Origin of the sequence: Streptomyces sp. NRRL S-378, from assembly GCF_000720645.1 — a bacterium.
GTDB lineage: Bacteria > Actinomycetota > Actinomycetes > Streptomycetales > Streptomycetaceae > Streptomyces.
The window spans coordinates 1-115343 of the sequence record NZ_JOBX01000002.1; the positions used below are offsets into that span (position 1 = coordinate 1).

Genomic DNA, 115343 nt, shown 5'->3' on the forward strand with positions numbered 1-115343 from the left:
GCCCAGCACCCCACGCCGGACCCCACCCCGGTCCCCGCCCCGAACCCCACCCCGGACCCACCGCCCCGGGGGCGGACGTCCGGCCGGCGCCGGCGCCGGTGGCGGAGGCCCGGTCCGCTCCCGGCGGGGGGCCGGTCGGGCAGGCGGGGGAACGGCCGACGTTGCCCCGGCGCCGGGCGCAGCAGCACCTGGCGCCCCAGCTGCGCGACGCGCCCGCCCCGCGGCGTCCCGCGGACGCCGGGCAGCCCGTGCACGACCCCGGCCTCATGGCCGCCTTCCAGCGCGGCTTCGGCCTCGCGCAGTCGGAGAACCAGGTATGACCCCCAGCAACCTCGGCAAGGAGCGCACCACCATGGGCGGCGAAGTGGCGACGAAGACCGGCGGCCGGCTCTCGGATCTCGACTGGCTGCTCAGTGGCCTGGTCCAACGCGTCCCGTACACCCGCAGTGCCGTCCTGCTCACCGCGGACGGGCTCGTGACCTGTGTGCACGGCCTCGATCCCGACAGCGCCGACCACATGGCGGCCCTGGCCTCCGGCCTCTACTCGCTCGGCCGCAGCGCCGGGGCCCGTTTCGGCGACGGGTCCGACGTACGACAGGTCGTGGTCGAACTCGACACCGCGCTCCTCTTCGTCTCCGCGGCCGGGTCCGGCACCTGCCTGGCCGTCCTCGCCGACCGGGAGGCCGACGCCGGCGTCCTCGGCTACGAGATGGCGATGATGGTCAAGAGCGTCCGTCCGTACCTCGCGGCCGCACCCCGGCGGCCCGCCGCGAACGTGGAGCGATGAGGGCCCACGGCAGGGGGGCGTACGGGAAGGGGCGGGACACACCGTGGGTCGACGACTCGGCGGGGCGGGTGATGCGCCCGTACACCGCCAGCGGCGGTCGGACCAGGCCGGGCATCGCGCTCGACCTGCTGTCTCGGATGACCGCGACCGGCGTACGCCCGCGCGTCCCGCTTGGGGCCGAGCACACCCTCGCGCTGCGGTTGTGCGCCGGTGCCGCGACGCTCACCGTCGCCGAGCTGGCGGGCCAGCTGCGGCTCCCCGCCGCGGTGGTCAAGGTGCTGCTGTCCGACCTCATGGAATACGGGGCCGTCATGGCGCAGGCGCCCCGATATCCGGGCGGCGGGTCGTTCGCCGCCGATGACCAGTCCCTCCTCCTGGCGGTGCTCGATGGCCTACGCAGACGACTGTGACGCCCCCGCGACGCTGAAGGTCCTGGTCGCAGGGGGGTTCGGCGCGGGCAAGACCACCTTCGTGGGCGCGGTGAGCGAGATCGAACCGCTGAGCACGGAGGAACTGCTCAGCGACCTCGGCGCGGGCGCCGACCCGCTGCACGGAGTCGAGGCCAAGACCACGACCACCGTGGCGCTCGACTTCGGCCGGATCACCCTGGACGACCGCCACGTGCTCTACCTCTTCGGCACGCCCGGCCAGCACCGCTTCTGGTTCCTGTGGGAGGAGCTGAGCGCGGGCGCGCTGGGGGCCGTGGTGCTCGCGGACACCCGCCGCCTCGCGGACTGCTTCCCGGCCGTGGACTTCTTCGAGCGGCGCGGGATCGGCTTCATCGTCGCCCTCAACGAGTTCGACGGCTGCCACCGCTACACGGCGGACGAGGTCCGGGACGCGGTCGGCCTGGGGCCCGAGGTGCCCGTCGTGCGGTGCGACGCGCGCCGGGCCGGATCGGGGACGGTGACGCTGGCCGCCCTGGTCCGTCACCTGCTGTGCACGTCCGCAGCCCGCACATCGACATCGACAACGCCATCGTCACCGGAATCGGGGGAAACGTGATGCTCTCCTACGAATCGACCGGACACCTGCTGCTCACGCCCGTGGACCGGGACGCGCCCGCACGGGCCGTCCGGCTGCGCGAACTGGGGCTGGGGGAGCGGATGGACGGCGAACTGGACGCCTTCGCGCGGCGCGTGGCGGACGTCCTCGGCGCCCCGTACGCGGGGGTGAACTTCGTCGGCGAGGAACGCCAGTTCTTCGCGGGCCTGCACCACGCGCCCGACGCCCCCGAGAGCGGCTACCCCGCCCGGGTGCTGGCCCGCGACCACGGCTACTGCCCGCACGTGGTGGTGCGCAGGCGCGCACTGGTGCTGGAGGACGTACGGGACTTCGCCCGGTTCGCCGGCAACGCGGTGGTGGACGGGAGCGGGGTCCGGTCCTACCTCGGGGCGCCGCTGACCGACCGGCGCGGCATCGTCCTGGGCACGGTGTGCGCGGTGGACGTGGTGCCGCGGCGGTGGGGGACGGAGGGGCTCGCCACCGCGAAGGAGCTGGCCGCGGAGCTGGTGGCCCTGGTGCACGAGCGGGAGGACCGGCGCGCGTGAGCCCCCTCGTCGGTGGCAGGGGCTACGGTCGTCGGACGAGGACCCACACGCGCCGGCGTCCGGAGAGGAGTCCCGGGGATGGCCACCACCGTGCAGGACGTCCGCCTGATCGCACTGTCCCTCCCGGACAGCACCGAGAAGCCGGCATGGGGCATGCCGGCCTTCCGGGTCGGCGGGAAGATCTTCGCCGCGCTCGCCGACGACGACACCTCGATCGGGGTGAAGTGCCCCAAGGAGGAACGGGCCGGGCTGATCGCGGCCGAACCGGAGAAGTTCTTCCTGCGGGACGGCCACGACGACAACTACGCGTGGATCCGGGTCCGCCTGGCGGCCGTGCAGGACGCGGCCGAGCTGCGCTCGATCCTCACGGACTCCTGGCGCCAGGCGGCCCCGAAGCGCCTGGTCGCGGCCCATCCGGAGCTGACCGGCGGGGCCGGCTGACCTGATCGCGATCCGGTGGCGGAAAGGCGCGCGCGACCACCCGTGGAAATGCGGTATCGTTCTCATGCGCGTTCGGCCAGGGGAAACCCCAGGTCAGCGGGTATCGGGACGTGGCGCAGCTTGGTAGCGCACTTGACTGGGGGTCAAGGGGTCGCAGGTTCAAATCCTGTCGTCCCGACTCGAGAGAGTCGCAGGTCAGGGGCCGTTCAGAGCAATCTGAACGGCCCCTGACGCGTTTGCGGGCCGGACGTCAGGCCGTGGCGGGGGTGTCGGGGATCCGGGAGCCGTGGAGGCCTGCCGCGACGCGGTGCGGGAGACGGCCGAGCGGCTGATCCCGATGTGCTCGCCGGGGCTCACCGGAGCGGTGAGACCGGTGTACCGCCACGCCGCGGCGACCACGGGGTCCGTGGCGAGGTCCTCGGGGTCGGGCGGGGCCGGCCAGGACGAGGCGGGCCGTGAAGGCGGCGATCCGGCCCGTGCCCACGAGACGGTGGACGCTGAAGGCCTGGGGTCGGCGCCGCGCCAGTAGCGGACCAGTTCCGCCGAGGCGGGCCCCTCGGTCTCCGCGGCCATCCGCAGCACCACGTCCAGGTCCTCCGGGCGCAGCGGACGGTCGTGCATCTCGTCCTCGCGGGACCAGGTGCGCAGCCGGGACAGGGTCTCGCCCTCGCGGAAGAGGTGGAAGAGGTCGTCGGTCACGGTCCACACCCGTTCCTCGGGTGCCTCGCGCAGGATGCGCAGGTATCGCGCGAAGGCCGCGCCCACGCACCGGTGGAGGCCGGTCCCGAACGCCATGTGCTGGGCGGCCGCGGTGAAGGAGCGGGCCTTGCCCAGGTCGGTGCGGTGGATGTCGAAGGTGTCCGGGTCTCCGCACGCGTCCGGATCGCGGTTGGCCGCGCCGATCGGAACCTCTCGAAAGGCGCGCCTCGCGCGGAAGTTCGACGGATCCTACCGACGGCGGAACGAACCGTCGGCCGGCGCTGCCGCCGGTCGGCGGCCCGCCGTCACCCGTGGCACTGTGGTCCCATGACCATCGAAGTCCGCCCCGCATCGGTCATCGAGGACGTCCGCACCCTGCTCGGACCGAAGTCCCCCGACGCGAACGTCTGCTGGTGCCTCAGCTACCGCATCCCCTCGAAGCTCAACAATGAACTGCGCGGTCCGGCCCGGGGCGAGTACGTCGCCGGGCTGTGCCGCGGCGGCACCCCTCCGGGCGTCCTCGCCTACGAGGGCGACGAGCCCGTCGGCTGGGCCGCGGTCGCTCCGCGCGCGGACACCTCCTTCGCACGCAGCCGCGCGATCCCGCAGGTCGACGAGCTGCCGGTGTGGTCGCTGTGGTGCATCCGGGTGCGCCCGGGCCACCGGAGGAAGGGCATTTCGCACGCCCTGATCGAGGGCGCGGTCGACTTCGCCCGCACCCACGGCGCACCCGTGGTCGAGGCGTACCCCCTCGACAACGGCGACGCGCGGGTCGACCAGACGATGGCGTACGCGGGCCTGCGCAAGAACTTTGAACGCGCCGGATTCGTGCACGCCGCCGACACCACCTCGGTCCTGGCCGGCCACCCCCGGGTCCTGATGCGCCTCGACCTGCGCTGAGCCGGTGTGGGGTGGGGGCGGCATCCGCTGCCCCCACCGGCCCGCGCCGTCAGTGCCGCCGGACCATCAGGGCGTGCGGGGCCCGGTCGGCCGGGCCCCGGGCGGACTCCCACGCGCGGCGGGCCCGGGCCGTGGGCGCCGGCCGCCTGGACAGGTTGGCGCTCACCAACGACGCCGTACGGACCACCGCCTCACCCAGCAGGGCGATCTGTCTGCCGTCCAGCGCGGTCGCCGCCACCGCCGCGACCACGTGCCCCGCCTCGGAGTACACCGGCGCCGCCACGCACGACAGCGCACTCACGCACTGCCCGTACTGGAAGGCCATCCCCTGCTCCCTGGCCCGCGCGGCCTCCCGCGACCACGCGGCCCGCGACCACCCCTGCGGCGGCCCCGCCTCGGGAGTGGACGCCGTGAGGATCAGCTCTGCCGCACTCCCGGGCGGCAGGACCACCCCGGGATGCAGTGAGAAGACGTCGTCCACCTCGCTGCGCGAACTCCCGACCACGACGGCGTGCCCCGCCTCGGGCACCGACAAGCTCACGCTCAACCTGCCGCCCCCTGAGGCCAGTTCCCTCAGCGGCCGCGCCGACGCGGCCCGCAGTGCCCGCGCCGGATGCCACGCCTGCCCCAGCCGGAACGTCCTCGGGCCCAGCCGGTAACGGCCCGCAGAGCTCTGTACGGCGCCCAGCGCGACGAGTTGCCCGAGCAGCCGGTGCGCCGTCGCCTTCGGCAGGTCGGCGTCCGCCGCGAGCCTGGTCAGGCCCACCTCGTCGCCATGGGCGAGCACCTCCATGAGGGCGAACGCACCCTCCAGTACACCCCGCCCCTCAGTGCCGGATCTGGCCATGAGCGGTCCCCTTCCGTAACGGACCCCATCGGTCGGATGGTGTCCGTAACTCCCCGTTCGTCCCGGCTCATCAGCGAGAACGGTGGTGACGCCCTCCGCTTCCGCCGGTCCGTTGAACGGACCCGATCATTGCCCGAGGCACCGCGATCGCGCCAGGGTGTTGTCACCCAGGGATGCGCGGACCTGCCCCTCGCCGGGGACGGAACACGCGTCCACCAGGAGCGACAAAAGGAGGATCCGATGAGCGCGATCAAGACCAGCGCCAAGCAGTTCAAGTACGTCATGGGCGCCATGACGGCCGTCTTCTTCGGTTCTTGTTCTGCCAGCTGACGCAGATTCGGGGGGTGGGGGCGGCGCGCCGCCCCCACCCCCTTTTCCTTCCGTTCGAGAGGAGGCACGAGTGCTGGAGACCGGTGTCCGGCAGGTCCGGGTGGCGATGGCCATGGTGTTCGGCCGGAGGCTCAACGTACGGGCCGTGGAGCGGCTGGTCGCCGACGCCCTCGCCACGCTGGAGGAGTTCGGCTCGCTCGGCGACGACGTCGACGAACTGGCCGACGGACCGTTCGCCGACCCGGACGAGCGGCGCGACCTGCAGAACCGCGCGCTCCAGCGGACCGTGCGCAGACTCGCCCGGCGCTCGCCCTTCTACCGGGAGCGGCTCGCCGGCATCGACCTCGACGGGCTGACGACCGAGACGCTCACCCGGATCCCGGTGACCCGCAAGGCCGACCTGATCGAGCGTCCCGCCGACTTCCTGTGCAGCACCCCCTACCTCGCGACCCAGACGACCGGCACGACCGGCCGCCCCGTGCAGATGTGGCTCTCCCGCTACGAGATGGAACTCTGGCCCGCCCTGATCGCCCTGTCCGTGGTGCTGCGCGGCGACATCCGCCCCGGCGACCGGATGCAGATCAACCTCAGCTCCCGGGCGACGGCCGCCGTGCAGGAGGACGTCGAGGTCTGCCGGCTCGTGGGCGCCTCCTGCCACGTGGTCGGTCAGGTCCCGCCCGAGGAGTCCGTCGAGCACCTGCTCGGCAGCAACGGCACCCGCCCCACCCTGCTCACCGGCAACCCCAGCTACCTGGCCCGGATGCTCACCGCGGCCCGCCGACGCGGATACGGACCGGCCGACTTCGGCCTCCGGTCGATCTACGCGGGCGGCGAGATCGTCTCCCCCGCCCTGGTGCGGGCCCTGCGCGAGACCTTCGGCGCCGAGACCATCGGCGACAACTTCGGCATGACCGAACTGCTGCCGGTAGGCGGCCGCACCTGCAGCAGGCACCACCTCCACATCGACCCCAACATGGGCTACACCGAGGTGCTCGGCCTGGACACGGGCGAGCCCGTCGCCCCCGGACAGCTCGGGGAACTGACCGTCACGCCGTACTACCCCTACCGGGAGTGCATGCCGGTCCTGCGGTACAACACCGGCGACGTGGTCCGCGCCCTGGACGGCGAACCGGACTGTGAACTGGCCGCCGTGCCCGCCGTCTCGCAGATCCTCGGCAAGGCGGGCACCCTGCTGCGCACCGCCGGTGCGGTCGTCACCCCGCGTGACATCGTGGAGGCCCTCGACGGCACCCCCGGCATGCCGTGGCCACTGCGCCACCGGGCCGCGACCGGCCCCGACGGCCGCCTCCACGTGGAGGTCGCCTCGCGGACCGCGACCACGGCCGAGGTGACCGGGCGGCTGATGGCCCAGGGCATCGACGCGTGCGTCACCGTCCTGGCGCTCGACGACGAGGAGGCCGCGCGCCGCTTCCCCCTCCGCTGCGACCTGCTGGAGCACACCTTCACCCGGAGCCACGCATGACCGTCTTCTTCCAGCTCGCGGTCACCGCGGCCCTCGCGCTCGCGGTCGTCGTCGGCGCCATCGTGTACTTCCGTGCCGTCCGCACCGCCCGGCCGCCCGTCGGCGTCTTCAACGGCCGTGACATCTTCCTGATGATGGGCTTCGTCCTCGCGCTGCCGTACGTCTACCTCGCGCTGCCGGGCGCCGTCCTCCCGGTCGTGCTCGCCCTGGTCTTCGCCGGTGGCCTGTCCGTCGGCTACCAGCCCCTCATCGCGGGCGGCCGGCTGCGCCGGGTGCTGATCACCGCGCTGATCGCGAGCGTGCTGGTCACGCACCTGGCCTTCGGCGAGACCGCGCCTCCGTACTGGGTGGCGAACAGCTGCGTCGTCGGCCTGGTCGTGGTCTCCGCCACGAACCTCAACGTCCAGGGCGGGATGCGGTTGAAGAACGTGGCGTGGTTCCTGCTCGCGCTCGCCGCCTACGACGCCTTCTTCGCCTGGGTCGTCCCGCTCACCCAGGAACTCGCCGACGCGGTCCAGGGCTACCCGTACGCGCCGGCCGCGGGCCTGCGCATCGGCGAGGACCTCGGCGCGGTCGTCGGCATGGGCGACCTGCTCGCCTACGCCCTCTTCACCACCACCGCCTACAAGGCGTACGGAAAGCCCGGGCTGCGGACCGGGATCGCGCTGGTGGTGCTCTTCGGGGCGGTGGCGCCCGTGACCGCCCTGCACCTGATCGCGGCCGCCACCGGCGACGCCCCCGGCATCATCCCCGCCCAGGTCTTCTTCGGCCCGGCCGCCTTCGTCGCCTACCAGGTCCTGCGCCGCCGCGGGCCCGAGCGCCGGATGGCCGACATCGTCTTCGGCCGGGACCGGACGCAGGCGCCGCGGCAGACCCCGGTACGCGCCGGGGCCCGCCCCGTGGCCTGAGCGGGCCGGCCCGCGGGCCGGCGCTACCCGCGCCAGATCCTCTCGTACGCCTCCTGGTAGCCCCGGGGGTCCCACGAGGTGGCGCCGCCGCTGTTGTCGGCGGTGACGACGTGCACGGGGGCGACGTAGCCGCTGGCGGGACGGCCGGCGAACGCCCGGTTGAATTCGTCGACGATCTGCCAGCCCTGCTGTGCGAGCGGTTCGGGGACGGTGGCGGCCTGGTACTGCCTGCTGTTGATGCGCTGGAAGGCGGACGGATCGCCGTCGCCGGCACCGATGTTGGCGGGCGGTCCGCCGCCGGGCTTCCCGGCGGCGCGCAGGGCCGGGGCGGCATCGGCGAAGTAGAGGTCGTTGATGGCGACCGAGTGGGTCCACTTCTTCCCGAAGCGGGACAGGAGGGAGGAGACCTCCTGCGGGGTGCGCCGGCTCGCGTCGGGGATCGGGATGTTCTCGTACGCCAGGAGCTCCACGCCGGGGCAGTCGGCGAGCCGACGCTCGATCAGGTCGGCCTTCGTCCGGGCGAAGGGGATCGAGTCGTCGGTGAAGAGGACGACGCCGGCGCCGCCGTCGGACCGGGCGATGACCCAGTCCGCGCTGATCCTCGCCACGTCCTGCACCTTCGTGGTGATGTTGGTGAAGAGCGGCGGGTTCGTGCTCGGGCCGGGGGCGTCGACCGCGTGCCAGCCGATGAGCGGGATGCCGGCGGCCCGGGCCCGCGCCAGCTGCTGCGAGGTCAGGCGGGGGTCGAACCCGCCGATGACGATGCCCGAGGGCTTGAGGGTGACGGCCTGGCTCAGAGCCGCCTGGATCCCGGCGGGGCTGCCCTCCCCGTCGATCACCCGGACCTCCCAGCCGATGGCCTTCGCGGCACGCTGCAGCCCCCGGGCGACTCCCGCGACGCCCGGATTGGTCATGGTCTGCGCGACGAAGACGATGCTCTTGCCGGGGACCGCGGCGGGGCCGGTCGTGGGGCCGGTCCACGCGCTGTCGGCGCTCTCGGCCTTCCGTACGTCCTCCCGCGCCGCCCGGAGGACGGCCGGGCAGCCGGCCGCCGACGGCCCGGTGGTGCTCGCTCCGCCGCCGCACCCGGCGACGGCCGCCGTGAGCAGGGCTGCGGCCGCGAGAAGGGTCATGCGGTGGGGGTACACGGTGCTCCTGACGATCAGTGCGCTGCGAGGTGGTCTTCAGGGGGTGTCCTGCCGGCCGTGCCGGGCCCGCTCGGCCCCTCCGGCCGTGAGGGCGCCGGCGCGTAGCCGGCGGCGGGCGGAGTAGCCGGCCAGGCCGACCGCGATGAGCAGGGTGGCCCCGTTGAACAGCGGGGTCGCCCAGAACTGCGCGCCGAGCTGGCCGATCCCGGCGAGTCCCACGGCGAGGACGGCCACGCCGACGAGCGTGCCCAGGGCGTTGGCGCGGCCCGGTTTGATCGCCGTGGAACCGAGCAGCGCGCCGACGAAGGCGGGCAGCAGGTACTCCAGGCCGACGCTCGGGTTGCCGATCTGCTGCTGCGCCGCGAGCAGGACCCCGGCGAAACCGACGATGAGGCCCGATGTGGCGAAGGCGACGACGGAGCAGTGGTGCGTGGGGATGCCGAGGATCGAGGCGGCCCGGGGGTTGGAGCCGATGACGTACAGGTACCGGCCGAGCGGCAGCCGTTCCAGCAGCACCCAGAGGGCGGCGACGAGGGCCAGCACGTAGTAGGCGGGGAGCGGCAGCCCGAGGAAGGTGGAGTCGTACAGGCCGGTGAAGGCGGCCGGGAGGCCTTCGGGGCCCGGCACGATCCGTTCCCCGTCGGTGATCCAGCCGGTGGCGGCGTACATCATGCTGCCGGTGCCGAGCGTGGCGATGAGGGAGTCGATCCGGGCGAACTCGACGATGATCCCGTTCGCGATGCCGGCCAGCCCCCCTCCGACGACGACCGTGAGGCAGGCGAGCTGCCAGGGCCAGTGCTCGTCGACGATCAGGTGCAGCACCATGACGTGGGCCAGCCCCAGGCCGTAGCCGATCGACAGGTCGAACCGGCCGGCCGCGATGGGGACCGTCACGCCGAGCGCGAGGATGGCGGGGATCGACTGGTTGGACAGGATCGAGGAGACGTTGTCCATCGTCGGGAAGGTGTCCGGCAGGACGAGGGAGAAGACCAGGAAGAGCAGGACCGTCAGGGTCAGCAGGCCGTAGGTGCCGACGAAGTGGGCGCGGCGGCGGATCACCGGCCCGTACCGTTTCCGGTGATCGCGGGGAGGGCAGAGGCGGTGCGCGTGAGCTCGGTGACGTTCAGGGCCGGGCCCGCCAGCTCGGCCGTCACGGTCCCGCGGCCGAAGACCAGCGCACGGTGGCAGAGGTCGGCGACCTCCTCGAAGTCGGTGGAGATGAGGAGGACCGCGAGGCCCGCCCCGGCCGCCTCGTCGAGGATGCGGTGGATCGCCGCCTTGGCCCCGACGTCCACGCTGGCGGTCGGCTCCTCCAGGATCAGCAGGCGCAGGTTCCCCCGCAGCCACCGGCCGACGACCACCTTCTGCTGATTGCCGCCCGACAGGGTGGCGATGGGCAGCTCACTGTCGCGGGGGTGCACCGAGAACCGTTCGATCAGGGCGCGGGCCTCGGCGCGCTCGCGCCGCGGACCGGTCCAGCGCCACCAGGGCACGCCGGCCGCGCGCGGGTTGGCCAGGAAGTTCTCCCGGACGGTCAGTTCGGCCGCGCAGCCCTCCTCCTGGCGGTTGCCCGCCACGAAACCGACGCCGGAGCGGAGGGCCTCGGCGACGGTGTGCGGCCGGTACGGGCGGCCGTCCAGCAGAGCCCGGCCGCCGAGGAGTGGCAGCGCGCCGGCGAGGGCCCGGCCCAGGTGCGCGTGGCCGGCGCCGGTCAGGCCCACCATGCCGAGGATCTCGCCCGCACGCAGGTCGAGGGCGACGGGCTCCGTGCGGGCGGTCGACGCGCCGTCGAGGCGCAGGACGGCCGGGCGGCCTTGCGCGGACGGGGGCGCGGTGGGGGAGCCGGTGCCGGACGCGGTCGCGGCCGGGGGCCCGGCCCCGGCCGTGGAGCCGTCCGCGGGCGCGGGCCTGCGGCGGGCCGGTTCGTGCCCCACGATGTCGCGTACCAGGCGGGCGGGGGAGTACGGGGCGAGGGGCCCGTGGCTGACGAGGCGGCCGTCGCGCAGGACGGCGAAGGTGTCGGCGACCTCGTAGACCTCGTCGAGCCGGTGGCTGACGTACAGGATGCCGTGCCCGCGGTCGCGCAGGGCGTGCAGCACCTCGAAGAGCCGGACGCAGTCGGCGGCGGGGAGGGTGGCGGTCGGCTCGTCGAGGACGAAGAGCCGGGCCTGTTGCGCCAGGGCGCGGGCGATGGCGACGAGGGACCGCTCGGCGGGGGCGAGATCGGCGATCCGGGCGTCGGCGTCGAGGTGCCCGGCGACGATCCGCAGGGCTTCGTCGCAGCGTTCCCGGGTCCGCCGCCACGAGATCAGTCCGCGGCGCAGGGGGTAGCCGGTGCCCAGGGCGACGTTCTCGGCGACCGTCATCCACTCGACGAGACCGAGGTCCTGGTGGATGAAGGACATGTGGCGGGAGGCGGCCTCGGACGGGACCGGGTGCCCGGCCACCGTCACCTCGCCCGCGTCGGGGTGGTGGACCCCCGCGAGCACTTTGATCAGGGTGGACTTGCCGGCCCCGTTGGGCCCGAGGAGGGCGAGGACGCTGCCGCCGTGGACGTCGAGGTGGACCGAGTCCAGCGCGACGGTGCCGCCGAACCGCTTGCCGAGACCCCGTACCCGGACCAGGGGCTCCCCGCCGGAGGGCGGGGGCGGGCTCATCGAGGTGACGGGAGTGTCATGCACGGACGTCTCCGGGGCCGCCTGGGGGAGGTCTTGCTGCGATGCGGAACAGTCAGGATGCTACTTGGAGATATCGGTAGATGTTCGACATTGTCGGTCACGCCGCGTCCAGGGCGCACTCGGCCCAGATGACCTTGCCGTGGGGGGTGTACCGGGCGCCCCAGGCCTGGGAGAGCTGCGCGACCAGGAACAGGCCGCGTCCGCCCTCGTCCGTCGTGGCGGCCCGCCGCAGGTGCGGAGCGGTACTGCTGCCGTCGGAGACCTCGCAGATCAGGGACCGGTCGTGGATCAGGCGCACCTGGATGGGCTCGCTGCCGTAGCGGACCGCGTTCGTGACCAGCTCGCTGAGCATCAGCTCGGCGGCGAAGGAGAGTTCGTCCAGCCCCCACTCGGCGAGCCGGCGGGTGGCGGCGCCCCGGATGTCGGCGACGAGGGACGGGTCCGGGGGCAGGTCCCAGGTGGCGATCCGGTCCGCGGGCACGGTGCGGGTGCGGGCGACGAGCAGGGCGATGTCGTCACCGGGGTGTTCGGGCGCCACGGCCTCGATGACGGCCCGGCAGGTGTCCTCCGGTCTCCGGTCCGGGTGGGCGAGCGCGACGCGCAACTGGTCGAGCGCCACGTCGATGTCGCGGTGGCGGCCGTCGACGAGACCGTCGGTGTAGAGGACCAGCGTGCTGTGCTCCGGGAGCCGGATCTCGGCGGTCTCGAAGGGCAGGCCGCCCAGGCCCAGGGGCGGTCCGGGGGGCAGGTCGGGGAAGGTCACGCGGCCGTCGGGGTCGACCAGGGCGGGCGGGGGGTGGCCGGCGCGGGCCATCGTGCACACCTGCGACGTGGGGTCGTAGACGGCGTACAGACAGGTGGCGCCGACGATGCCGTTGCTGCCGGTGGCGCTCGCGTCCTCCTCCTCCCGGTCCAGACGTACCAGGAGGTTGTCCAGGTGGGTGAGCAGCTCGTCCGGGGCCAGCTCCAGCTCGGCGAAGTTGCGGGCGGCGATGCGCAGCCGGCCCATCGTGGCGGCCGCGTGCAGCCCGTGTCCGACGACGTCTCCCACCAGCAGGGCGACGCGGGTGCCGGACAGGGGGATGACGTCGAACCAGTCGCCGCCCACCCCGGACTCCGCGGGCAGGTAGCGGTGGGCGACCTCCACGGCGCCCTGCTCGGGCAGGCCGCGCGGCAGCAGGCTGCGCTGCAGGGCCAGGGCGAGGGTGTGCTCGCGGGTGTAGCGGCGGGCGTTGTCGATGCAGAGGGCGGCGCGGGCCGCGAGCTCCCGGGCCAGCCGGGTGTCGTCGTCCCCGAAGGGGGCGGGGTCCTCCGAGCGGTAGAAGGTGGCGATGCCGAGCAGCACGCCGCGGGCCAGCAGCGGGACGCAGATCATGGAGTGCACGTCGTGCGCCAGGATCCCCCGGGCGTGGTCGAGACCCGGGATCATCCAGGCCGGAGTGGTGGCCTGGAGGTCGGTCTCCAGCACGGCGGGCTCGCCCTCCAGGCAGCGCATGTGCGGGGTGCCGGGGTCCAGCCGCACCTGGTGGCCGACCGGGTAGAAGGGGCAGTCGTCGCGGATGCCGTGGACCACCGTGCGGCGCAGGTCGGCCTGCGGGGCAGCGGACTCCTCACCGCGCAGCACGGCCCCGGGCAGGTCGACCGTGACGTAGTCGGCCAGGCGCGGCACGGCCGTCTCGGCGAGTTCCCAGGCGGTGCGGCTGACGTCCAGGGTGGTGCCGATCCGCGTGCTGGCCTCGGCCAGCAGCTCCAGGCGGCGGCGCGCGGCGACCGCGTACTTGCCCACCTCGGGCTCGCCGACCAGCACCAGGCCCCGGACCGGGCCGGGGGCGCCGGCCGGGGCGTCGGGGGCTCCAGCGGCCGGGGCGCCGGGGGTGTCGGACGCGGCGGAGCGGCCGGCGGCCGCACGGTCCGCGGCGGCGTCGGCGAGGTGCCAGGGCAGCGATTCGGCGTGCTCCGTGGCGGCGAGCGACAGCGCGCCGAGGGCGGAGGCGGTGTGCTTCGAGGCGGCGAGGTGGTGCGCCGGCGGGGACTCCCCGGTGAGCACCGCCTCGACGACGACGCCCTCCACCCCCGAAAGGCTCGTGACCGGGCTGCTCAGGAGGGTGACCCCCCGCCCGTGGGAGAGGGACACCTCCACCGCGGCCCGCTGCGGGGAGCAGATGAGTTCGGTGGCCCTGGCCTTGAGGATCATCTGGTCCTGCCGGTCCAGCCCGCCGTCGGTGAGCTCGTCCAGTGCGATCAGCTGCCCGTCCTCGTCGGTCTCCCCACCGCGGGCGCGCAGCCGGGCGTCGAGGTAGGTCCGCAGCAGGGCGCGTTCGCGCGCCGAACTCTGCTCCATGATCCGCCGCTCGATGGACTCCGCGGCCCGCCGGACCAGGACGGGCAGGGACGGGTCCTCGTAGCCGCGCGGGTATCCGAAGCAGAGGACGCCGACTATGTGGCCGCTGAACTGGTCGCGGATCGGGATCGCGGAGCAGGCGTTCGCCTGTGACCGCTCGGCGAAGTGCTCGGCGCCGTAGACCTGGCACAGCCGCCTCTCGGCGAGCGCGAGCCCGATGCCGTTGGTGCCCGCGTAGCGCTCGGCGAAGACGAACCCGGGGACGCTCTGGATGGGCGGCAGCCGGCCCGCCAGGGCGGGTTCCCCGAACCGGCGCTGCAGCACGGTGCCGTTCCCGTCGGCGAGCGAGATGTTCATCTGGCTGCCCGAGAACCGGATCTGGAGCTGGTCGAGGACCGGGGCGGCCGCCCGGACGAGCCGGCTGTCGGGGTCGAAGTCGTCCGTGTAGGGGAGGTCCGTCTGCTCCGGTGAGAGCCCGAGCATCCTGCTGCGCATCCACGAGTTCAGGATGGGCCCGCGGACGCTGCCCTCGACCGATTCGCCCAGCAGGAAACGCTCACGGGAGCGTACGGGGCTGATCTGGCCTCCCGTGACCCCCATCTGCACCACTTCCCCTTGCCGTGCTGCCTGTGAGCGCCTTACGAGTATATTCCTCCGCTTTTAAATCAATATGACCGAAAGGGGTCGTTCTTGCAGTGTTGCCCGCGCATCACAGGACCGCGACCGGGTTGACCGGCGAGCCCGTCCCGCCGGGCACCCTGAGCGGCGATACGACGACCATGAATTCGTACCGCCCTGCCCCGGCGCAGGCGGCGGACAGCGCCTCCAGGTCCAGGTTGTCCAGCAGCGGCACCCCCATGGCGGCGACGGCCAGCGCGTGGACGGGGGAGTGCACGCCCTCGACCGGCGAGGGGCGTACGTCGCTGTCCCCGTCCCCGCCGAGCAGGGCGATCGCGCGCTCGGCGAGCAGCGGTACGGCGTCCACGTGGAGGCCGGCCCCGGCCGCGTCGGCGTCCCAGGGCCCGAGCTCCCACCGCCGCCGGAAGCGGCCGGAGCGCAGCAGCACCGCGCAGCCCTCGTCGATCGTGACCCCGAGGGCCCGCTCCGCGGCGGCGACGTCCCGTGCGCGGACCGCGTGGCCGGGCTCCAGCCAGTCCGTTCCGAGGACGGCCGGCAGGTCGAGGAGCACGCCCTTGGTGACCAGGGGGCCGAGGGCCTCCACCGAACCGAAGCGGGCGCCCCCGGCGTCGACCGACTCCCGGGCCGGGCGGCCGTCGTAGAGCCGGCCCCGGTAGGCCACGTGGGACAGCGCGTCGAGGTGGCTCACGGCCTTGCCGTGGTAGTCGGCGGCGATGAAGTCCTTGTGCGTGGCGGGCTCGGGGGCCTCCACGTCACCGAGGTCGGACATGTAGTGCAGGGCCGGTCTGCTGTTGTCCGGACCGGCGCGGGTGTTCCACGGCAGGCCGAGCTGGACCGTCGTACCGGACCGCACCAGGGCGGCGGCCCGCCGCACGTGGTCCGCGGTGACCCGGTTCCAGGCGCCGCGGTCGGCCGGGGACCAACGCCCCCACGTGCTGACCGCGGCGAAGACGGAGTCGAACTCGGCACGCGACACCGCGGGCCCGCTCCCGGCCGTCCCCGGGGTGCCGGGCCGGGCGGCCGCGTCGTCCGCGGGGCCGCCGCTCACCTGGTGCTCACCTGTCGCTCCTCCACGGCTCGTACGGCTGCGGCGCGCCCCGGTCCGGGACGCGGGCCCGGGGTGCGCACGCAAGCACATGCCCGCGGCCCCGCGGCCCCACGCCGGGAACGCCGCAAGGTCGGCCGTACGGGGGCGCGACCGGCCGCCCGACCGGCGGAGAACCGCCCTCGAGGGCCCCGGGTGGCGGCGAGTGGCGGCGACGAGCCCTGACGGCGCAGGCTGTAAGCATGCGGGCGCCCAGCCGCCCCTCTTCCCGACCGGGAGGCGGCGGCCACCACCAGGTCCTTTTCGTCCTCGCGGAGTGTGTGCCCTTCGCGATCGCGCTCCTGGTGCTGGCCATCGAGTTCACGCCCGCACACGTCCTGTACACCGGGCCCTTCCTGGTGGCCACGCCGGCACTGGCCGCGGTGACCATGGGCCCCAGGGGCACCATCGCGGCGGCGGGCCTGGCCGTGGCGGTGAGCGTGGCCACGGCCACGTACAACCAGGCGTGGGGCAACCAGCAGGTCTACAGCAACTTCCTCGCCCTCTTCCTGGTGTCGGTGGCCAGCGTGGCGACCAGCCGCATGGCCCGCGCGCGCAGCGCGAACGAGCTCAACCAGGTCCGCCGGATCGCCTCGGCGGCGCAGAAGGTCCTGCTGCGGCCCGTGCCCGAACGGCTGGGCCCGCTCCGCGCCGCCAGTGTGTACCTGGCGGCCGAGAAGGGCGCCCAGATCGGAGGGGACCTCTACGAGGCCATGGAGACCCGCTACGGGATCCGGATGATCGTGGGGGACGTCCGCGGCAAGGGACTGCCCGCCGTACGCACGGCCGCGGCGGTGCTGGGGGCCTTCCGGGAGGCCGTCTACTACGAGGACGACCTGGTGGACGTCGTCCGGCACTGCGAGGCGGCCATGCGCCGCGACGCCGCGGTGCCCGGCGCGGTCGACCAGGAGGCGCTGGTGGAGGGCTTCGTCACCGCGGTGGTGGCCCAGGTGCCGGACGGGCACGTGGTCGAGGTGGTCAACCGCGGCCACCCGCCGCCGCTGCTGCTGCGCGACGGGAAGGTCCAGGCCCTGATGCCCGGCTCTCCGCTGCCGCCGCTCGGCCTCGGCGAGTTCATCGCGGGCCCGCCCGGCAGGCGCGAGCGCTACCCCTTCCTGCCGGGCGACCGCCTGCTGCTGCACACCGACGGCGTCAACGAGGCCCGCGACCGCGACAACACCTTCTTCGACCTGCCGGAGGCCATGGAGGACATGGAGGACAGGGAAGCGAAGCACGCCGTGGAAGCGGCGGCGGCTACGATGCCGGACCGCGGCCCCCGGGAGTTCCTCGACCGGCTGTGCCGGGCCCTGGTCCGCCACACCGAGGACCGGCTGGCGGACGACGTGGCGATGATCCTCGTCGAACGGCTCGACGAGGCGGGAGGGCCGGCCCGATGACCCGGGTGCGGTGGCTCCTGGTGCGCGGCGAGCGCGGCAACCCGGCGACCCGTCTGGACGACCGGCGCCCGGACGGCGCCACCTGGTCCCGGGGCAACGAGGCACGGCCGCTGGTCCACGGTGCCGCGTACTTCACCGAGCTCCTCGCGGGCGTCGAGGCGATGCGCGAGGGCGACCTGCTCCTGTTCACCGACTGGCGCGGAGACCCCGACGAGCGGCTCGACGGCCCCGGCACCGAGATCGGCACGGTCCTGTGCCGGGCGGCCGGGCGCGGGGTCATGGTCAAGGGCCTGCTGTGGCGCTCCCACCTGGACAACCTCCACTTCAGCCAGGAGGAGAACCTCCACTTCGGCCAGGAGCTCGCCCGGGCCGGCGGCGAGTGCCTGCTCGACATGCGGGTCCGGCCCGGCGGCTCCCACCACCAGAAGCTGGTGGTGCTGCGCCACCGCGACCGCCCCGAGCGGGACGTCGCGTACGTCGGCGGCATCGACCTCTGCCACAACCGCAACGACGACGCCCGGCACCTCGGCGACCGCCAGTCGCTGCCCATGGCCGCCGCCTACGGGCCGTACCCGCCGTGGCACGACGTCCAGCTCGCTCTGCGGGGACCGGTCGTCGGCGACCTCGAGGCCGTCTTCCGGGAACGCTGGGAGGACCCGGCGCCGCTCAGCCGCAGCCCCCTCACCCGGCTGCGGGAGCGCCTTCACCGGGAGGACGTCAGCGCGGACCCGCTGCCGCCGCAGACCCCCGACCCGGAGCCCTGCGGCACCCACACCGTCCAACTGCTGCGGACCTACCCGAACCGCCTGCTGTTCGGCTATCCCTTCGCCCCGGACGGCGAGCGCAGCATCGCCCGCGGCTACCTCAAGGCGCTGCGGCGGGCCCGGGCGCTGATCTACCTGGAGGACCAGTACCTGTGGTCGCCCCGGGTCGTGGCCGGCTTCGCCGAGGCGCTGCGACGGCAGCCGGGGCTGCGGATGATCGGCGTCGTGCCCACCTTCCCGGACCAGGACGGCGGGCTCACCCTGCCGATGAACCTGATCGGGCGGATCAACGCGCTGGCCGAGCTGCGCCGTGCCGGCGGGGACAGGGTCGCGGTGTACGGCCTGGAGAACCACGCCGGAACCCCCGTCTACGTCCACGCCAAGGTGTGCGTGATCGACGACGTGTGGGCCTCCGTCGGGTCCGACAACATCAACCTCCGCTCGTGGACCCACGACTCCGAACTGGGCTGCTCCGTCATGGACGAGAGCGCGGACCCGCGGGACCCGCGCGACCCGGGCGGCCTGGGGGACGGCGCCCGCGTGTTCGCCCGGGACCTGCGCCTGGAGCTCATGCGCGAGCACCTGGATCTCGCCGACGCCGACGCCGAAGCCGAAGCCGAAGCCGAAGCCGAAGCCGAAGCCGACGCCGAAGCCGACGCCGACGCCGGCGCGGCCGCGGACGCCGACGCCCACGCGGACGCCGGGCCTGACACCGACGTCGGCTCGCGGACCGCGCGGGAGGCCGCGCTGTGCGACCCCGCGGCGGCCTTCGAGGCCTTCGAGGAGGCCGCCGCGGCGCTCGACGCCTGGTACGAGGGCGGCCGCCGAGGCCCCCGCCCGCCGGGGCGGCTGCGCCGCTACGTCCCCCCGGACCTGCCCCTCGGGCAGCGGCTGCCGGCCCGTCTGCTGCACCGCGTCCTGGTCGACCCCGACGGCCGCCCGATGGGGCTGAGGTTGCGCAGGAGGTTCTGACCGGGGCCGCGTACCGGCGCTGACCGGGGCAAACCCGGGCGGCGCACGGTGTGACGGGTACCCCTTAAGCGGCCAATGGGTAGTGGGGTTAGCATATGAGCGCCGCCTAGCTCGAAAGATAAAGCCTGTGACTGTCAACGAGGACTCGTTCACCAACTGGAACCACCGCGAGGAGATCGCGGAGGCGATGATCCCGATCATCGGGAAGCTGCACCGGGAGCGGGACGTCAACATCCTGCTCCACAGCCGCTCCCTGGTGAACAAATCGGTGGTCAGCATCCTCAAGACCCACCGCTTCGCCCGGCAGATCGACGGCGAGGAGCTGTCGGTCACCGAGACCATGCCGTTCCTGCAGGCGCTCACCGCGCTGGACCTCGGTCCCTCCCAGATCGACCTCGGCATGCTCGCCGCCACCTACAAGGCCGACGACCGCGGCCTGTCGGTGGACGAGTTCACCGCCCAGGCCGTCGCCGGCGCCACGGGTGAGAACAAGCTGGAGCGCAGCGAGGGCCGCGACGTCGTCCTGTACGGCTTCGGCCGCATCGGCCGCCTGGTCGCCCGCCTGCTCATCGAGAAGGCCGGTTCCGGCAAGGGCCTGCGTCTGCGGGCCATCGTCGTCCGCGGCGGCGGCGACCAGGACCTGGTCAAGCGCGCCTCGCTGCTGCGCCGCGACTCGATCCACGGCCAGTTCCAGGGCACGATCACCGTGGACGAGGCCAACAGCACCATCGTCGCCAACGGCAACGCGATCAAGGTGATCTACGCCAACGACCCCTCCGAGGTCGACTACACGGCGTACGGCATCAAGGACGCCATCCTCATCGACAACACGGGCAAGTGGCGCGACCGCGAGGGCCTGTCCAAGCACCTGCGCCCCGGCATCGACAAGGTCGTCCTGACCGCCCCGGGCAAGGGCGACGTCCCGAACATCGTCCACGGCGTCAACCACGACACCGTCAAGCCGGACGAGCGGATCCTGTCCTGCGCGTCCTGCACCACCAACGCGATCGTCCCGCCGCTGAAGGCGATGGACGACGAGTACGGCGTGCTGCGCGGCCACGTCGAGACCGTCCACTCGTTCACGAACGACCAGAACCTGCTGGACAACTACCACAAGGCCGACCGCCGCGGCCGTTCCGCGCCGCTGAACATGGTCATCACCGAGACCGGCGCCGCCTCCGCCGTCGCCAAGGCGCTGCCCGACCTCAAGGCGCCCATCACCGGCAGCTCGATCCGCGTCCCCGTCCCGGACGTCTCGATCGCCATCCTCAGCCTGCGCCTGGGCCGCGAGACCACCCGCGAGGAGGTCCTCGACCACCTGCGTGACGTCTCGCTGAACTCGCCGCTGAAGCGCCAGATCGACTTCACCACCGCGCCCGACGCCGTCTCCATGGACTTCGTCGGCTCGCGCCACGCGTCCATCGTCGACGCCGGCGCGACCAAGGTCGACGGCGACAACGCGATCCTCTACCTCTGGTACGACAACGAGTTCGGCTACTCGTGCCAGGTCATCCGCGTGGTCCAGCACGTCTCCGGCGTGGAGTACCCGACCTACCCGGCCCCGGCGGTCTGATCCCGCCCGGACCCCTGCCGACGCCGCCCCGCCGCTCCGCGCCGCGGGGCGGCGGTGTTCCTGCTTCCCGCCCGCACCGGCCGTCAGGCGTCGGCGGGTACCGGCCGGCGCAGCAGGTACACGGCGGCGGCACCGACCAGGGCGGCCATGCACGCGATGAACGCCAGCCCGGCGCCCTCCAGACCGATCGGGTCCACGAGCAGCCCCACGCCGATCACCGGTACGGAGATGCCCGCGTAGGCGACGACGAACAGGGTCGAGATCACCGCCGCGCGCCGGTCCGGCGGTGAGGCCGCGGCCACCGCCGACAGGGCCCCGCGGAACGCCAGCCCCTGCCCGACCCCGCCGACCAGCGCGCTCGCCACCACCAGCGCCAGCAGGTCCCACACCAGGGCGCCCGCGAGCAGCGCCAGCCCGGCGAGCAGCCCCGCGCAGCCCAGCGGCAGCGACCGCCGCACCCCGACCCGGCCGACCGCCAGCTGCCCGGCGGTCGAGGCGAAGAACGCCAGCGCGACGACCAGCCCGCTGACGGCGTGGTCGTGCACGTCGAGGGACTGTGCGAGGAAGGCCGGGCTGACCGAGGTGAACACGCCGAAGAGCGCGAAGCCGACGAACGCGGCGATCGCCGCCGGCCCGAACACCGACCGCACCTGCGGGGGTACGCCCGGCCGCTGCGGCCGCACCGTGCTCAGCGCCCGCCGCTCGCGCACGGTCTCGTCCAGGCCCAGCAGGACGGCGGCCGAGACGCCCACCAGGAACAGGTGCACCACGAACGGCAGGTACAGCGGCCAGGGGGCGTACTGCGCGAGCACGCCGGCGAGCAGGGGGCCGCAGCCCAGCCCGCCCATGTTGGCGGCCGTCGCCACGAACGTGGCCCGCGAGGCCCCGCCGACGGGCGCCAGCTCCATGACGTAGACCGTCGCGGCTCCGGTGAACAGCCCGGCGGACAGCCCCGACAGCAGCCGTCCCGCGTAGAGCCAGCCCAGCGCGGTGGCGCACAGGAAGCAGATTGCGCTGGCCGCGGAGAACCCCAGGCCCATCAGCAGCACCGGCCGCCGGCCGACGGCGTCCGAGGCGTTGCCCGCCAGCAGGAGCACGCCGATGACCCCGAAGGCGTACACGGCGTACACCACGGTCACCACCAGCTCGGAGAACCCGAACTTCTCCTGGTACAGGGGGTAGAGCGGGGTCGGCAGCGTGGTGCCGGCCATGCACACGGCGAACACCGCCCCGGCGAGCAAGCACTGGCGCCACCCGAGGCGGCGATCACCGTCCATGCCGCCGACGGTAACCCGGGCTCCGCGGCTCCGCAGGGCGGGTCAGGGGCGGCCCTCGTGGAGCTCCAGCGGGCCGGTGCCGCGGGCCCGGGCTGCGAGGCAGGCGGTGATCTGGCGCCGCAGGGCACCTTTGACCAGGGTGCGGAGCTCCTCGCGCGGGACGGTGCGCCACTGCAGGAGCTCGGTCGGGTCCAGCCGGATGCGGGCCAGTGCCGGGCCGTCGAGGACGCCGCCGTCGTAGAGGAAACGGATCCGGGCCGGACGGCCCGGCTTGTGCGACCAGTTCACGGCGAGCAGACGGCCCGGGGCCAGGTCGAGGCCGAGCTCCTCACGGACCTCCCGCCGGGCGGCGGCGCGCGGGATCTCGCCGAGGTCGCTGTCGATGCCGCCGCCCGGGAGGTTCCAGCGGTCGGTGCGGCCGTAAGCGGGCTGCACCAGCAGGATCCGGCCGTCGGCGGCGGTGAACAGCACGCTCGCCGCGGTCAGGGCCTTCGGCCGGCTGGCCCGATGGCTGGCGGCGTCGAGTCCGCCCGCGTGCTCCAGGGCCGCGCGTCGTGCCGGATCCAGGCCGGCCGGTGAGCCCGGCTGGGGCACGCCGTCGGCCAGGTGGGCGAAGGAGCCGCTGTGCAGGGCGGCCAGTGCGGCCCGCAGCCGGGATGCGACCCGGGCGGGCAGGACCGCGCAGGCCTCCTCCGGCTCCAGCCAGCGCGCCGCGGCGGTCACGCCGTCGGGACGGGAGACCGCTGCGGCTTCCTGGGGCGAGAGCGGTCCGACGAGGTGGACGTGCACGATCAGGGAGCGGCCGTGCGGTCCGGGCGGCCGCGAGTCCACCGCCAGCAGCCGGCCGACCGGCACGCCCAGTGCCAGTTCCTCCCGCAGCTCGCGCGCCAGCCCCTGCTCCGGCGTCTCGGTCTCCCCGACCGCGCCGCACGGCAGCTGCGGGTCCGCTCCGTCCGCGGGGACCAGTACGAGGACCCGCCCGCAGGTGTCGAGGACGATCCCGGTGGCGGCCACGAGCGGCGCCGGCCGGGCCGTGTCGGGGGAGGGGCGGTCGGGCACGGCGGGCTCCTGGTACTCGGGTGGTCAGCAAGCACTATGCCCCTTTCGCCTGCCGGCTCCCACCGCCGACATGCGCTTCCCCCGCCAAGCCTGACACCCTTCCGACCCGGCCTTCCGACCCGGCCTTCCGACCCGGCCTTCCGACCCCGGCCTGCGGCCCGGCGTCGTTGTCTGCTGCCCCCGGGAGGGGCTAGGCGCGGGCCAGGAGGAGGCCCCCCATCGTGATCATCGTCGCCGAGACGAGGCCGTCCATGACGCGCCAGGCCGCGGGACGGGCGAGGAGGCCGCTCAGCAGCCGGGCCCCGTAGCCCAGGCTCGTGAACCAGGTCAGGCTGGCCAGGCCGGCCCCGATGCCGAAGGCCCAGCGCAGGTCGCCGCGGTCGGCGGCGAGGGAGCCGACGAGCAGCACCGTGTCCAGGTAGACGTGCGGGTTCAGCCAGGTCATGGCCAGGCTGGTCAGCACGGCCCGGCGGGCGGACCCCGGGGACGCTCCGTCCGTGGTGAGGGCGGCTCCGGGAGTGGGCCGCAGCACCCGGCGCGCGGCCAGCACCCCGTAGCAGACGAGGAACGCGCCCCCGGCCAGGCCCACCACGGTCAGCGCGGCGGGCCAGGCGGTCACGAAGGCACCGACCCCGGCGACGCCGAGGGCGATGAGCAGCGCGTCGGAGACGGCGCAGATGGCGACCACGGCGAGGACCGCGTGCCGGCGCACGCCCTGACGGAGGACGAAGGCGTTCTGCGCGCCGATGGCGACGATGAGGGAGAGCCCGGTGCCGAAGCCCGCCAGGGCCGCGGTGATGATGCCGTGTGTCATGGCTCCGACCGTAGGCAGCCTGCGCCTTTCAGTACAGCTAAAGGTTTTTACGTACCATTAGCGCTCGTGATGGACGAGCTTCCCCTGGACCAGGTGCGCACGCTGCTCGCCGTGGTGGACGAGGGCACCTTCGACGCGGCGGCCGCCGCCCTGCACGTGACCCCCTCCGCGGTCAGCCAGCGGGTCAAGGCCCTCGAACAACGCACCGGGCGGGTCCTGCTGGTGCGGACGAAACCGGTGCGGGCCACGGAATCCGGGGAGGTCGTGGTCCGCTTCGCCCGGCAGCTGGCCCGGCTGGAGCGGGACGCGCGAGCCGAGCTCGGCATGGCCGACGACAGGGGGCCGGTACGGTTGCCGATCGCGGTCAACGCGGACTCCCTCGCGACCTGGTTCCTGCCGGTGCTGACGAGGCTCCCGCAGGATCTGCCGGTCTGCATCGAGCTGCGCCGCGAGGACGAGTCGCACACGACGGCCCTGCTGCGCGAGGGCCAGGTGATGGCCGCGGTGACCTCCTCCCCGGACTCGGTCGCCGGGTGCAGCGTACGGATGCTGGGACTGGCGCGGTACCTGCCGACGGCCAGCCCCGCCTTCGCCGCCCGGTACCTGACGGGCACGCCGGAGCGGGACCTGCGGAAGGCGCCGACGATCGTCTTCGACCGCAAGGACGACCTCCAGGACGCCTTCGTGCGCTCGCTGACCGGGGACGCGTCGGCCGGGGCGGGCCCGGTACGCCACCACGTGCCGACGTCGGAGGGCTTCCGGGACGCGGTCGTAGCCGGTCTGGGCTGGGGGCTGGTGCCCGAGCAGCAGGCGGTCCCGCTCGTGCGCACGGGCGAGCTGGTACTGCTGGTGCCCCGGCGGCCGCTGGACGTACCGCTGTACTGGCAGCAGTGGAAGCTGGACTCGCCCGCCCTGTCGACGGTTGCGGACGTGGTCGCGGCGGCGGCCGCGGAGGCGCTGCGCAGCCCTGCGGCGTGATCGCCGGGCCGGGGCGTGGGCATAGGCTTGCGGACCATGGAGTCCTACACGATCGGCCAGGCGGCCCGGCTGCTCGGCGTGAGCGTCGACACGGCCCGGCGCTGGGCGGACGCCGAACGTTTCCCCACCCACCGCGAGGGCACGCGCAGGATGGTGGACGGGCCGGACCTGGCCGCGTTCTGCGTCGAGGCCGCACAGGAGGGCGCCGAGGGCGAGGAAGTCGCGTACACCTCGGCGCGCAACGCCTTCCCGGGCATCGTCACCGGGGTGAAGCTCGGCACGGTCGACGCGCAGGTGGAGATCCAGGCCGGTCCGCACCGCATCGTGTCGCTGCTGACGCGGGAGGCGGTCGAGGAACTCGGCCTGGAGGTGGGCGCGCGGGCCACGGCCCGCGTGAAGTCGACCAGCGTGTTCATCGACCGGGTCTGAGTCACGCCCGCGGCGACGGCGGGCGCCGCCCGGGTGGTGAGCCCGGCCGGGGGCCGCCCGGAGACGATGGCAGACTGGCCGCTGATCCGCCGAAGGGGAGTACGCCGTTGTCCATGTTCAGCAACCTGCGCCGGGCCGTGCGCCGCGGCTACCGGCGGGCCGTCGACCTCAGCCACCCCGCCCGCTCCCCGCTCGGCAGCGCGGTGGTCAACTGCCTCGTCTACCGGGACGGGGTACGGCAGGACGACTGCTCGGAGGTCGAGGAGGCGCTGCGCCGGGTCCGCAAGACGGGCGACGGCTTCGTCTGGATCGGCCTGCACGAGCCCGAGCAGTCGGAACTCGCCGGGCTCGCCGAGCTGTTCGGCCTGCACCCCCTCGCCGTCGAGGACGCCGTGCACGCGCACCAGCGGCCCAAGGTGGAACGCTACGGCGACACGTTGTTCTCCGTCTTCAAGACCGTGCGCTATGTGGAGCACGAGGAGCTGACCGCGACCAGCGAGGTAGTGGAGACCGGCGAGCTGATGGCCTTCACCGGCCAGGACTTCGTCATCACCATCCGGCACGGCGGCCGCGGCACCCTCGGCCCGGTGCGCGAGGAGCTGGAGACCGTCCCGGACCAGCTGCTCAAGGGGCCCGCGGCGGTCCTGCACGCCATCGCCGACCACGTGGTCGACGACTACATGGCCGTCACGGACGCCGTGCAGAACGACATCGACGCCGTGGAGACCGCGGTGTTCAGCGAGAACGGCGGGCGCGGCGACGCCGGCCGGATCTACCAGCTCAAGCGCGAACTCCTGGAACTGCGCAGGGCGGTTGCCCCGCTGAGCCGCCCGCTCGAGCAGCTGGCCACGCAGCCGATACCGGTCATCCCGCCGGAGATCCGCGCGTACTTCCGGGACGTGGCCGACCACGTGACCCGGGCCACCGACCAGATCGGCGCCTACGACAACCTCCTGGACTCCATCCTCCAGGCCCACCTCGCGCAGGTGACCGTCGCCCAGAACGAGGACATGCGCAAGATCACGGCATGGGCGGCGATCGTGGCCGTCCCCACCATGGTCTGCGGCGTCTACGGCATGAACTTCGACCACATGCCGGAACTGCACTGGACGTACGGCTACCCGCTCGTCCTCGGCGTCATGGCGCTCGCGTGCTTCGTCATCCACCGCGGCTTCCGCCGCAACGGGTGGCTCTGACATGGCCCGGGGCTTACGGGCCGCGGCCCTCGGGGCCGCCGTCGCCGCCCTGTCGCTCATGGGATGCGAGAGCGGCGGGGCCGCAGCGGGAAGCGAACCCGTCGCCGGTGGCGCCCGCTTCACCCCGCTCGACCGTCTGGAAGCGGTCCACGTCGTCGCCGGCCTCCCGGCCGGCGTCGAGGGTCCGTCCTCCGTCCTGGCCGAACTCCGCTACGGGCACGGTCGCCTGGTCGCCTACGTCCAGGGCGACTCCTGCGGAATCGTGGCCACCCCGGGGGCGGACGCCGGAGCGGTTCCGGTCCACCTGGTGGCGAAGCGTCCCGGCGGGGGAGAAGGGAGCAGCCGCCTTCCGGCGGGCCCCTACACCACTGCCTCCGTCTCCGGAGGCCCGCGGACGTGGGCGTCCCTCCTGTGCGGAGAGAACGCCATGGTGATCGAGTACGCCTCCGGCGGGGAGGACGCCCCGCAGCAGGTCCGGGGCCCCGTCACCGTCACACGGACCGGAGTTCCTCCGGCGACCTCGCGGATCATCGTCGGCGGCCCCGGGGTACGCAGGCTGATCGAGGAGCGGATCGGTACCGGAGAGGGCCCGCGCCCGTGACGGCCGGTCAACAGGCGCAGGACGGAGGGGGTGCTGCGCCACTGCATGGTCAGGCGCGACGGCTGGATCCGCGACACCGCGGTCTGCGGCATCACGCGCCCCGAATGGCCTTCCCCCAAGCGGCAGTTGACGGCTCCGTCGCCGGACGGAGCTGACCGGACGGAGGAATTCCCGGCACGGGTACGGGTCTTGAGGTGTCCTCAGCTCTGGTAGTAAAGTTTCCTAACGAAACCGGGACGCCTCAACTACCCCCATGGAGGCCTTGTGTTCACCCCTCACCGCGCGATGTCGGCGGCCGGAGCCCTGCTCGGCTGCGCACTCCTCGCCGTCCCCGTCGCCGCCCACGCGACCGCCGCCCCGGACACCGCCCCCGTGGCGCCGGTGACGGCTGCGGCGACGGTGGCGGCGGCCACCGGGCTCGACGATCCGGCGAAGAAGGAGATCGCCATGAAGATCGTCTCCAGCGCGGAGAACTCCTCGCTGGACTGGAAGGCGCAGTACAAGTACATCGAGGACATAGGCGACGGCCGCGGCTACACCGCCGGCATCATCGGCTTCTGTTCCGGCACCGGTGACATGCTCGACCTCGTCGAGTACTACACGCAGGTCAAGCCTGGGAACGTCCTCGCCAAGTACCTGCCCGCCCTGCGCGACGTCGACGGCAGCGACTCGCACGCCGGACTCGACCCGAACTTCACCAGGGACTGGGCGAAGGCCGCGCAGGACGCGGAGTTCCGCAGGGCCCAGGACCACGAGCGCGACCGGGTCTACTTCAACCCGTCCGTGAAGCAGGGCAAGTCGGACGGGCTGGGTGTGCTCGGTCAGTTCATCTACTACGACGCCATCGTCATGCACGGCGACGGCACCGACCCCACCAGCTTCCGCAGCATCCGGGGGCGTGCGCTGTCCAAGGCCAAGCCCCCGTCCCAGGGCGGCAACGAGACCGCGTACCTGAACGCCTTTCTCGACGCCCGGGTCTGGGCGATGAAGCAGGAGGAGGCGCACAGCGACACCAGCCGGGTCGACACCGCGCAGCGCGTCTTCCTCAGGAAGGGCAACCTGAACCTGAACACGCCGCTCGACTGGAAGGTCTACGGCGACTCCTTCCACATCGGCTGACGGCCGCCGCGGCCCGGGCCGCCGGGGGGAGGGGGGAGGGGGAGGGCCCCGTTCCCGGCGACCCGGGCCACGGTGTCGCGGAGCGGTAACGATGTGGGTAACGATCGGGGCGGCTCTCGGGGTGTCAAGTAGGGCCCCGGCGGGGACGTTTCGGACTTCCCCGGACACGACGCAACTCCTGTGCCCGGCAGTCGCATGTTCGACGCCGGAAATCCTGCGGTCTGGCCGATTTGGCGTCACGACAACTGGCTTGACCGCGACGTAAGGGGGGCATAAGTTCTGCCCCGGCTTGCTCCAGCAGGACGGGCCGAACCAACCGTCCTCTGGGGGGACCCTCATGAACCACTACACCGACGTCCTGAAGAAGTACGCCGTGTTCTCCGGCCGCGCGCGCCGCCAGGAGTACTGGATGTTCACCCTCTTCCAGGTGGCCGTCGTGATCGTCCTCGCGATCCTGGACGCCGTCATCGGCGCCAACTCGATCATCGTCGGCCTGTACCTCCTCGGCACCCTCGTGCCGACCCTGGCCCTCACCGTCCGCCGTCTGCACGACCTCGGCAAGTCCGGCGCCTGGTACTTCATCGTGCTCGTCCCCCTCGTCGGCGGCATCTGGCTGCTCGTCCTGACCGCCACCGCCGGTCAGCCGCAGCCGAACCAGTACGGCCCGGACCCGAAGGTCCTCGCTGCCTGATGCGACGTACGGGCCTGATCGGGGCCCGTACACCTGAGCGCCGCCCCGGCCGGGAACAGCCGGGGGCGGCGCTCTCGCCTTTTCCGGGGCCCGCCGGAGCCCGCGTGACGTGCGTCTCGCGGACTGGCGGCCGGGGGCTGTGCTGACCGGCCCGATCACGAGATATCTTGATGTCGAGCAATGTTGCAGACGAGAGACGCAGACTGTGGAGCGGAGCATCCGGTGACTGACTCGACCATCATCTACACGCACACTGACGAGGCCCCGGCCCTCGCGACGTATTCCTTCCTGCCTGTGATCCAGGCGTACGCGTCGACGGCCGGTGTGAATGTCGAGACCCGTGACATCTCCCTGGCCGGTCGGATCATCGCCGTGTTCCCCGAGTACCTCGAGGAGGGCCAGCGGATCGCCGACGCCCTCGCCGAGCTCGGCGAGCTGGCGAAGACCCCGGAAGCCAACATCATCAAGCTTCCGAACATCTCGGCTTCGATCCCGCAGCTGAAGGCCGCGGTCGCCGAGCTCCAGGCCCAGGGCTACGCCCTCCCGGACTACCCGGACGACCCGAAGACCGACGAGGAGCGCGACATCCGCGCCCGCTACGACAAGGTCAAGGGCAGCGCCGTCAACCCGGTCCTGCGCGAGGGCAACTCCGACCGCCGCGCCCCCGCCTCGGTCAAGAACTACGCCAAGACCCACCCGCACCGCATGGGCGCCTGGACCCCCGAGTCGAAGACGAACGTCGCCACCATGGGCGAGAACGACTTCCGCTCCACCGAGAAGTCCGCCGTCATCGCCGAGGCCGGCACCCTGCGCATCGAGCACGTCGCCGCCGACGGCGCCGTCACCGTGCTGCGCGAGTCCGTACCGGTCCTCGCCGGCGAGGTCGTCGACGCGTCCGTCATGCACGTCGACGCGCTGCGCACCTTCCTCAACGACCAGATCGAGCGTGCCAAGGCCGAGGGCGTCCTGTTCTCCGTGCACCTCAAGGCCACGATGATGAAGGTCTCCGACCCGATCGTCTTCGGCCACGTGGTCCGCGCCTTCCTTCCGAAGACCTTCGCCCGCTACGGCGAGACCCTCGCCGCCGCCGGCCTGTCGCCCAACGACGGCCTCGGCGCCATCCTGAACGGCCTGGGCTCCCTGCCCGACGGCGACGCGATCAAGGCGTCCATCGACGCCGAGATCGCCGAGGGCCCGGCCCTCGCCATGGTCGACTCCGACAAGGGCATCACCAACCTCCACGTGCCGTCCGACGTGATCGTCGACGCCTCCATGCCGGCCATGATCCGCACCTCGGGCCACATGTGGGGCCCCGACGGCAACGAGGCCGACACCCTCGCCGTCCTCCCGGACAGCAGCTACGCCGGGGTCTACCAGGCCGTCGTCGACGACTGCCGCGCCCACGGCGCGTTCGACCCCGCCACCATGGGCTCCGTCCCGAACGTCGGCCTCATGGCGCAGAAGGCCGAGGAGTACGGCAGCCACGACAAGACCTTCGAGATCGCCGCCGCGGGCACCGTCCGCGTCGTCGACGCCGCGGGCAACACGGTCCTGGAGCAGGAGGTCGCCGCCGGCGACATCTTCCGCGCCTGCCAGACCAAGGACCTGCCCATCCAGGACTGGGTCAAGCTCGCCGTCACCCGCGCCCGCGCCACCGGCGCCCCGGCCGTCTTCTGGCTCGACGAGACCCGCGCCCACGACGCGCAGCTGATCGCCAAGGTCAAGACCTACCTGGCCGACCACGACACCGAGGGCCTCACCATCGAGATCCTCTCCCCGGTCGAGGCCACGAAGTTCTCCCTGGAGCGCATCCGCCGCGGCGAGGACACCATCTCGGTGACCGGCAACGTGCTGCGCGACTACCTGACCGACCTCTTCCCGATCCTGGAGCTGGGCACCAGCGCCAAGATGCTGTCGGTCGTCCCGCTCATGAACGGCGGCGGCCTCTTCGAGACGGGCGCCGGCGGCTCCGCCCCCAAGCACGTGCAGCAGCTGGTCAAGGAGAACTACCTGCGCTGGGACAGCCTGGGCGAGTTCTTCGCGCTGGCGGCCAGCTTCGAGCACCTCGCTGCCACCACCGGCAACGCCCGCGCCCAGGTGCTGGCCGACACCCTGGACCGCGCGACCGGCACCTTCCTCAACGAGGACAAGTCGCCGAGCCGCAAGCTGGGCGGCATCGACAACCGCGGCAGCCACTTCTACCTCGCCCTGTACTGGGCGCAGGAGCTGTCGCGCCAGATCGACGACCCGAAGCTGGCCGCGGCCTTCGAGCCGCTCGCCAAGACCCTCGCCGAGCGCGAGGAGGCCATCGTGGCCGAGCTCATCGCGGTGCAGGGCTCCCCGGCCGAGATCGGCGGCTACTACCGGCCCGACCCGGCCAAGGCCGCGGCGATCATGCGCCCGTCCGCGACCCTGAACGAGGCGCTCGGCCTGCTCGGCTGACCCCCGTCGACGCGTTCCGCCCCGGCCGGCCCCGTGCCCGGCCGGGGCGGACCCGTCTCCGCGCCCGCCCCGCGCGGGGGAGGGCGGGTCCGGGAGGTCATCCGGCTGCTGTGCCGGTACGGGCCCACCGTGCGCGGCCTGAGGGCGGCGGCCGCGGGGTCAGAGGCGGTGGATGCGCTCCTGCTCGAAAGCCAGCGGGGACCGTCCGGCGGCCAGGATCCGCAGGCCCGGGGCCACGGCCAGCAGTCTGCGCAGCCAGGCCACGGCGTCCTGGCCGAGCTGCTCGGTTCCGTCCAGGACGAGCAGCATGTCCCGCTCGGCCAGCCACGACGCGGTGTACGTCGTCGTCCCGCAAGGTGGTGCGGGCACGCCCGGTACGGAGCCCAGCTCGGCCGTCAGTTCGCGGACGCCGTAGCCCCCCTCGAGCGGGTCGAGGTCCACGACGGCCACCCCGTCGTAGAAATTGGACGCGAGCCGCCGCGCGATCTCCCGCACCAGCAGGCTCCGCGGCTCGCGGAAACCGCCCGCGACGGTGAGCACTCGCCCCCGTCGGACGGCGGTGAGCAGCCGGGACATCTCGGCGGACGTCGCCGGGAGCCTTCCGGTCGACCCTGATTCCCCCATCGGCACGATGCCCCCCATCGCATGCGTGACCAAGTACGGCCGCGCCCACCGGGATCTTTCGGCCGTGTGACGTCGATTATGCGCCACTTACGCCGTATCGCTAGGGGAATGTCGCATTCCGATCAGGGCGTCCGTTCCCGCCCAGGTCAGGGCCGTTCCGCGCGACACGTGGCGGTAGGGTCGCCCCACCCTACGAAGGGGGAGGGGAGCGCCGCGGGGACCTACCGGCAGACCGTCGTGGACCTGGAGGCCACCGAGGGGGAGGCGGCCGCACTGGGCGAGCGCGCCAGGAGGTGGCTGGAGACTGCCCGGCCTGCGCCCGCCGCGCCCCGCTCGCGCACTGGGACTGGACCGACGACGTCCGCGCCCTCGCCCACCTCGGCTTCCGGTTCGACGACTGGCCGCCGTTCCACCCGTACTTCACCGCCGCCTTCGGCGGGGCACTGGGCCACCGGATCCGCGTGTTCGCGTGCAAGATCTGACGACGCGTGGAACGCGGGGCTCCGCCGGGCTCCGCCACCCGCGGGCCGGTGGCGGCGGAGGCGCCCCGGGGGCCCGGCTCCGACTGACCGCACGGTCTGCGTAGTTCCCGTCGTGCGTGTGACGTACGTGCCAGGGCCCCGCCCCTGGGAACGGTTGTCCGGGAGCCGGTAATGGGCTCTACTGCTGTCCAGCCCCCACCGGGGCGCCATCGCGGGAGGGGCCAGCATGACAGCGGACCGGCGTACGGACCGGCGAGCGCGACGAAGAACGCGCGGCGGGGACCGGGCGGCACGGCCCGTGTCGCACCGGCGCCGGCCCGCCGTGCGGGGCGGTCGGCCGCTCCTGGCCATGGCGCTCTCCGCCTTCCTCCTCGTCGGCGTCTGCGCGGCCACCGGCACCGCCTGGGACCCGCTCGGCGGGGCACCCGCGCAGAACGCCACGGCCCACGGCGCCGCCGTCCCGCAGGCGACCGGGCCCGGCTCCGCCCCGGACCCCGGCACGGCCGCGCAGCAGCCGGAGCAGAGCCCGGCGCCCACCAAGGGCGCGGCGGCCAAGGGCAATCCCGAGGGCGCGGTGGACTCCGGTGCCGGGCGGCCGGCCGGCGCCCTGCCCTTCGACATGCCCCAGCCGGCCGCCCTGCGCTCCGGCGAAGCGGGCAAGAAATTGGTGTTCGCCCACTACTTCACCCCGTACCCGCTCTCCCTCGACAACGCGGGCGCGGACAACGACTACTACACGCGCAACTACCTCGACCCCGACGGGGAGAGCGGCAAACACGGCAGGTACGGCGGCCTGCTGCGTGACCGCCCGCTGCCGGTGACGCCCAAGAGCGGCGACTGGGAGTACGCCAACCTCCAGCAGGAGGTGCGCACGGCACGGGCCGCCGGCATCGACGGCTTCACCCTCGACCTGCTCTCCCTCTCCGGCAAGAACTGGGACCGCTCCAACCTCCTGATGGCGGCGGCCCGTTCCGTGGACCCCTCCTTCAAGATCATGCTGATGCCGGACATGACCTCGCTGAAGACCGACGACCCGCGCGTGCTCGCGGGGGCCATCGCCACGCTCGCCGACGCCTCCGCCGCGCACCGGCTCCCCGACGGCCGGCTCGTCGTCTCCCCCTTCAAGGCGGAGGCGAAGAACGTGGCCTGGTGGACGGAGGTCATCAGGGTCCTCAGGGCAGACCACGGCATCCGCACCGCCTTCGTCCCGCTCTTCCTCGACTTCGGCGCCCACAGCGGCGACTTCGCCCCGATCAGCCACGGGTTCTCCGAGTGGGGCAGCCGCAGCTACGTCGGCCAGGAGAGCTCCACGCGCGACGTCCAGCGGGCCCACGGCATGGGCAAGATCTGGATGCAGCCCGTGTCCGTGCAGGACGCCCGCCCCAACCAGGGCGTCTACGACGAGGCCGGCAACACCGCGACCCTGCGCGCCACATGGACCCGTGCCATCGAGGACGGCGCCGACTGGGTCCAGCTCACCACGTGGAACGACTACTCCGAGGGCAGCCAGTTCGCGCCGTCGCTGCACAACGGCCACGCCTACCTCGACCTGACCTCGTACTACCTGACCCGGTTCAAGACGGGCGGCTGGCCGAAGATCGTCCGGGACACGCTGTACCTCAGCGCGCGCACGCAGTTCGCGGACGCCGACCCCACGGGCGACCAGTCGCTGGTGATGTCGCTGCGCAGGGGGAGCGCTCCCGCCCGCGACACGGTGGAGGTGCTCAGCTTCCTGACGGAACCCGCGACCGTGCGCACGACCGTCGGCACGGCTCAGGGCGGCCACGAGGCCCCGGCCGGGATCCACTCCGAGCTGCTGCCGCTGAAGACGGGTACCAGCGCGGCCCACGTCGTCCGGGACGGGAAGGCATCGGCGAAGGTCGACCTGCCGTTCCGCGTGGACCACAGGGTGGAGGTCCAGGACCTCCAGTACTACGCGGCCACCAGCGGCCGCGAACCCTAGTGCCGCGCCGGACCCGCGGGACGGTGCCCGGCGCTCCCCGGCGACGGGTTCCGGACGGGTGGCCGGGGGTGGGCTTTCCGGGGGGTGCGGTGGCGGGGGATGATCCCGGCGACAGCCGCGCCGCACCCCGGAGGTCCCGTGACCGAGACGACCCGCCCCGCCGACCGCCCCGCCGAGCCCCCCGCAGGGGAACGGCCGGGCGAATTCCCCGGCGGGCCCGCCCTGTTCCGCCTCGACCCGCGCGTCTCCCACCTCAACCACGGTTCCTTCGGCGCGGTGCCCGTGCCCGTCCAGGAGGCCCAGGCCGCGCTCCGGGCCGAGGTCCACGCCGACCCCGACGCGTTCTTCATCGCCCTGCCGGACCGCCTCGAACAGGCCCGCACCCGTGTCGCCACGCACCTCGCCGCCGACCCCGACGGCCTCGCCTTCATCGCCAACGCCACCGAAGGCGCCAACCTGGCCCTCGACGCGGTCCCGCTCGCCGACGGCGACGAGATCCTCGTGACCGACCACGGCTACGGCACCGTCACCGCGGCCGCCGCCCGCCGCGCCCCGGTCACCACGGTCGCCCTGGATCCCGGCCTGCCCGACGAGGACGCCGTCCGTGAGACCGTCCTGGCCGCACTGACCCCCCGTACCCGGGTCGCCGTACTCGACCACGTCAGCTCGCCCACCGCGCGGCTCATCGCCTCGCCCCGGCTCCTCGCCGCACTGCGCGAGCGCGGTGTCACCACCGTCGTCGACGGCGCCCACGCCCCCGGGATGCTCGCCGACCCGCTCGCCGGCGGCGCCGACTTCTGGTTCGGCAACCTCCACAAGTGGGGCTACGCCCCGTCCGGCACCGCCCTCCTCGCCGTCGCCCCGCAGCACCGCCACCGCGTCCGGGCCCTCGTACCGTCCTGGGAGGACGGCCACGGCTTCCCGCGCTCCGTCGAGAACCGCGCCACCGCCGACTACACCGGCTGGCTCGCCGCACCCGAAGGGCTCGACCTGATCGAAGCCCTCGACGCGGCCAAGGTCCGGGCCCACAACAGCGCCCTCGCCGCCCACGGCGCGGCGCTGCTCGCCGAGATCCCGGGGCTGACGCCCCTCCCGCACACCGAAGGCCTCGCCATGCGCTCCCTGCGCCTGCCGCCGGGCGTCGCCGAGACCCCGGACGGCGCCCGCGAGCTGCGCGAGCAGATCGCGGCGCGGCTGCGCACGAGGGTGCTGATCTGGCCCTGGCCGGGCGGCGGCGGCATCCGGATCTGCGGGCAGATCTACAACCGGCCCGGGGAGTACGCACGCCTCGCGGCCGCCCTGCCGACGTACCTGGCCTGACGGCACGACCGCGCCGGAGGGACCCGGCGGGCCCGCGCGCCGTCCCCGGCCGGAAGCCGGGGGCGGCCGCACCCGCGAGGCCGGCAGGACCTCGCGGACGTCCTACGGACGCCGGAGCAGGTAGGTGTCCATGATCCAGCCCTTGCGGGCGCGGGCCTCGGTCCGCAGCTCCTCGATCCGGCCCGCGACCTCGGCCAGCTTGCCCTGCACCAGGATCTCGTCCGGGGTGCCCACGTAGGCACCCCAGTAGATGTACAGGTCCTGGTCCAGGTGGGCGGTGAAGGCGTGCCGCGCGTCCAGCATCACCACCACGTCGTCCACGTCGGCCGGCCAGCCCTCGGCCAGCCGCCGCCCGGTGGTGATCTGGACCGGCCGTCCGACCCGGTTCAGGTTGGTCCGGTGCCGTGCCAGCAGCGCGGAGATGCTGCTGATGCCGGGCACGACCTCGTGCTCGAAGGCCACCCGGCCGCGCTCCAGCACCTCGTCGAGGATCGCGAGGGTGGAGTCGTAGAGCGACGGGTCGCCCCACACCAGGAACGCCCCGGTCTCGCCGTCCGCCAGGTCCTCCGCGATGAACCGCTCGAAGAGCTCGGCCCGCGCACTGCGCCAGCCGTCCACCGTCGGGGTGTAGTCGGCGGGCGCCCGGTCCCGGTCCGGGTCGCGGCCCTCCACCAGCCGGTGGCCGGGGCGCGCGTGCGCGTCGAGCATCGCGCGCCGCAGCCCGGTCAGGTCCGCCTTCTCCTCGCCCTTCTCCAGGATGAGGAATGCGTCCGCCGCGCCGATCGCCCTGACCGCCTGGAGGGTCAGATGGTCCGGGTCGCCCGCGCCTATGCCGATCACTGAGAACTTCTTCACCGGGCTATTGTGCCCACCATGCGTGTCGCCCTGTTCGTCACCTGCGTCAACGACGCGTTGTACCCGCGGACCGGCATCGCCGTCGTGCGCCTCCTGGAGCGGCTCGGCATCGCCGTGGACTTCCCGGCGGACCAGACCTGCTGCGGGCAGCCGCAGTACAACACGGGCTACCGGCGCGAGACCGAGCCGCTGCTGCGGCGCACCGCGGTGGCCTTCGCCGGCCACGAGTACGTCGTCACCCCCTCCGGCTCCTGCGCCGCGATGCTCCGCGAGCACTACCCGCGCATCGGCCGGAAGGCGGAGCGGGAGGGGCGCGGCACGGAGCTGACGGACGCGGCCGCGGACCTCGCGCCGCGCGTGTACGAGCTCACCGAGTTCCTGGTCGACGTGCTCGGGGTGACCGACGTGGGCGCGTACTTCCCGCACACCGTCACCTACCACCCGTCCTGCCACGGCCTGCGCGGCCTGGGGCTCGGGGACCGGCCCCGGCGGCTGCTGGCCGCCGTGAAGGGCCTGGAACTGGTCGAGCTGCCGGGCGCGCAGGAGTGCTGCGGCTTCGGGGGGACCTTCGCCGTCAAGAACCCGGACGTCTCCGCCGCCATGGGCACCGACAAGATCGCGGCCGCGGCCGCGACCGGGGCCGAGGTGCTGTGCGGCGCCGACAACTCCTGCCTCGCCCACCTCGACGGCCTCCTGCGCCGCGCGGCCGCACCGGGCACCCCCGCGGACGCGGCAGCCCGCGCCGGGGCGCCACCGCACGCCCGCGCCGGGGCGCCACCGCACGCCCGCGCCGGGGCGCCGCTGCGCACCCTGCACCTCGCCGAGATCCTCGCCGCCACCGAGGAGGAACCGCCGGCATGACCACCGCCCACCTCGGGATGCCCTCCTTCCCCACCGCCGCGCGCGAGGCCGTACGGGACGGCGTGCTGCGCGCCAACCTCCGGCACGCCACGCACACCATCCGCGACAAGCGGGCGCGGGCCGTCGCCGAGCTGGCCGACTGGGACCGCCTGCGCGCGGCCGGCGCGGCCGTCAAGGACCACACCCTGCGCCATCTCGACCACTACCTGCTCCAGTTGGAGGCGGCGGTGACGGCTGCCGGCGGCACCGTCCACTGGGCCGTCGACGCGGAGGAGGCCAACCGGATCGTCACGGACCTCGTCCGTGCGACCGGCGAGCGCGAGGTCGTCAAGGTCAAATCGATGGCCACCCAGGAGATCGGCCTCAACGAGGCCCTGGAGGCCGCCGGGATCACCGCCTACGAGACCGACCTCGCCGAACTCATCGTCCAGCTCGGCCACGACCGCCCCTCCCACATCCTGGTCCCCGCCATCCACCGCAACCGGGCCGAGATCCGCGACGTCTTCCGCGCCGAGATGGGCCGCTGGGGCCGCCCCGCCCCCGACGGGCTCGGCGACGACCCGCGTGAACTCGCCGAGGCGGCACGCCTGCACCTGCGGGAGAAGTTCCTGCGCGCCAAGGTCGCCGTCTCCGGCGCCAACTTCATGGTCGCCGAGACGGGCACGATGGTCGTCCTCGAGTCCGAGGGCAACGGCCGGATGTGCCTGACCCTCCCCGAGACCCTGATCTCGGTCGTGGGCATCGAGAAGGTCGTCCCCACCTTCCGTGACCTGGAGATCTTCCTCCAGACCCTGCCGCGCTCCTCCACGGCCGAGCGGATGAACCCGTACACGACGATGTGGACCGGACTGGGCCCGTCGCGCGGGACGGACGGCGACGGACCCTCCGCCTTCCACCTCGTCCTCCTCGACAACGGCCGCACCGACACCCTCGCCGACGAGACCGGCCGCCAGGCCCTTCGCTGCATCCGCTGCTCCGCCTGCCTCAACGTCTGCCCGGTCTACGAGCGCGCCGGCGGCCACGCCTACGGATCGGCCTACCCGGGCCCCATCGGCGCCGTCCTCAGCCCCCAACTGCGCGGCACCGGCAGCGACATCGACGCCTCGCTGCCCTACGCCTCCACCCTGTGCGGGGCCTGCTACGAGGTCTGCCCGGTCGCCATCGACATCCCCGAGATCCTTGTCCACCTGCGGGAACGTGTCGCCCAGGGCGGTCCGGTGACCCGGGACGGCATCCGCGTGCGGATCCGCCCCGCGCACGGGCACACCGCCGAACGCGCCGCCATGCGCGCCGCCCGGCTGCTCCTGGACCACCCCGCGGCCCTGCGCGCGGGGGAGCGCCTGCTGGCCCGCGCCCGCAGGCTGGCGCCGCGCCGGCTGCCCGGCCCCGGCCGCGCCTGGACCGACACCCGCGACCTGCCCGACGTACCCGCCGAGTCGTTCCGCGACTGGTGGACCCGAGAACGGGGAACCCCCCAGTGACCAGCAGGGACCGCATCCTGGCCCGCATCCGCCGGGCCGTACCGCAGCCGGGCCGGGGGCCCGCCGCCGATGCCGGCGTCCCGCGGGAGTACCTGCGCGTGCACGGCACCCGCACCCCGCACGAACGCGTCGACCTGCTCGCGGCGAACCTCACCGAATACCGGGCGAAAGTCCACCGCACCGACGAGGACGGCCTGCGGGACCTGCTCGGCCGCCTGCTGGCGGACGCGGCGACGGTACAGCTCCCACCCGGCCTCGGCTGCGGACTGCCGTCCGCCCCGTCGCTCACCTTCGTGCCCGACCGCGCGGCGCAGACGCCCCGGGAACTGGACCGGGTCGACGCCGTCGTGACCGGCTGCGCCCTCGCGATCGCCGAGACCGGCACGATCGTCCTCGACGGCGGGCCGGACCAGGGCCGCCGCCGCATCACCCTCGTCCCCGACCATCACATCTGCCTCGTGCGCGTCCCCGAGCAGGTGGTGGACTCCGTCCCGCAGGCACTGCCGCTCCTGGACCCGGTCCGCCCGCTGACCTGGATCTCCGGCCCCTCGGCGACCAGTGACATCGAACTGGACCGGGTGGAGGGCGTCCACGGCCCCCGCAGACTGGACGTGATCCTCGTGCGAGCCCGCGGCGCCGGGGCCGGACCAGGGCCCGGCCCCGGGAACCGGACCCCGGAGCCCGGGTCACAATGAGGCCATGTCATCCCACATCGCCCTGACCGCCCTCGTGGTCCACGACTACGACGAGGCCATCGACTTCTACACCCGCGCCCTCGGCTTCGACCTGGCCGAGGACACGGCCCGCCCGGACGGCTCCCGCTGGGTGGTCGTCCGCCCGCCCGGCGCCGCCGAATCCGCCCTGCTGCTGGCCCGCGCCAAGGACGACGCCCAGCGCTCCCGCGTCGGCGACCAGACCGGCGGCCGCGTCGGCTTCTTCCTCCACACGGACGACTTCGCCCGCGACCACGCCCGGATGACCGCCGAGGGCGTCCGCTTCCTGGAGGCCCCGCGCCACGAGCCGTACGGCTCCGTCGCCGTCTTCGAAGACCTGTACGGCAACCGCTGGGACCTCCTCCAGCCCGCCCTCCGCTAGCCGCTCAGCCGCGGAGCCTCCCGTGCGGCGTCGACGGCGGGGCCGGCCTCCTCCACCCGGCCCGCCAGCTCCCTGGCCCAGCGGACCAGGCCCGGCACGTCGATCCCGTACGGGGCTCCCTGCAGCCCCTCGATCCCGTCGGCCCCGCGCCGCAGCAGCCGCGCCCCGCCCACCGCGTTCCCGCGGGCGGCGTGCGTCAGCCCGACGGCGAGCTGCGCCAGCCCCCGCCACAACGGGCCCGAGGCCTCGGGCCCCGACTTCCAGGCGTCCTCGAACACCTCGTGCGCGTGGAAGGGCATGCCGGCGTCCAGCAGCCGCTGCGCCTCCCGCACCGTCTCGGCGGGCGAGCGCGCGACCCCCTCGGGCTGCCGCTCCACGCCGGGCGCACCGTAGGGCAGCGGCCGCCCCAGCCCATCCCTGGGCCGGGCGTTCCTCGCCCGCCCTTCGCCGTCCCGGTCCCGTGCGTTCACCACCCCATCCTCCCCCGCGCCGATTACCCGTGCATGCACACCCCTCGGCGTGCGGTAATGTTCTGCATGTGCCGCCGAGCACGGGGAAACCCGCAGGTCGAAGGTACATCGGGACGTGGCGCAGCTTGGTAGCGCACTTGACTGGGGGTCAAGGGGTCGCAGGTTCAAATCCTGTCGTCCCGACTTTTCGAAGTCGTAGATCGAAGGATCGCTTCAGGACAATCCTGAAGCGATCCTTCGCTCGTTTCAGGGGTCGTGGTGTCGGGTGGTCCGGCGATCCTGTGATGTGGCCGACGGCCTGGTGCTCTGCCGGAGGCGGCCCGTCGGCGTTCGTGCCGTACCGTCTGGTGGCGGTCCGCCGGTCATGTTTTACGATCCGTCCCATGACTGACGGTACGGATCGCCCGAGCACACCCCAGCCGGACCCCACAGCGGGGCAGGCGGGCTATGGCTACCCCCAAGGGACGCCCGGCGGTTACGGATTTCCGCAGGCTTGGCAGCCCAATCCGTACCAGCAGCCGGCGTCCCAGCCGGGCGCTGCCGGAGAGCCGCCGCACCACCCCCAGGCACCCCGGCCGCAGCAGCCGCCCCTGGAGTCCCAGCCCCAGCCGGAGCCGCAGTTGGCCGGGTTCACGCCGTCCCCCCAGCCCGACTGGCAGGCGATGGCGGATCGCACGGAGTCGCAGCAGCGCAGACGCAAGCGGATGCTGATGGCCGCCATCACGGTTGCGGCGTGCACCCTCGGCGTCGGCGCCGGACTGTTCATCCTGGACAGGGGCGACACGGGGGGGAAGGATCCGGGCCCCGGCGACACCTCGCAGTCGGCGACCGCCGCGCCCGGGCAGGATTCCAACGCGCCCACCGTCCCCGGCGAACCGAACCTGCTGCGCGACCGCTCCGGCCAGGTCAACATCGCGCTCAGCCCCGACGCGGTTCTCGGCAAAGTGGACAACGGCAACGTGCTGCGCCTGCGCAGCAACGGCAACTCGTACGCACAGGCCGCCGAGCCGGTCGTCGACGCGTCCAAGAGCTTCACCGTCTCCGCCTGGGTCTACAACGAGGCCGACGGCGGTTCGCGGTTCGCCATCAGCCAGGGCGACGGCTCCTCGTACTCGTTCGAGTTGGGCCGTGAGGACAGCAACGGCAAGAAGTCCTGGGTGTTCCGGATGCAGACCGACGAGAAGGGCGCGGCCTCCACCGCCGTGGCCGCCACCTCGGACGGCCTCAACACGGTCCGCACCTGGGCCCTGCTGACCGGGGTGTACGACGCCCAGGGCAAGACGCTGACACTGTACGTCGACGGCAAGGAGGCCGGCCGCGCCCCGGTGGCGGCCGCCTGGTCGGGCCAGGGGCCGCTGCAACTGGGCCGCTCGCGCCACCACGGGATCTGGAGCGGTCCCTGGGCCGGCGTCATCGGACACGTGCTGGTGTGGGACAAGCCGCTGACTGCGGATCAGGTGCTCGCGCTGAAGGGCGGCAAGCTCGACAAGGAGATCAAGCCTGTCGGTTCGTGGCTGGTCGGTTGATCCCTTTCCGGCCGAATTTGCCGCGATTCGATCGTTGCCAGCAGGTCACCCTGGTGGATCGGCGTCTCACGCGTCGGATAGGGTCACCGCTGGCCCGGATGCCGGGTTGACGTCCGCAGCAGAAACACCCAACAGACCGCCCGGCTCGACGTGTGCGGCCGAGACTCCACGATGTGAAGGCCCTCAGTTGCCGCGGTGCTCGCACAGCCGCCGTTCTGGTCCGGTACCGGGGGATGAATTGAATACGCTTTCCGTCGTGATTCCGGCGCTCAACGAAGCGCCCAACCTGCCCACCGTGGTCAACTCGGTGCCCACGAGCGCGCTCCGCGCCCTGGGCTGGGAGACCGAGGTCATCGTCGTCGACAACGCCTCCACCGACGACACCGCCGCGGTGGCCGCCGCACTCGGCGCCACCGTCGTCTCCCAGCCGGAGCGCGGGTACGGCAACGCCTACCACGCAGGGTTCCGCGCGGCGAGGGGCGACGTCATAGCGACCGGCGACGCCGACTGCACCTACCCGTTCGACTCCCTTCCCGAGCTGCTGGGCACCCTGACGGAAGCCGACGTCGAGTTCATGACGACCAACCGGCTCCGCCGTGAGAACCGCTCGGCGATGAAGTGGTCCCACACCGTCGCCAACTACGCGCTGAGCGCTCTGAGCCGGGCCCTGTTCCGCAACGGACTGCGCGACTCGCAGTCCGGCATGTGGGTCTTCCGGCGCTACGTATGGGACGGCGTGGACGTGAAGTCGACCGGCATGGCCTTCTCCCAGGAGATCAAGAACGCCGCGACCCGGGCCGGCTACCGCTACCTCGAAGTGCCCATCGAGTACCGCAACCGCCAGGGCGAGGTGAAGCTCAACGCGCTGCCCGACGGGATGGCCAACCTGCGCCAGCTCTTCGAGCACCGCTTCCGCCGGTCCGGTGCGGAGCGCCCCGCGCGCTACGAACGGCGGCACACGCCGGCATGAGGAAGCGTCTGATCCGAGCGGCCCTGGTGGTCGCGGTCGTGGCCGGCCTGTGCGCGGGAGCCTGGTCGCTGCCGCCCGTGCGGACGGTCCTGCTGGACTCGTTCACCCGCCGGCAGGCCGCCTACATCGAGCTCTACTTCACCGAGAACCCGCGCTTCGACGGAGCGAGCGTCCTCGTTCCCTTCGCAGTGAACGACCACGGTTCCGGCGCCCGGTCGCTGGTCGCGACGCTCACCGTGGAGGCGGCGAACGGCAAGGTGCTGGTGACCGAGACCTACCCCGTCGAACCCCACCAGGGCGCCGCGGTCCCGGTCACGGCGCGGATCCGCGCCAAGGGGACCGACGTCGCCCTGGTCCGGGTCTCGCTCACCGGGCATCCCCAGACCCTTCACTTCCGCTTCGGCCGGCCCCCGGAACTCTGATGCGCACCGTTCTCCAGATCAGCCCGTACTACCCACCACACCTCGGCGGCCTCGAGCGCGTCGTGCTGCACCTGTCGCGCTGCCTCGCCCAACGCCACGACGTCCGCGTCGTCACCACCACGCTCGGCTCCGGCGGCGCGCCGCGGCGGGCCCGGGAGGACGGCGTCACCGTGCGCAGGCACCGCGCCACCGAGTTCGCCCACACCGCCATCGCGCCCGGACTCCTCGGCTCGCTCCTGGCCGCGCCGCGCGGCGCCGTGCTGCACGCGCACTGCGCGCACGCCCTGCTGCCGGAGACCGTGGCACTCGCCGCCCGGCTGCGCCGGCAGCCGTTCGTACTCCACTTCCACCTCGACGTGGACGCCAGCGGGCGCCTCGGCGGACTCCTGCCCGCCTACAAGAAGCACGTCTTCGGACGCGTCGCCCGCGCCGCCGCGGCGGTCATCGTGCTGACCGAGCAGCAGGCCCGCTTCGTCGAGGAGGCCTACCGGGTGCCGCCCGCGCGCGTGCACGTGGTGCCCAACGGCGTCGGCCCGGAGTTCTTCCGTCCCGCTCCTGCCCCCTCCCCGGTCCTCGCGGCCACCGCGACCGACACCCCCCGGCCCCTGCGGCTGCTCTACGTCGGCCGCCTCAGCGCCCAGAAGAACATCGCGCGCCTGCTCGACACGATCAGCCTGGCCGAATCCCCGCTCAGGCTCCGCGTCGTCGGCGGCGGGGAGCTCGACGCCGACCTGAGGGCCCGCGCCGCCGCACTCGGCCTCGGCGAGCGCGTCGAGTTCACCGGGCCCCTGTACGACGAGGACCTCCTCGCCGCCTACGCGGACGCCGACGTCTTCGTCCTGCCCTCCGACCGGGAGGGCATGCCCCTCGCCGCGCTGGAGGCCATGGCCGCCGCCCTGCCCGTCCTGGCCACCGATGTCCCCGGCAACACGGAACTGCTGCGCGGCGTCGGCCTGCTGGCCGCCCCGGACCCGGCCTCGCTCGCCGCCGCCGTGGACCGCCTGGCGTCCGACCCCGCCCTGCGCGGCCGGCTGGCCGGCCGCAGCGCCGAGCGGGCCCGCCGCCACACCTGGGAGGAAGTCACCCGGCAAGTGGAGCTCGTGTACCGGAAGGCAGGGATATGAACCCGCCCACGTGGCTGCGCGGACGGCTCGGCGTCCTGCTGAGCCTCGGCCCCGCCTGCGCCGTCGAGACGCTGCCCGGCGTCCCCGCCCTCCTGCTCGCGCCGGTCGGCCTGTGGCTGCTCTTCGCCGCGCCCGTCCTGCTGCTGCGCGGCCTCACCGACAAAGTGGTCTCCACCCGCAGCGGCTCCCTCCTGCTGGCGGCCGGTCTCGCCGTGCTCCTCGACATCCTCGTGGCGCTGGGCGTCAACACCGCGCTTCCGCTGCTCGGCGTGGAACGGCCCCTGACCCGGCTGGTCCTGGCCTCGGCGACCACCCTCGTGCTGCTCGTCCTCGGAATCCTCGCCCCCCAGTCACCCCGGCCCCTCCTGCGCGGCGCACCCCTGAGCGGCGCCCGCCCGGTGGCCTGGGCCGCCGGAATCGCACTGCTGCTCTCCGTGGCCGGTCCGATCAGGCTCAACAACGGCCTGGGCGGCGCCGTCAGCACGGCTGCCCTGGTCGTCGTCACGGCGCTGATCGTCCTCCTGCTGCTGCACCACGCACGGTGCTCCACGATCGTCCTGGAGGCCGGCATCTACGCCGCCTCCGCCACCCTGCTGCTGCTCACCTCCCTGCGCGGCTGGTACATCGCCGGGCACGACATCCAGCGCGAGTACCTCTACTTCCGCCTCACCCTCGGCGGCGGTTTCTGGGACATCTCCGCCTACACCGACCCGTACAACGCGTGCCTGAGCATCACCCTGCTCCCGGTGAGCATCTTCCGGCTCACGGGAATCGAGGACATCTACGTCTTCAAGGCCGTCCTGCCGCTGCTCTTCGCCCTGACCCCGGTGCTGGTCCACCGCGCGGTGCGCAACGTGGCGTCCCCGCTCGTGGCGCTGCTCTCCGCCGTGTTCTTCATGGCGTTCCCGACCTTCTTCACCGACATGCCGTTCCTGGGCCGGCAGGCCATCGCCTTCCTGCTCCTGGCCTGCGCGATGCTCGTCCTGACGGATTCCCGGCGCCCGCTGCCCCTGCGGCGCGCGGTGTTCACCGTGCTGCTCGCCGGAGTGGTCCTGTCCCACTACTCGACGATCTACGTCATCGTGGGGACCCTGGCGACCGCGTTCGCCGTGGACAAGGCCTGGCGGCTGGCCTCCCGGCCGGGCCGCGCCCATCCGCACCGCGCCGTCCGCCAAGGCCGGATGCGGACGTTCCTGACCTGGTGGACCGTGGCCGTACCGGCCGTTCTCGCCCTGCTCTGGGCCGGTCCCCTCACCCACACCGGCGGCCAGCTCCAAAGCACACTGCGCGTCGTCGCGAGCGACCTGTTCGGGTCCGGCGACGCCCGCGGAGGCTCCTCCGACACCCGCTACAGCCTCTTCGGCGGCGCCGGAGTGACCCCCGAGGAGCGGCTCGCCGAATACCGCGAGGACACCATCGACCACACCCGGGCCGACCGGGCCGACGGCAAGTACCTGCCGCTGGAGCCCCTCACGAAGTACCCCACGCCCGTGGCCGAGAAGGAGAACCTGCCGCTCACCGCCGCCGGCCGGGCGCTGGACACCGTCGGCCTGAGCGTGCCCGCCCTCAACGGCGTGCTCCGGCAGGCCGCCGCCCTGCTGCTCCAGGTCCTGGTCCTGGTCGGGTTCGTGATCGCCCTGCGCGGCCGCAACAGCCCGTTCACGCCCGTCCGCGACCAGACCACCCTGACCGTGGGCGCCCTCGCGATGATGGGCCTGTTCACCCTGGTGCCGCAGCTGTCGGTGGACTACAGCGTGCTCCGTGCCTTCCAGCAGGGCCTGTTGTTCTTCGCCCCGTTCATCGCCGCCGGAGCCCTGTGGGCGGTGCGCCGGGCCGGGCGCCGCGCCGTTCCCGTGCTGTGCGTCCTCGTCGCCGGGCTGCTGCTCGACCTGACCGGGGCCGTCCCCAAGGTACTCGGCGGCTACCCCGCGCAGCTCGCCCTCAGCAACTCCGGCCCCGCCTACGACATCTACTACCCGCACGCCGAGGACCGCCGGGCCGCCATGTGGCTCAACCAGCGGGCTGCGGGCGACGACCTCGTCGTACAGACCGACCGGTACTCCTTCAGCCGTCTGCAGACCCTCCTCACCGTCCGCACGCAGGACAGCGTCCACCCCGCGCTGCTGCGGTCCCAGTCCTACGTACTGCTCGGGTCCACGCCGACCCGCAAGGACGAGGTCACCGTATTCTTCCGGGGCGACCTCGTGACGTACCGGTACCCGCGCGACCTCCTCGACACCACACGCAACCTGATCTACAGCAACGAAGGGGCGGTGGTCTACCGATGAACCACGTCCGGCGCCGGCCCCGGGTCCTGCTCGTCAGCCACTACTACCCGCCGCATCTGGGCGGCATCGAGAACGTCGTCCGCAACGAAGCGCTCCACCTCGCCCGGCACGGCGCCGACGTCACCGTCCTCACCAGCGGCGACCACGCCGGCATCCACCACGAGGACGGCGTCCGCGTCGTCCGCGTCGCCGCGTCCAACGTGGTGGAGCGCCGGTCGGGCGTCCCCTTCCCGCTGTTCTCGCCGGCCCTGCTGCCCGTGGCCCTGCGCTGGGCCCGCCACGCCGACGTCGTCCACGTCCACGACTGCCTCTACGCCTCCTCCTGGGCGGCCGGACTCGCCGCGGCCGCCACCCGCACCCCCACCGTGGTGACCCAGCACGTCGGCATGGTGGCGCACCCCTCGGCCCTCGTACGCGCCGTCCAGCGGGCCGTCTACGCCGTTGCGGGCCGGCCCCAGCTCCGCCGCGCCCGCCGGGTGCTCACCGTCAACGCCGACGTCGCCGCGTTCGCCGGCAGGCTCGGCGCCCGCGCCGAAGCCCGCCACCACCTCGCCAACGGTGTGGACACCGGCCTGTTCCGGCCGGCCGCCGACGCCGCGGAGCGGGCCGCGGCCCGGGCGCGGCTCGGCCTGCCGGCCGGACGCACCCTCGTGCTCTTCGCGGGCCGGCTCGTCCCCAAGAAGGGGTACGACCTCCTCCTCGACGCCCACGCCGGCGACGCCGCATACGACCTGGTCTTCGCCGGTGACGGGGACGCCGCGGCCCTCGCCGGACGCTCCGGCGTCCACCACCTCGGCTCCCTGTCCGCCGAGGACCTCGCCGACGCCTACCGCGCGTGCGACGTGTTCGCCCTGCCCTCCACCGCCGAGGGCTTCCCGCTGACCGTCCAGGAGGCCATGGCCTCGGGCCTGCCCGTCGTCACGACCGACGACCCCGGATACGCCCCGTACGGCCTGGACCGCGGCGTCGCCCTGCTCGTGCCCCGTACCGTCCCCGCACTGCGCGCCGCGCTCGACGGCCTGGTCGCGGACCCCGCCGGGCGGGCGGCGACCGGAGCCGCCGCCCGCGCCTTCGCCGAGGCGTCCTTCGGCTGGGACCGGCACGTGACGGCGCTGCTCGGGCACTACGGGGACGCCGGCCGTGGGTAGGCACGCCCGGCCCGCGGACCAGATGTTCCGGAGCTCGTTCTTCCTGCTGGCGTCCACGGTCACGACCGCCGGGCTGAGCTTCCTCTTCTGGGTGGTCGTGGCCCGTTACTACCCGCCCGAGCAGGTCGGGCTGGCCACCTCGCTGATCTCCGCGACCTCGCTGCTCTCCTACCTCAGCATGCTCGGCCTCAACAGCACCCTGATCCGCTTCCCCGCCGAGGGCAGGGCCCGCAACGGCCAGATCACCCAGTCCACCGCCCTGGTGCTGCTGGTCTCCTGCGTCGCCGCCGGGATCTACCTGCTGGGGCTGCCCTGGTACGGGCACAAGCTGCTGTTCGTCCGCGACCACGCGCACCTCGCCGCCCTGTTCGTCCTGTCCTGCGCCTGTGCCTCGCTGAACCTCCTGGTCAAGTCGGTCTTCATCAGCGCCCGCATGGCGCAGTACAACGTGCTGTCCGACGGGATCCTCCAAGGCATCGCCAAACTCGCCGCACCCGTCGCCCTGGCCGGGTACGGCGCGGCCGGAATCCTCGGCTCGGCGGGCATCGGCTACGCCGTCGCCGGCGCCGCGGCCCTGCTGCTGCTCCGGCGCCGCCTCGGCTTCCGCTTCGACTTCCGCACCCGCGGCACCCGGCTGCGCGAGCAACTGCGCTTCTCCGTCGCCAGTTACGCCTCCAGCCTGATCAACCTGGCGCCCGTCCTGGTCACTCCGCTGATCGTGCTCCAGAAGCTGGGCGCCGCCGAAGCCGGCTACTACTTCGTCGCCTTCCAGATCGCCGCCCTCCTGAACTCCGTGTCCACCGCCGTGGGCGAGGCCGTCTTCGCCGAGGTCTCCTCCGACCCGTCCCGGTTCGGTGAACTCCTGCGCCGCTCCGCGAAGATCATCGCCGCGGTGCAGGTACCCGCCGTCGCCGTCGTCGCGGCCGGCAGCGGGCTGCTCCTGCTGGTGTTCGGCGGCGGTTACACCGCGGCCGCGAGCGGTCTGCTCACGGTGCTCGCCCTCGCCGCCCTCGCCGTCGCCCTCAACACCTGGGCGTGTTTCGGGCTGAAGCTGGCCCAGCGGATGAAGCAGCTCATCACCGCCAACGCAATCCTGGCGTGCACCACCATCGGCCTGGCCGTGTGGTGGGCGCCGCACGGGCTGGTCTGGGTCGGCTGCGCCTGGGGCATCGGCAACCTGGCCGCCGGCCTGTTCGCCACCGTCGCCCTGCTGCGCGGCCGGCCCTCCGCGCCCCGCCCGCCGGAACCGGACCTCGACCCCGGACCGGGCTGGTCCCCCGTCGACACCCTCCAACTGCGCGCCGTGCGCCTGCCCGGGCAGCCGGCCCCGCATCCGCCGGCCGCCGCCGCGCCGTCCGCCGCCCCACCTGCCGAGAGGTACCGCCCGTGAAGATCGTGGTGATCAACGCCTACGTCCGGGAGAACGCGGGCGACGCCGCGCTGCTCTCCGTCTGCCTGCGACAGGTCCGCGAGGCGTTCCCCGGCGCCGACGTCCGCGTCGCCGGCATGGAGGACCCCGCAGTCCACCCCGCATTCGAGGGCGCCCCGAACCTCGGCTCGATCCGCCGCCACGTCGCCGACGGCACCGCTTCGCGTTCCCGCCGGATCCTGCGGAAGGCGTACGTCGGCGCGGCCTCCGCCGGCCTCCTCCTGCTGCCCCGGTCCGCGGCCGGCCTCCTGCGCAGGGTCCTGCCCGCCGAGGCCCGGCGCGAGGCGGACGCGCTGGCCGGCGCCGACCTGGTGGTGTCCACCGGAGGCGGGTACGTCCTGGCCCGCCCCGGGCTCGACGGCCACCAGAACGTCTTCTTCGTCCTGCTGCCGGTGCTGCTCGCCCAGCGCGCCGGCGTGCCCGTCGTCTTCGCCCCGCAGTCCTACGGCCCGTTCCCCTCGTCCCTCCAGCGGCGCCTGGTCGCCCGCGCCCTCGGCCGGTCCCCGCTCGTCCTGGCCCGCGAGGACGTCAGCGTGGCCCAGCTGCGCGGCTGCGGCCTGCCCGACGCGGCCGTCACCCGGGGCGTCGACTCGGGCTTCGCGTTCGACCCGCCGCCGTCCTCCGACTGGCGGGCCCGGCTCGGCATCGCACCGCAGCAGCGGCTGGTCGGGGTCACGGCCAGGCGCTGGCTGGCCCCGGCCGCCCAGGACGCGTACGAACGGGCCCTGGCCGCGACGATCGACGCCGTCCAGGCCACCGGAGCGCGCGTCGTGCTGATCCCGCAGGTCAGCACCGATTACCTGAGCGACGACGACCGGATCGTGGAGCGCCGGATCGCCGCCCACTGCACCGCGGCGCCCCTGCTGATCGAGGACCGGGTGGACTACCGCGACCTCAAGGGCGTCTACCGCGAGTGCGCCCTGCTGATCGGCACCCGCTTCCATTCGGTGATCTTCTCCCTGACCAGCGGAGTGCCCTGCGTGGCCATCGAGTACGAGCACAAGACCCGCGGCATCATGGCCGACCTCGGCCTCGGCGCCCACGTGCTGGCCATCGAGGACGTCACCCATCCGCGGCTGTGGGCGCTGGTCGCACCGCTGCTCCAGGACGACTCCGGCTACCGCGAGCAGCTGCGACGCCGCCTGCCCGGATACGTCGCCGAGGCAGAAGGCTTTCCCGGCCTGCTGCGGGCCGCCCTGTGAACCCCCGCACGGTGGCCGTCGTCACCCCCTACTACCCGCCGCACCTCGGGGGCGTCGAACAGTATGCGTCCCGGGTCGCCCGGGCCGTGCACGAAGCGCCCGGCCTCGACGCCGTCGTCCTCACCAGCGGGCCCGGGCTGCGCACCCGTACGTGCCTGGAGGACGGCGTGCGGGTCATCCGGCTCGGCTCCTGGTTCCGGCTCTCCAACACCCCCCTGAGCCCCCTGTGGCCGCTCCAGCTGCGGTACTGGCTGCGCCGTACGGGCGCCGACGTGGTCCACGCCCACGCCCCCGTACCGGGACTCGGCGACATCGCCGTGGCCGTGGCGGGCCGCCGCCCGGCCGTGCTCACCTACCATGCCGGCTCGATGCGCAAGGGCGGCCCCGGCACCGGCGCCGCGGACCGCCTCATCGGCCTCTACGAACGCCGGGTCCTGCCCCGGGTGTTCGGCCGGGCCCGCGCCCTGGTCGCCGTGTCCCCCGTCTCCCTGGCCGCCGGGCGGCCCGGGGCCCTGGAGATCAGCCCGGGCGTCGACACCGCCCGTTTCACGCCGGGTCCGCCGCCCTCCACCCGCCCGCCGACGCTCCTCTACGTCGGACGCATCGACCGGTCCTCGGCGTGGAAGGGGGTCGATGTCCTCGTCCGCTCCCTGGCCGAAGTACCCGGTGCCCGGCTGCGCCTGGTCGGTGACGGCGACGCGGTCGCGGACCAGCTCGCCCTGGCCGCGTCCCTCGGCCTCGAGGACCGGGTCACCGCGTCCGGCGAACTGACCGGGCCCGACCTCGTCCGGGCGGTCCGCGAGGCGGCGGTGCTGGTCCTGCCCTCCGTGACGGAGGCAGAGTCGTTCGGCATGGTCCTCGTGGAGGCGATGGCCTGCGGCACACCGGTGGTCGGGTCGCGGGTCGGCGGCATCCCGTACGTCGTCGAGGACGGGCAGAACGGCCTGCTGGTCCCGCCCGGCGACCCCGGCGCCCTGGCGGGCGCCTGCAGGCGGCTCCTGGAGGACGGTGCACTGGCGGACCGGCTGGGCGAGGCGGGGCTGCGTACCGCGCGTGAGCGGTTCGCCTGGGACGGCCTCCTGGCCCGGTACGTGGACCTGTTCCGCTCGCTGTGACCGCCGGCCGGTCTCCCGGCACGGCAGACCGCTATCGGCGCTGCTTCTTCGCGTACTCCTCGATGGCGGCCCGGAGCGCGGCGAACGCGGGCTTCGCGGAGCCGTCGTAGCGGCGCAGCCCGTAGTACTTGGAATGGCTCTTGTCGTTGCCGGTGGCCGTGTCCTGATGGGCGAACCAGAACGCGGCGGCCACGTACTTGTCCTTCGCGGCCGTGGGCACGGTGTCGGTGGCGATCCGCGCCTGGAACTCCTCGCTGACGTGCGTGATGTTCTCCGTCCGGGACTTCTCGTCGGCGGCGGGGTTGCCCGGACCGTTGGTCGGCGCGCCCGTCTCGGTCAGCCACACCGGCATCCCGGCTGTCCCGTGCCGCTCGGCGACGCCGACCAGGTTCTCCCCGGCGCTGCTGATCTCCGTGAACACCTTGCCGTCGTGAGGGAGCTGGGGCCAGGCGTAGGGGTGGTAGCTGAGCGCGTCCACCACCTTGTTGCCGCCGAGCCGGCAGACCTGTTCCAGGAAGTCCAGGTGGGAGACGTACTTGATGGATTCCCAGGTGCCGACGGCGGCCAGGCCGCCCATCAGCACGTACGCCGTCGGGTCGGCTTCGCGCAGCGAGGCGGCGGTGGAGCTGAGCAGGGTGGTGTACGCCTTCGCGTCGGGCTTGGGGTACCAGAACTGGGGGAGGTTGGGCTCGTTCCAGACCTCCCACGTGTGCACGCCCTGGGGCGCGTAGCGCAGGGCGGCGAGCTTCGCGAACGCGGCGAACTTCTTGGGGTCGGCCGGCGGACACGTGGGACGGTGCCCCGTGCAGGACTCGGCCCGCGCCCACGCGGGCGTGTAGGCGACCGTGGCGAGGACGTCGAGGTTGCGTTCGCGGGCCGCCTTCACGATCCGGTCGAAGCGCTGCCACTGGTAGGTGCGAGGGCTGTCCGGCTGGATGTTGTTCCAGGACAGGTCCACCCGGATCCAGGTGGTGCCCAGCCCCACCGCGTCGTTGAGGGCGGCGGCCAGGCCGTCGTCGGACTTCCAGGTGAGGGTGTCGCCGTAGGAGACGCCGAGTCGCAGATCGTGCTCCTTGGGCGGCTCGGGCGGTCGCTGGAACCCGCCGGCGGGCCGCGCGTCGGCGTCCGACGCGGGACCTGTCGACGAGGCCGCCGCCACGACCGTCGCGGCGGTCGCCAGGACGAAGGAGACGAAGGCGACGATCAGCCGCTGCCGTGTACTCGAATGCCCCACCATGAGGTCACCCTAAGGCAAGCGTGCGGCGGCTCCTTTCCCGCCCCCGAGCCCTGCGCGAGCGTTCCGGACGGCCTGCCGCTGCACTTCGAGGGCCCCGCCGCGGGTACAGGGACCACGGCCGCGGAGTCAGTGCGTTCGGCTGTCCTTCCGGCCACCGCTCACCGACCGGCCGCCCCTGCTCACCCCGGCCCCCGGCCCCCGACGCCGACGGCGCGCCCGCCACCCGCACCGCCGCCCTCCACCGCTGGGACGCCCTCTGCTGATGCCGGGGAATTCCGTATTCCGCCCGGCACGCCCGGCAGTCCTCCTCGGTTTCCCGGATGTGGCCTGCATAACTTTTCCGAACGGGCCGATCGGCTCCGCTAACATGTTCGAGCGCACAGTGATCAGGTTGACATATGAACATCGGCTGAAAAATTGATATCTGCGGTAAAGCGAGTGTTTTCGCGAAAGGGCGGCGGAGCCGAGTCCGCCGTATGGCGCCGGCCACGCGTCGTTCTGTGGGTCGCGGCGAGCGCGGTGACCCTCGGATTCCTCGTCGCCCTGGAGATCGCCGCGCGCGGCTATGGCGTACCGGGGCCGATCACCGACCAGGCCCGGGAGGTGGTGTTCGCACCCAAGTCGGGCACGGTGCTCTACGCCAGCATGGCCCTGATGCTGGTGGTGCTCACCTGGCGGCAGCGGTTCATCGCGCTCGGCACCGCGGTCGGCATCGACCTCGTCTTCTGGCTCGTGCGGTGGGCGGCCGGCGCCGAGATGATGTACGGCAACGGCGCGCTCCTGGTCACCCTGGGCTGCGCCGTCGTCGCACTCACCCGCCGCACCGGCCGTGAGCGGACCCTGCTGCTCCAGGGCGTCGGACTGGCCCTGCTGCTGGTGACCGGCCGCAAGACCGGCTACACCTGGCTGCTGATCACGTCGAAGACCCGCCCGACGGTGCTCGACCAGTACGTGGCCACCGCCGACCAGGCGCTGGGCAACCCGTCATGGGTGGCGGGCCGGATCGTCGAGGCCACCGGGGTCGTGGGCTTCCGCGTCCTGGAGTTCGTCTACATCCAGCTCGCCGTGATGGCGGTCGTCGTCGCGCTGTACCAGCTGCGCCACGTGGCGGCCGAGCGCCGCTTCCCACGCCACCACCTGGTGCGCACCTTCCTGGCCATCGGGCTGCTCGGCCCGGGCATCTACATGGTCTTCCCGGTGGTCGGGCCGATCTTCGCGTACGGCGCCGACGGCGGGCAGTGGGCGCTGGCCGAGCTCTGGCCGCACACGCCGCCGCCGGTCACCACCCCGCAGCCGATGCTCTTCGACGAGTTCACTCCGCGCAATTGCATGCCCAGCCTGCACACGGCGTGGGCCACGGCGATCTTCATCCATTCCCGCAAGGCCCCCCGGGCCCTCCGCTGGGCGGGAACGTTCTGGCTGATCGCGACGCTCGGCGCGACCCTCGGATTCGGTTACCACTACGGCGCGGACATCGTCGCAGGCGTGGTGTTCACCCTCACCATCGACGCCGCGCTGCGCACCCTCGACCACGGCTGGGACCGCACGGGGATCCGGTTCGTCGCCCACGGCACCGCGGTCTTCCTCGCGCTCCTGCTGTCGTACCGCTTCCTGTCGATGGAGATGGCGGCGCTCCCGGGGGTGTACGGCCCGCTCGTCGTCCTGTCGATGGTCTCGGTGATCTACGGCTACGTGCGGATCACCAAGCGCTGGGACCGCCGGGCCGAGCCGGTGGCGCTGCCGCAGCAGCGGCGCGAGCCGCAGCCCGAACTGGTCTGAACGCACCGCGCGCGCCCCGGTGCGGCGGGGCGCGCGCGGACGGACGGCCGGCTCAGACGATGCCCTCGGCGATCTCCGCCTGCTCCCGGGCGTTGCCGTAGGCCGACGGCGTCCCGTACGAGCGCCGGGCGGCGTACCACCAGGCGCTGGCCAGGACGAGGACCACGGCCAGCGCGATCACCGCGTAGTTCATCGAGTCGATGGTGACCGGCGACTTCTGCGGCAGGCAGAACAGCACGGTGACCACGGCCACCCACACCACGGCGATCCAGCCGATCGGCTTGCTCCACCGGCCCAGGTTCCACGGCCCGGGCTGGAACCGGTTCCCGGCGCGCAGCCGCAGGTAGATCGGGATCGCGTAGGCCGGCGTGATGCCGATGACGTTGATGGCGGTCACGGCCCCGTAGGCGGTGGCGGAGTAGAGCGACGGGAGCGCCAGCACGGCCGCGACGGCGACGGAGAGCCATACGGCCGGGACCGGGGTCTGCGTACGGCTGCTCACCTTGCGCCACAGCGCGGAGCCGGGCAGCGCGTTGTCGCGGCTGAAGGCGAAGACCATCCGGCTCGCGGCGGCGACCTCGGCGTTGCCGCAGAAGAGCTGGGCGACGATCACGACGAGGAGCAGGGCGGTGGCGCCGCCGGACCCCAGCGCGTCGAGGAAGATCTGGGCCGGCGGGACCCCGGTGGCGGTGCCCTGGACGGCCGCGTAGTCCTGGATGGCGAAGGTGAGGCCCGCGAGCAGCGCGAAGCCGGCGATCCAGGAGACCCAGATGGCCCGCACGATGCCCCGGGCGGCGGAGACCGAGGCGTTGGAGGTCTCCTCCGAGAGGTGCGCGGAGGCGTCGTACCCGGAGAAGGTGTACTGGGCGAGCAGCAGACCGACCGCGGCCACGTAGAACGGGTTGGCCCAGCCGGTGTCGTTGACGAACTCGGTGAAGACGAACGAGGGCGACTGGTGCTGGTCGGGTATGAGGGCCAGGGCGCCCACGATCACGGCGACGCCGCCCAGGTGCCACCAGACGCTGACGGAGTTCAGCACGCTGACGAGGCGGACGCCGAAGAGGTTGAGCGCGGCGTGCAGCAGCAGGATGCACAGGAAGATCACGAACGTCAGGCCGGGGGTGGGCTCGACGCCGAACTGGAGGTTGAGGAAGGCGCCGGTGAACAGGGCGGCGCCGTAGTCGATGCCGGCGATCGCGCCGAGCAGGCCGAGCAGGTTCAGCCAGCCGGTGTACCAGCCCCAACGGCGCCCGCCGAGCCGGTCGGCCATGTAGTAGAGCGCTCCCGAGGTGGGGTACGCGCTGGTGACCTCGGCCAGGGCGAGGCCCACGCAGAGCACGAACAGGCCGACGCCCGCCCAGCCCCACAGCATCACGGCCGGGCCGCCCGTGCCCAGCCCGAAGCCGTAGAGGGTCATGCAGCCGGACAGGACGGAGATGACCGAGAAGCTGATGGCGAAGTTGCCGAAGCCGCCCATCCGGCGGGCGAGGACCGGCTGGTAGCCGAGCTCTCTGAGCCGTTCCTCCTCGTCCCGCCGGGGCGGGGCCTTGCTGTCCTGGCGGACGGTCGGCGCGGTGCGGGACATGGGGGAGTACCTCCGGGGGTCGTGAAGATCGGGGACGGGGGTGGAGCGGGTGGGGACTGCGGGGGGACACGGGGGTGGAGCGGTGGGGATACGGGGCCGCCGCGGGGCGGGGGCCGCGGAGTCAGCCCCGGGCCGCCAGGCTGCGGGTCCTGGCCCGCAGGAAGACCTCCATGGCCAGCTCCTGGTCGGCGGGGTCACGCGTCCGGTGCGCCCAGGGCAGGGTGGTCCAGTACCGGTCGATCGTGTCGAAGACCTGGGCCGCCTCGTCGAACCGGTGGGCCCCCCACAGCGCGTGGGCGAGGTGGTTCAGGTCGAGCGGGGAGGCGCGGCGCAGGTCGCTGTGGCGGAACCAGGTGTCGAGTGCGTGTCCGGCGTCGCGGACGGCGTCCTCGGCGACCCAGTGGAGGTCGAGCGCCTTCTCCTGGCCGCGTTCGCGGCGGTACCGCTCGACGCTCAGATAGAGCGGCAGGAGATGCACGGCGGACGCGGCCGGCGCCGAACCGGAGGCCCAGTGCACGAAGTTGGCGGCCTCGGTCAGCGGACCGGCCGTACCGGCGCACACGAACTGCAGCATCCGGTGGTACGCCTCGCGGTTGTGCGGGTCGCGCTTGTCGACCTGGGCGAGGATGCCCCAGGGGCCGAGGGGCAGCATCAGGGCGGGCGGCTGCTGCCGGTGCTCGTCCATCGAGCGGTGCTCGTCGAGCAGGGCCAGTGCGAGAAGGCAGACCCAGGGGACGGGGTCGGCGGGGCTCGCCTCGGAGGCGTCGCGGCAGGCGGCCCACGCCTCCTGCCACAGCTCGCGCGTGCGGGGGTGGCGCGCCCGGTGGGCGCGGACGGCGCGTTCCACGACGACGCGCGTGTGCATGACGGACGCGGCGACGCTGCGCGGTTCCTCGGACCGCCACGCCTGGACCACGTCGGATCCGGCGGCGACCGCGGCGAGCACCTGGGTGCGCTGGGTCCACAGCCCCCAGCCGTCCGTCCGGTCCAGTAACTGGGCCATCGCCACCCAGCGGCCGGTGCGCAGGTCCTGCACGGCCACCCGGAGGTCGTTGTCGTGGCCGGCGGGGTGGTAGACGGGCCGGAAGTCGCTGCCCGCCATCACCTCGCCCCGGTCGACGGGTAGCCGGGACGGGCGCGTCTTGCGGTGGTCGTCGTCATCGGTCCTCGCATCGCATGGCCTTCGCGCCTGGTGATCGGCGATCACTATAGAGTGACTGTGAGCGTTCGAGTCATGAAACTTTTTCGAATGCAAGTATCAAGCCACATACAAGATGTGAATTCGCGTCAGTCGGCCCGTTGCCCGCGCGGATGGATCTTGACGGGGCGGCGTCCGCTGGTGAAGTCTTCCGGCAGACGATCGCGCATGCCGACGCCAGGGACGGAGTGGTGATGACGGGCCCGGTGCTCGCTGTGGACCAGGGCACCTCGGGAACCAAGGCCCTCGTCGTCTGCCCCGTACGAGGGGTCATCGGCGCCGCCTCCGCCCCCGTACGGCCCCGGTACCTGCCGGGCGGCCGCGTGGAGGTGGACCCCCGCGAACTGCTGGATTCGGTCGTCGACGCGGGACGCGCCGCCCTCGCGGCGGCCGGCGAACCGGTCGCGGCGGTGGGCCTGGCCAACCAGGGGGAGACCGTCCTCGCCTGGGACCCGGCGAGCGGTGAGCCGCTGACCGAGGCCATCGTCTGGCAGGACCGCCGCGCCGAACCGATCTGCACCGAACTGGCCCCGCAGGCGGCGTCGTTGCAGGACCGGACGGGCCTGCCCCTCGACCCGTATTTCGCCGCGCCGAAGATGGCCTGGATACGCCGTCACCTCACCCGCCGCGGCGTCGTGACGACCAGTGACGCATGGCTGGTGCACCGGCTCACCGGCGCCTTCGTCACCGACGCGGCGACCGCCGGCCGCACCCAGCTGCTCGACCTCGACACCGTCGCCTGGTCACCGGCGGCACTGGACGCCTTCGGCCTCACCGGCGAGGCCCTGCCCGCGATCGTCGACGCGGACACCCGCGTCGGCACCACCACCGCCTTCGGACCCCCGCTGCCGCTGACCGGGCTGCTCGTCGACCAGCAGGCCGCACTGCTCGCCCAGCGCGTCACCGAACCCGGCACCGCCAAGTGCACCTACGGCACGGGGGCGTTCCTCCTCGCGCAGAGCGGCCCGCGCCCCCGCCGCAGCACCTGCGGACTCGTCGGCTGTGTCGCCTGGCGGCTCGGCGGCGGGACCAGCTACTGCCTGGACGGCCAGGTCTACACCGTCGCGTCCGCCGTCCGCTGGCTCACCGACCTCGGCGTGATCTCCGGGGCCCAGGACCTCGACGCCGTGGGCGGGACCGCCCCCGACGCCGGCGGCGTCACCTTCGTCCCCGCGCTCGCCGGCCTCGCCGCCCCCTGGTGGCGCGGCGACCTGCGCGGCTCGGTCACCGGCCTCGGCCTCGACACCACCGCCGGGCACCTTGTACGGGCACTGTGCGACGGCATAGCCGCCCAGGTCGCCGAGCTCGCCGACGCCGTCGCCACCGACCTCGGCACGCCGCTCGCCGCCCTGCGCGTCGACGGCGGCCTCACCCGCTCCGCCCTGCTCATGCAGGCGCAGGCCGACCTGCTGCAGATCCCCGTCGAGGTGTCCGCCCTCCCGGACGCCACCGCCCTCGGCGTCGCCGCCGTCGCCCGGCTCGGCCTCGACCCCTCCCTCACCGTGCACGAGGCCGTGCCCGAGTGGAAGCCGTCCGCCGTCTACGAGCCGAAGGCCCGCGCAGAACACGCCGCCGAGCGCCGCGCGCGGTTCCGGACGGCGGTGTCCTCCCTGCTCGACGGCCCGGCATGACCCTGACCCGGCGCGGCCCGCTGCCCGGCGGCGATCCGTACGACGTGACGGTCGTCGGCGCCGGCGTGGTGGGCTCTGCCATCGCCCGCGAACTGTCCCGCCTCCCCCTGCGGATCGCGCTGATCGACGCCTCCGACGACGTCGGCAACGGCACCTCGAAGGCCAACACCGCCATCCTGCACACCGGTTTCGACGCCGTGCCCGGCTCCCTGGAGTCCCGGCTGGTCCGCGACGGGCAGCGGCTGCTCGCCGCGTACGCGGCCGACAGCGGCATCCCGGTGGAACCGGTCGGAGCCCTGCTCGTCGCCTGGAACGAGGAACAGCTCGCGGCCCTGCCGGGGCTCGCCGACAAGGCCGTGCGCAACGGCTACCGCTCCGCCCGGATCCTCCCCGCCCACGAGGTACGGGCCCGCGAACCGGAACTGGGGCCCGGAGTACTGGGCGCGCTCCACGTACCGGACGAGTCCCTCATCTGCCCCTGGACGACCACCCTCGCGTATGCGACCCAGGCCGTGCGGGCCGGCGTCGACCTGCACCTCAACTGCCCCGTACGGTCGGTCGCCCCGGGCGGACCGCACACCCTCGCCACCGGCCGGGGCCCGCTGCGCACCCGGCACCTGGTCAACGCGGCCGGCCTGCACGCCGACGAGATCGACCGGTTCCTCGGCCACGAGGACTTCACCGTCACCCCCCGGCGCGGCCAGCTGATCGTCTTCGACGAACTCGCCCGCGGCCTCGTCCACCACATCCTGCTGCCGGTGCCCGACGCCCGCGGCAAGGGAGTGCTGGTCACCCCGACCGTGTACGGGAACGTCATGCTCGGGCCGACCGCCGAGGACCTGGACGACAAGACGGCCACGGGCTCGACCGCCGACGGGCTCGCCCTGCTGCGGGAGAAGGGCCGGCGGATCCTGCCGGCGCTCCTCGACGAGGAGGTCACCGCCGTGTACGCCGGGCTGCGGGCGGCCACCGGGCAGGAGGACTACGCCATCCGCGCCCATCCCGCCCAGCGCTACGTGACCGTGGGCGGGATCCGATCCACCGGCCTGACCGCCTCGATGGCGATCGCCGCGCACGTGGTCGGGCTGCTCGCCGAAGGCGGTCTGCCCCTGACCGGCGCCCGCGAACCGGAACCGGTGCGGATGCCGAACCTCGGCGAGGCCTTCCCCCGCCCGTACCGCGACGCGGCGATGATCGCGGCGGACCCGGAGTACGGCCGGATCGTCTGCCACTGCGAGCGCGTCACCCACGGCGAGATCCGCGACGCGCTCGCCGCGACCGTACCGCCCGCCTCGCCGGACGGCCTGCGGCGGCGCACCCGCGCCCGGGGCGGCCGCTGCCAGGGTTTCCACTGCGGGGCCGCGGTCCGCGCCCTGTTCGAGGAGGCCCGCCCGTGAACCGCACCGAGGCGCGGGTCGACGTCCTCGTCGTCGGGGCCGGCCCCGCCGGACTGGCCGTGGCCGCCCGGCTCGCGCGGGCCGGCGCCGGCCGCGTCGAGGTCCTCGAACGCGAGCAGGACCCGGGCGGGATGCCGCGCCACCTCCACCACGCGGGCTTCGGCCGGGCCCCGCTGCCCTGGCTGCGGGGCCCCGCCTACGCACGACGGTGGGTGCGGGCCGCCGCCGCCGCCGGGGCCGCCGTCCGCACCGGGGTCACCGCCACCGGCTGGGCCGGCCCGCTCCGCCTGGAGACCACGAGCCCGGCGGGCCTGGAACGGATCACGGCCCGGGCCGTCGTCCTCGCCACCGGCGCCCGCGAACGCCCGCGCAGCGCCCGGCTCGTCCCCGGCTCACGCCCGTCCGGAGTGCTGACCACCGGGGAGCTCTTCCGCTCGGTCCACGAGCACGGCCTGCCCGTCGGCCGGCGGGCCGTGGTGGTCGGCGCCGAGCCCGTCGCCCGCCACGCGGCGGCCACGCTCCGGCAAGCGGGCACGGACGTGGTGGCGATGGTCACGGAGCACCCGCGCGCCCCAGCCGTACCGGGGATCCCGCTGCTCACGGCGACCACGGTCGGCGAACTGCGCGGCCGGAGCCGGCTGACGGGCGTGGCCGTCCGCCACCGGGACGGCCGTACGGGCCTCCTCGCCTGCGACACGGTGGTCTTCACCGGCGACTGGATCCCCGACCACGAACTGGCCCGCCGCGGCGGCGTCCCCCTGGACCCCGGCACCCGGGGTCCCCGTGTGGACGCCGCCTTCCGCACGGCGGCCCCGGGCGTCTTCGCCGTGGGCAACGCCCTCCACGGCATCGAGAGCGCGGCCACCGCCGCCGCGGAGGGAGCCGCCGCGGCGGCCTCCGTACTCGCCCACCTCGCGGGCGACCCCTGGCCCGAGTCCGGCCCTCCGCTGCACGTCCGGGCCCCGCTGCTGTGGGTGACGCCCAACCGGATCACCGGCATCGCCCGGCGGCCGCTGCTCCTGCGTTCCGCGCAAGCGGTGACCACTCCCGTGGTGACGGTGGCCCAGGACGGCCGGACGCTGTGGCGGCGACGGTTCCCGGTGCCGGCGTCCCCGTCCCGCTCCCTCAGGCTCCCGCCGGACTGGACGGCCCGCGTCGACCTCGCGGGCGGGCCGGTCGTGCTGGCCCTCGGCTGACGCCGAGCCCGGCCCACTGCCGACAGGCACAGCCCGACGTCATCCGATCCCTGTCGTTTCCTCCGAAAGTCACCCCGGCCCCGGATTGGGGCGCCGCGCGGGGGGCAGGCGCCCCATGCCGTCGCATGCCGCGCATCGGCCCCGCGGACCCCACGCGCATCCGGAGGTACATGGTGTCCAGTACGGCTTTGACCCCGGCCCCAACCCTTCCGGGCCTGATCGCCCTCCCCGGTGTGTACCGGCCGCAGGCGGACACCCGGTTCCTCGCCGAGGCCCTCGACCACGAGAACCTGGGACCCGGCCGGGACGTGCTGGAAATCGGTACGGGCACAGGTGCGCTCGCCCTGCACGCCGCGAGCCTCGGCGCGCAGGTCACGGCGGTCGACGTGTCCTGGACCGCCCTGCTCACGGCCCGCCTGAACGCCCTGCGCCGGCGCCTGCCCCTGCGCCTCCTGCACGGCGACTTCGCGGGGCGCACCGCGGGGCGCCGTTTCGACCTGGTCTTCGCGAACCCGCCCTACGTCCCCGCCCCCGGGGACGGACCGCCGGCGCACGGGCCGGAGCGGGCCTGGGACGCCGGCCCCGACGGCCGCGCCGTCATCGACCGGATCTGCTCGAGGGCCCCGGCGCTGCTGCGGGCCGGCGGCTCCCTGCTCATGGTGCATTCGGGGATGTGCGGGGCCCAGGAGACCGTGGACCGGCTGTCCGGGGCCGGTCTGACCGCCGGGATCACGGCACGGACCGTCGTGCCGTGGGGCCCCGTCCTGCGCGGGCGGCGCGAATGGCTGGAACGGCGGGCGCTGGCGTCCCCGTACGAGGAGTGGGAAGAGCTGGTGATCATCCGTGCCGTGTCCGTCTGACAGTGCCGCGATTCCTGCCCGGAGGGTGTCCGTGGCCCCTGGGGGCCCCGTCCTCGTCGAGGGCCCGGTCGAGATCGCCCTCGACGACGGGACCGTCGTGCGGTCCGACCGGTTCGTCGTCGCCGTGTGCACCTGCCGTCGCAGCCGCACGTACCCGTGGTGCGACACCAGCCACCGCCCCAGGGAACGAGCCGTTCCGCCGACCGAGGACGGGAGCCCGCGATGACGGGTCACGACCGGAACATCCCGACGGCCACGGCCACGGCCACGGCCACGGCCACGGCTCCGGCTCCGGCTCCGGCGGCGGGTCCCGCCCTGGTCGAGGCGCGGGGCGAGCTGTCCCGGGCCGTGACCCGGGCGCTGCGGTCCGGCACCGCCCCCGGCTGCCGACCCGGAGCCGTGCTGCGGGCCGACCCCTGGGGCGAGGACCTGCAGCTCGCCCTCTACCTGCTCTACGAACTGCACTACGCGGGATTCGACGGGGTCGACGACGAACGGGAATGGGACCCCGACCTGCTGCGGCTGCGCCAGGCGATGGAAGCCCGGTTCCTGCACGCCCTGCGCACCGACCTGGCCGACGGACCCCGCTCGGTCGAGGACGCCTTCGCCCCGCTCCTCGTCGAGCCCGTCGACCTCTCGGGCAGCCTCAGCCACCACCTGGCAACCGAGGGCGAGCTCTGGCAGTTGCGCGAGTACGCGGCCCTGCGCTCCCTCTACCACCTCAAGGAGGCCGACCCGCACGCCTGGGTCATCCCCCGGCTGACCGGACGCGCCAAGGCCGCGATGGTCGCGATCGAGTACGACGAGTTCGGCGCCGGCCGTGCCGACCGCATCCACGCGCGGCTCTTCGCCGCACTCATGACCGACCTCCGGCTGGATCCCTCGTACGGCCGGTACCTCGACCGGGCGCCCGCCCCCCTGCTCGCGACCGTGAACCTGATGTCCCTGTTCGGCCTGCACCGGGCGCTGCGCGGCGCGCTCGTCGGGCACTTCGCGTGCGTCGAGGTCACCTCCTCACCCGGCTCCCGCCGCCTGGCGCGGGCCATGCGGCGCTGCGGGGCCGGGCCGGCCGCGGAACACTTCTACGCCGAGCACGTGGAGGCCGACGCCGTCCACGAACAGGTCGTACGCCACGAGGTCATCGGAGGCCTGCTGGCCGACGAGCCGGGCCTGGAGGCGGACGTCGCCTTCGGATGCGCGGCGACCGTCCTGCTGGAGGACCGGCTGGCGGCGCACATCCGCAGCGCCTGGTCCCGCGGCGACAGCGCCCTGCGCACCCCGCTGCCGGTGCCGTGAGGCGTCGCGGGCCCGCCGGGACCCGCCTTCGGGACACGCCTTCGGGATGACGGGACAACGGGACAAGCCGTCGGGATACGCGTGCGGCCGCCGACCGGGAACGGTCGGCGGCCGCACGCGTATCCGGGGCGAACCGGTCGGCGGGTCAGCCTTCGAAGGTGTCCTTGATCTTCTCCTTGGCCTGCCGGGCGTTGCCCTTGGTCTTCTCGGCACGCCCCTCGGCGGTCAGGCGTTCGTTGCCCACCGCGCGTCCGGCGGTCTCCTTGAGCTTCCCCTTGACCTGTTCGGCCTTGGCCTTGCTCTTCTCCTTGTCGGACACGTCTGATCACTCCCTGGAGATCGGCGCGGAGATGCGTCGTACAACGGGGCTTCTGACCGCGATCCCGGCCGGCAAACGCCGCGACATGACCGCCCGGGCGGGCGGGCGGTGGCAGGATGGGCGGAGGCAGGGCCGGAGGCCGAGGGGCCGGAGGGGAGCGGCACGTGGTGGGACTGGACGCGTTCACCGACGTACTCGACCACCCGATGTACGTGGTGACGGCGGCGGACGGGGACCGGCGGGCCGGCTGCCTGGTGGGCTTCGCCTCCCAGTGCTCCATCGATCCGCCCCGCTTCATGGTGTGGCTCTCCAGGGCCAACCACACGTACACGGTCGCCCGGACGGCCACCCACCTCGCGGTGCACGCCCTGCGCGACGACCAGAAGCCCACGGCCGAGCTCTTCGGCAGCCGGACCGGTGACGACACCGACAAGTTCGGACACCTCGCCTGGAGCCGGTCGCCCCACGCCCCCGCACCGGTCCTGGACGACGCCGCCGCCTGGTTCCTCGGCCGGATCGAGGAACAGGTCGACGGCGGGGACCACGTCGGATTCCTGCTCGCGCCCGTCGACGGCAGCCGCCCCGGCCCCGAGCGGCCGCCCCTGCTGCTCCTGAGCGACGTACTGGACCTGACGCCCGGCCACCCGGCCTGACCGGCGGCGGCCACCCGCCCGAACCACCCTGATTGCGGCCCGCACCGACCGCGCCGAGACTGGATCCGCGTGTGATCGGCAGCCGTGTGACCGGCATCCGCGCGTGATCAGCCAAGCAACGAACGGACGATGGGAGCAGACATGTCTGGATACGAGAACGGATTCGCCTGCGAAGCCGGTGCTCAGGACTTCACCGCCACGGCCCACCGGTACGGCAAGGGCAGGCGCACGGTCACGGTGAAGGGCACCTGCCAGTGCCGGACCCCCGGCTTCGAACTCAAGCTGACGCTGGCGTCCCCACCCATCGTCAAGGTTCCCGAGGAACTCCGCCTCGATCTGATCGAGGTCGCGCCGAGCGACAGCGTCGCGCAGGTCATCACGCCCACGGAGGTGGAGGGCGAGTTCGAGATCGACGACGAGGTCGAACGGGTCCTCATCCACAACCGGAACATCACCGTGCTGGTCAAGGAAGGCTGACGAAGGCCGACCGGAACCGCCGTACCGTGATCCCGCCGCACCGCTGACATCCGGTCAGGCGGGACCGCCACCGTGCCGCGCCGGCTTCCGAATTCACCCACACGGGTGAAAATGGGGGCCGGCCACGGACGTGTGTGGGGGGCGGCATGCCGGTGTTGCTCGTACGGGAGAACAGCCGCGGGCGCGGCTGGCCGGCCTACGTCGGGGCCGTCGGCCTGGGCGCCGCGGCCCTGGCCCTGGCCTCGCTGTGGACCAGCGGGGCGTGGGCCACGGGCATCGGCGCCGCCGTCACCACGTTCTCCGGGCTGGTCGCCGAGCGGCTGCAGCCGCAGCGCGGTGCGGCGGGAGACGGGGACGCCGCGTCGGCCGGAGCAGCAGCCCTGCTGCGTACGGCGGCGGGCCGGATCCCCACACTGCGGCAGGTCGACCGCCCCGAGTCGGCCGGCGCCCACCCCGCGGACGGACACCCGGCGGACGGCGGCCGGACCCCCGGCGCGCCCCCCGCCTACATCCGCCGAGACGTGGAACCCCGGCTGCGCGAGGCCCTCGGCCGGGCCGGGTTCGTCCTGCTGGTGGGGGAGTCCGCCGCAGGCAAGTCCCGGCTGGCGTACGAGACGGCCCGCACGCTCTACCCCCGTCACGCCTTCGTCCGCCCGCTGGGCAGGGCCGCGCTCCCGCAGGCGCTGCGCGTGGCCGGCACCCGGCGGCGGGCCGTGCTGTGGCTGGACGACCTGGAGGAGTTCCTCGGCGCGGGAGGGCTCACGACCGCCATGCTGGCCGCCCTGTCGGGTCCGGCGCCCGGGCGCCGGGTGGTCCTCGCGACCATGCGCACCCAGGAGTACCGGCGTTTCGACGCCCGCGAGGAGAGCCGGCTGACGGGCTCCGACCGGGACGCCTGGCGCACCCAGCGGGAGGTGCTCCGGCAGGCGGAGGTGGTACGGCTGGCCCGGCACTGGTCGGCCGGGGAGCGCCGGCGGGCCGCCGCCCACGTGCAGGACCCGCGGATCGTCGCGGCGTTACGGGCGGGTGAGCGCTTCGGCATCGCGGAAGTCCTCGCGGCGGGACCTGAGTTGCTCGCCTCCTGGCACAACGCCTGGACACCCGGCGCCAATCCGCGCGGCGCGGCCGTGGTCGCGGCCGCCGTGGACTGCCGGCGGGCCGGACTGCGCAGCCCGGTCGGCCGGGACCGGCTGCGCGAACTGCACCGGCCGTACCTGGTGGAGCGCGGCGGCGGCGACCTCCAGCCGGAACCCTTCGACGAGGCGATGACCTGGGCCTGCGCGGCGGTCTACGCCACCAGCGGCCTGCTCGTCGGCAACTACACCCAGGGCTACACGGCCTTCGACTACCTGCTCGACGCGCCGGGCCTGGCCCCGGTACCGGAGCACCTGTGGCAGGGGCTCGTCGGCCGGGTGACACCGGCCGAGGCGTATGACATGGGCCTGCTGGCCCACCAGGTGGGGCGGCCGAGGCGGGCCGCCGAGGCGCTGTCCCGGGCCCGGCTCGGCGGCGTCCCCGGCGCGGACTTCCTGCTGGCCATCACGATCGGCGACGCCGGGCGGCCGCGCCGGGCCGCCGCCGACCTCGCCGGGATCGTCCGGCGGCGCCAGGACCGGCTGGGTCCCGGCCATCCCGACACCCTCGCGGCCCGGCACCAGCTGGCCTTCTTCACCGGGGAGGCCGGCAACCCGCACGCCGCGGCCGGCCGGTTCGCCGCCCTGGCCGCCGATGCGGCGTCCGTCCTCGGCGCCGACCACCCCGACACCCTGGCGGCGCGTCACGAACTGGCCTACTTCACGGGTGAGTCGGGCGCCCCGGCCGAGGCTGCCAGGCAGTTGGCCCGGCTGCTCGCCGACCGGCTGCGGGTGCAGGGCCCGGAGGACCCCCAGGTGCTGGCCACCCGGCGCAGCCTGATCTGGTACCGGGCCGGTGAACCGGACGGCGCCGAGGAGCAGTTGGCCGAGCTCCAGGCCGACGCGGAGCGCTGCCTCGGTCCCGACGACCCGCACACCCTAGCCGTCCGCAGCAGCCGCGCCGCCTTCGCGGCCCGGGCGGGCCGGACCGCCGAGGCCGTGACGGCCTGGGAGTCGCTGGTGGCCGACCGCACCCGCGTCATGGGCCCCGACCACCCGCACACGATCTACGCCCGGCTGGAATGGGCCCGGGCGCTGGCCTCCTCGGCCCGTACCGGGGAGGCCCGGTCCCTGCTGACCCTGACCCTCGGCGACGCCCGCCCCCTGTTGGAGCCGGGCCACCGCCATCTGCGCCTGGCACGGGAACTGCTGGGCGGCCTCCCGCCGGCCGGACGGCACCCGGTGTGACCCGGGCCGCCCGCGCAGGGAAGGCCCCGGGCCGCCAGGGACGGCCATGGCAGCGCGAGCAGCAGCAGCGCCGCCGGCGTCGGCGGCCGGGCGGTGAGGAGCCTTCGGCCCGCACCCCGGTCCGGCACCGGCACGGCCGCCGCCGGGGCAGCGGCAGGAGCGCGCGGCGGGTCCGGTGGGGACCGGCCTCCAGGTGGCTGACGCCGGTTCCCGGCAGCAGTGGCCGCAGACCTGGGCCGGGCCCCGTGGGCCGGGCCCGGTGCGGGCTCGCATGCTCGGGAAGAGATGGTGCTCGATCTGGTGGTTCAGGCCGCCCGGGACGCGTCGGTGAAGAGCCCGCCCCGCCCTCCGCGGGAGTTCAGCACCCGGCGGCGCGGGAAGTCCGGGTGGTCGGCGTTCCTCAGCCGAGCAACGCGGATGCCTGCTGCAGGGGGGTGAGGGGGCGCGCGGGCGCGGCGGCCCGGGGAATGCCGTGGCAGGTGAACCCGAGCTGGGTCATCGCGCGGACGACTTCGCCGGCGCTGAAGTCGCGGCGGTCCTGGCGGGTGATGACCTGGCCGACCTGCTTGACGGGGTAGGTGCGGCGGCCGACGGTCACGGACGCGCCGAGGACCGGCTCGGGTTTGATGCCCTTCATCGATTCCAGGACGCCGCTCTTGGTGAGATCGAACGGGAAACGGGCGATGACGCAGCGCATGGGACCTCACAGGGAGAAGGAGCGGGACGGTCGTGCCGCAGGGGGGAAGAAAGCCGTCAGTGCGCGAGGGCGAGGACGTCGCGGAGCCGGATCCGGTCCGTGTACGCGTCACCGTCACGGACGGCGGCGAGCTGGGCCGGGGTCACCAGCCGCGTGCACAGGCCGTCGTCGTCGCAGACCCGGAGATGGCGCGCCTGGGCGCTGGCCATGACGGACAGGGCCACTTCCACCGTCATGTCGTCCGAGACCTGGGGGTAGGCGGTCTCCGGGGCGTCGTCCGCCGTCCGGTGCCCGGAGCCGGCGACGGCCGCGCGGGGTTGCATCTGGACCAGCGTCAATAGGTGCCTCCTGCAGAGATGGGTCAGTGTCCGGATCACGTGGTGTCAGGCCGCCGTGCCGATGGAGCTCCGGCGGCCGCCCGCGCGCCGGGCGGCCGAAGCGGAGCCGCGCCGGCCCCGGGAGGCCGTGCCGCGCGCGGGCCGTTCGGATGCCGGGGCGGTGATGACCACGGGGACACCGGAGGGGGCCTGGGCTCCGGTGATCCTGCTCAGCGCCGCCTCACCGGAGCTGACCCGGGTGGTCTGCGGGGTGATGCCGGCAGCGGCCATGAGGCGGGTCATGTCACGGCGCTGGTTCGGGGTGACGAGGGTGACGACGCTGCCCGACTCCCCGGCGCGGGCGGTACGGCCGCCGCGGTGGAGGTAGTCCTTGTGGTCGGTCGGCGGGTCCACGTTGACGACGAGGTCGAGGTTGTCGACGTGGATGCCGCGGGCGGCGACGTTGGTGGCGACCAGGACGGTGACGTGTCCCGCCTTGAAGTGGGCCAGGGTGCGGGTGCGCTGGGGCTGCGACTTGCCGCCGTGCAGGCCGGCCGCGCGTACTCCGCTGCTGAGGAGGTCCTGGGTGAGGCGGTCCACGGCGTGCTTGGTGTCGAGGAACATGATCACCCGGCCGTCGCGTGCCGCGATCTCCGTCGTCATCCGGTGCTTGTCGGCGCCCTGGACGTGCAGGACGTGGTGCTCCATCGTGGTCACCGCGCCCTGCGAGGGGTCCACGGAGTGCACGACCGGGTCGGAGAGGTAGCGACGGACCAGCAGGTCGACATTGCGGTCGAGGGTGGCGGAGAAGAGCATCCGCTGGCCCTCGGAGCGGACCTGGTCCAGGAGGGCGGTGACCTGGGGCATGAAGCCCATGTCGGCCATCTGGTCTGCCTCGTCCAGGACGGTGATCGCGACCTGGTCCAGCCGGCAGTCGCCGCGGTCGATGAGGTCCTTGAGCCGACCGGGGGTGGCGACGACGACCTCGGAGCCGCCGCGCAGCGCACTCGCCTGCCTGCCGATCGGCATGCCGCCGACGACGGTCGCCATACGCAGCTTGACCGCACGGGCGTAGGGGGCGAGGGCGTCGGTGACCTGCTGGGCGAGCTCACGGGTCGGGACCAGGATCAGAGCCCGCGGCCGACGGGGCTCGGCGCGTTGCCCGGCGGTGCCTGCCAGCAGCGCAAGACCGAAGGCCAGCGTCTTGCCGGATCCGGTTCGGCCGCGGCCCAGGACGTCACGGCCCGCCAGAGTGTTCGGGAGGGTCGCCCCCTGGATCGGGAACGGGACGGAGACCCCTTGAGCGGTGAGCGCTGCGAGCAGCTCGGCGGGCATGTCGAGGTGCGCGAACGCGTCGACGGCCGGCAGCGCGGGAGTGATCGTTTTCGGCAGGGCGAATTCACCCTGTGCCGGGGCGGACCGCCGGCGGGGGCCGCCCGAACGGCTCGGGGCGGGCGAACCGAAGCGACTGCCCCGGCCCGAGCCGCCGGCAGGCGCGAAAGCTGCACCGCTGGTGCGGCTTCGGTTGCGGGACGAACGGTTTTTGGTACGTGTGGGGTTCATTCAGAACCTTCCTTGATACGGCACGCATCAAGGAATTTCCGCCGCGGAAGGACATCGCGGGGAATCACAAGAACGGACCGAATGGAATGCGAGATCGAGCCTGGGCAGCAGAGAACGTGCGTGCGTCGGCGCGGGCACGGATCGGGGTGCCCTCAGTGGATGCAAGCCGCAGGTGAACGACTGCGGAGGCATGTCCGCAGCTGGGGCCCGCACCCCGAGGGATGCGGGCCCCAGCTACAAATGGTGCGTGAGCGTCAGGCGGGAACGATGTTCTCGGCCGTCGGGCCCTTCTGGCCCTGCGCGACGTCGAAGGTGACCTTCTGGCCTTCGGTCAGCTCACGGAAGCCGTGTGCGGCGATGTTCGAGAAGTGGGCGAACACGTCGGCGCCGCCACCATCCTGCTCGATGAAGCCGAAACCCTTTGCCGCGTTGAACCATTTAACGGTACCGGATGCCATGTCAAATCTCCTTTGGGGCAGTACAGCGGCGTCCGCAGTGGACGGACGCCGTGTCGCCGCGATGATGCCCCGGCCGGAAATCAACCCGGAAATGTGAATACGGGAACCACAACTGCAACCGAGATCGACAATAGCACGCCGTAGCGGGTCGCGTACGTGAAATCAATTCACCCTGGCCGCCGCAGCAAAAAGCCTCTCCGCGTGGACCGCTAAATCCTTGCCCCGCCGCGACAGATATGGGCGGCGCGCGGGCGCAGGTACCACCGGGGCCGGCGGGCCTTCCCGGCTCAGTCCGCCGCCGGCGGCCCGGACGGCCCGGCGGCCCGGCGGTACTCGTCGTTGAGGCGCTGGGCCTCCTCGAGCTGGTCCTCGAGGATGATGATGCGGCAGGCCGCCTCGACGGGGGTGCCCTGGTCGACGAGCTCCCGTGCGCGGGCTGCGACGCGCAGCTGGTATCGGGAGTAGCGGCGATGGCCGCCCTCGGAGCGGAGCGGCGTGATCAGGCGCGCTTCGCCGATGGCACGGAGGAAGCCCGGTGTGGTGCCGAGCATCTCGGCGGCGCGGCCCATGGTGTAGGCGGGGTAGTCGTCGTCGTCCAGGTGCCCGCCGAGCGGGCCTGTCGGATTCTCTGCTGTCATTGCACCTCGATCTGGAACATGCGGAAGGGCCCCGGCGCCGTACCACCGGGGCCCCGAAGCAACTTACATACGATCTTTCGACGCCGGTTCCGAGTCGGCCTTCTTTTTCCGTCCACTCGACTTCAAAGAGGCAGGGCCATTGACTCTATGGGCTACGAAAGAAATCGTAACCGGGTCACCACACAATGTCTACTCCGGCTAAATCAGATTTCCGCATGTCCGACGGTGCGGTAATCCCCCCCCGGCAACGATCAAGGTCCATCGAGGGCCGGAAAAACTGGCCACCACGCTCAACACGACGCTCGGCTCCGCCTCGCCCGCCCCGGCGCCGCGGGCCGTACGATGCTCCCGTGACCCTCCGCACCTGCCGCCCGACGCACCGGCGCCCCTCGGCGCGCGGTACGGGGCTGCTGGTGCTGGTCCTTGCGGTGCTGACCGGGATCCTGGGCATGCACGCCCTCGGTCCGGCCCCGGCCCGTGCTGCCGTGCCCGCGGGCGCCCACCACGCGACGGCCGGGCACCACGGGGCTCCCGCCGCCGGGCATGCGGGCGAGGACTGCTCGCACCCCGCCGGCGGCTCGGGTCATTCCGGGCACGCGGACGCCACCTGCGCCGCCACCGGAGTCGCCTCGGCGTACGCGCCCCCCGCACTCGCGGAAGCGCTCGGCGGCCTCCCGGCGGTGTTCCCGGCGGACGCCTCCGAGCGGGTCGCCGCGGTCGGCGCCCGTGCTCCCCCCGATCTGGCCGAACTGCAGCTGCTGCGGATCTAGAGCCGCCCGCGCGGCCCGTCCCACCCGGCACCCGCCGGGCGGTCGGCCGTGCCCCGGGCACCTCTCCATCCGTTCTTCCCGCGCCCCCGTAAACGGGCCGCGGATCAAGGAGCAGCACCCTCATGACCAGCACGCGTTCCCTCTCCCGTCGCGCCGCCGCCGTCGTCTCGGCGGGCGCGGCCGCCCTCGTGCTCGCCGCCTGCGGTGGCGGCGACACCACGAGCGCGCACGACGGCCACGCCGCCCCGTCCGCCTCGGCCTCCCCGTCCGCCCCGGCCTCGGCCCCGGTCGGCCAGGGGCAGCACAACGCGGCGGACGCCGTCTTCGCCAAGGGGATGATCCCCCACCACCGCCAGGCCGTGGAGATGGCCGACCTGGCCCCCTCCCGTGCCCGGTCGGCGGAGGTGAAGAAGCTCGCCGAGGACATCAGGAAGGCACAGGACCCCGAGATCAAGACCCTGTCCGGGTGGCTGACCTCCTGGGGTGAGCAGGTGCCCGCCGAGGGCGCCATGGACCACTCCGCGCACGGCACGGCCGGGATGATGACCGCGGATCAGATGGACGGACTGAAGAACGCCTCGGGCGCGGCGTTCGACACCGCGTTCATGGAGCTGATGATCGAGCACCACGAAGGCGCGGTGGCGATGGCGAAGACGGAACAGGCGCAGGGCGCCTTCCCGGCAGCCAAGGCCATGGCGGAGGCGATCATCACCACCCAGTCGGCCGAGATCGCCCGGATGAACAAGCTCCTCGGCAGGAGCTGACCCGTCCGCGGCCGGACCGGTCCGGGGCGCGCACGAGCGCCCCGGCCCGGTCCGGCCCGTACCGCGCGTTCTTTCCGAAACCGTTCATTTTCCGATGGGGGTACGGCACACATGCAACCGAAACCGAACAGGATCCTGGTCGTCGGCGGGTACGGCGCCGTCGGCGCGACAGTGGTCCGCGCACTCGACGGTTGGTTCCCCGGACGGGTCGTCGTCGCCGGACGCGACGGGGCCCGAGCGCGCAGGCTCGGCGGCGTGCGCGCCGACGTCACCGATCCGGACGCCTTCCGGCGCACGCTCGCGGAACTGGGCGACATCGCGGCCGTCGTCCTGTGCGTGGAGCCGCCCGACACCCGCGTCGCACGCGTCTGCCTGGAACGCGGCGTGCACCTCGTGGACATCGGTGCCACCAGACGGCTGCTCGACGGGGTGGCGGACCTGCACGACCTGGCGGCCGGCGCCGGGGCCACGGCCGTCCTCAGCGTGGGTGTCGCCCCCGGCCTGACCAACCTCCTCGCCCGCCGGGCGCACGAAGCCGTGGGCGGCGCCGAGCGCATCGACCTCACGGTGCTGCTGGGCGCCGGCGAGCGGCACGGCGCCGACGCCGTGCGCTGGACGGTCGAGGGCCTGGCCGACCCGCCGCACGGGGCTCCGCTGCGGACCACCCTGCCCGGCCACGGCATGCGCACCGCGCGCCCGTTTCCCTTCTCCGACCAGCACACGCTGCCCGCCACGCTCGGCGTGGAACAGGTGACCACCCGGCTGTGCCTGGACTCCAGACCGCTGACCGCCGCCCTGTTCGGGCTGCGGGCGGCCGCCCGCCGGCCCGCCGTGCGCCGGACCCTGACGGCCGCCTTCAGCCGGGTCCACCTCGGCGGCGACGGCTTCGCCGTCCGGGCCGACGCCCGGCGCGGTGACCTCCACGCCGCCTGCGCCGTCACCGGACGGGAGCAGAGCCGGGTCACCGCGCTGGTCGCGTCGTACGTCACCCGGGAACTGCTCACCGGCTCCGCGCCCCCGGGGGTCCACCACATCGAGCAACTGCCCTCCCTGGCAGGCCTCCCGGAGACCCTCGTCGCCCACGGACTCTCCGTCTGGCAGCGCGCCGTCCCGCCCCGCCCCTGATCGTCGGCGCGCCTCCGGCTCCGCGCGCGGGGCCGGAAGCGGGCTGTCGCCCGGCGCGTTCGCTCCCCTACAGTGCGTGATGCCGAAACCGGTCCGTGACGACGCACAGCCGCCGAACAGGAGCAGACCCGTGGCCACCCACGCCCGCCCCGGCCCCCTCCCGATCCCCTCCAGGGCGGTCCGTCCCGTCCCGGAGCTGGATCCCGCCCTCGTGCGGGACTGGCAGGCCGGGGAAGGGGAGCTCATCGACCTGTTCGCCCGGGCCCACGCGCGACTCGGCGGCGTCGCCGCCCTCCGGCTCGGCCCGCACCCCACCGTCCTGGTCACCGCCCCCGAAGCCGTCCAGCACGTCCTCGCACTGCGGCCCGACCTGTACGTGAAGCGCTCGCACCGCGCCCGACTGCTGATCGGCGACGGCGTCCTGGCCGCGACCGGCGATGCCTGGCAACGCCAACGGCGACTGCTCCAGTCCCAGTTCACCGGCCGCGGCATGCGCCGCTGGGAACGGCGGATCACCGAGGCCGCCCGGACCACCGCGGCGCGCTGGGATGCGTACGCCCGCGACGGAGAGGTCCTCGACGTGGGCGAGGAGATGCGCCGCTTCGCCCTGGACGCCATCTGGCGGTCCCTGACCGGACATTCCCTGGACCCGGGCACGGAGGAGGAACTGGCCGCCGTGCCGGCCGTGGTCGCCGCGCTGCCCAGCCTGCCCGCCGACAGCGTCGCCGCGCGGGGGGCCGTCGCCGGTGAACTGGCCCGGATCGACGCCCTGTCGAACCGCGCCATCGCCACCGCCCGCTCCGCCGGGGCGGGACCCGAAGGCCCGGGTCTGCTGCACGTCCTGCTGGAGGCGGCCGAAACCTCTCCCGAGTACACCGACCGCCTGATCCGCGACGAGCTCGTCACCCTGCTGGTCGCCGGCCACGAGACCACCGCGGTCACGCTGACCTGGCTCCACCTCCTGCTCGACCGCAACCCGCACGCGCGGGAACGGGCCCTCGCCGCGGGCCCGGACGGCTCCCCCGAACGGCGCGCGGCGGTGCAGGCCCTCGTCCACGAAACACTGCGCTTCTACCCGTCCGCCTGGATCCTGCCCCGCCACGCCGCCGCCGACGACGTCCTCACCGGCTATGCGATCGAGGCCGGTACCGACGTCCTGGTCTGCCCCTACCTCACCCACCGGGACCCCGGGACCTGGGAGGACCCCGCCCGCTTCGACCCGGACCGCTTCCTGGCCCCGGGACGGCGGCCCACCCGCCCGGGCAGCTACGCCCCCTTCGGCCTGGGCCCCCGTGCCTGCCTGGGCCTGCAGTTCGCCCTCCGGGAGTCGACCGCCCTCCTCGAACTCCTGCTGCCCGCCCACGTCCCGCACTTCCACGGCGTCCCGGCCGGGGCCGCCTACGGCATCACGGTCCGCCCGGACGGCCCGACCCCCGCGACCCTCGCGGGGCGGTGACCCCGCGCCGGGCCTCGAGTCCGTCGGTCAGCCGGTCAGCCGGTCAGCACACCGGCACTCCCGGCACCTGGTTCTCCGGCACGCTGAGATAGATGTTGGTCATATAGCCGCCGTACTGCGGCAGTTGGGCCCACCAGTCGTTGACGTAGGGCGGTTGGCTGACCTGCTGCCCGCGCTTCTGGCAGCCGACCAGGACCTCGACACCGGCGGGCAGCGTGGTGATCGCGCCGGAGGTGGTCGTCGCCTGGGTGCGGACCCGGACCCCGCTGCCCCAGGTGCCCACCCACGTACCGGCGGGGCGGGAGGCGCCGGGGACGTTCAGCGAACGGGTCAGCCGCCCGATGTCCGTGTAGGCCTTGCCGTAGGACGTTCCGCCGGGGTGCAGGGTGAAGACCGCCACGATGGCACGGTCGCCCTCGCCCACCAGACCCGTCGTGTGCAGTGCCGGACGGGAGAGGTCCACGGCATCGGCGCCCGTCGACGTCCGGGCAGCCGTTCCCTCCGGTTCCCCGGCTGCCTCGGCTGCCTCGGCGGCCTCCGCGGCCTCATCGGTCTTCGCGGCCGCGGCGGCCGGTGCCGTGCAGCCGCCCGAACTGAAGCCCGACCAGCCCTGCTTGACGGCCCAGGGGCGGTTGAAGGAGCCGGCGATGCCGAAGTGCTGGTCGTACCCGTCGGTGGCGCAGCGGGTGGACTGCCGCAGGTCGCCGAGGACGTAGTCGCGTGTCGCCGCCGGGGCGGAGTCCAGCAGATGGCGGTAGATCTTCACGGTGTCACGGGCCGAGAGGGCCGTGTAGCCCCAGTAGCCGGGGTGGGTGGACGGCGGCCGGGCGGTGTCCGTCAGGCCGAGCCGGGCGACCATCCGGTCGACGATCGCCCCCGAGCCGTTGTTCGACCAGAAGGTGCTCGCGGCTGCGTCGTCGCTGCCGCGCAGCATGGTGTCGATCCGGGCCCGGTCGGCGGCCGACAGCGCGTCGGGGCTGCGGTTCCAGAGCACGTCCAGGGCGATCAGCAGCTTCACCACCGACGCGGACCTGAACTGCGCGGAGGCGTTCAGCTGTTCGGTGAAGGTGCCGGTGCGGCGGTCGAAGACGGCGACGCCCGCCGTCACCCCGGCGGGCACATCGGCTTGAACCGCCGCCGGGCGCGCCGAGGGGGGCTCGGCGGAGGCGACGGATTCGGTGGTCGCTGCGGTGCACAGGAGCGCGGCGAGGGCGGCGGTCAGCACACCCGCCCGCACCGCGCTCCGTGCGCTGTTCAAGGTCATCATGTTCGTCCTCGGGATCGGGGGAGAGGGAAGTGGAGGTAGCGGTGGAGGTGGCGGTGGCGGTGGAGCCGGCGATGCGGCGCCGGATCCCCCGGGACCGGTCGTGGTCCCGGGGGCATCCGGTCGGTGCGGGCCGTCGTTCAGCAGGTCGGCAGCCCCGAGTCCGGCTCGTCGTTGCCGCCTCCGACGAGGAAGATCTCGCTCATGTACGCGGACCGGGCCATGCCCACCGCCGGGGTCTTGACCCACCAGGTGTGCCAGTAGTCGCCATAGGCCGCACGCCCGCCCTTGACCTGGCACTGCACCCTGAGCAGGCCACCGGCGGGCGACGTGGCGGTCACCGGGGCCCCCGGATCGGGGGCGGATCGCAGATTGATGTCCGAGCCCCAGAACGGGCACAGGAACGTGCCCGGGTAGTTCCGGTCGGGCGTGCAGGGCGCCGAGTCGGCGGCCCGCGCGGAGGGGGTGAAGCCGGGGGAGAGGAGCAGCGCGGCGGCCAGGGCCACCGCCGCGGCTCCCTTCGCACCGGCGCCGGCGGCGGTCAGCACGTGCCCACCCCCGGCAGCCAGGCGGCGGGGTGGTCGATGTAGATGTTGGATACGTAGCCGCCGAGCGCCGGGATGTAGGACCAGGCGTCGTTGGTGTAGCCCTCGGCGGTGACCGAATCGCCGCGCTTCTGGCACTGCACGTAGACCGGCGTCGGCCCGGTCAGCGTGCGCACGACCGCCGCGTTCAGCCGGGCGTCGGCGCGCACCCGGACCGACGTGCCCCAGGTGGTGAAGTTCGTGCCGGGCGTGCCGCTGCCCGGGGTGCACGGCAGGCCCACCCCGCGCTCGGCCAGATAGGCGACGGGGTCCATGCCCCGGGTGCTGGCCGTGGAGGAGTGCGCCTCGAAGTGCAGGTGCGGGCCGGTGGACTGGCCCTCGGAGCCCATGCGCGCGATCAGCTGACCGCTGCTCACCCGCTGGTTCACGGAGACGAGACGCTCGTACATGTGGCCGTACTCGGTGACGGTGCCGTCGTCGTGCTTGATGCGGATCCACTGGCCGTAGCCGCTGGCGGTGCCGGAGACGATGACGGTGCCGGGCCCGGCCGAGTGGATCGGCGTACCGCGGCCGTTGGCGATGTCGACGCCGTCGTGGCCGGAGTGCCACCCCTGGGTCACCGTGCCGGCCGCCGGGCAGGAACCGGCGTAGCCGGCGGCCTTGGCGGGCGGGGCGGCGGCGGCCTGGCCGGCGGCGAGCGGGACCAGCCCGGCTGCGGCGGCCGTGGCGACGAGCAGGCCGATGGACTTGGTGCGCTTGATTGTGCGCATGGCGGAGTCTCCTCTGTGAGCGGTGTGAGCGGTGTGAGCGGTGTGAGCGGTGTGAGGGAAGCTGTGAGTCAGCAGTTGGGAACCCCGGGCAGCCAGGCCGCCGGGTCGTCGATGTAGATGTTCGAGATCCACGCCTTGTACTTGGGCAGGTACGACCAGGCGTCGTTGGTGTAGCCCTCGGCGGTGACCCTCTCCCCGTGTACCTGGCAGAGCACGTCCACGGCCGTGGGACCGGGCAGCCGGCCCACGGGAGGCCGCTGGGTGCCGGGGTCGGGACGCAGGCCCACCTGGGTGCCCCAGGTCATGAACCGTTTGGTGTTCGCGGGCGGCTGCTCGGTGCCGGCGATGCGCAGGGCGCCCGCGTACTGGGAGTTCAGTCGTACGTCGCTGACCATCACGAGCGTTCCGGACTCCCGGGCCTCGACCATCCTGCCGTTGCCGAGGTAGACGGCGATGTGGTGGACGCTGCCGAGGTTGGCAGGGTCCGACCCCCACATCACCAGATCGCCCGGCTGCAGCGGAGCGATCCCCTGGGCGGGGGTGAACCGGGCGGTGGCGCCGCTCCACCGGGCCTGGTTCCACGTCCCCTCGGGCAGGGCGATCCCCGCTCCCTGCCAGGCCGCGTACTGCACCAGGTGCGAGCAGTCGAAGCCCTTCACCTGGCTGTCATGGGCGCCGGGGCCGCCACCGGGATAGTCCTGGCCGTACGTCGGCCCGTGGAGGGAACCGCCGCCCCACGAGTACGGCACCCCGATCTGTGAACACGCGGCGTTGACGATCGCCTGCGCCTGGGCGGACGCGTTCGCCAGGGGACGGCAGTCGGCGGCGGCGACGGCCGCCGAGGAGACCGGCGACGAGGCGGCCGTCGCCGTACCGGTACAGGTCAAAGCGGTGGCGAGCAGCAGCCCTCCCGCCGTCGCGAGTGTGCGGTTGGCGCGGTGCATGGTTCCCCCTCGGGTGGTCGGCGCGATGTGCGCAGGTGCTGTACGGGTCTGCGGTGTCCGGCAGCCGGTCCGGCTCGTCCGTTCCTATGCGGCGAGCGAGGCGCGGATCTTGGCGTGGCCGCGCATGCGGTTGCGCTGCACGGTGCCGCGGTGCGCTCCGAGCCGTTCCCCCGCCATGTCGTGGGTCAGGCCCTCGATGTCGACGAGGATCACGGCCGCCGCCTCCTTGGGGGACAGCCCGCGCAGCAGCGCGGCCGTGGCCGCCTCGGCCTCCCTGCCGGCGAAGCCGCCGTCCCATCCGTGCTCCGGCAGCCGGTCGGTGCAGCGCTCCTGGCGCGAGGGGTGCCGCCACAGGTCGCGCAGCAGGTTCAGCGCCGCCGCGCAGGTGTAGGCGTACGGCTGCTGCTGACGCGTCAGGGTGTGGGCGCGTGCCCGGCGGGAGAGCCTCAGGTACGTCTCCTGCAGCAGGTCGTCGGCGTCGTGCGGATTGCCGGTCAGCGCCAGCAGCCGGCGCCGCAGCCTGGGCATCACGGCGGTGAACGCCTCGTCGAACTCGGCGGCGGTCATGTGGTCGGGGAATGCCGTCGTGCTCGTCACCGCGCTCGTGCTCGTGCTCGCGCTCGTGCTCGGCGTCGTGGTGTCGGAGGTCTCGGGCGACGTGGTCGGCGTCGCGATGCAGGTGTTGTCCACGGTGTTCCCCCGGGATCCGGCTGTCTCAGTCTGTCGTGGGGCTCAGGGAGGCGGGACCGTACTTGGCCGCCGGCGCATCGGTCAGGAGCGCCCAGTACCGGTCCCCGTACGACCAGTGCCACCACTCGGTCGGGTAGTTGACGAACCCGGCGGCGCTCATGGCCCGGCCCATCGCCGCCCGGTTGGCACGGGCTTCGGCGCCGACGTTGAGCGCGGCGGTGCGGCAGCCTCCCCCGCTCTCTTCGGGGGTGGCGTTGACCGCCGTGCCGAGGGGCAGTTCGGCACCGTCGTCCGTGCACAGCGTCAGGTCCACCGCACCGCCGCTGACGTGCGGGGCGACCTCCGGGGGCGAGATGTACGCGCTGGCCATCTCGCGGATCCGGTCCGGTCCGGCGTCCGGGTGTGCCGTGCGCAGTGTCGCCGCGTACGCGTCGAAGTAGCGGCGCTGCAGGGCGGGCGGCCGGAAGCCCTCCACCATCAGCAGGCGGATGCCCGGGGGCAGCGCTTCCTGGGCGAGCAGGAGCCGGCGCAGCACGTCGGCCCGCAGATGCGCGTACGAGCCGTCGTGGTCGGTCTGCCGCGTGTCGACCCGTAGTGCGGCGACCTCCCGGGCGTCGACCAGGGGTTCACCGTTCTCGGTGACACGCGTGGCGGCGACCCGGGGGTCGGAGAGCAGGATGATGTCCGTCACGCTCACAGCGTCGAGGCGGGCGTTGCAGGACCGCTGCAGATCCTCTGCAGGACGCCTGCAACGCCTGCAACGCCGGGAACGGGCCACCTGCACCGGCAGAGCGGATGGGTTTCGGTCACCCGTGCCCCACATCGGTGATCCGTGAAACCGGAGGCCCGGTGGGGGCGTACACCTCAGTGGGGGCCGAGGCGTTGTCCCCGGATGCGGAACGTGGAATCGGGGGACGCGGTGGACGTTTGCCTTCTGGGTCCGGTCGAGGTGTTGAACGGGGGACACCGGATCGCGCTGAAGGGCGCCAAGCCGACCGCGATACTCGCGGCCCTCGTCGTGCACCTCGGTGAGGTGCTGTCCGCCGAGCGGCTGGTCGATCTGGTCTGGGAGGAGGAGCCGCCCGCCACCGCTCGGGCGCTCGTCGCGTCGCACGTCTCCGGACTGCGCCGGGCCCTGGCCGGTACGGAGGGCGCGGAGGCCATCCGTACCCGCACCCCGGGTTACGTCGCCGAGTTCCCGCCCGCCGCCGTGGACGTCCGTCGTTTCGAGAAGGCGTTCGCGGCCGGCCGGAGGGCGGCTGTCGAAGGGCGGGCCGAAGAGGCCGTCGAGACCCTGCAAGCGGCGTCGCGCCTGTGGCGCGGCCGGGACGCCCTGGAAGGGGTCGGTCAGTCCTTCGCCCGTGTGGAGGCCCTGCGCCTGACGGAACTCCGGCTGGAGGCGCAGGAGTTCCGCTTCTCCGCCGAACTGGACCTGGACCGCCGTACGGATCTCGTCTCCGAACTCGTCGCCCATGTCGCCGCCCACCCCCTCAGGGAACGCCCGCGCGGCCAGCTGATGACCGCCCTGTTCCGTACCGGCCGGATGCCCGACGCGTTGCGCTGCTACGAAGAGGGCCGCCGGCTGCTCCGTACGGAACTGGGCGCGGACCCCGGCCCGGAACTGCGTGCGCTGCACCAGGCCCTGCTCCGGGCGGACACCACGGTGCTGGGAGCGCCCGCTGCCCGAAGGGCCGCGCCCGCGGGGAAGGGACCCGGACCCGCACCTGCCGTGGCTCTCCCGCGCCCCGACGAGGACGCCCCGGCAACCCGCCGCACCGAGCGGTCCCTCGACGGCACAGGTCATCCGGTGCCCACTCAACTTCCGCCCGACGCAGCCGACTTCGTAGGCCGTACCGAACAGACGGCCTGGGCGACCGCTCTGCTCGAGAAGGTGCGCGACCCGCTGCGCACCGCGCCGCCCATCGGGGTGATCTCCGGCCGGTCGGGCACCGGCAAGACGGCCCTGGCCGTCCACGTGGGCCACCGCACCGCCGCGCTCTTCCCCGACGGGCAGCTCTTCGTGGACCTGCGTGCCTCGGACTCCGAACCGGTACGGACCGCGGACGCCCTGGCCAGACTGCTGCGTGCCCTCGGGGTGGACCCGGAGACCCCGGCGCGGGACGAGGAGGACCTCCTCGGGCTGTACCGCACGCACATCACGCGCCGCCGGGTCCTGCTCGTCCTCGACAACGCTGTCAGTGAGGCCCTGCTGCGTCCGCTGCTCCCGCCGGGAGGCGGCTCGGCGGTGCTGATCACCGCCCGTCGCCGGCTCGTCGCGCTGGAGGGCGCCGCCCACCTCGATCTGGGGGTGCCGTCCGAAGCGGAGGCGCTCGACCTGCTGGCCCGCGTGGCCGGTCCGACCCGGCCCGCGCTGGATCCCGACCGGGCCGCCGAGATCGTGGCACTGTGCGGCCGGCTTCCGCTCGCCGTCCGGATCGCCGGTGCCCGTCTCGCCGCCCGTCCCCACTGGACACCGGCGCGGCTCGTGACGCGCCTGGGGGACGAGCGCCGCCGGCTGGACGAGCTGCAGGCGGGCGACCTGGAGGTGCGCGCGAGCCTCGGAATGGGCTACGCCGACCTGGACGAGCAGGAGCAGCGCGCCCTGCGCCGCCTTGCGCTGATGGATCTGCCCGACTTCGCCGCGTGGGTCGCCGGGCCGCTCCTGGACGTGCGCGAGGACGATGCGGAGGACGCGGTCGAACGACTCGTGGACTGCCACTTCGTGGAGGTCGTGGGCACCGACGAGACGGGCAGAACGCGCTACCGGATCCATGACCTGGCGCGCGAGTACGCCCGCGAGCGCTGTGTGGCCGACGAGCCCCGGGAGCAACGGGAGACGGCGGTGCGCAGGCTGGTCGACCGCTGGCTGACCATGGCCCGCATCGCGGCGGCCCACGGGCCGGGCGGCGCGTCCCGGCTCCTCCCCGTCCCCGCCACGGACGGATCGGCAGGGGGCGCGGGAGGGCCGGCTCGGGTCTCGGGCGGGCCGGTCCCGCCGGCGGAGGTGTCGGCCCACCTGACGGACGAACCGGCCGCGTGGTTCGCCGCCGAGCAGCCGTGTCTGCTGGCCGCCGTCATCCACTGCGCGGACCACGGAATGTTCGACGCCGCCCGCGAACTCGCCGCCACCCTCATGGCCGCCTCCGCGGCCCTCTACAACCAGTTCGACGCATGGTCCCGTTCCCACGACGCGGCCCTGGCGGCGGTACGCCGGGGCGGGGACGTCGAGGGCGAGGCCTGGCTGCTGAACGGTCTGGGTCAACTCCGCCTGGAGCAGGACCGCTTCGACGAGGCTTACGAGTTCTTCGCCCGGGCGCTGCGCCTGTTCGAGGAGCGGTCCGTACGCACCGGCAGCGCGGGCGCGCGGGCCGGGATGGGCGCCGCCCGCCGCGAACAGGCCCGCTTCGACGAGGCGCTGCCCCTGCTGACCTCGGCGCTCGAACAGTACCGGGAGGCGGAGGACATCTCGTCCATGGCCCATGTGCTGTACGGCATCGGATACGTCCACCGGGAGCAGGGCCGCGACGACGAGGCGTGGGAGGCGCTCTCCCACGCCCACCGCCTGTACGTCACCGCCCGGGACCGGCACGGCGAGGCGCTCGCACTGCGCTCACTGGGCCTGTGCCGCCGGGCGCGGGGTGACATGGCGGGCGCGGAGGCCCTGCTGCGGGAGTCCCTCGCCATCTTCGAGGAGACGGACGACGCCTACGGCGTCATGTACGCCGGCCTGTCGCTGGCCAAGGCCGAGTTCCGGCAGGGCCGGATGACCGAGCCCCGGCAGCGGCTCGACCGGTGTCTGGAGATCACCCGCAAACGTCAGGACATGTTCGGCGAGGCCCTCGTCCTGCGCACCCTCGGCGAGTGGCATCTCGCCGCGTCCGACTGGGAGACGGCGACCGAGACCCTGCGACAGTCCCTCGGGCTGTGGGACAAGCTGCAGCTGCCGCTGTGGCGTGCCCGCACCCTGCGGGACCTGGCCCGCGCCGCACTGGCCCAGGGCGGGACCGGAACGGCACGCGAGTGCGAGCAGGAGGCGTACGAGGTCTTCCGCCGGCTCGGCACCCGCGAAGCGCTGGAACTCCCGGAGCCGGGGGGCGCCCCGGGGCGCTGAGGCAGCCACCGTACGCCGTGGAATCGGGCCCGGGTACGCACCGGCACCCACCGGCACTCATACGAGAGGCGGCCACTCCCCGTCGCCGGTGTGAACGGCGCGGCACCCGCCGCCCGCGACCACTGCCGGAAGAGGCCTCCACCATGACGAACATGTCACCACGCACGGTCCGCGCCCTGACCGCGGCCTTCCTCGCCGGCGCCGCGGCGCTGGCCGGTCCCGCGACCGCGTCGGCGACCGAGCAGCCGACGGCGGCCGTCCGGACCGCAGTTGCCGGGACCGTGGCGGTGGACTTCACCAAGGTCCACGTGTGGGCGACCGGAGTCAACGTCCGCAACGCCGACTCGGGAATCCCCTTCGAACGGTGCAAGACCTTTCCCTCCCGACAGAACTGCCAGGTCGTGGCGACCGTGTCCCGGACCACCGTGACCGCCTACTGCCAGAAGCAGGGTGAGCTCGTCAGCGACTCGGGTTACAGCAGCCGGTGGTGGACGTACGTGGAATCGCCGAGCGGACCGTGGGGCTGGGTGAACAACGTCTACATCACGGGCGACGAGCACCTGGCACACGTCGCCGACTGCACGTTCTGACCGGAAGGAATCCGTGAACGCGGCCCGCGACGCGGTCGTACGGACGCACCGCCCCGTCCGTCGTGGAGCCGAACAGCACGCGTTCATGACAGAGGGGCACACGATGGCGAAGCGATCCACCGGGCGGCGGCGACGGGGCCGGTGCTCGGCGCGGCTCTCTCCCTGCTCGGCACCGCCGGGACAGCCGGGGCCGCACCCTACGGCCGGCAACGTGAACGTGGGTGCCGACCCGGCCCCCGGCATCCGCAGCTGCTGACCGGCCCACCCCACCGGCCCCTCGCGGTCCACTCCCCGAGGCCTCCGTCCCGCACGGAAGCCCGGGGCGCGGTCGTGTCCGGGACGAGGCATCGCCACCGTCCCGGAAGCCCGGAAAACGCGTGGACCGCCCCCGCGCCCGTACGGGACACTCCGACCCTTGTCCTGCTGGTCCGACAACACAGGGTTTGGGATGGGATCGCCAAAAGCGCACGAAAACATGCCGAGCAGGGGTTCGGTCCTCCTCGCACTTCGCTACTACGGACGGGAACTGGCGCGCCTGCGCCGGGTCACCGTCCCGGCCATGCTGCTCCCGGCGCTGGGCAACATCGGCATCTTCTACATCGCGCCACTGATCGTCGCGAAGCTCGTCGGCCGGGTCGCCGGGGGAGGCGGCTCCGGCTTCGACGCGATGCTGCCCTACGTCCTCGGCTTCGCCGGGGTGCTGCTGCTCGCCGAGACGCTCTGGCGGATCGGGCTGCACTGCCTGAACCGCCTCGACGCCCACGGCATCGAGCACCTCTACGTCATCGGCATGGACGAGCTGTTCGCGAAGGACGCGGCGTTCTTCCACGACAACTTCGCCGGGTCGCTGACCAAACGGGTCCTGAGTTTCGCCTCCCGCTTCGAGGAGTTCGTCGACACGCTGACCTTCTCGGTCATGGGCAGCTTCGTACCGCTGCTCTTCGCGTCGGTGGTGCTGTGGCAGTACGACCCGATGCTCGTGGTCGGCCTGCTGACGCTGATCACCCTGACGGCGGTCTGCGTCACGCCCCTCATCCGCCGCCGCCAGACGCTCGTCGCCCAGCGCGAGGAGGCGATCGCCCGTGTCTCGGGGCACGTCGCCGACAGCCTGATGAACATGGACACGGTCCGGGCGTTCGCCGCCGAGGACCGTGAGGCGGCCGAACACCGTTCGCGCGTCGCGCAGTCGCGGCGGCTGACGCTGCGTTCGTGGGACTACGGCAACCTGCGCATCGACACGCTGGTCGCACCGCTGTCCGTACTGACCAACGTGCTGGGCCTGGTGCTCGCCGTCGCCCTCGGCGCGGGCGAGCACGGGGTGGAGGCGATCATCGTCGCCTTCACCTACTACGCCAACGCGACCCGCATCATGTTCGAGTTCAACCAGATCTACCGCCGTCTGGAGAGCTCGATGACGGAGGCCGCGCAGTTCACCGAACTGCTGCTGCAGCCGCCCACGGTGCTCGACCCGGCGACGCCGGAACCGCTGCGGACCGAGGGCTCGGGCGTCCGGTTCGAACGGGTGAACTTCGCCCACGGTGGAGGGCGGCCGCTCTTCGAAGGCCTGGAACTGGACGTGCCCGGGGGGTCGAAGATCGGTCTCGTGGGCCGCTCCGGAGGCGGCAAGACCACGCTCACCCGGCTGCTGCTGCGGATGACGGACGTGGACGGCGGCCGGATCCTGATCGGGGGTCAGGACATCAGCCGCCTGCGCCAGGCGGACCTGCGCAGTCGGCTCGCCTACGTCCCGCAGGACCCGGCGATGTTCCACCGCACGCTGCGGGACAACATCGCGTTCGCCCGGCCGGGCGCCACCGAGGCCGAGATCCGGCGTGCGGCGGAGGCCGCGCACGTCACCGAATTCGCCGACGCGCTCCCGGACGGATTCGACACCATGGTGGGCGAACGCGGCGTCAAACTGTCCGGCGGACAGCGCCAGCGGGTCGCCCTCGCCCGGGCCGTCCTGCGCGACGCGCCGATCCTGCTGCTCGACGAGGCGACCAGCGCCCTGGACTCCGAGAGCGAGCTCCTCGTCCAGGAGGCGCTGTGGCGGCTCATGGAGGGCCGGACGGCCCTGGTGGTGGCACACCGGCTGAGCACGGTGGCCACCATGGACCGGCTGGTCGTCCTCGACCGCGGCCGGATCGTGGAACAGGGCTCGCACCAGGAGCTCCTCGCCACCGGGGGCGCGTACGCGAAGCTGTGGAAGCACCAGTCGGGAGGGTTCCTGCACGACACCGACGCGGACACGGACGGCGACACGGACACGGGCAGGGGCACGCACGCCGGCACCCGCCCCTGGACCGGCACCGCCGCCGTCACCCGGGCGCGCTCCGGGCTCGACTGAAACGGGGACGTGTCCTGCGGAACCGGGCGATGGAAAATGCATAGTTTGTCCCGATGTGAGTGTCGAAGCTGAAGGTCGAGAGGTCCCGGGACGGCGCCGGCTGGCCCGGGCGGTGCTGACGGGTGTGGCCGCCGTCGGGGCCGGGCTGGTGGCCGGCTCCACCCAGGTGCCCATGGCCCCGCCGCCCGGGGGCGGGGCCGGATCGCGGCCCACCACCCCCGAAGCGGCGCTCCGCCAACTGGTGACGGGGAACGGGCGCTGGCGGACCTACCACGAGCGGCACCCCGACCAGACGCGGACCGTGCGGCGCACTCTGGTCGCCGGCCAGCACCCGTTCGCCGTGGTCCTCGGCTGCGTCGACTCCCGGGTCCCGCCGGAGCTGGTCTTCGACCAGGGCCTCGGTGATCTGCTGACCGTGCGCTCGGCGGGCGAGGTCCTGGACGAGGCGGTCCTCGGGAGCATCACCTACGGCGTCCTGGAGCTGCGCATCCCGCTCGTCGTCATCCTGGGGCACCAGTCGTGCGGGGCCGTCGGCGCGGCCGTGCGGGCGGCGGAGGGCGGACCTCCCCTCCCGGGGCACATGCAGTACCTGGTCGACCAGATCCGCCCCGCCATCGACCGCGGGCTGCCGGGAGCCGCGCGGATCGATGCCGCGATCACCGCGAACGTACGGCTGGTACGGGAGAGGCTGGCCGCGGAGCCCGAGATGGCCGCCCGGGTCGCCGCCGGGACGCTGGCCGTGGTCGGGGCCCGGTACGAACTCACCAGCCAGCGGGTGCGGCTGGTGCGCTGAGCGCACGCCGACGTACGAATGCCCGTGCGTCAGCGCCGTGCGGGCCGGACCGCACGTCCGGGTGATCATTCACGGGCGGGGCGGCTTTCGGCGTCCGGGGCGCCCGGGGGCCGGGACAGTTACCTCATGATCATCGACTCTTCCCCGATGCCCGACCCCGGTGCAGGCCCCGGCACCGACCCCGACTCCGGGCCCGCGGCGGACCCCGCCCGCCGACCCTCCCGTCGCACGGTCATCGCAGCCGCCGGAGCGGCCGTGGCCGCGGGAGCCGGCGCCCTCACGGTCGCCACCGCGTCCGCCGGCACCCCGCAGGTGCCGTCCGGATCCGCGCGCCCCGACTGGGAGACCTGCCTCACCGTGGCGCGGGCCGTCCTCGTACGGGGGGACGACGACGAGCCCCTGGTGCCCGGTTACGCGGACATCCTCCTCAGGAACGGCCTGCCGCGCTCCCGCATGCCCCGCAGGAAGGTGCTGGTCGTCGGCGCAGGGCCGGCCGGCCTGACCGCCGCCCACCTGCTGCGCGGGGCCGGGCACCAGGTCACGGTCATCGAGGCCAACGGCAACCGCGTCGGCGGCCGGATCAAGACCTTCCGCACCGGCGGACACGAGAAGTCCCCCGCCGCCTTCGCCGACCCCAAGCAGTACGCCGAGGCCGGCGCCATGCGGATCCCCGACAGCCACCCCCTGGTCACCGGCCTGATCGACAGTCTCGGCCTGAAGCGCAGGCGCTTCCACCTCGTCGACGTCGACGGCTCCGGCCGTCCCGCGTACCGCACCTGGATCTTCGTCAACGGCGTGCGTGTCCGCCGCGCCGACTACGCGCGCGCACCACAGACCCTGAACCGCTCCTTCGGGGTGCCCGCGGCGTACGAGGGGATCCCCGCCGCGCAGATCGTCCGGAACGCCTTCGCCCCCGTGCGCAGGGAGATCGAGGGCAAGAAGGACAAGGCGCTCGTCGAGGGCTGGGCCCGCATCTTCCAGCGCTACGGCCACATGTCGATGTACCGCTACCTCACCGAGGAGGCGCAGCTCGACGAGCGCACGATCGACCTGATCGGAACCGTCGAGAACCTCACCTCCCGGCTCCACCTCGCCTTCGTGCACAGCTTCATCGGGGCCTCGCTCATCAGCCCCGACACCGCCTTCTTCGAACTGCCCGGCGGCACCGCCACCCTGGCCGACGCGCTCTACGCCCGGGTCGAGGACATCGTGCGGCTCGACCGCCGTGCCACCCGGATCACCCACGGGGAGGGCGGGGTCACCGTCGACACCGTCTCCGAGGGCCGCGGCGGCCGCCCCGTGCAGCGGGAGACCTTCACCGCCGACGCCGCGATCATCACCGTCCCGTTCTCCGGACTGCGCCACATCCCGGTCACCCCCGCGCTCTCCTACGGCAAGCGCCGCGCGATCACCGAACTGCACTACGACGCGGCCACCAAGGTGCTGCTGGAGTTCAGCCGCCGCTGGTGGGAGTTCGACGAGGCGGACTGGAAGCGCGAACTGGAAGCCGTACAGCCCGGCTTGTACCGCAAGTACCAGCTCGGGCGGACCCCGGAGGACGGCGCGCTGCTGGGCGCGCACTCCTCCGTACCGCGCAGCGGTATCTCCGGTGCCCAGCGGGCGCACTACGCGGCCTGCCGCAGCCGCGGCCGCGACCAGCCCGAGGCCGCCGGAGTCATCGGCGGCGGCTCCGCCACCGACAACCCCAACCGCTTCATGTTCCAGCCCTCCCACCCCGTCGAGGGCAGCCCGGGCGGGGTCGTGCTCGCCTCCTACAGCTGGTCGGACGACGCCCTGAAGTGGGACTCCCTCGACGACGACGAGCGCTACCCCCGCGCCCTGGCCGGCGTCCAGGAGGTGTTCGGGCAGCGGATCGAGGTGTTCTACACGGGCGTCGGCCGCACCCAGTCCTGGATGCGGGACCCGTACGCCTACGGGGAGGCCTCCGTACTGCTGCCGGGCCAGCACACCGAGCTCTTCCCGCACGTGCGCGGGCCCGAGGGGAACCTGCACTTCGCCGGCTGCCACACCTCCGTCAAGCCGGCGTGGATCGAGGGCGCCCTCGAGTCCGCGGTGCGCACCGCGCTGGAGGTCCACACCTCGGGGTGAGCACGGGCCCGGCCGGCCCGGGCCCGCCTCAGCTCTCGGCGAGCACGACCACCCAGTCGTGCTCGCCGAAGCGGACCCGCTGCCGCTTGTCGGGATTGAGCCGCACGCCGTACGCGGGGGCGGTGGCGGCCTCTGCCCGCAGGCGGTAGCCGACCGCGCACTCCCGGCGGCGGCGCGCCGACTCGACCAGCGTGGCGAACGCGACCTCCCGGTCGGTCCGCACGTAGTCCGCCACGGGCCTCAGGTAGAACTCGCTGCCCTCCGCCCTGAACAACTCCTCGAAGACGGCGGACAGATGCCCGCTCTCCGAGATCTGCGTCATCAGCAGGCTGATCAGGCGGCCGCTGACGATGAAGTCGGCGCCCGCCCGCGCGGGGGCCAGCAGACGGTTGGCGTCGTCCGACATTTCGGTGGTGAGCGGGAGTTCGCAGCCCGCGGCCTCCCCGATGGCGCGCAGGTGCAGCAGCGTCACCAGCGTCCTGTCGTCGTCCGTGCCGCTCCCGGACCCCGGGGCGAAGGCGGGCGGGACCGCTTCGGGCGGCGTGGCCCGGGCGGTGCTCTCGCGGTCCGTCTCGCCGATCACGATCACGCTGTCGTACGCGGGCACGTCCAGCTTGGCCAGGACGTCCGGGTCGGTGATGTCCCCGCTGTGGAAGGTCACGTCGAGACGGCTGCGGGCCGCCGCGATCCCGGCGGCGGCCCGCAGCGTCGCCTCGTCGCCGAGGGCCACGACGTCCAGGGTGGTGCCGGCGCTGACGAATTCGTCGAGCTGCTCGACGACGAGCGGGGCGCGCCGGTTCCATCCGAGGAGGAGCAGGCGTTCGGCGAAGCGGGGCCGGGGGCGGGCGGTGACGATCGCGTCCTCGTCGACCCAGGGGCCCGCCGGCTCCGTCACGGCCGTGTCGTCGTCCTCGGAGACCAGGACGATCCGGTCGCCCTCGCCGATCTCCGTACCGGGGTCCGGATTGAGCGCGACACGGCCGTCGGGGTGCAGGAGGCCGACCGCCGAGGACGTGGTGAACGCCAGGAGGGCCTCGCCGAAGGTCCGCCCGGCGAGTCCCGCGGCGGGCGCCGTGTAGAACTCGTCCCCGGCGAAGTCCAGCAGGTCCTGGTAGACGAGGGAGAGTCCGGGCTGCCGGGCGGTCTGGACGAGGAGCCGGGCGATGATCTCGTCGGCGCACAGCACGTGTCCGCCGGGCCCGGCCGCCAGCGTGGCCGTGAGGTGGTTACGGGTGTCGCGGACCGCGGCGACCACCACCGCGTCGCGCGGGCGGGGGAGCGCGGCGTCGAGGGCGAGGAGGGTCTTCACGACGTGGGCGTCGCCGCAGTCCCCGTCGGGCGGCAGCACGAGAACGGCCTTCGCCGTCTGCGGGCTCACCCGGGCCAGGACCGTCGGGTCGGTGGTGGGTCCGCTGCGGCAGATGATCCGTGTGGCGCCGGCGCCCGTTCGGGTTCCCGTGGCGTCGAGGCCCGTGGCGATCTCGTCCTCCATGTCCACCTTGTCCTTCGGGGCGAGGACGGCGATGGCGGACCGGCGCTGGTTGGCGTTGGCCGCGACGAGCTCGGCGACCACCGGGAAGATCTGGTCGGACCAGCCCAGGACGACGGTGTGTCCCGCCTCCAGCACGGTGGAGTGCCCGCGCCGCAGCGACATGAGGCGCTGGTTGATGCCGGTGGTGATCAGACTGACCAGCGTCGACACGAACAGCAGGGCGACCAGGGCGAGCGTCACCGAGGCCAGCACGTACAGGGGCGAGCCGACCGCACCCCCGAGCTTGAGGGTCTGTCCGACGCTGACCCATACGGCCGTGAGCCGCCCCGACAGGGTCGCCGGGGAGGCCCGGTCGGCCCAGACGAGCACCGCGCTCGCCGGGACCACGACCGCCAGGCAGCCGAGCGCCAGCCACCCGATCAGCGGGGTGGTACCGCCCGCCACCAGGGTGTCGAACCGGTACCGCAGGCGCAGCCGCAGGGACGTCGTGTGCTGCTGTGCCATGCGTACTCCCTCGTCTCCCGCGCTGCTGACTAACCCGTGGGAGCCCCCGCGGTTACGGCCTGAACGGCCCTGGGCCACCCCGTTCGCGGGACCGGGCGGCCCGAGCGGGCGGCCCGAGCGGACGGTCAGGGGCGCAGGGCGGCGATGACCTCGTCGGTGGTGCTGACCTTGCCGATGCGCGGGAAGATCGGGTCGGCGGGCATGCGGTCTCCTTGGGAGCCGGGTGCGGCGGGGGCGCCCCGGGCGCTCGGTCGGAGAGGAAAGCCTGTCAGACGGTGCGGGCCGCACCCCGGCTGATCACCCCCATGTCGCGCACGACGTCGAGGAACCGGCAGGACCTGCAAACCCCCTAGAATGCGAACATGAGTACGAACATGGGGGAGGTCCGTCCCCTCCTGTCGACGGCGCTGACCGGGGCGGAGCTGCTGCGCTGGTACTGGACCCTGGCCGAACTGACCGTGCTGGCACGGCAGATGGGCGTACCGGTCCGGGGCGGGAAGGCCGCCGTCACCGCCCGCCTCGCCGCCGCGCTCGACGGCCTGCCCGTGCCGGCACCCCCGGGGCCCGCCGCACCCCGCCGTGCCGCGGGACGCCAGCTCACCGCACCCGTCGACGGGACGACGGTGATCCCACAGGGGCAGCGCTGCAGCCAGGTGCTGCGGGAGTACTTCGCACGGGAGATCGGCCCCGGCTTCCACTTCGACGCCTTCATGCGCGAGTACGTCGCCGGACACGCGGGACACACCCTCGCCGAGGCCGTGGAGCACTGGCACGCGACCCGGGCCCGGGCGGCCGAACCCCAGGAGGTCGGAGCGCAGTTCGAGTTCAACCGCTTCCTGCGCGACTGGTACGTCCGGCACCCCGGCGGCGCCCGCCCGGACGCCCTGGACGCCTGGCGGGCCCACCGGTCCCGGCCGCGCGACTGAGGCACCCGGGCCGCCGCCGGGCGTCGCGGACATACTGAGCGCCGTGAAAACCGTATCCGAGACCGACGCCCACGACCCCTCCGCCGACGACGCCGTCCTGTTCCGCGTCGAGGGGCGGACCGGTGTGGTCGTCCTCAACCGGCCCCGGGCCCTCAACGCCCTCACCCACCCCATGGTGCTCCGGATCGCCGAAGCGCTCGACGCCTGGGCGGACGACCCCGCCGTGGCGCAGGTCCTCATCCGCGGATCCGGCGAGCGCGGACTGTGTGCGGGCGGCGACATCCGGGCCATCCACGACGACGCCAAGGCCGGGACCACCGCCTCCACCGGCTTCTGGCGCGACGAGTACCGGCTCAACGCGCGCATCGCCCGCTACCCCAAGCCCTACGTCGCCCTCATGGACGGCATCGTCATGGGCGGCGGCGTCGGCGTCTCCTCCCACGGCAGCGTCCGGGTCGTCACCGAACGCTCCCGCGTCGCGATGCCGGAGACCGGCATCGGTTTCGTCCCGGACGTCGGCGGGACCTGGCTCCTCGCGCGCGCCCCCGGCCGCCTCGGCACCCACCTCGCCCTCACCGGCACCGCCGTGGGCGCCGCGGACGCGCTGCTGTGCGGGCTCGCCGACCACTTCGTACCCGCCGAACGCCTCCCGGAGCTGACCGCCGCGCTCGCGCAGGCCCCCGCCCACGAGGTGCTGCCGCGGTACGCCGCCACGCCCGCACCCGGGGTGCTCGCCGGCCGGCGCTCCTGGATCGACCACTGCTACGCGGCCGACACGGTCGAGGAGATCGTGGAACGGCTGCTCGGCCAGGGTGAGCCGGAGGCGAAGGAAGCCGCCGGGACGATCCTGGCCAAGTCCCCGACCGCGCTGAAGGCCACCCTCGCCGCCGTGTGCCGGGCCGCGGCCCTCGAGACGCTGGAGCAGGCGCTGGCCCAGGAGTTCAGGGTCTCCTGCAACGCGCTCACCTCGCCCGACCTGGTGGAGGGCATCCGGGCACAGGTCGTCGACAAGGACCGCGCCCCGCGCTGGTCCCCGCCGACGCTCGCCGAGGTCACCGAGGCCGACGTGGAGCGGTTCTTCGCCCCGCTCGGTGAGGACCGTGACCTGCGCCTGCCGTAGCCCTCCCGGGGGTGGGGAAAGGAGGCGGCCCGTCCCGGGACGGCCCCGCCCGGGACGGGCCCGCCCGGGACGGGCCCGCCCCACGGAGGGCGCGGAGGCCGCCGCTCCGCACCGGCCTATGCGCCGCTGCCCACGTATTCCCGCAGGTGGCGGGCGGTCAGGGTGTCCCCGTCGGCCACCAGGGCCGCCGGGGTGCCCTCGAAGACGACCCGGCCGCCGGAGTGCCCGCCGCCGGGACCGATGTCGATCAGCCAGTCGGCGTGCGCCATCACGGCCTGGTGGTGCTCGATGACGATCACCGAGTTGCCGTCGTCGACGAGCCGGTCCAGCAGGGCCAGCAGCTTGTCGACATCGGCCATGTGCAGTCCGGTCGTCGGCTCGTCCAGGATGTAGGTGGAGGACTTCTCCGCCATGCTGATCGCGAGCTTCAGCCGCTGCCGCTCGCCGCCCGACAGGGTGTTGAGCGGCTGGCCGAGGCGCACGTACGACAGGCCCACGTCGGCCAGCCGCCCGAGGACGGTCCGGGCCTGGCCGGTGGCGAAGAACTCGTGCGCCTCCGCCACCGGCATGTTCAGCACCTCGCTGATGTTCTTGCCGCGCAGCCGGTACGTCAGGACCTCGGGGGTGAAGCGCTTGCCCTCGCACTCCTCGCAGACCGTGGCCACCCCGGCCATCATCGCCAGGTCGGTGTAGACGAGCCCGAGGCCGTTGCACTTCGGGCAGGCACCCTCCGAATTCGCGCTGAACAGTGCCGCCTTGACGCCGTTGGCCTTGGCGAAGGCGGTCCGGATCGGCCCCAGCAGCCCGGTGTAGGTGGCCGGGTTGGACCGGCGCGAACCGCGGATCGGCGACTGGTCGGCCACCACCACCCCTTCGCGCCCGGCCAGGTAGCCGTGGATCAGGGAGCTCTTGCCGGATCCGGCGACACCGGTCACCACCGTCAGCACGCCGAGCGGCACGTCCACGCTGACGTCCTTGAGGTTGTGCAGGTCGGCGCCCTTGACCGACAGGTGGCCTCGCGGCGCGCGCACCGACTCCTTCAGGCGCGCCCGGTGTCCGAGATGGCGCCCGGTGAGGGTGCCGGAGGTGCGCAGCCCGGCCACGTCCCCGCTGTAGCAGAGCTGTCCGCCCGCCGTGCCCGCGCCCGGGCCGAGGTCGACGACGTGGTCGGCGATGGCGATGACCTCGGGCTTGTGCTCCACGACCAGCACGGTGTTGCCCTTGTCGCGCAGCCGCAGCAGGAGGTCGTTCATCCGCTGGATGTCGTGGGGGTGCAGGCCGGTGGTGGGCTCGTCGAAGACGTACGTGACGTCGGTGAGGGAGGAGCCCAGGTGCCGCACCATCTTCACGCGCTGGGCCTCGCCGCCGGACAGCGTGCCGGAGGGGCGGTCCAGGCTGAGGTAGCCCAGGCCGATCTCGACGAGGGAGTCGAGCAGGCCCCGCAGGTTGGCCAGCATCGGCGCCACCGAGGGCTCCTCGATCCGGCGTACGAACCCGGCCAGTTCGCTGATCTGCATCGACGCGCACTCGGCGATGTTCACGCCGTGGATGCGCGAGGACAGCGCGGCCGCCGAGAGGCGGGCGCCGCCGCAGTCGGGGCAGGCGGTGAAGACCACCGCGCGGTCCACGAAGGCCCGGATGTGCGGCTGCATGGACTCGCGGTCCTTGGCCAGGTAGAGCCGGGTGATCTTGGTGATCAGGCCCTCGTAGGTGAAGCCGTTCGCGCCCGGCTTCACCTTCACCGAGCCCTTGTGGAGGAAGTCGGCCCACTCCTGCTCGGTGAAGTCCTTGAGCTTGGTGTCGGGGGAGTAGAAGCCGGAGTTCGCCATGTTCTGCCAGTACCAGGAGCCCACGGCGAAGCCGGGGACGGTGATCGCGCCCTCGTTGAGCGAGAGTTCGCGGTCGACGAGCTGGTCCACGTCGATGTCGGAGACCTCGCCGACGCCCTCGCAGCGGGGGCACATCCCGTCAGGGTTGTTGAAGCTGAACGCGCTGGACGTACCGATGTGGGGCGTACCGACACGGGAGTAGATGATGCGCAGCATGGTGTAGGCGTCGGTGGCGGTCCCCACGGTGGAGCGCGAACCCGCGCCCATCCGCTCCTGGTCGACCACGATGGCCGCGCTGAGGTTGTGCAGTCCGTCCACGTCCGGCCGGCCGAGGGCCGGCATGAAGGACTGGAGGAAGGCGGTGTACGTCTCGTTGATCATCCGCTGTGACTCGGCGGCGATGGTGCCGAAGACGAGCGAGGACTTACCGGATCCGGAGACGCCGGTGAAGACCGTCAGGCGACGCTTGGGGATGTCCAGCGAGATGTCGGCGAGGTTGTTCTCGCGGGCTCCTCGTACCTGGATGACCTGGTGGTTGTCGGCGGCGATGTGCACGGAACTCCTCGAGGTGCGGCGTCTCGGCTTACTCTCTGCGCTTTACTCTATACGCTGTACTCTATACGGTGTAGTCAATTAACGGTGAATGCTCGGAGGCCGCGACATGGTGAAGGACCGGAGCGGGGCGGGAGACCCCGTCCGCACGCTGGAGCTGCTGTGGCGCGAGCCCGGGCAGCCGGCGCAGGCCGGCCGGCGCGGCCCGCGGCAGGGCCTCAGCGTGGACGCCGTCGTGCGGGCCGCGACCGCCCTCGCCGACGAGGAGGGGCTGACCGCCCTGACCATGCGGGCGCTGGCGCAACGCCTCGGCGTGACCCCGATGACCGTCTACACGTACGTCCCCGGCAAGGCCGAACTGCTCGACCTGATGCTCGACGACGCGTACCTGCACATGGAACGCGGGACGGCGGACCAGGGCGAGCCCTGGCAGGTCCATGTCACTCGGATCGCCGAGGACAACCGGGACCTGATGCTGCGCCACCCCTGGATCGCGGACCTGGCCGTCACCCGCCCGCCGCTGGGCCCCGGAGTGATCGGGAAGTACGAGTACGAACTGGCGGCCTTCGACGGGATCGGGCTCACCGACACCGAGATGGACGCCGCCCTGACGCACCTGCTCGGCTTCGTGCACGCCAACGCGCTGGCCGCCGCCGACGACGCCGACCACAACAGTCGCCAGAGCCAGGAGGACTGGTGGGCCGTCAGCGCGCCGCTGCTGGAACGCGCCCTCGACCCCGACCGCTACCCGCTCGCCGGCCGCGTCGGCACCGCGGTCGCGGGCTACCACCCCGGAACGATCTGGACCTTCGGACTCCAATGCGTCCTGGACGGCCTCACCCACCGCCTCGCCGCCCGGCAGGAGCCGAAGGACACGGGCCGGAGCGTGCCCGGCTGAGGGCTGTCCCGTGATCCCCGGCGGGCGCACGACGCCGGCTACGGCACCTCGCTGCGTGGTCGCAACGCCCGAATGTGCCCAGTACGGGGGCTCCCCTCCGCCTTGCGGTGCACCGCACCCGACGCCGTGCGCCGCTTCCATGGGGGAATGCGGGACGGCCCTCAGCGGTAGCCGGTGGGGTCGGCCGGGTGGCCGGGGTCCTGGACTTCGACCAGGTAGCGCCAGGCGTCCGGGCGGCTGCCGTCCAGGTCGGTGAAGCCGTAGACCCGGGCCAGCTGCCCGCTGGAGAGGGACCGGCCGTTCCAGCGGGAGACCTCCGGGTCGGCGGCGAGGGCCGCCACCGCGCGGCCCACGTACGCCGGAGTCTCGGAGATCGCGAAGTGCGGGACCGTGGTCAGCGCGTCCCGCCAGTTCTCCTCCGTCACGCCGAAGGCGTCGAGCATCATCTCCGAGCGCAGCCAGCCCGGGGTCAGCGCCACGGCCGTGGCCCCGCGCGGGCCCAGCTCGTGCCCGAGCGCGAACGCCATCCGCAGCACCGCCGACTTGGCGATGTCGTAGAAGAAGGAGACCCGGTAGCGGGTCGCGTTGTAATCGGCGGTGCCGTCCGTCATCTCCACCACCAGGCCGCCCGGTTCGCGCAGCAGCAGCGGCAGCGCGCAATGGCTCGTGATGGCGTGCGTGTCCACCGCCAGCCGCAGCAGCCGCAGGCCCTTGTCCAGGTCGTGTTCCCAGACCGTGCTGTCCCACTCGAAGAGCAGCTCACCGCCCCAGACGTCGTTCACCAGGACGTCGAGCCGGCCGTGTTCCGAGTCGATCCGCCCGACCAGCGCCTCGACCTCCGCCGGCACCAGATGGTCGGCGACCACCGCGATCCCCCGGCCTCCCGCCGCCGTGACCAGCTCGGCGGTCTCCTCGATCGTCTCGGGCCGGTCGTACTCCGAACGCCGGCCCCGCGTGCTGCGCCCCGACACGTACACGGTCGCACCCTGCGCGCCCAACTGCACCGCGATGCCCCGGCCCGCGCCGCGCGTCGCCCCCGCGACGAGGGCCACCCTGCCTTCGAGAGTCATGCGGCGACCCTACGACGGCTTGCCCGCCCGCAGCCCGCCGGACACGGTGACCGCCGCCAGCGACAGCAGCAGCCCGCCCGCGGCCGCACCCAGCGCCGCAGCCGGTCCCCACAGCGTCCAGGCCGCCCCGAACAGCAGGGAACCCCCGAACCGGGCCAGCGCCTGCGCCGTCTGGAGCACCGCCAGCCCCGTCGTGCGCAGACCGGCCGGGAGCAGCGGCCCGGCCGCGGCCATCAGCACCCCGTCGGTCGCCGCGTAGAACAGGCCGAGCGCCGTGGGCACACCGACGACCAGCAGCGCCCCCTCCGGCAGCGGGGCCAGGAGCAGCAGACAGGCGCCGAGCAGGGCCAGGTGCCCGCCGAGGAACACCCGGCCGCGCCCCACCCGGTCCGCGAGCCGCCCCACGGGCACCGCCGCCAGCAGGAACACGGCCGCCGTCCCGACCGGCAGGAGCGGGAAGTACGCGGCCGAAAGCTCCAGGCGGCGCTGGAGCAGCAGGTAGAGGAAAGCGTCGCCGACGGTGAACACGCCCAGCACGGTGGTGGTCTGGCACAGTCTCCGCAGGCCGGCGATCCGCAGGAGGGAGCGTACGGGCGGTGACGCCGGGGAGCGGGGGGCCGCGGGCGCCGGGGCCCGGCGCACGAACAGCGCGAGCACCACCACGCCCAGGACGGCCACGCAGCAGCTCACGGTGAACACCGCCGCGTACCCGTCCACCGCCACCCACAGCACCCCGAAGGCGGCGAGCGGCCCCAGCAGCGCGCCCGTCGTGTCGAGCGCCCGGTGCACGCCGAAGGCGCGACCTTGCACCCCGGGAGGTGCCGCCAGCGAGATCAGCGCGTCGCGGGGGGCGGTGCGCAGCCCCTTTCCGGTCCGGTCGGCGGCGAGCACCGCCGCAACCGACCAGGGCGTGGTGACGACGAGCAGCGCCGCCTTGCACACGGCCGAGAGGGCGTAGCCGGTGCCGGCGACCAGTTTGTGGCGGCGGGTGCGGTCGGAGATCCGGCCGCCCGCGAGGCGCAGCAGCGCGGTGGCGCCCTGGTGGAGACCGTCCAGGGCGCCGAACGCCAGCGGAGACATGCCGAGTCCGGCCATCAGGTACAGCGGCAGGACGGCGGTGACCATCTCCGCGGAGACGTCCGTGAGCAGGCTGACCAGCCCGAGTGCGAACACCGTGCCGGGGACGGCCCGCAGGGGGCCCTGGGCGGCCGCGGTGCCCGAGGGCGCGTCCGCGGCCCGGCCGGTCGACAGGTACACGGATGCCTCCGAGCCGGGTCGGGTTCGGTCAGAACCAGGTGACGGTGAGCGGGAAGGGGGCCGTGACGGTCGTGCCCGCGGAGTCGGTCGCCGTCGCGGTGATCTGCAGGGTGCCGACGGACCAGGGCCTGCCGCTGATCCGGCCGGTGGCAGCGTCGACGCTCAGGCCCCAGGGCAGGCCGGTGGCGGCGTACCGGACCGGTGGGCTGCCGCCGGTGGCGCTGAGCCGGACCGTGCAGGACTGGTTGAAGGCGCAGGTCTGCGGGCCCGGGTCGGCCAGCTTCAGACCGCCCGCGGTCGGGGTGGGGGTGGGCGTCGGGGTCGGTGTCGGCGTCGGCGTGGGCGTGGGCGTGGGCTGCGTCGCGGTGTCGAACACCTCGCTGATCGGCTGGACGTTGGCCGCGTTGCCCGCGTGCGTCGCCGTGCCGAAGAGGTCCTCGAGGGTCCGCAGCAGGTGGTGGTGGTTGTAGGCGGTGGCGTACTTGCCCGTCCTGACCTTCGCGCCGTGGAAGACGGTGGCGATCTGGTTCGACCCGAGGTAGTTGTCCTCGTCCCAGGTGAGCACCAGCAGACTGTTGTTGGCCTTCGCCCACTGCGCATAGGCGTCGATGTTGTTCCTCGTCCAGGTGTCCCCGGTGGCGACGGAGCACGAATGCATGTCGTTGCACTGGTTGGGGACGACGAAGGACAGGTCGGGCAGCGCCGCGAAGTCGTTCCGGGGGAACTGCGCCCATGTCTTCCCGGTGTTCAGCGGCACGTTCTTGAAGGCGAACCACGGGTTGTGCTTCTGCGCGTACTGGCCGCTGGTACAGACCGTGGAACCCTCGCCCGGCAGGTCTTCGTTGTACGTCGCGAAGGTCCTGCCGGACGCGATCAACTCCTGGCCCAGGTTCGGTGCCGTCATCGACTGCGGGGTGTAGCAGCCGTCCCCGGTGATGCCCTGCGTGGACCCGGAGAAGAGGTTGAAGTAGTTCGGCTGGCTGGGGTGCGTGAGTGCCTTCATGCCGGTCAGGCTCGCGCCGCCGTTCGCCAGCTGGTTGATGTACGGGGCGTTCGCGCTCCCGATGATCTCCCCGTACTGCTTGTTCTCGTAGACGACCACGACGACGTGGTCGTAGGAGGGCAGGGCCGCGACGGCGTGTGCGGCCGCCGGGGCGGTCGAACCGGGCTGCGCCGCTTGGGAGCTGGCCGCGGTGAAGGCGCCGAGCAGGCCGAGCGTGCCGATCCCGGCGACGGCCGCGGACCACAGGGCGCGGCGTCTCGTGCGCGGCGTCGGTGAGGGTGGGTGCGTGGGCACGGGTTCTCCTTCTGTCGTTGTCGTCGTACGGGCCGATTGGGGCCGGAGGGTCATTCCTCGCGCCGGGCCGCACCGGCCACGGCGATGTTCAGGAACCGCGGTACGGGGCGTCCCCGGCCGCGGAAGTCCTCCGCGACTGCGGCCCGCACCGCCGCCCGCCGGTCCTCGGGCAGCAGCATCAGCAGGCTCCGCCCGGGCCGCTGCCCGGGCGGCCAGGCGCTCAGCGCCCCGGCCCGGCGGGCGCAGGACAGGGCGTGCGCCAGCTCCCGGGGGCGGTCCGCGGCCTCGCCGCGCACCGCCATCAGCACCAGCCGTGCCCCCGAGGCTGCCGGGTCGAAGGAGACGTACCGACGCCGCCGCGGCCGCGTACCCAGCAGCAGCGCCCTGCCGGGCCGGGCGTGGAACACCGCCCGGCGCAGACCGTCGTCCCCCTCCGGCAGCGCCCCGGCGAGCAGCCGGGCCAGGAACGCGCGGTCCGGCCGCTCCTCGGCCCGGGCGTGTACGTCGGCCACCGCCAGCGCCACCGCGCAGTCGGCCGGTTCCGCCGTGGCCAGTCCGGCGGCCCCCGTGAGCGAGCCCTGTACGTGCAGGTCCGTCCCGCCCCGGCCGAACCCGGCGCGCGCCAGCGCCCGCAGGACGGTGTACGGCCGGACGGCCCAGGCGGGTGCGTCGGGCAGCGGCCCGGACAGGGTCAGCGGCAGGTCGCAGCTGTCCGCCGGGTGCCCGAGGGAACTGAGCCGCACCAGGCCGTCGTCGCGGGGAGCGGCCGCCGCGGCCGTCGGCCAGCCCGCCGCGGCGACGAGGCCGGGGGAGCCCAGCCGGAAGGCGTACGGCGCGCTCCACACGGCGGCCGGGGGCCGCCCGTGGGCGGCTTCCAGGGCGTAGGCGACCAGCCGGAACAGCGGGTCGGCGGTGGCCCGCCGCGCCAGGTCGCCTCCGGCCGTGCCGCCTCCGGCGAGGCCGGCAGTGGCGAGGCCCGCAGTGTCGGGGCCTGCGGTGTCGGGGCCTGCGGTGTCGGGGCGCGCTCCGGCCGGAGCCGTCGTCCCGGGCGCCTTTCGGGACGGGCCCGGCTCGCCTGCGCCGGGCCGTTCGGAAGGGGCCTCCCGAACGGCGGCCGCGCCGCTGGTGGCACTACCGGCCGGGCCGGGGCGGGGTGTCACGGGGTGTCCTTGCGGGCCAGGACGCGGTAGGCGTTGCCGCCGTCCGCGTGGCGGGCGGCCGCCGTGCGGAGCGTGTCCAGTGCCGCAGCGGCCGCGAAGCACGGCAGCGAGGCCAGGCGTACGGCGTGGGCGACCGCCCGGGTCCGGCGCGTGGCGGGCGGGCCCCACGGCCGGTCCGGGTCGGGTGCCAGGCGCCCCGCCGTGAGGGCGACCGCACCGAAGAAGTCGTTCCCCTGGTGGGCCGGCCCGTGTTCCTCGGCGAGGACCGTGAACCCGCGGTCGGCCAGGGCCTCCCGCAGGTTCGCGACGGGGGCCAGGTGCTGGTGCTGCGGCTGGAACCAGGGCAGCCAGGCCGGGCCGAGGAGCCGTGCCATCCGCGACTCCGGGTCGGGCAGCTCGATCGTCAGGTGCCCGCCCGGGGCGAGGACGACGGCCGCCGCGTCCAGCTCCGCGAGCGGATCCCGGGTGTGCTCCAGGTAGTGGTACATGCTGACCACCTCGTACTGGCCCGCCAGTTTCGCGGCGAACTCCGGGAACTGGCCCTGGTACGCGGTCTCCACCCACCCGCGGCGTTCTGCCCCGCGGACCGCGTCGCCCATGTCGAGCCCGTCGAACCGGGTCTGCGGCCACACGTCCCGCGCGGCGTTGCAGAAATGACCGTGTCCGGTGCCGACGTCGAGCCAGGACGCCGGGTCGGCGTGCGGCAGGAGCATCTCGGCCCGTCCCCGGTAGGCGGCGCCCAGCCGGCCGAAGACCGTGCCGGCGCCCTCGCCGCCGCGGCCGTCGTAGAAGTCGCGGTAGTAGAACTCCAGCCCCTCCGGGGTGAGCCGGGGATTCTGGAAGACGTGCCCGCAGCTCCCGCACTGTTCCAGGGTGAACCGGCCGGGCTTGCCCTGGAGCAGGTCGGGAACCCGGACGCGCACGGAGAGCCGGTCCGATCCGCACCAGGGGCAGTCCGGGCGGCGCGGCTCCAGGAAGCGGTCGGTGCCCGCGGCCAGTTCCTCGCGGTAGGCGGCCACCCGCGCGGTGTCGGGAGCCCCGTCCCGGCCGGTCGGCCGGGTGCCGGTGCCCGCCGCCGCGGTACGGACGGCGGCCGCGAGGGAGCGCACCGGCCTGGCGGCGGTGGCCCGGGCCAGACCGGCGGGGCGCAGCGGCGAGCCGGGCGTGCCCAGCACCAGATACGGCTGGAGCCAGTACAGTCCGGCCGCGGCCGCACCCCACCGGCCCTGACGGACGGCGACACCCGCCAGCAGCGCCAGCCCGCAGAGCTGTGCGGCTGCCACCGCGCCCGGCGGCAGCCCCTGGGCCCGCAGCTCCGCGGCACGGGCCGGGCCCCCTGCGGCCCCGGTGTCGCCGGCCCCTGCGCAGCTCAGGGCCGGGGCGACGGCCAGCCCCGTCGCGTCGGGGGCGTACTCCTTCACACGGCGGGTCAGCGCGAGCAGTTCCGCGGTGTCCGGGCTCGGGCCGCCCGCATCGACGCCGGCCCGCTCCAGCACGTCCTCGGTGACGAGGACGGCGAAGCCGGCCCCGCGCCCCTCGGCCAGCCGGTCCCCCCGGTAGCGGGCGGGGTCGACCAGACGCAGCAGCCCCAGCGCCCGCTCGGCGGCCAGGTCCGCGGGCAGCAGGTCCAGTACCCGGAGTCCCTCGCCCTCCGCGTACGCGCAGGCGGTGAGGAAGACGGCCGCGTCGGCCTCGATCCCGCGGGCGGTCAGCAGCCGCCACCCGGCGGGCCGCGGCACCCCCGCCGACGTGGGCGGGACCACCGGCAGCACCGGCAGGGCGCGCAGCCGGAGCGCGGCGCGTACGGTACCCGCCCCGAGGGCGGCCAGTAGCGCCGCCGAGGTCCAGCGGACCCGGGAGAGCGGAGGGTGCGTCATATCAGCTTCTCCAACCGGTCGGCCGCGGCGGCGGCCCCGCCCGCCGCGGCGAATGAGGCCTGTATCCGACGTGCGGCCCGGCGGGGGCCGGGTTCGTCCAGCACGGCGGTGAGCGCGTCGCGCAGTTCCTCGGCACGTGTCCGGCCGAACCGCACCCGGATCCCGGCACCGGCGTCGACCACCTGACGGGCCACGATCGGCTGGTCGTCCCTGATGGGCGCGACGACCAGCGGCAGCCCGTGCGCGAGGGCCTCGCAGACGGTGTTGTGCCCGGCGTGGCAGACCACCGCGTCCAGGTGCGGCAGCAGCTCCAGCTGAGGGACGCTCTCCTGGAGCAGCACGTGGTCCGGCACCTCCCCGACCAGGGCGGCCGGTGCCGCCAGGACCACCTGCACGTCGTCGGCGAGCCGTTCGGCCGCGCCCAGCACCGCGTCGTAGAACCGGGCCCCGGCAACCTGGTTGAGGGTGCCGAGGGAGACCAGTACCCGTCGGCGCCCCGGGTCGAGCCGCTGCCAGGGGAAGCCGGGGGCGGCCGGCCGGGCCCCGAACGCCGGGCCGACGTACGCATGGTGCGGGGGGAAGTCCCCTGTCGTTCCCACGAGTTCCGGCGTGGAGAACACCAGCACCAGCCGCTCCGAGAACCGCGGGTCCCAACCGGGCGGCACCCCGCCGGGTGGCTCGCTGCCGGGGCGCTCGCCGCCGGGCGGCTCCCGGTCCGCCGGCTCCCGGCCCGTGCCGCATTCCGCGAGCAGGCCGGCGATCTGCCCGGCCACCCACTCTCCGACCTTGGGGAAGTCCGCGAAGGGCCGGGTCAGTTCGGCCGAGGTGCTGGCGGACGTCGCCCAGGGCACGCCGAGCCGCCGGGCGACCAGCGGTCCGGCCAGGGCCTGCTGGTCGGCGACCATCACGTCCGGTCCGAAGGTGCGTACGGCCCGCTCCACGCCCGGCACCATCGCCCGGGCCAGCGGCACCAGCGCCTCCTCCCACAGGAAGCGCAGCGCCCCCACTCCGCGCAGGTCGCGCCAGCGCTCGTGGAGCTCCGTGTAGGCACCGCCCGCCTCCTCGCCGGCGGGCAGGATCCGGGCCTTGGCGGGCAGCAGCCCGGTGAGCGCGGCGGCCGGCCCGGTCCAGGCGACCTCGTGCCCCCTGGCGGCGAGTTCGGCTCCGACGGCCACCGTCGGATTGACGTGCCCCGCCAGCGGCGGCACGGTGAACAGCACCCTCACGGCACCAGAGCTCCCGCCCGCGGCCGGGCCGCCGTTGCCGTCGCCGTGGCGGAGACCACGGGGTCTCCCGCGGCCACCGGGCCCGTCGACGCCGTCGGGCGTGCCGGGCCGTCCGGGGCCGTCGCGGCGAGGTGGGCGAGCACGGCGTCCCGCAGGACCCCGCTGCTCTCCTTGAGCACGTCGTGGCCGAGGCCCGGCAGGATGCGCAGCTCGCAGCGGGGCGCGTGACGGGCCAGTTCACGTGCTCCGGGCACCAGTTCGGAGTGCTCACCGCAGACGATCAGGACCGGACAGGCCAGCCGGGCGTGGTCGGCCGGGGAGAAGGGGCGGCTCGCGGCGATGTCGTCGATGAGCGACGTGCGGTTGAGGAGGGCGTCGGCGGTGGCCGTGAGATTGGCGGCCTTGCGCAGGCGCAGGGTGCGCAGCTCGGCGGGTACCGGACTGTCCTCCAGGCTGAGGGCGGCGGCCGACAGCGTGTCGACCATGTTCTCCACCCAGGCTCCGCCGAGCGGGGGTTCGAGGAGGGTGAGCCCGCTGACGAGCCCGGGCCGGGCGAGGGCGGCGTGCAGGGCGAGGGTCCCGCCGTAGCTGTTGCCGACCAGGTGCACGGGCCGGTGGCCCAGACCCAGGGCGGCGAGCAGGGCGAACAGGTCGCGCACGGCGGTGCGGCTGTCGTAGCCCGTGGCGGGGCGCTCGGTGCGGCCGTGGCCGCGCAGGTCGTAGAGGACGGCCTCGTGACCGGCCCGGGCCACCGGGACGGCCAGCGGGCAGTAGAAGGAGGACAGGTTGTCGACGACCAGACCGTGGAGGAACACCACGACGGGACGGTCGGGCGCGTCGGCGCCGGCGGCTGCGGGGAGCCGCTGGACGTGGAAGCGGAGGGAGTCGGCGAGTACGACGGCCATGACGGGCTCAGCCGGCCGACGCGGGCGAACCGCCCGCCGGGACCCGGGCCAGGGACGCCGCCGTGACCCGGCCGATGTGGTGGACGAGTTCACCGACGGACATGGCCAGGATGGCGTCCATGTCCTTCTCCGCGAGGAAGCCCATCAGGTCCACGTCGGCGCCGTAGCGATGGTGGAGCAGTTCGGCGAGGGCGACGAACTCGACGCTCTCCAGGGCGAGGTCCTCGTTGAACGTCGTCTTCATCGTGACCTCCTCCGCGAGGAGGTACTCGTCGCCGACGATCTCCACGAGCATGCCGGTGATCTCGGCGAGGATGTCAGGTGCCATGACGGGTCTCCGTGAGGTGGAAGGGGACGGCGGGCGCCGCCGCCGAGGGGTGCGCGGTCCAGGCGACGACGTGATCGGGCGGTGCGCCGGTGGGGGGCGATCCGGTGAGCGGCGATCCGGGCAACGGTGGGCCGGTCAGTGGTGGGCCGGTGAGCAGGGTGGTGCGGACCGGGTACGCAGTGCCGTCCGGGGACGTCACGAGCAGGCCGCCGGTATCCGGGTCACCGGTCACCCGCCAGTCCCGGGGCCGGCCGCCCAGCCCGGCGCCGTCCGCCTTAGCGGCGGCTTCCTTCGCACACCACAGCGCGGTGAGCGAGGCCGCCAGGCCGGTGTCCCCGCGGGCGGCGAGGCGTTCGGCGAGCCGGAGTTCACCCGGCCCGAGGGCGATCCGGACCAGTGCGTCCGGGTCGGCGGTCACCGGCTCGACGTCGATGCCGACGGGCCGGCCGGGATGGGCGAGGGCGACCGCGATCCGGTCCTTGTGGGCGATCGACAGCCGGAAGCCGCGGGTGAGCGGCCCCTGGGCCAGCGGCCGGCCGGCCGGGTCGTTGCCGACCGGTACCTCGGCGGGGAACACCGGTCCGGCCCCGCCGTCCCACAGCAGCCCGCGTAGCGCGTCCTTGGCCGCGATCCGGCCCAGCAGCCAGGGCACACGGGCCCGCGGCGCCAGCCGCCCGTAGACCTCCCGCTCGGCGGCACCGAGGTAGCGGCGCATCACCAGCTCCTGCGAGGCGGGATCGCTCCAGCGGCGCCGGGCCAGGCACCAGCCCTCGGGCCGGGGCTCGCCGATGCCGCAGACCTCCGGGGTGAACTTCATCGGCCAGACCCGCTCGTCGGCGCCGAAGCGACGGTACGTCCACCCCTCGATCCAGGCCCACACCCCGCCGCCGGGCCGGCGCAGCTCGACGTCCCCGCGCACGGTGACGTCCTGCACGGAACGGATCCGGGCGGTGGCCTCGATCAGCTCCAGCGGGGCCGGCGGGGGGCCGTGGAAGCGGACGCGGTCCACGGTGGCCGGGAACACCAGCCGGTCCACCGGGAGCCGCAGCTGCATCCAGTGCCCGAAGAGCTGCCCGGCGGCGTCGAGGAGCGCACCGGGGTCGGGCAGGGCCCGCAGCACCCCGTGGACACCGTCCGAGCCGACCGTCCGGACCTCGTGCACACCGGCGAACCGCGGGCCGTGGAACATCCACCGGTCGCGGTAGAGCGCCTCGGCGCTGACGGGGGCCGGCCCGGCGCCGCGCAGCGGAGTCCCGTCGGGCGCGGGCGGTTCGCCGTACCCGTCGCCGAACAGGACGACCAACGAGGCGTATTCGCCGAGAGTGACGCGCATCCGGCCGGGCCCGTCCGGGCGGACGGAGACCGCGACGTCCACGGCCGGCTCGACGGCGAGCCAGCGCAGGGCCCGTACGTCCTCGTGGCCGACGACGACGAGGCCGGGCGGTACGTACTGCCGGGCGGCCTCGGCGGCCAGTTCCAGCATGGTGGTCATGGGCACGACGGGGAACCGGTCGGAGTCCTCGGGCCAGCCGTCGGGCTGGAGGTACACGCAGTGGTCCCGCACGTAGGGCAGCGCGTCCAGGGAGAACCGCACCGTCCGCGTCCCACCGGCGCCCGCAGCCACCCCGCTCCCCGGTCCGGGCACGGTTCCCGGTGCCGCCCACGCCTCGGTCACGGCCCGGGCGGCCGCCTCGGTGCCGGCGAGTACGGTGTCCAGCGCGGACAGCAGTACCGGCCGGTCCACAGTCGGCGCGGCAGGGGCGGCGGCAGCGGCCGGAGCGAGGAGTCCGGCCAGGGAGGCCCGGGCCGGCCCACCCAGTCGCACCAGCGGCGAACCGAGGTCCAGGGCCATGGCGCGTCCCGCCCCGGCGCCCACCGGGCCGTCCCCGGCGCCGGCCCGGACCCTCCCCGGTGGCACGGGCGCCCCGTCCGGCGTGGAGCCGGCCGCGGCATCGAGCCCCGGGCCTCCCGCGGGGAACACCGCGTGGCCCTCGGCCCAGAGCGCGGCGCAGGTGCGGTCGAGCGCCGCGAGACCGCCGAGCCGGGGCGAAGAGGTGGACACCGAGAGGTGGGGGCGGCCGCGCAGGGTGTCCTCGACGAACCCCGGCAGGCTCCCGGGCCCCAGGGTGACGAAGGTGCGCACGCCCTGCTCCTCGTGGAGCCGCAGGGCCAGCTCGCGGAAGCGGACCGGCTCCAGGAGGTGACGCACCACCAGGTCCCGTACGTCCCGCGGGTCGGACGGGAACGGCGCGCACGTCGTCGCCGACCACACGGGGAGCGTCCCGGGCCGCAGCGGCAGCCGGTCGAAGGCCGCGCGGACCTGGCCGAGGTACGGCTCCCACATCGGGGTGTGGAAACCCGAACGGAACGGCAGTTCCTGGCCGAGGACCCCGTCGGCGCGCAGCCGCGCGACCACCGCCGCCACCTGGTCCGGTTCGCCGCAGACCACCGACTGGTGCGGGCAGTTGTCGTGGCTGACCACCACGCGGTCCATGCCGTGCAGCGCGGCCCCCGCCCGGTCCGCGCCGCAGCCCAGGGCCGCGTACACGAGGTCCGGGACCCTCAGGTCGCCCGGGCGCAGCGAGTCCAGGAAGGTGTCCGCGGCCTCCTGCGGATACATGCCGGCCGCCACCATCGCCGCCCACTCGCCCAGGCTGTGGCCGGCCAGTACGTCCGCCTCGACGCCCAGGGCAGGCAGCACCCGGGCGTACAGGCGGCCGGTCGCGATCGCGTCCAGGGCCCGTTCCACGAGGGAGGCACCCCGGGTCAGGCGGGGCGGCGCCAGTGCGAACCGCTCCGCGACGTCGTCGACCACCGGCGCGAACTCCGGTTCCAGACCCGGGAAGAGGAACGCCACCCGTCCGCCGAGCGGCTGCGGCGCGAACCACACGTCGCCGCGCCCCCGCCACGGGCGGCCGCGCGCCACCACTTTCGCCGCCAGCGCGAGCCGCTGCGGCGTCGGCCCGGCCACCGCGACCCGGCAGGGCCCGTCGCCCCCGGACACGGGTGAGGCGGCCGCCAGCCGCTCCGACAGCTCCGCAGGGGAGTCCGCCCCGATCAGGAGTACGTCGCCGCGTGCGGCCGGACCGACGGGCGCGGCCGTGCCGCCCAGCGGCAGGGTCCGGCGCACGGGAAGCCGCGGGCGCGCCGCCGCCGGAGCCTCCTCCAGCACCACGTGCGCGTTGATCCCACCGAAACCGAAGGCGTTGACCCCGGCCCGGCGCGGCGCGGGACCGCGCTCCCACGGCAGCGCCGCGGTCACCGGCCGCATCCGGGTCCGGGCCAGGTCCGGGTGGGGTTCCTCCAGGTGCAGCGTCGGCGGCAGCACCCCCTCGTGCACCGCGAGCGCGGCCTTGATCAGCCCGGCCATGCCCGAGGCCTGCATCGTGTGCCCGAGCATCGACTTCACGGAACCGAAGCCGATCCCGGGTCCCTCGGGGCCCGGCGGGCCGAAAACCTGCGCGAGCGTGTCGAGTTCGGCGGCGTCCCCGACCGGCGTGCCGGTGCCGTGCGCCTCCAGCAGACCCAGCGCGCCCGGCGCCCGCGGGTCCAGGCCGGCCTCCCGCCAGGCCCGCTCCAGCGCCCGTACCTGGCCCGCGACCAGGGGGCTCATCAGGCTCGCCGCCCGGCCGTCCCCGGCCACGCCCGTGCCGCGGACCACCGCGTACACGCGGTCGCCGTCCCGCTCCGCGTCCGCCAGCCGTTTGAGGAGGACCACCCCGGTGCCCTCGGACAGCAGGGTCCCGTCGGCCCTGCGGTCGAAGGGCCGGATGCGCTCGCTCGGGCTGAGCGCCCGCAGCTGGGTGAAGACGCTCCACAGCGTCGCGATGTGGCAGTGGTGCACCGCCCCCGCGACCACCGCGTCGCAGCGCCCCGCGGCGAGCAGCCCCACTGCCTGGTCCACCGCCAGCAGGGAGGAGGCGCAGGCCGCGTCGAGCGTGTAGGCGGGCCCGCGCAGGTCCAGCCGGTTCGCCGTCCGGGCCGCCGTGAAGCTGGGGACCAGCCCGATCGACGCGTCGGGCCGCTGCGGTCCCAGCGCGTCCTGGAACGCCGAGCGCACCTCCGCGATCCGCCGCTCACCCAGCTCCGGCGCCAGCTCCCGCAGGGTCTGTGCCAGCTGGTGCGCCGTGCGCACCCGTTGGTCGAGGCGGGCCGTGGCAACGCCCATGAATCCGCCCCGGCCCAGCACCACCCCGATCCGCGAGCGGTCGGCCGGCAGCCGGTCCTCGCCGCCGGCGTCGCTGATCGCCTCGGCCGTCGCGTGCAGGGCCAGCATCTGGTCGGGCTCGGCGCCCTCCACGGCGGCCGGCATGATCCCGAACCGGGTCGGGTCGAAGGAGGCGAGGCCGTCGACGAAGCCGCCGCGCCGACAGTAGAAGCGGTCGGCGGCCGCGGGCCCGGCGGCGGCCTCCGGTGCGTAGTAGACGTCCGGGTCCCAGCGTTCGGGCGGGACCTCGCCGATGCAGTCCGTACCGGCGAGGAGGTTGCGGCGGTAGGCGGCCAGATCGGCGGCTCGGGGGAACACCGCGCCCATCCCGACGATCGCGGCGTCGGTCGGGCGGGGGCCGCCGCCGTCCTGTCGTGGCCGCCGGACGCCCTCAGGCATGGCCGCGGCCCTCCTGTACCGCCTGTACCTCTTCTGCCGCCTGTGTCACGTGCGCCTCCTGCATCTCCTGTGCCTCCTGCGCCATCAGAACGACCTGTACGTCGCTCCCGCGGGCCAGTTCGTCGAGGAAGGCCGCGGTGCCCGCGTCCGGCGGGAGGAGCGGGACGCCGCGCCGGGCGTAGGCGCGTTCCAGCTCGGGCGTGACCATCCCGCCCGCCTCGGCCGCCCAGGGACCCCAGTCGACGGACAGGACCCGGCCGGGGAAGGACTCCGCCCAGGCGTGCGCGAGGCCGTCGAGGGCGTCGTTGGCCGCGGCGTAGTCGCTCTGGCCCCGGTTCCCGTAGACCCCCGCGACGCTCCCGAACAGGGCCAGGAAGCGGGGGGCGGGCCATGTCCCGTGTTCGGCGGCAGCGGCGGCCAGATGCCGGGCGCCGGTCACCTTGGTGGCGAACACCTCGCTGAAGTCCGCCGGCCGTTTGTCGCGCAGCAGCCCGTCCCGCAGGATCCCCGCGCCGTGCACGATGCCGTCGAGCCGGCCGTGGCGCTCCCGTACGGCGGCCACGACCGCCCGTACGGCCCGCTCGTCGGTGACGTCGGCGCAGTGGTAGCGGACGGAGGCCGCCACCGTGGCGAGGGCGGCGAGGGTGGTGCGTACCTCGCGTTCGGCGAGGATCCGCGAGGCCGCCGCCTCGATCTCCGCGGGCTTGCGCAGTCCGGACGCGATCAGGGCGGCGCGCAGCGCCACGCGGTCCTGGGCCTGCCCGAACGCGTCGGGGTCGAGGGGCGGCCGGGGCGTGCGCCCCACGAGTTCGATGTGGCATCCGGTGGCACGGGCCAGGGCGAGCGCCGTGCGGGCGGTGATCCCGCGGGCCCCGCCCGTGAGGAGGACCACCGAGCCCGGGTCCAGGAGGGCCGGGCGGGGCCCGTCGGGGGCGGACAGGGGAGCGGGCACGGGTCGGCGGGCGACGCGGGCCCCCTCGGGGGTGTAGCCGACGGAGGCGGGGGCGTCCGTGGCAGCCGTGGCGAGTTCGCGGACGAGCTGCGTGGCGACGCGCTCCGGGTCCTCCTTGGGGTGGACGTCCACGGCGCGCACCAGCGCGGAGGGGAATTCGAGGGCGGCGGAGCGGGCGAAGCCGTGCAGTCCGGCTCCGCCGGGGCTGCCGGGGCCGCCGTGGGCGCTGACGAGCAGGAGGCGTGGGGTGCCGCCGGTCAGGGCGTTGCGCAGGCCCGGGAAGGCGTCGGGCAGTACGGGTTCGGTTCCCGCCCGCAGCGGGGACAGGTCGACGATGCCGTCGAGCCCGGCCTCGGGCGTGGGGAGGATCCGCGGTTCGGCGCCCAGGGCCTCCAGGGCGGCGCCCAGGGCGCGCGCGAGGCCCTGGTCGTCCTCGACGATCCCGATCCGCAGGCCGTGCAGGGTGGCCGGATCACCCTCGGCCGGCGGGAGGGGTGACAGGTCCACGCGGAGCCGGGCGACGGGTGGTGCGGCGGGTTCCGGTCCGGCGGCTGGGTCGCCGGCGGTGTGGGAGGTGACCCAGTCCACGACGCCGCGCAGGGTCTTGATCCGGGACAGCTCCTCGACCGCGGACTCGGCGGAGCCGTCCGGGCCGGGGGCCCCGGGGAGGCCGACGCGGTCGGCGAGGGCTCCGATGATCTCGACGCGCTTGATGGAGTCGATGGAGAGGTCCGCCTCCAGGTCCAGGTCGGGGTCGAGCATGTCCAGCGGGTAGCCGGTCCGGAGGTGGACGATCTCCAGGACCACGTCCATGACCTCGCGGGCGGTGCGGGGTCCCGTGCCGGGGGCCTCGGTGGGGGTGGCTCCGGCGGGGCCGGGCGCGCTCCGGGGCGTCTCCTCGGGCGCCGGAGGGTTCTCGGGGCCGGACGGCGGGGCAGCGGTGCGTCCGGCGCCCTGCGGGGACCGCCCCGGCACGCTCCCGACCCCACCGGAACCGCCCGGGCCGTCGGGCATGCCCAAGTAGGCCAACACGACGTCCCGTTGTGCCTCCACCAGGGCGCGGGCCCCGCGCAGGTACTCCAGCACGGTCTCCTCGCGCCGGTCGGCGGCAGGGGCGGCTGCCGCGCCGCCGAGCGTGGACCACGCGCCTTCGTCGGGCATCGCCGTGTCCCCTTCCGTGCGGGGCACCCCCGTGCGGGGTGCCGTCGTCGCCGTTGCGTTCGGTACGCGGCGGGCCGGCTGGAGGCCGCCTCGGACGGGGGTGCCGTCCGCGGTGCGGACCAGGTGGCCGTCGACCAGCCAGCCCGGGCGGCGCGGGGCGCGGTCCGGGAGGCGGGAGGCCCGGCCGCGGAACAGCGCCTCCGGCGCCACCGGCACGCCCGCAGCCGCCAGTTCGGCCAGGGCCGTGACCAGGCGGAGCAGGCCGTGCTCGCCGGGGACGTCCAGCGGGACCACCGTGTGCGGTCGCTCGCCGAGGATCCGGCCGACGAGGCCGGTCAGGACCCGCCCGGGGCCCGCCTCCACGAAGGTCCGGACACCGGCCGCGTACAGGGACTCGACCTGCTCCACGAACCGGACCGGCTCCGCCACCTGGCGTGCCGCGAGGCCCCGTACCCCGTCGGCCGTCGCCGGGTACCGCTCGGCCGTCGTGTTCGACCAGACCGGGATCTCCGGAGCGGTCACCGTCGTCCGCGCCAGTTCCGCGGCCAGCGCAGCCGCCGCCCCCGCCACCACCCCGCTGTGGAACGCGCAGGCCACCGGGATCGGCTGCGCGGACAGGCCCGCCGCGCGCAGGGCCGCCACCGCCGTGGCGACGGCCGCCGACGGGCCCGAGATCACGCACTGCCGGGGCGCGTTGTGGTTCGCCACCACGCATCCCGCGCGGGCGGCGAGGTCCCGGACCTCCTCCGGCGCGGCCGACACCGCCGCCATCCCGCCGGGGTCCGTGCCAGCCGCCGCCAGGATAGCCTCGGCGCGACGGGCGCTCAGCCGGAGCAGGCTCCGCGTGTCGTAGGCCCCCGCCGCCCACAGGGCGGTGAGTTCGCCGTACGAGTGCCCCGCCGTGCAGTCCGGCCGTACGCCGAGTTCACCGAGCAGCAGGTGCGCCGCTGCCCCGGCCAGTCCGAGGGCCGGCTGGGCCACCCGGGTGTCGGTGACCGCCGCCCGCTGCGCGGACCGCCCCTCGGCGGTGAACGCCGCCGGCGGGAACATCGCCGCCACCACGTCCGGGTCGGCCGTGTCCAGCAGGCCGCGAAGGCGGGGGAAGGACGTGAACAACGGGCCGAGCATGCCGGGTCGTTGGCTGCCCTGACCGGGGAACAGGAAGGCCACCCGGCCGGGCTCCGCCCCCTCGGCCCGTACGTGTACCCCGGGGCCCGCGGTGAAGGACCGGGCCCGCTCCAGCCGGGCCGCCAGTTCGTCGAGGTCCGAGGCCACCACCGCCACGGCCACGGGCGCGTCGCCCGGGGCCGTCTCGGCCGCGAGGTCCCGCAGGGTCCACGGCCGTCCGGCCGTGTCGTTCTCCTCCAGCCGCGCGGCGAGCCGCGCCATCGCGCGGGCCGCCGACGGGCGGTCCGGGCCGCGGAAGCAGAACAGTTCGGCGGGCCACTCCTCCAGGCCGTGCCGGGGTTCGGGCGTTCCGTCGTAACCGGCCAGTACCGCGTGGTAGTTGGTGCCGCCGAAGCCGAAGGCGCTCACACCGGCGACGCGGTGCCGCGCGGGCACCGCCCAGGGCCGGGGTTCGGTCTCGAAGGAGAAGGGGCTGGTCTCCGCCCGCCAGGCCGGGTTCGGCGTGGAGATGTGGAGGGTGGGCGGCCGTACGCCCGCGTGCACCGCCCGGGCGGCCTTGATCAGCCCGGCCAGTCCGGCCGCGCACTTGGTGTGCCCGAGCTGCGATTTGACGGAGCCCAGCGTGCAGGCCCCGGCGGTGGCCCCGGAAGCGGTGAACAGGTCGCTCAGCACGGCCAGTTCGGTGCTGTCGCCGACGACCGTGCCGGTGCCGTGCGCCTCGACGAGACCGACGTCGGCCGGGGCGATGCCCGCTCGTGCGTACGCCCGTTCCAGGGCCCGGCGCTGGCCCTCGGGGCGCGGGGCGGTCAGGCCCAGGGACCGGCCGTCGCTGGCTGCTCCCACCGCCTTGATCACGGCGTACACCCGGTCGCCGTCGCGTTCCGCGTCGGCGAGCCGCTTCAGCACGACGGCGCCGACGCCTTCGCCGAGGGCGATCCCGTCGGCGGCCGCGTCGAAGGGCCGGCAGCGGCCGCCGGGGGACAGGGCGTGGACGGAGGCGAACATCAGGTAGTCGTTGATGCCGTTGTGCACGTCGGCGCCGCCGCACAGCACCATGTCGCTGTCGCCGTCGCGCAGTTGCCGACAGGCGAGGTCGAGTGCTGCGAGCGAGGAGGCGCAGGCGGCGTCGACGGTGCAGTTCGCGCCGCCGAGATCGAGGCGGTTGGCCACCCGGCCGGCGATGACGTTGGCGAGGATCCCGGGGAAGGAGTCCTCGGTGAGCCGCGGCAGCTGCTCGTCCAGGGCGGGCGGGAGGTCACCGAGGTAGGCGGGGTGCAGGGCCCGCAGTCCGTAGGCGCCGGCCAGTTCGGTGCCCGCCTCCGCCCCGAAGACCACCGAGGTCCGGGAGCGGTCGAAGGCGCGGTCCCTGCCGTAGCCGGCGTCGCCGAGGGCCCGCGCCGAGATCTCCAGGGCCAGCAGCTGCACCGGTTCGATCGCGGAGAGGGAGGCGGGCGGAATGCCGTGCGCGAGCGCGTCGAAGGGGACCGGGCCGAGGAAGCCGCCCCAGCGGGACGGTGTGCGCTCCCCGGCCCGGGCCGGGTCGGCGTCGTAGTACAGCTCGGCGTTCCAGCGCTCGGCGGGGACCTCGGTGACCGCGTCCCTCCCGGCGAGGACCATCGCCCAGTAGGCGGCG

General features: G+C 73.9%; 95 protein-coding genes, 2 tRNA genes and 2 pseudogenes (1 of these 99 running past the window's edge). 59 read left to right on the forward strand and 40 right to left on the reverse strand.

Annotation, left to right across the window (positions count from 1 at the left end):
• The 7 genes and pseudogenes from IH80_RS45625 to IH80_RS0101885 form a co-directional block, all read left to right on the forward strand.
• Nucleotides 1–320: pseudogene (locus tag IH80_RS45625) on the forward strand (ATP-binding protein); the annotation flags it as partial.
• Between the two features lie 32 nt (nt 321–352).
• Complete coding sequence (locus tag IH80_RS0101860) at nt 353–787, forward strand: roadblock/LC7 domain-containing protein (protein ID WP_030957086.1); 435 nt, start codon at nt 353–355, stop codon at nt 785–787.
• Nucleotides 784–1197, forward strand: coding sequence for a DUF742 domain-containing protein (locus tag IH80_RS0101865; protein WP_051808651.1), 414 nt, complete (start codon nt 784–786; stop codon nt 1195–1197). Before IH80_RS0101860 ends, IH80_RS0101865 begins: the two co-directional genes overlap by 4 nt.
• Entirely contained in the window at nt 1175–1792 is a 618-nt protein-coding gene (locus tag IH80_RS0101870) for a GTP-binding protein (protein ID WP_030957093.1), read from the forward strand. The genes IH80_RS0101865 and IH80_RS0101870 overlap by 23 nt, the downstream gene beginning before the upstream one ends.
• A complete protein-coding gene (locus IH80_RS0101875; RefSeq protein ID WP_030957095.1) occupies nt 1792–2337 on the forward strand; it encodes a GAF domain-containing protein in 546 nt (181 codons plus the stop codon). Before IH80_RS0101870 ends, IH80_RS0101875 begins: the two co-directional genes overlap by 1 nt.
• 78 nt (nt 2338–2415) lie before the next feature.
• Entirely contained in the window at nt 2416–2778 is a 363-nt protein-coding gene (locus tag IH80_RS0101880; protein WP_030957097.1) for an MmcQ/YjbR family DNA-binding protein, read from the forward strand.
• A 104-nt stretch (nt 2779–2882) separates the two neighbouring features.
• A tRNA-Pro gene (locus tag IH80_RS0101885) sits at nt 2883–2956 on the forward strand.
• A gap of 17 nt (nt 2957–2973) precedes the next feature.
• Here the strand turns inward: IH80_RS0101885 and IH80_RS47065 are convergent.
• Nucleotides 2974–3681, reverse strand: a complete 708-nt coding sequence (locus IH80_RS47065; protein ID WP_324609383.1) for a cytochrome P450 — start codon at nt 3679–3681, stop codon at nt 2974–2976.
• A gap of 123 nt (nt 3682–3804) precedes the next feature.
• Here IH80_RS47065 and IH80_RS0101895 point away from each other — a divergent pair, with 123 nt between their 5' ends.
• Nucleotides 3805–4377 (forward strand): GNAT family N-acetyltransferase, encoded by a 573-nt coding sequence (locus tag IH80_RS0101895; protein WP_030957100.1) that lies wholly within the window; start codon nt 3805–3807, stop codon nt 4375–4377.
• A gap of 49 nt (nt 4378–4426) precedes the next feature.
• Here the strand turns inward: IH80_RS0101895 and IH80_RS0101900 are convergent, their stop codons facing one another.
• Nucleotides 4427–5224 carry an IclR family transcriptional regulator gene (locus IH80_RS0101900; protein ID WP_078906268.1) on the reverse strand — a complete coding sequence of 266 codons (798 nt, stop codon included), beginning with the start codon at nt 5222–5224 and terminating at the stop codon, nt 4427–4429.
• A gap of 400 nt (nt 5225–5624) precedes the next feature.
• Here IH80_RS0101900 and IH80_RS0101910 point away from each other — a divergent pair, with 400 nt between their 5' ends.
• Both IH80_RS0101910 and IH80_RS0101915 read left to right on the forward strand, forming a co-directional pair.
• A complete protein-coding gene (locus tag IH80_RS0101910; RefSeq protein WP_030957102.1) occupies nt 5625–7037 on the forward strand; it encodes a phenylacetate--CoA ligase family protein in 1413 nt (470 codons plus the stop codon).
• Nucleotides 7034–7945, forward strand: a complete 912-nt coding sequence (locus IH80_RS0101915) for a hypothetical protein (RefSeq protein ID WP_030957103.1) — start codon at nt 7034–7036, stop codon at nt 7943–7945. Before IH80_RS0101910 ends, IH80_RS0101915 begins: the two co-directional genes overlap by 4 nt.
• A gap of 23 nt (nt 7946–7968) precedes the next feature.
• Here IH80_RS0101915 and IH80_RS0101920 read toward each other — a convergent pair whose 3' ends face one another.
• The 5 genes from IH80_RS0101920 to IH80_RS0101940 all read right to left on the reverse strand — a co-directional run bounded on the left by IH80_RS0101920 (nt 7969) and on the right by IH80_RS0101940 (nt 15727).
• Entirely contained in the window at nt 7969–9078 is a 1110-nt protein-coding gene (locus IH80_RS0101920) for a substrate-binding domain-containing protein (protein WP_030957104.1), read from the reverse strand.
• Nucleotides 9079–9129: 51 nt separating this feature from the next.
• On the reverse strand, nt 9130–10152 hold the full coding sequence (locus tag IH80_RS0101925; protein ID WP_051808654.1) for an ABC transporter permease: 1023 nt from the start codon (nt 10150–10152) through the stop codon (nt 9130–9132).
• Entirely contained in the window at nt 10149–11774 is a 1626-nt protein-coding gene (locus IH80_RS0101930; RefSeq protein ID WP_030957106.1) for a sugar ABC transporter ATP-binding protein, read from the reverse strand. The genes IH80_RS0101925 and IH80_RS0101930 overlap by 4 nt, the downstream gene beginning before the upstream one ends.
• A gap of 94 nt (nt 11775–11868) precedes the next feature.
• Nucleotides 11869–14712, reverse strand: coding sequence for a SpoIIE family protein phosphatase (locus tag IH80_RS0101935; protein WP_030957107.1), 2844 nt, complete (start codon nt 14710–14712; stop codon nt 11869–11871).
• A 109-nt stretch (nt 14713–14821) separates the two neighbouring features.
• Complete coding sequence (locus IH80_RS0101940; RefSeq protein WP_420708752.1) at nt 14822–15727, reverse strand: cyclase family protein; 906 nt, start codon at nt 15725–15727, stop codon at nt 14822–14824.
• Nucleotides 15728–16038: 311 nt separating this feature from the next.
• On the opposite strand from IH80_RS0101940, the gene IH80_RS0101945 reads away from it, so the two are divergent.
• The 3 genes from IH80_RS0101945 (at nt 16039) to IH80_RS0101955 (ending at nt 20541) form a co-directional block, all read left to right on the forward strand.
• Nucleotides 16039–17232 (forward strand): PP2C family protein-serine/threonine phosphatase, encoded by a 1194-nt coding sequence (locus IH80_RS0101945; RefSeq protein WP_030957110.1) that lies wholly within the window; start codon nt 16039–16041, stop codon nt 17230–17232.
• Nucleotides 17229–18968: a phospholipase D family protein gene (locus IH80_RS0101950; RefSeq protein WP_030957111.1), complete on the forward strand. Its 1740-nt coding sequence runs from the start codon at nt 17229–17231 to the stop codon at nt 18966–18968. Before IH80_RS0101945 ends, IH80_RS0101950 begins: the two co-directional genes overlap by 4 nt.
• A gap of 127 nt (nt 18969–19095) precedes the next feature.
• On the forward strand, nt 19096–20541 hold the full coding sequence (locus tag IH80_RS0101955; RefSeq protein WP_030957112.1) for a glyceraldehyde-3-phosphate dehydrogenase: 1446 nt from the start codon (nt 19096–19098) through the stop codon (nt 20539–20541).
• Nucleotides 20542–20624: 83 nt separating this feature from the next.
• Here IH80_RS0101955 and IH80_RS0101960 read toward each other — a convergent pair whose 3' ends face one another.
• From IH80_RS0101960 to IH80_RS0101970, 3 genes are all read right to left on the reverse strand, one after another.
• Complete coding sequence (locus IH80_RS0101960) at nt 20625–21818, reverse strand: MFS transporter (protein WP_030957114.1); 1194 nt, start codon at nt 21816–21818, stop codon at nt 20625–20627.
• A 42-nt stretch (nt 21819–21860) separates the two neighbouring features.
• A complete protein-coding gene (locus IH80_RS47070; protein WP_324609380.1) occupies nt 21861–22877 on the reverse strand; it encodes an NUDIX hydrolase in 1017 nt (338 codons plus the stop codon).
• Between the two features lie 190 nt (nt 22878–23067).
• Nucleotides 23068–23691 carry a LysE/ArgO family amino acid transporter gene (locus tag IH80_RS0101970; RefSeq protein ID WP_030957118.1) on the reverse strand — a complete coding sequence of 208 codons (624 nt, stop codon included), beginning with the start codon at nt 23689–23691 and terminating at the stop codon, nt 23068–23070.
• A gap of 69 nt (nt 23692–23760) precedes the next feature.
• Between IH80_RS0101970 and IH80_RS0101975 the strand changes: the two genes are divergently transcribed.
• From IH80_RS0101975 to IH80_RS0102005, 7 genes are all read left to right on the forward strand, one after another.
• Nucleotides 23761–24669 carry a LysR family transcriptional regulator ArgP gene (locus tag IH80_RS0101975; RefSeq protein WP_030957119.1) on the forward strand — a complete coding sequence of 303 codons (909 nt, stop codon included), beginning with the start codon at nt 23761–23763 and terminating at the stop codon, nt 24667–24669.
• Between the two features lie 36 nt (nt 24670–24705).
• Nucleotides 24706–25098 (forward strand): TOBE domain-containing protein, encoded by a 393-nt coding sequence (locus IH80_RS0101980; protein WP_030957121.1) that lies wholly within the window; start codon nt 24706–24708, stop codon nt 25096–25098.
• Nucleotides 25099–25211: 113 nt separating this feature from the next.
• Nucleotides 25212–26294, forward strand: coding sequence for a magnesium/cobalt transporter CorA (gene corA / locus IH80_RS0101985; protein ID WP_037878621.1), 1083 nt, complete (start codon nt 25212–25214; stop codon nt 26292–26294).
• Nucleotide 26295: 1 nt separating this feature from the next.
• Complete coding sequence (locus IH80_RS43485; RefSeq protein WP_030957123.1) at nt 26296–26895, forward strand: hypothetical protein; 600 nt, start codon at nt 26296–26298, stop codon at nt 26893–26895.
• A gap of 285 nt (nt 26896–27180) precedes the next feature.
• Nucleotides 27181–28014: a chitosanase gene (locus IH80_RS0101995; RefSeq protein WP_030957125.1), complete on the forward strand. Its 834-nt coding sequence runs from the start codon at nt 27181–27183 to the stop codon at nt 28012–28014.
• 337 nt (nt 28015–28351) lie between these two features.
• Nucleotides 28352–28705 carry a DUF805 domain-containing protein gene (locus tag IH80_RS0102000; protein ID WP_030957127.1) on the forward strand — a complete coding sequence of 118 codons (354 nt, stop codon included), beginning with the start codon at nt 28352–28354 and terminating at the stop codon, nt 28703–28705.
• Between the two features lie 222 nt (nt 28706–28927).
• Nucleotides 28928–31147 carry an NADP-dependent isocitrate dehydrogenase gene (locus IH80_RS0102005; protein WP_030957128.1) on the forward strand — a complete coding sequence of 740 codons (2220 nt, stop codon included), beginning with the start codon at nt 28928–28930 and terminating at the stop codon, nt 31145–31147.
• A 159-nt stretch (nt 31148–31306) separates the two neighbouring features.
• Here IH80_RS0102005 and IH80_RS0102010 read toward each other — a convergent pair whose 3' ends face one another.
• The gene (locus IH80_RS0102010) at nt 31307–31771 is read right to left on the reverse strand and encodes a hypothetical protein (protein WP_158943241.1); all 465 of its coding nucleotides are present in this window, start codon (nt 31769–31771) and stop codon (nt 31307–31309) included.
• 293 nt (nt 31772–32064) lie between these two features.
• On the opposite strand from IH80_RS0102010, the gene IH80_RS0102015 reads away from it, so the two are divergent.
• From IH80_RS0102015 to IH80_RS0102025, 3 genes are all read left to right on the forward strand, one after another.
• A complete protein-coding gene (locus IH80_RS0102015; RefSeq protein WP_030957131.1) occupies nt 32065–32253 on the forward strand; it encodes a hypothetical protein in 189 nt (62 codons plus the stop codon).
• A 349-nt stretch (nt 32254–32602) separates the two neighbouring features.
• The gene (locus tag IH80_RS0102020) at nt 32603–34216 is read left to right on the forward strand and encodes a glycoside hydrolase family 71 protein (protein WP_051808708.1); all 1614 of its coding nucleotides are present in this window, start codon (nt 32603–32605) and stop codon (nt 34214–34216) included.
• Nucleotides 34217–34354: 138 nt separating this feature from the next.
• Entirely contained in the window at nt 34355–35536 is a 1182-nt protein-coding gene (locus IH80_RS0102025) for an aminotransferase class V-fold PLP-dependent enzyme (RefSeq protein ID WP_030957133.1), read from the forward strand.
• Nucleotides 35537–35638: 102 nt separating this feature from the next.
• On the opposite strand, the gene cobF is transcribed toward IH80_RS0102025, so the two are convergent.
• Nucleotides 35639–36391: a precorrin-6A synthase (deacetylating) gene (gene cobF / locus IH80_RS0102030; protein ID WP_030957134.1), complete on the reverse strand. Its 753-nt coding sequence runs from the start codon at nt 36389–36391 to the stop codon at nt 35639–35641.
• 18 nt (nt 36392–36409) lie between these two features.
• Between cobF and IH80_RS0102035 the strand changes: the two genes are divergently transcribed.
• Genes IH80_RS0102035 through IH80_RS0102050 form a run of 4 tightly spaced genes read left to right on the forward strand, consistent with a single transcriptional unit; the run spans nt 36410 to nt 39828 of the window.
• Complete coding sequence (locus IH80_RS0102035; protein ID WP_030957135.1) at nt 36410–37252, forward strand: (Fe-S)-binding protein; 843 nt, start codon at nt 36410–36412, stop codon at nt 37250–37252.
• On the forward strand, nt 37249–38733 hold the full coding sequence (locus IH80_RS0102040; protein ID WP_030957137.1) for a lactate utilization protein B: 1485 nt from the start codon (nt 37249–37251) through the stop codon (nt 38731–38733). The genes IH80_RS0102035 and IH80_RS0102040 overlap by 4 nt, the downstream gene beginning before the upstream one ends.
• Nucleotides 38730–39428 (forward strand): LutC/YkgG family protein, encoded by a 699-nt coding sequence (locus IH80_RS0102045; RefSeq protein ID WP_051808657.1) that lies wholly within the window; start codon nt 38730–38732, stop codon nt 39426–39428. The genes IH80_RS0102040 and IH80_RS0102045 overlap by 4 nt, the downstream gene beginning before the upstream one ends.
• Nucleotides 39429–39432: 4 nt before the next feature.
• Nucleotides 39433–39828, forward strand: a complete 396-nt coding sequence (locus tag IH80_RS0102050; RefSeq protein WP_030957139.1) for a VOC family protein — start codon at nt 39433–39435, stop codon at nt 39826–39828.
• Here the strand turns inward: IH80_RS0102050 and IH80_RS0102055 are convergent.
• A complete protein-coding gene (locus IH80_RS0102055) occupies nt 39825–40298 on the reverse strand; it encodes a DUF309 domain-containing protein (RefSeq protein WP_030957141.1) in 474 nt (157 codons plus the stop codon). The two genes, IH80_RS0102050 and IH80_RS0102055, sit on opposite strands and share 4 nt — an antisense overlap.
• A gap of 109 nt (nt 40299–40407) precedes the next feature.
• Between IH80_RS0102055 and IH80_RS0102060 the strand changes: the two genes are divergently transcribed.
• From IH80_RS0102060 to IH80_RS0102105, 10 genes are all read left to right on the forward strand, one after another.
• Nucleotides 40408–40481 (forward strand) — tRNA-Pro (locus tag IH80_RS0102060).
• Between the two features lie 200 nt (nt 40482–40681).
• On the forward strand, nt 40682–41824 hold the full coding sequence (locus IH80_RS0102065; RefSeq protein ID WP_158943243.1) for a LamG domain-containing protein: 1143 nt from the start codon (nt 40682–40684) through the stop codon (nt 41822–41824).
• A 256-nt stretch (nt 41825–42080) separates the two neighbouring features.
• Nucleotides 42081–42794: a glycosyltransferase family 2 protein gene (locus tag IH80_RS0102070; RefSeq protein ID WP_051808658.1), complete on the forward strand. Its 714-nt coding sequence runs from the start codon at nt 42081–42083 to the stop codon at nt 42792–42794.
• Nucleotides 42791–43216: a hypothetical protein gene (locus IH80_RS0102075; protein WP_158943244.1), complete on the forward strand. Its 426-nt coding sequence runs from the start codon at nt 42791–42793 to the stop codon at nt 43214–43216. Before IH80_RS0102070 ends, IH80_RS0102075 begins: the two co-directional genes overlap by 4 nt.
• The gene (locus tag IH80_RS0102080; protein WP_030957149.1) at nt 43216–44340 is read left to right on the forward strand and encodes a glycosyltransferase family 4 protein; all 1125 of its coding nucleotides are present in this window, start codon (nt 43216–43218) and stop codon (nt 44338–44340) included. Before IH80_RS0102075 ends, IH80_RS0102080 begins: the two co-directional genes overlap by 1 nt.
• On the forward strand, nt 44337–46628 hold the full coding sequence (locus tag IH80_RS0102085; protein ID WP_030957150.1) for a DUF2206 domain-containing protein: 2292 nt from the start codon (nt 44337–44339) through the stop codon (nt 46626–46628). Before IH80_RS0102080 ends, IH80_RS0102085 begins: the two co-directional genes overlap by 4 nt.
• A complete protein-coding gene (locus IH80_RS0102090; RefSeq protein ID WP_030957151.1) occupies nt 46625–47776 on the forward strand; it encodes a glycosyltransferase family 4 protein in 1152 nt (383 codons plus the stop codon). Before IH80_RS0102085 ends, IH80_RS0102090 begins: the two co-directional genes overlap by 4 nt.
• Nucleotides 47769–49166, forward strand: a complete 1398-nt coding sequence (locus IH80_RS0102095; protein WP_158943253.1) for a lipopolysaccharide biosynthesis protein — start codon at nt 47769–47771, stop codon at nt 49164–49166. The genes IH80_RS0102090 and IH80_RS0102095 overlap by 8 nt, the downstream gene beginning before the upstream one ends.
• Complete coding sequence (locus IH80_RS0102100; RefSeq protein ID WP_030957154.1) at nt 49163–50407, forward strand: polysaccharide pyruvyl transferase family protein; 1245 nt, start codon at nt 49163–49165, stop codon at nt 50405–50407. Before IH80_RS0102095 ends, IH80_RS0102100 begins: the two co-directional genes overlap by 4 nt.
• Nucleotides 50404–51522, forward strand: coding sequence for a glycosyltransferase family 4 protein (locus tag IH80_RS0102105; protein ID WP_030957156.1), 1119 nt, complete (start codon nt 50404–50406; stop codon nt 51520–51522). The genes IH80_RS0102100 and IH80_RS0102105 overlap by 4 nt, the downstream gene beginning before the upstream one ends.
• Nucleotides 51523–51553: 31 nt before the next feature.
• On the opposite strand, the gene IH80_RS0102110 is transcribed toward IH80_RS0102105, so the two are convergent.
• Nucleotides 51554–52759: a cellulase family glycosylhydrolase gene (locus IH80_RS0102110; RefSeq protein ID WP_030957157.1), complete on the reverse strand. Its 1206-nt coding sequence runs from the start codon at nt 52757–52759 to the stop codon at nt 51554–51556.
• A 438-nt stretch (nt 52760–53197) separates the two neighbouring features.
• On the opposite strand from IH80_RS0102110, the gene IH80_RS0102115 reads away from it, so the two are divergent.
• The gene (locus tag IH80_RS0102115; RefSeq protein WP_051808661.1) at nt 53198–54538 is read left to right on the forward strand and encodes a phosphatase PAP2 family protein; all 1341 of its coding nucleotides are present in this window, start codon (nt 53198–53200) and stop codon (nt 54536–54538) included.
• Between the two features lie 52 nt (nt 54539–54590).
• Here IH80_RS0102115 and IH80_RS0102120 read toward each other — a convergent pair whose 3' ends face one another.
• Nucleotides 54591–56123 carry an amino acid permease gene (locus IH80_RS0102120; protein ID WP_030957160.1) on the reverse strand — a complete coding sequence of 511 codons (1533 nt, stop codon included), beginning with the start codon at nt 56121–56123 and terminating at the stop codon, nt 54591–54593.
• A gap of 121 nt (nt 56124–56244) precedes the next feature.
• The gene (locus tag IH80_RS0102125; protein ID WP_030957161.1) at nt 56245–57225 is read right to left on the reverse strand and encodes a hypothetical protein; all 981 of its coding nucleotides are present in this window, start codon (nt 57223–57225) and stop codon (nt 56245–56247) included.
• 290 nt (nt 57226–57515) lie between these two features.
• On the opposite strand from IH80_RS0102125, the gene IH80_RS0102130 reads away from it, so the two are divergent.
• The 6 genes from IH80_RS0102130 (at nt 57516) to IH80_RS0102155 (ending at nt 63701) form a co-directional block, all read left to right on the forward strand.
• Entirely contained in the window at nt 57516–58952 is a 1437-nt protein-coding gene (locus IH80_RS0102130; protein WP_030957163.1) for an FGGY family carbohydrate kinase, read from the forward strand.
• Entirely contained in the window at nt 58949–60349 is a 1401-nt protein-coding gene (locus IH80_RS0102135) for an FAD-dependent oxidoreductase (RefSeq protein ID WP_030957165.1), read from the forward strand. Before IH80_RS0102130 ends, IH80_RS0102135 begins: the two co-directional genes overlap by 4 nt.
• Entirely contained in the window at nt 60346–61545 is a 1200-nt protein-coding gene (locus tag IH80_RS0102140; protein ID WP_030957167.1) for an NAD(P)/FAD-dependent oxidoreductase, read from the forward strand. Before IH80_RS0102135 ends, IH80_RS0102140 begins: the two co-directional genes overlap by 4 nt.
• A gap of 170 nt (nt 61546–61715) precedes the next feature.
• Nucleotides 61716–62405 carry a HemK2/MTQ2 family protein methyltransferase gene (locus IH80_RS0102145; RefSeq protein ID WP_030957169.1) on the forward strand — a complete coding sequence of 230 codons (690 nt, stop codon included), beginning with the start codon at nt 61716–61718 and terminating at the stop codon, nt 62403–62405.
• Nucleotides 62406–62436: 31 nt separating this feature from the next.
• Nucleotides 62437–62631 carry a CDGSH iron-sulfur domain-containing protein gene (locus tag IH80_RS38740; protein WP_037878628.1) on the forward strand — a complete coding sequence of 65 codons (195 nt, stop codon included), beginning with the start codon at nt 62437–62439 and terminating at the stop codon, nt 62629–62631.
• Entirely contained in the window at nt 62628–63701 is a 1074-nt protein-coding gene (locus tag IH80_RS0102155) for an iron-containing redox enzyme family protein (protein WP_051808663.1), read from the forward strand. Before IH80_RS38740 ends, IH80_RS0102155 begins: the two co-directional genes overlap by 4 nt.
• Before the next feature lie 145 nt (nt 63702–63846).
• Here the strand turns inward: IH80_RS0102155 and IH80_RS41750 are convergent, their stop codons facing one another.
• Nucleotides 63847–64020: a CsbD family protein gene (locus IH80_RS41750; protein ID WP_078906276.1), complete on the reverse strand. Its 174-nt coding sequence runs from the start codon at nt 64018–64020 to the stop codon at nt 63847–63849.
• 164 nt (nt 64021–64184) lie between these two features.
• Here IH80_RS41750 and IH80_RS0102165 point away from each other — a divergent pair, with 164 nt between their 5' ends.
• The 3 genes from IH80_RS0102165 to IH80_RS46780 all read left to right on the forward strand — a co-directional run bounded on the left by IH80_RS0102165 (nt 64185) and on the right by IH80_RS46780 (nt 67471).
• The gene (locus tag IH80_RS0102165; protein ID WP_234432083.1) at nt 64185–64673 is read left to right on the forward strand and encodes a flavin reductase family protein; all 489 of its coding nucleotides are present in this window, start codon (nt 64185–64187) and stop codon (nt 64671–64673) included.
• A 141-nt stretch (nt 64674–64814) separates the two neighbouring features.
• Complete coding sequence (locus IH80_RS0102170; RefSeq protein ID WP_030957175.1) at nt 64815–65150, forward strand: hypothetical protein; 336 nt, start codon at nt 64815–64817, stop codon at nt 65148–65150.
• A 146-nt stretch (nt 65151–65296) separates the two neighbouring features.
• Complete coding sequence (locus IH80_RS46780) at nt 65297–67471, forward strand: tetratricopeptide repeat protein (protein ID WP_051808667.1); 2175 nt, start codon at nt 65297–65299, stop codon at nt 67469–67471.
• Nucleotides 67472–67871: 400 nt separating this feature from the next.
• On the opposite strand, the gene IH80_RS0102185 is transcribed toward IH80_RS46780, so the two are convergent.
• The 5 genes and pseudogenes from IH80_RS0102185 to IH80_RS0102205 all read right to left on the reverse strand — a co-directional run bounded on the left by IH80_RS0102185 (nt 67872) and on the right by IH80_RS0102205 (nt 71144).
• On the reverse strand, nt 67872–68168 hold the full coding sequence (locus tag IH80_RS0102185; RefSeq protein ID WP_030957179.1) for an SCO5918 family protein: 297 nt from the start codon (nt 68166–68168) through the stop codon (nt 67872–67874).
• Nucleotides 68169–68239: 71 nt separating this feature from the next.
• Nucleotides 68240–68506, reverse strand: a pseudogene (locus IH80_RS0102190) (hypothetical protein); the annotation flags it as partial.
• Between the two features lie 45 nt (nt 68507–68551).
• A complete protein-coding gene (locus IH80_RS0102195) occupies nt 68552–70048 on the reverse strand; it encodes a DEAD/DEAH box helicase (RefSeq protein WP_030957181.1) in 1497 nt (498 codons plus the stop codon).
• Between the two features lie 254 nt (nt 70049–70302).
• Nucleotides 70303–70506, reverse strand: coding sequence for a cold-shock protein (locus IH80_RS0102200; RefSeq protein WP_030957183.1), 204 nt, complete (start codon nt 70504–70506; stop codon nt 70303–70305).
• A gap of 287 nt (nt 70507–70793) precedes the next feature.
• Nucleotides 70794–71144, reverse strand: coding sequence for a MerR family transcriptional regulator (locus IH80_RS0102205; protein WP_030957185.1), 351 nt, complete (start codon nt 71142–71144; stop codon nt 70794–70796).
• 350 nt (nt 71145–71494) lie between these two features.
• Between IH80_RS0102205 and IH80_RS0102210 the strand changes: the two genes are divergently transcribed.
• From IH80_RS0102210 to IH80_RS0102225, 4 genes are all read left to right on the forward strand, one after another.
• Nucleotides 71495–71914: a DUF6153 family protein gene (locus IH80_RS0102210; RefSeq protein ID WP_030957187.1), complete on the forward strand. Its 420-nt coding sequence runs from the start codon at nt 71495–71497 to the stop codon at nt 71912–71914.
• 122 nt (nt 71915–72036) lie between these two features.
• Nucleotides 72037–72678 (forward strand): DUF305 domain-containing protein, encoded by a 642-nt coding sequence (locus IH80_RS0102215; protein WP_030957188.1) that lies wholly within the window; start codon nt 72037–72039, stop codon nt 72676–72678.
• A gap of 111 nt (nt 72679–72789) precedes the next feature.
• Nucleotides 72790–73803 carry a saccharopine dehydrogenase family protein gene (locus tag IH80_RS0102220; protein ID WP_030957189.1) on the forward strand — a complete coding sequence of 338 codons (1014 nt, stop codon included), beginning with the start codon at nt 72790–72792 and terminating at the stop codon, nt 73801–73803.
• Nucleotides 73804–73933: 130 nt separating this feature from the next.
• On the forward strand, nt 73934–75259 hold the full coding sequence (locus IH80_RS0102225; RefSeq protein ID WP_037878631.1) for a cytochrome P450: 1326 nt from the start codon (nt 73934–73936) through the stop codon (nt 75257–75259).
• A 43-nt stretch (nt 75260–75302) separates the two neighbouring features.
• On the opposite strand, the gene IH80_RS0102230 is transcribed toward IH80_RS0102225, so the two are convergent.
• The 6 genes from IH80_RS0102230 to IH80_RS0102255 all read right to left on the reverse strand — a co-directional run bounded on the left by IH80_RS0102230 (nt 75303) and on the right by IH80_RS0102255 (nt 80163).
• The gene (locus IH80_RS0102230) at nt 75303–76523 is read right to left on the reverse strand and encodes a hypothetical protein (RefSeq protein WP_030957191.1); all 1221 of its coding nucleotides are present in this window, start codon (nt 76521–76523) and stop codon (nt 75303–75305) included.
• A 140-nt stretch (nt 76524–76663) separates the two neighbouring features.
• Nucleotides 76664–77071, reverse strand: a complete 408-nt coding sequence (locus IH80_RS0102235) for a hypothetical protein (protein WP_030957192.1) — start codon at nt 77069–77071, stop codon at nt 76664–76666.
• Entirely contained in the window at nt 77065–77838 is a 774-nt protein-coding gene (locus tag IH80_RS0102240; RefSeq protein ID WP_030957193.1) for a M23 family metallopeptidase, read from the reverse strand. The genes IH80_RS0102235 and IH80_RS0102240 overlap by 7 nt, the downstream gene beginning before the upstream one ends.
• Before the next feature lie 68 nt (nt 77839–77906).
• Entirely contained in the window at nt 77907–78782 is an 876-nt protein-coding gene (locus IH80_RS0102245) for a C40 family peptidase (RefSeq protein ID WP_030957194.1), read from the reverse strand.
• Nucleotides 78783–78866: 84 nt separating this feature from the next.
• A complete protein-coding gene (locus IH80_RS0102250; RefSeq protein WP_051808715.1) occupies nt 78867–79349 on the reverse strand; it encodes an RNA polymerase sigma factor in 483 nt (160 codons plus the stop codon).
• Between the two features lie 148 nt (nt 79350–79497).
• Nucleotides 79498–80163, reverse strand: a complete 666-nt coding sequence (locus IH80_RS0102255) for a M15 family metallopeptidase (RefSeq protein ID WP_030957196.1) — start codon at nt 80161–80163, stop codon at nt 79498–79500.
• 258 nt (nt 80164–80421) lie between these two features.
• Between IH80_RS0102255 and IH80_RS0102260 the strand changes: the two genes are divergently transcribed.
• The 5 genes from IH80_RS0102260 to IH80_RS0102280 all read left to right on the forward strand — a co-directional run bounded on the left by IH80_RS0102260 (nt 80422) and on the right by IH80_RS0102280 (nt 89422).
• The gene (locus IH80_RS0102260) at nt 80422–83583 is read left to right on the forward strand and encodes an AfsR/SARP family transcriptional regulator (RefSeq protein ID WP_234432097.1); all 3162 of its coding nucleotides are present in this window, start codon (nt 80422–80424) and stop codon (nt 83581–83583) included.
• 152 nt (nt 83584–83735) lie between these two features.
• Nucleotides 83736–84173 carry a hypothetical protein gene (locus IH80_RS40570; RefSeq protein WP_158943255.1) on the forward strand — a complete coding sequence of 146 codons (438 nt, stop codon included), beginning with the start codon at nt 83736–83738 and terminating at the stop codon, nt 84171–84173.
• Between the two features lie 448 nt (nt 84174–84621).
• On the forward strand, nt 84622–86520 hold the full coding sequence (locus tag IH80_RS0102270; RefSeq protein WP_078906277.1) for an ABC transporter ATP-binding protein: 1899 nt from the start codon (nt 84622–84624) through the stop codon (nt 86518–86520).
• A 55-nt stretch (nt 86521–86575) separates the two neighbouring features.
• Complete coding sequence (locus IH80_RS0102275) at nt 86576–87313, forward strand: carbonic anhydrase (protein ID WP_234432086.1); 738 nt, start codon at nt 86576–86578, stop codon at nt 87311–87313.
• Between the two features lie 126 nt (nt 87314–87439).
• Complete coding sequence (locus tag IH80_RS0102280; RefSeq protein WP_234432087.1) at nt 87440–89422, forward strand: flavin monoamine oxidase family protein; 1983 nt, start codon at nt 87440–87442, stop codon at nt 89420–89422.
• A 28-nt stretch (nt 89423–89450) separates the two neighbouring features.
• Here the strand turns inward: IH80_RS0102280 and IH80_RS0102285 are convergent, their stop codons facing one another.
• Nucleotides 89451–91418: a CASTOR/POLLUX-related putative ion channel gene (locus tag IH80_RS0102285; protein WP_030957204.1), complete on the reverse strand. Its 1968-nt coding sequence runs from the start codon at nt 91416–91418 to the stop codon at nt 89451–89453.
• Between the two features lie 362 nt (nt 91419–91780).
• Here IH80_RS0102285 and IH80_RS0102290 point away from each other — a divergent pair, with 362 nt between their 5' ends.
• Together IH80_RS0102290 and IH80_RS0102295 are read left to right on the forward strand one after the other, a co-directional pair.
• Nucleotides 91781–92344 (forward strand): DUF6434 domain-containing protein, encoded by a 564-nt coding sequence (locus IH80_RS0102290; RefSeq protein WP_030957205.1) that lies wholly within the window; start codon nt 91781–91783, stop codon nt 92342–92344.
• A gap of 43 nt (nt 92345–92387) precedes the next feature.
• Nucleotides 92388–93464 carry an enoyl-CoA hydratase/isomerase family protein gene (locus IH80_RS0102295; RefSeq protein ID WP_051808670.1) on the forward strand — a complete coding sequence of 359 codons (1077 nt, stop codon included), beginning with the start codon at nt 92388–92390 and terminating at the stop codon, nt 93462–93464.
• A gap of 116 nt (nt 93465–93580) precedes the next feature.
• Here the strand turns inward: IH80_RS0102295 and IH80_RS0102300 are convergent, their stop codons facing one another.
• Nucleotides 93581–95848, reverse strand: coding sequence for an ATP-binding cassette domain-containing protein (locus IH80_RS0102300; protein ID WP_030957210.1), 2268 nt, complete (start codon nt 95846–95848; stop codon nt 93581–93583).
• 106 nt (nt 95849–95954) lie between these two features.
• Between IH80_RS0102300 and IH80_RS0102305 the strand changes: the two genes are divergently transcribed.
• Nucleotides 95955–96743 (forward strand): TetR/AcrR family transcriptional regulator, encoded by a 789-nt coding sequence (locus tag IH80_RS0102305; RefSeq protein WP_030957213.1) that lies wholly within the window; start codon nt 95955–95957, stop codon nt 96741–96743.
• A 161-nt stretch (nt 96744–96904) separates the two neighbouring features.
• Here the strand turns inward: IH80_RS0102305 and IH80_RS0102310 are convergent, their stop codons facing one another.
• The 10 genes in view from IH80_RS0102310 to IH80_RS0102355 are tightly spaced (at most 50 nt apart) and all read right to left on the reverse strand, a layout consistent with a single transcriptional unit that may run on beyond the window.
• Nucleotides 96905–97813 carry an SDR family oxidoreductase gene (locus IH80_RS0102310; RefSeq protein WP_030957214.1) on the reverse strand — a complete coding sequence of 303 codons (909 nt, stop codon included), beginning with the start codon at nt 97811–97813 and terminating at the stop codon, nt 96905–96907.
• Between the two features lie 9 nt (nt 97814–97822).
• Entirely contained in the window at nt 97823–99070 is a 1248-nt protein-coding gene (locus tag IH80_RS0102315) for an MFS transporter (protein ID WP_030957215.1), read from the reverse strand.
• A 28-nt stretch (nt 99071–99098) separates the two neighbouring features.
• Nucleotides 99099–100367, reverse strand: coding sequence for an alkaline phosphatase family protein (locus tag IH80_RS45650; protein WP_063757235.1), 1269 nt, complete (start codon nt 100365–100367; stop codon nt 99099–99101).
• A gap of 50 nt (nt 100368–100417) precedes the next feature.
• The gene (locus tag IH80_RS0102325; RefSeq protein ID WP_234432088.1) at nt 100418–101527 is read right to left on the reverse strand and encodes a galactokinase; all 1110 of its coding nucleotides are present in this window, start codon (nt 101525–101527) and stop codon (nt 100418–100420) included.
• Nucleotides 101524–103404: a class I SAM-dependent methyltransferase gene (locus tag IH80_RS0102330; protein ID WP_030957220.1), complete on the reverse strand. Its 1881-nt coding sequence runs from the start codon at nt 103402–103404 to the stop codon at nt 101524–101526. The genes IH80_RS0102325 and IH80_RS0102330 overlap by 4 nt, the downstream gene beginning before the upstream one ends.
• Nucleotides 103401–104624, reverse strand: a complete 1224-nt coding sequence (locus IH80_RS0102335; RefSeq protein WP_030957222.1) for a glycosyltransferase — start codon at nt 104622–104624, stop codon at nt 103401–103403. The genes IH80_RS0102330 and IH80_RS0102335 overlap by 4 nt, the downstream gene beginning before the upstream one ends.
• Nucleotides 104625–104626: 2 nt before the next feature.
• Complete coding sequence (locus tag IH80_RS0102340; protein WP_063757236.1) at nt 104627–105535, reverse strand: alpha/beta fold hydrolase; 909 nt, start codon at nt 105533–105535, stop codon at nt 104627–104629.
• A 7-nt stretch (nt 105536–105542) separates the two neighbouring features.
• Nucleotides 105543–105863 (reverse strand): hypothetical protein, encoded by a 321-nt coding sequence (locus tag IH80_RS0102345; RefSeq protein WP_037878637.1) that lies wholly within the window; start codon nt 105861–105863, stop codon nt 105543–105545.
• The gene (locus tag IH80_RS0102350; protein ID WP_051808672.1) at nt 105853–110469 is read right to left on the reverse strand and encodes a type I polyketide synthase; all 4617 of its coding nucleotides are present in this window, start codon (nt 110467–110469) and stop codon (nt 105853–105855) included. Before IH80_RS0102350 ends, IH80_RS0102345 begins: the two co-directional genes overlap by 11 nt.
• Nucleotides 110462–115343, reverse strand: the 3' portion of a protein-coding gene (locus IH80_RS0102355; RefSeq protein WP_063757237.1) for a type I polyketide synthase. It continues 2084 nt past the right edge of the window; the window shows 4882 of its 6966 coding nt (coding positions 2085–6966); its start codon lies off the right edge, out of view; the stop codon is at nt 110462–110464. The genes IH80_RS0102350 and IH80_RS0102355 overlap by 8 nt, the downstream gene beginning before the upstream one ends.

What these genes read in the sequence shown, in the direction of transcription:
- IH80_RS0101945 (WP_030957110.1), top strand. Translation starts at nt 16,039, where the DNA reads ATGCGGGCGCCCAGCCGCCCCTCTTCCCGACCGGGAGGCGGCGGCCAC.
- IH80_RS43485 (WP_030957123.1), top strand. Translation starts at nt 26,296, where the DNA reads ATGGCCCGGGGCTTACGGGCCGCGGCCCTCGGGGCCGCCGTCGCCGCC.
- IH80_RS0101935 (WP_030957107.1), bottom strand. Translation starts at nt 14,712, where the DNA reads ATGGGGGTCACGGGAGGCCAGATCAGCCCCGTACGCTCCCGTGAGCGT.
- IH80_RS0101980 (WP_030957121.1), top strand. Translation starts at nt 24,706, where the DNA reads ATGGAGTCCTACACGATCGGCCAGGCGGCCCGGCTGCTCGGCGTGAGC.
- IH80_RS0102185 (WP_030957179.1), bottom strand. Translation starts at nt 68,168, where the DNA reads ATGCGCTGCGTCATCGCCCGTTTCCCGTTCGATCTCACCAAGAGCGGC.
- IH80_RS0102215 (WP_030957188.1), top strand. Translation starts at nt 72,037, where the DNA reads ATGACCAGCACGCGTTCCCTCTCCCGTCGCGCCGCCGCCGTCGTCTCG.
- IH80_RS0101860 (WP_030957086.1), top strand. Translation starts at nt 353, where the DNA reads ATGGGCGGCGAAGTGGCGACGAAGACCGGCGGCCGGCTCTCGGATCTC.
- IH80_RS0102230 (WP_030957191.1), bottom strand. Translation starts at nt 76,523, where the DNA reads ATGACCTTGAACAGCGCACGGAGCGCGGTGCGGGCGGGTGTGCTGACC.
- IH80_RS0102110 (WP_030957157.1), bottom strand. Translation starts at nt 52,759, where the DNA reads ATGGTGGGGCATTCGAGTACACGGCAGCGGCTGATCGTCGCCTTCGTC.
- IH80_RS0102020 (WP_051808708.1), top strand. Translation starts at nt 32,603, where the DNA reads ATGGCGCTCTCCGCCTTCCTCCTCGTCGGCGTCTGCGCGGCCACCGGC.
- IH80_RS0102290 (WP_030957205.1), top strand. Translation starts at nt 91,781, where the DNA reads ATGAGTACGAACATGGGGGAGGTCCGTCCCCTCCTGTCGACGGCGCTG.
- IH80_RS0102240 (WP_030957193.1), bottom strand. Translation starts at nt 77,838, where the DNA reads ATGCGCACAATCAAGCGCACCAAGTCCATCGGCCTGCTCGTCGCCACG.
- IH80_RS0102120 (WP_030957160.1), bottom strand. Translation starts at nt 56,123, where the DNA reads ATGTCCCGCACCGCGCCGACCGTCCGCCAGGACAGCAAGGCCCCGCCC.
- IH80_RS0101950 (WP_030957111.1), top strand. Translation starts at nt 17,229, where the DNA reads ATGACCCGGGTGCGGTGGCTCCTGGTGCGCGGCGAGCGCGGCAACCCG.
- IH80_RS0102040 (WP_030957137.1), top strand. Translation starts at nt 37,249, where the DNA reads ATGACCACCGCCCACCTCGGGATGCCCTCCTTCCCCACCGCCGCGCGC.
- IH80_RS0102065 (WP_158943243.1), top strand. Translation starts at nt 40,682, where the DNA reads ATGACTGACGGTACGGATCGCCCGAGCACACCCCAGCCGGACCCCACA.
- IH80_RS0101880 (WP_030957097.1), top strand. Translation starts at nt 2,416, where the DNA reads ATGGCCACCACCGTGCAGGACGTCCGCCTGATCGCACTGTCCCTCCCG.
- IH80_RS0102220 (WP_030957189.1), top strand. Translation starts at nt 72,790, where the DNA reads ATGCAACCGAAACCGAACAGGATCCTGGTCGTCGGCGGGTACGGCGCC.
- IH80_RS0102340 (WP_063757236.1), bottom strand. Translation starts at nt 105,535, where the DNA reads ATGGCCGTCGTACTCGCCGACTCCCTCCGCTTCCACGTCCAGCGGCTC.
- IH80_RS46780 (WP_051808667.1), top strand. Translation starts at nt 65,297, where the DNA reads ATGCCGGTGTTGCTCGTACGGGAGAACAGCCGCGGGCGCGGCTGGCCG.
- IH80_RS0102195 (WP_030957181.1), bottom strand. Translation starts at nt 70,048, where the DNA reads ATGAACCCCACACGTACCAAAAACCGTTCGTCCCGCAACCGAAGCCGC.
- IH80_RS0102350 (WP_051808672.1), bottom strand. Translation starts at nt 110,469, where the DNA reads ATGCCTGAGGGCGTCCGGCGGCCACGACAGGACGGCGGCGGCCCCCGC.
- IH80_RS0102130 (WP_030957163.1), top strand. Translation starts at nt 57,516, where the DNA reads ATGACGGGCCCGGTGCTCGCTGTGGACCAGGGCACCTCGGGAACCAAG.
- IH80_RS0101975 (WP_030957119.1), top strand. Translation starts at nt 23,761, where the DNA reads ATGGACGAGCTTCCCCTGGACCAGGTGCGCACGCTGCTCGCCGTGGTG.
- IH80_RS0102305 (WP_030957213.1), top strand. Translation starts at nt 95,955, where the DNA reads ATGGTGAAGGACCGGAGCGGGGCGGGAGACCCCGTCCGCACGCTGGAG.
- IH80_RS0101995 (WP_030957125.1), top strand. Translation starts at nt 27,181, where the DNA reads ATGTCGGCGGCCGGAGCCCTGCTCGGCTGCGCACTCCTCGCCGTCCCC.
- IH80_RS0102155 (WP_051808663.1), top strand. Translation starts at nt 62,628, where the DNA reads ATGACGGGTCACGACCGGAACATCCCGACGGCCACGGCCACGGCCACG.
- IH80_RS0102170 (WP_030957175.1), top strand. Translation starts at nt 64,815, where the DNA reads ATGTCTGGATACGAGAACGGATTCGCCTGCGAAGCCGGTGCTCAGGAC.
- IH80_RS0102330 (WP_030957220.1), bottom strand. Translation starts at nt 103,404, where the DNA reads ATGACGCACCCTCCGCTCTCCCGGGTCCGCTGGACCTCGGCGGCGCTA.
- IH80_RS0102145 (WP_030957169.1), top strand. Translation starts at nt 61,716, where the DNA reads ATGGTGTCCAGTACGGCTTTGACCCCGGCCCCAACCCTTCCGGGCCTG.
- IH80_RS0101865 (WP_051808651.1), top strand. Translation starts at nt 784, where the DNA reads ATGAGGGCCCACGGCAGGGGGGCGTACGGGAAGGGGCGGGACACACCG.
- IH80_RS0102050 (WP_030957139.1), top strand. Translation starts at nt 39,433, where the DNA reads ATGTCATCCCACATCGCCCTGACCGCCCTCGTGGTCCACGACTACGAC.
- IH80_RS0102270 (WP_078906277.1), top strand. Translation starts at nt 84,622, where the DNA reads ATGGGATCGCCAAAAGCGCACGAAAACATGCCGAGCAGGGGTTCGGTC.
- IH80_RS0101870 (WP_030957093.1), top strand. Translation starts at nt 1,175, where the DNA reads ATGGCCTACGCAGACGACTGTGACGCCCCCGCGACGCTGAAGGTCCTG.
- IH80_RS0102285 (WP_030957204.1), bottom strand. Translation starts at nt 91,418, where the DNA reads ATGGCACAGCAGCACACGACGTCCCTGCGGCTGCGCCTGCGGTACCGG.
- IH80_RS0101960 (WP_030957114.1), bottom strand. Translation starts at nt 21,818, where the DNA reads ATGGACGGTGATCGCCGCCTCGGGTGGCGCCAGTGCTTGCTCGCCGGG.
- IH80_RS0102205 (WP_030957185.1), bottom strand. Translation starts at nt 71,144, where the DNA reads ATGACAGCAGAGAATCCGACAGGCCCGCTCGGCGGGCACCTGGACGAC.
- IH80_RS0102310 (WP_030957214.1), bottom strand. Translation starts at nt 97,813, where the DNA reads ATGACTCTCGAAGGCAGGGTGGCCCTCGTCGCGGGGGCGACGCGCGGC.
- IH80_RS40570 (WP_158943255.1), top strand. Translation starts at nt 83,736, where the DNA reads ATGTCACCACGCACGGTCCGCGCCCTGACCGCGGCCTTCCTCGCCGGC.
- IH80_RS0101920 (WP_030957104.1), bottom strand. Translation starts at nt 9,078, where the DNA reads ATGACCCTTCTCGCGGCCGCAGCCCTGCTCACGGCGGCCGTCGCCGGG.
- IH80_RS0102280 (WP_234432087.1), top strand. Translation starts at nt 87,440, where the DNA reads ATGATCATCGACTCTTCCCCGATGCCCGACCCCGGTGCAGGCCCCGGC.
- IH80_RS0101900 (WP_078906268.1), bottom strand. Translation starts at nt 5,224, where the DNA reads ATGGCCAGATCCGGCACTGAGGGGCGGGGTGTACTGGAGGGTGCGTTC.
- IH80_RS0102035 (WP_030957135.1), top strand. Translation starts at nt 36,410, where the DNA reads ATGCGTGTCGCCCTGTTCGTCACCTGCGTCAACGACGCGTTGTACCCG.
- IH80_RS0102245 (WP_030957194.1), bottom strand. Translation starts at nt 78,782, where the DNA reads ATGCACCGCGCCAACCGCACACTCGCGACGGCGGGAGGGCTGCTGCTC.
- IH80_RS0102080 (WP_030957149.1), top strand. Translation starts at nt 43,216, where the DNA reads ATGCGCACCGTTCTCCAGATCAGCCCGTACTACCCACCACACCTCGGC.
- IH80_RS0102090 (WP_030957151.1), top strand. Translation starts at nt 46,625, where the DNA reads ATGAACCACGTCCGGCGCCGGCCCCGGGTCCTGCTCGTCAGCCACTAC.
- IH80_RS0101895 (WP_030957100.1), top strand. Translation starts at nt 3,805, where the DNA reads ATGACCATCGAAGTCCGCCCCGCATCGGTCATCGAGGACGTCCGCACC.
- IH80_RS0102135 (WP_030957165.1), top strand. Translation starts at nt 58,949, where the DNA reads ATGACCCTGACCCGGCGCGGCCCGCTGCCCGGCGGCGATCCGTACGAC.
- IH80_RS0101970 (WP_030957118.1), bottom strand. Translation starts at nt 23,691, where the DNA reads ATGACACACGGCATCATCACCGCGGCCCTGGCGGGCTTCGGCACCGGG.
- IH80_RS0102010 (WP_158943241.1), bottom strand. Translation starts at nt 31,771, where the DNA reads ATGGGGGAATCAGGGTCGACCGGAAGGCTCCCGGCGACGTCCGCCGAG.
- IH80_RS0101915 (WP_030957103.1), top strand. Translation starts at nt 7,034, where the DNA reads ATGACCGTCTTCTTCCAGCTCGCGGTCACCGCGGCCCTCGCGCTCGCG.
- IH80_RS0101875 (WP_030957095.1), top strand. Translation starts at nt 1,792, where the DNA reads ATGCTCTCCTACGAATCGACCGGACACCTGCTGCTCACGCCCGTGGAC.
- IH80_RS0102075 (WP_158943244.1), top strand. Translation starts at nt 42,791, where the DNA reads ATGAGGAAGCGTCTGATCCGAGCGGCCCTGGTGGTCGCGGTCGTGGCC.
- IH80_RS0102345 (WP_037878637.1), bottom strand. Translation starts at nt 105,863, where the DNA reads ATGGCACCTGACATCCTCGCCGAGATCACCGGCATGCTCGTGGAGATC.
- corA (WP_037878621.1), top strand. Translation starts at nt 25,212, where the DNA reads ATGTTCAGCAACCTGCGCCGGGCCGTGCGCCGCGGCTACCGGCGGGCC.
- IH80_RS0102250 (WP_051808715.1), bottom strand. Translation starts at nt 79,349, where the DNA reads ATGACCGCCGCCGAGTTCGACGAGGCGTTCACCGCCGTGATGCCCAGG.
- IH80_RS0102085 (WP_030957150.1), top strand. Translation starts at nt 44,337, where the DNA reads ATGAACCCGCCCACGTGGCTGCGCGGACGGCTCGGCGTCCTGCTGAGC.
- IH80_RS0102200 (WP_030957183.1), bottom strand. Translation starts at nt 70,506, where the DNA reads ATGGCATCCGGTACCGTTAAATGGTTCAACGCGGCAAAGGGTTTCGGC.
- IH80_RS0102000 (WP_030957127.1), top strand. Translation starts at nt 28,352, where the DNA reads ATGAACCACTACACCGACGTCCTGAAGAAGTACGCCGTGTTCTCCGGC.
- IH80_RS0102125 (WP_030957161.1), bottom strand. Translation starts at nt 57,225, where the DNA reads ATGGCGGGCAGCGACTTCCGGCCCGTCTACCACCCCGCCGGCCACGAC.